This window comes from Rhodanobacter soli (assembly GCF_039523495.1).
Taxonomy (GTDB): Bacteria; Pseudomonadota; Gammaproteobacteria; order Xanthomonadales; family Rhodanobacteraceae; genus Rhodanobacter; species Rhodanobacter soli.
On sequence record NZ_BAAAFK010000001.1, the window covers coordinates 1,139,541 to 1,250,693 of the forward strand.

At 67.0% G+C, this 111,153-nt stretch carries 107 protein-coding genes and 1 pseudogene (2 of these 108 running past the window's edge); 60 read left to right on the forward strand and 48 right to left on the reverse strand.

Annotation, left to right across the window (positions count from 1 at the left end; translation table 11 throughout):
- A protein-coding gene (locus ABD024_RS05100) for an aminotransferase class III-fold pyridoxal phosphate-dependent enzyme (protein WP_343850311.1) crosses the window boundary here: on the reverse strand, positions 1-1,253 show its 5' portion. It extends 244 nt beyond the left edge of the window; only the first 1,253 of its 1,497 coding nucleotides appear in the window; the start codon lies at positions 1,251-1,253; its stop codon lies off the left edge, out of view.
- A gap of 286 nt (positions 1,254-1,539) precedes the next feature.
- On the opposite strand from ABD024_RS05100, the gene ABD024_RS05105 reads away from it, so the two are divergent.
- The 9 genes from ABD024_RS05105 (at position 1,540) to secF (ending at position 11,053) form a co-directional block, all read left to right on the forward strand.
- A complete protein-coding gene (locus ABD024_RS05105; RefSeq protein ID WP_343850313.1) occupies positions 1,540-2,469 on the forward strand; it encodes an ABC transporter ATP-binding protein in 930 nt (309 codons plus the stop codon).
- 1 nt (position 2,470) lies between these two features.
- A complete protein-coding gene (locus ABD024_RS05110) occupies positions 2,471-3,262 on the forward strand; it encodes an ABC transporter permease (RefSeq protein WP_343850315.1) in 792 nt (263 codons plus the stop codon).
- A 44-nt stretch (positions 3,263-3,306) separates the two neighbouring features.
- The gene (locus tag ABD024_RS05115; protein ID WP_343850317.1) at positions 3,307-4,527 is read left to right on the forward strand and encodes a sensor histidine kinase; all 1,221 of its coding nucleotides are present in this window, start codon (positions 3,307-3,309) and stop codon (positions 4,525-4,527) included.
- Positions 4,528-4,581: 54 nt separating this feature from the next.
- Positions 4,582-5,184 (forward strand): response regulator transcription factor, encoded by a 603-nt coding sequence (locus tag ABD024_RS05120; protein ID WP_343850319.1) that lies wholly within the window; start codon positions 4,582-4,584, stop codon positions 5,182-5,184.
- Between the two features lie 67 nt (positions 5,185-5,251).
- Positions 5,252-6,283, forward strand: coding sequence for a tRNA preQ1(34) S-adenosylmethionine ribosyltransferase-isomerase QueA (gene queA / locus ABD024_RS05125; RefSeq protein WP_343850321.1), 1,032 nt, complete (start codon positions 5,252-5,254; stop codon positions 6,281-6,283).
- Between the two features lie 150 nt (positions 6,284-6,433).
- Positions 6,434-7,561: a tRNA guanosine(34) transglycosylase Tgt gene (tgt, locus tag ABD024_RS05130; RefSeq protein WP_343850323.1), complete on the forward strand. Its 1,128-nt coding sequence runs from the start codon at positions 6,434-6,436 to the stop codon at positions 7,559-7,561.
- Between the two features lie 192 nt (positions 7,562-7,753).
- Entirely contained in the window at positions 7,754-8,086 is a 333-nt protein-coding gene (yajC, locus tag ABD024_RS05135; protein ID WP_343850325.1) for a preprotein translocase subunit YajC, read from the forward strand.
- Between the two features lie 111 nt (positions 8,087-8,197).
- On the forward strand, positions 8,198-10,081 hold the full coding sequence (secD, locus tag ABD024_RS05140) for a protein translocase subunit SecD (RefSeq protein ID WP_343850327.1): 1,884 nt from the start codon (positions 8,198-8,200) through the stop codon (positions 10,079-10,081).
- A 9-nt stretch (positions 10,082-10,090) separates the two neighbouring features.
- Entirely contained in the window at positions 10,091-11,053 is a 963-nt protein-coding gene (secF, locus tag ABD024_RS05145; RefSeq protein WP_343850329.1) for a protein translocase subunit SecF, read from the forward strand.
- 73 nt (positions 11,054-11,126) lie between these two features.
- On the opposite strand, the gene murU is transcribed toward secF, so the two are convergent.
- A complete protein-coding gene (gene murU / locus ABD024_RS05150) occupies positions 11,127-11,831 on the reverse strand; it encodes an N-acetylmuramate alpha-1-phosphate uridylyltransferase MurU (RefSeq protein WP_343850331.1) in 705 nt (234 codons plus the stop codon).
- On the reverse strand, positions 11,828-12,841 hold the full coding sequence (locus tag ABD024_RS05155) for an aminoglycoside phosphotransferase family protein (protein ID WP_343850333.1): 1,014 nt from the start codon (positions 12,839-12,841) through the stop codon (positions 11,828-11,830). The genes murU and ABD024_RS05155 overlap by 4 nt, the downstream gene beginning before the upstream one ends.
- A gap of 140 nt (positions 12,842-12,981) precedes the next feature.
- On the opposite strand from ABD024_RS05155, the gene ABD024_RS05160 reads away from it, so the two are divergent.
- From ABD024_RS05160 to panE, 7 genes are all read left to right on the forward strand, one after another.
- Entirely contained in the window at positions 12,982-13,470 is a 489-nt protein-coding gene (locus ABD024_RS05160) for an SUF system Fe-S cluster assembly regulator (protein ID WP_343850335.1), read from the forward strand.
- An 8-nt stretch (positions 13,471-13,478) separates the two neighbouring features.
- Complete coding sequence (sufB, locus tag ABD024_RS05165; protein WP_343850337.1) at positions 13,479-14,945, forward strand: Fe-S cluster assembly protein SufB; 1,467 nt, start codon at positions 13,479-13,481, stop codon at positions 14,943-14,945.
- A gap of 165 nt (positions 14,946-15,110) precedes the next feature.
- On the forward strand, positions 15,111-15,890 hold the full coding sequence (gene sufC, locus ABD024_RS05170) for a Fe-S cluster assembly ATPase SufC (RefSeq protein ID WP_343850339.1): 780 nt from the start codon (positions 15,111-15,113) through the stop codon (positions 15,888-15,890).
- Positions 15,887-17,206 (forward strand): Fe-S cluster assembly protein SufD, encoded by a 1,320-nt coding sequence (gene sufD / locus ABD024_RS05175; RefSeq protein WP_343850341.1) that lies wholly within the window; start codon positions 15,887-15,889, stop codon positions 17,204-17,206. The genes sufC and sufD overlap by 4 nt, the downstream gene beginning before the upstream one ends.
- Before the next feature lie 55 nt (positions 17,207-17,261).
- Positions 17,262-18,506 (forward strand): cysteine desulfurase, encoded by a 1,245-nt coding sequence (locus ABD024_RS05180; RefSeq protein WP_343850343.1) that lies wholly within the window; start codon positions 17,262-17,264, stop codon positions 18,504-18,506.
- A 75-nt stretch (positions 18,507-18,581) separates the two neighbouring features.
- Positions 18,582-19,496: a 1-acylglycerol-3-phosphate O-acyltransferase, YihG family gene (locus ABD024_RS05185; protein WP_343850345.1), complete on the forward strand. Its 915-nt coding sequence runs from the start codon at positions 18,582-18,584 to the stop codon at positions 19,494-19,496.
- Between the two features lies 1 nt (position 19,497).
- The gene (gene panE / locus ABD024_RS05190) at positions 19,498-20,430 is read left to right on the forward strand and encodes a 2-dehydropantoate 2-reductase (RefSeq protein ID WP_343850347.1); all 933 of its coding nucleotides are present in this window, start codon (positions 19,498-19,500) and stop codon (positions 20,428-20,430) included.
- A 101-nt stretch (positions 20,431-20,531) separates the two neighbouring features.
- Here the strand turns inward: panE and ABD024_RS05195 are convergent, their stop codons facing one another.
- A complete protein-coding gene (locus ABD024_RS05195; protein ID WP_343850349.1) occupies positions 20,532-22,568 on the reverse strand; it encodes a M13 family metallopeptidase in 2,037 nt (678 codons plus the stop codon).
- A 168-nt stretch (positions 22,569-22,736) separates the two neighbouring features.
- On the opposite strand from ABD024_RS05195, the gene ABD024_RS05200 reads away from it, so the two are divergent.
- From ABD024_RS05200 to ABD024_RS05210, 3 genes are read left to right on the forward strand one after another with little or no spacing between them, the layout of a single operon-like run.
- Positions 22,737-23,285 carry a GNAT family N-acetyltransferase gene (locus ABD024_RS05200; protein ID WP_343850351.1) on the forward strand — a complete coding sequence of 183 codons (549 nt, stop codon included), beginning with the start codon at positions 22,737-22,739 and terminating at the stop codon, positions 23,283-23,285.
- The gene (locus ABD024_RS05205; RefSeq protein WP_343850353.1) at positions 23,282-23,596 is read left to right on the forward strand and encodes a non-heme iron oxygenase ferredoxin subunit; all 315 of its coding nucleotides are present in this window, start codon (positions 23,282-23,284) and stop codon (positions 23,594-23,596) included. The genes ABD024_RS05200 and ABD024_RS05205 overlap by 4 nt, the downstream gene beginning before the upstream one ends.
- A 53-nt stretch (positions 23,597-23,649) precedes the next feature.
- The gene (locus ABD024_RS05210) at positions 23,650-24,423 is read left to right on the forward strand and encodes a CPBP family intramembrane glutamic endopeptidase (RefSeq protein ID WP_343850355.1); all 774 of its coding nucleotides are present in this window, start codon (positions 23,650-23,652) and stop codon (positions 24,421-24,423) included.
- On the opposite strand, the gene ABD024_RS05215 is transcribed toward ABD024_RS05210, so the two are convergent.
- Positions 24,397-25,179, reverse strand: a complete 783-nt coding sequence (locus ABD024_RS05215; RefSeq protein ID WP_343850357.1) for a MipA/OmpV family protein — start codon at positions 25,177-25,179, stop codon at positions 24,397-24,399. The two genes, ABD024_RS05210 and ABD024_RS05215, sit on opposite strands and share 27 nt — an antisense overlap.
- Before the next feature lie 139 nt (positions 25,180-25,318).
- On the opposite strand from ABD024_RS05215, the gene ABD024_RS05220 reads away from it, so the two are divergent.
- Both ABD024_RS05220 and ABD024_RS05225 read left to right on the forward strand, forming a co-directional pair.
- Positions 25,319-26,020 (forward strand): MtnX-like HAD-IB family phosphatase, encoded by a 702-nt coding sequence (locus tag ABD024_RS05220; RefSeq protein ID WP_343850359.1) that lies wholly within the window; start codon positions 25,319-25,321, stop codon positions 26,018-26,020.
- Between the two features lie 47 nt (positions 26,021-26,067).
- Positions 26,068-27,471 (forward strand): aspartate aminotransferase family protein, encoded by a 1,404-nt coding sequence (locus ABD024_RS05225; protein ID WP_343850361.1) that lies wholly within the window; start codon positions 26,068-26,070, stop codon positions 27,469-27,471.
- 83 nt (positions 27,472-27,554) lie between these two features.
- Here the strand turns inward: ABD024_RS05225 and ABD024_RS05230 are convergent, their stop codons facing one another.
- On the reverse strand, positions 27,555-28,787 hold the full coding sequence (locus ABD024_RS05230; RefSeq protein WP_343850364.1) for a beta-ketoacyl-[acyl-carrier-protein] synthase family protein: 1,233 nt from the start codon (positions 28,785-28,787) through the stop codon (positions 27,555-27,557).
- Positions 28,787-29,059, reverse strand: coding sequence for an acyl carrier protein (locus ABD024_RS05235; RefSeq protein WP_343850366.1), 273 nt, complete (start codon positions 29,057-29,059; stop codon positions 28,787-28,789). Before ABD024_RS05235 ends, ABD024_RS05230 begins: the two co-directional genes overlap by 1 nt.
- A gap of 68 nt (positions 29,060-29,127) precedes the next feature.
- On the opposite strand from ABD024_RS05235, the gene ABD024_RS05240 reads away from it, so the two are divergent.
- Together ABD024_RS05240 and ABD024_RS05245 are read left to right on the forward strand one after the other, a co-directional pair.
- Entirely contained in the window at positions 29,128-30,198 is a 1,071-nt protein-coding gene (locus ABD024_RS05240) for a GNAT family N-acetyltransferase (protein ID WP_343850368.1), read from the forward strand.
- Entirely contained in the window at positions 30,191-31,072 is an 882-nt protein-coding gene (locus ABD024_RS05245) for an arginase family protein (RefSeq protein ID WP_343850370.1), read from the forward strand. The genes ABD024_RS05240 and ABD024_RS05245 overlap by 8 nt, the downstream gene beginning before the upstream one ends.
- Positions 31,073-31,074: 2 nt before the next feature.
- On the opposite strand, the gene ABD024_RS05250 is transcribed toward ABD024_RS05245, so the two are convergent.
- From ABD024_RS05250 to ABD024_RS05295, 10 genes are all read right to left on the reverse strand, one after another.
- Positions 31,075-32,286, reverse strand: a complete 1,212-nt coding sequence (locus ABD024_RS05250) for a DegT/DnrJ/EryC1/StrS family aminotransferase (RefSeq protein WP_343850372.1) — start codon at positions 32,284-32,286, stop codon at positions 31,075-31,077.
- Between the two features lie 20 nt (positions 32,287-32,306).
- Positions 32,307-32,705 (reverse strand): DMT family transporter, encoded by a 399-nt coding sequence (locus ABD024_RS05255; RefSeq protein WP_343850374.1) that lies wholly within the window; start codon positions 32,703-32,705, stop codon positions 32,307-32,309.
- The gene (locus tag ABD024_RS05260) at positions 32,702-33,082 is read right to left on the reverse strand and encodes an EamA family transporter (protein WP_343850376.1); all 381 of its coding nucleotides are present in this window, start codon (positions 33,080-33,082) and stop codon (positions 32,702-32,704) included. Before ABD024_RS05260 ends, ABD024_RS05255 begins: the two co-directional genes overlap by 4 nt.
- A complete protein-coding gene (locus ABD024_RS05265) occupies positions 33,082-33,918 on the reverse strand; it encodes an alpha/beta hydrolase (protein ID WP_343850378.1) in 837 nt (278 codons plus the stop codon). Before ABD024_RS05265 ends, ABD024_RS05260 begins: the two co-directional genes overlap by 1 nt.
- A 66-nt stretch (positions 33,919-33,984) precedes the next feature.
- Positions 33,985-34,965, reverse strand: coding sequence for an efflux RND transporter periplasmic adaptor subunit (locus ABD024_RS05270; RefSeq protein ID WP_343850380.1), 981 nt, complete (start codon positions 34,963-34,965; stop codon positions 33,985-33,987).
- Positions 34,962-35,714 carry an ABC transporter ATP-binding protein gene (locus ABD024_RS05275; RefSeq protein ID WP_343850382.1) on the reverse strand — a complete coding sequence of 251 codons (753 nt, stop codon included), beginning with the start codon at positions 35,712-35,714 and terminating at the stop codon, positions 34,962-34,964. Before ABD024_RS05275 ends, ABD024_RS05270 begins: the two co-directional genes overlap by 4 nt.
- Positions 35,715-35,719: 5 nt before the next feature.
- Positions 35,720-36,850 (reverse strand): ABC transporter permease, encoded by a 1,131-nt coding sequence (locus ABD024_RS05280; RefSeq protein WP_343850384.1) that lies wholly within the window; start codon positions 36,848-36,850, stop codon positions 35,720-35,722.
- Positions 36,850-38,304 (reverse strand): TolC family protein, encoded by a 1,455-nt coding sequence (locus tag ABD024_RS05285; RefSeq protein ID WP_343850386.1) that lies wholly within the window; start codon positions 38,302-38,304, stop codon positions 36,850-36,852. The genes ABD024_RS05280 and ABD024_RS05285 overlap by 1 nt, the downstream gene beginning before the upstream one ends.
- A gap of 94 nt (positions 38,305-38,398) precedes the next feature.
- On the reverse strand, positions 38,399-39,826 hold the full coding sequence (locus tag ABD024_RS05290) for a sensor histidine kinase (protein ID WP_343854510.1): 1,428 nt from the start codon (positions 39,824-39,826) through the stop codon (positions 38,399-38,401).
- On the reverse strand, positions 39,826-40,515 hold the full coding sequence (locus tag ABD024_RS05295; protein WP_343850389.1) for a response regulator: 690 nt from the start codon (positions 40,513-40,515) through the stop codon (positions 39,826-39,828). Before ABD024_RS05295 ends, ABD024_RS05290 begins: the two co-directional genes overlap by 1 nt.
- A 379-nt stretch (positions 40,516-40,894) precedes the next feature.
- Between ABD024_RS05295 and ABD024_RS05300 the strand changes: the two genes are divergently transcribed.
- The 3 genes from ABD024_RS05300 (at position 40,895) to ABD024_RS05310 (ending at position 45,823) form a co-directional block, all read left to right on the forward strand.
- A complete protein-coding gene (locus tag ABD024_RS05300; RefSeq protein WP_343850391.1) occupies positions 40,895-42,586 on the forward strand; it encodes a flavodoxin domain-containing protein in 1,692 nt (563 codons plus the stop codon).
- Positions 42,587-42,719: 133 nt separating this feature from the next.
- A complete protein-coding gene (locus tag ABD024_RS05305) occupies positions 42,720-44,903 on the forward strand; it encodes a M1 family metallopeptidase (RefSeq protein ID WP_343850393.1) in 2,184 nt (727 codons plus the stop codon).
- Positions 44,903-45,823 carry a hypothetical protein gene (locus ABD024_RS05310; protein ID WP_343850395.1) on the forward strand — a complete coding sequence of 307 codons (921 nt, stop codon included), beginning with the start codon at positions 44,903-44,905 and terminating at the stop codon, positions 45,821-45,823. The genes ABD024_RS05305 and ABD024_RS05310 overlap by 1 nt, the downstream gene beginning before the upstream one ends.
- Positions 45,824-45,865: 42 nt before the next feature.
- Here ABD024_RS05310 and ABD024_RS05315 read toward each other — a convergent pair whose 3' ends face one another.
- From ABD024_RS05315 to ABD024_RS05325, 3 genes are all read right to left on the reverse strand, one after another.
- Positions 45,866-46,405, reverse strand: coding sequence for a GNAT family N-acetyltransferase (locus ABD024_RS05315; RefSeq protein WP_343850397.1), 540 nt, complete (start codon positions 46,403-46,405; stop codon positions 45,866-45,868).
- A 5-nt stretch (positions 46,406-46,410) separates the two neighbouring features.
- Positions 46,411-46,884, reverse strand: coding sequence for an SET domain-containing protein-lysine N-methyltransferase (locus ABD024_RS05320; RefSeq protein ID WP_343850399.1), 474 nt, complete (start codon positions 46,882-46,884; stop codon positions 46,411-46,413).
- Positions 46,885-46,974: 90 nt separating this feature from the next.
- Positions 46,975-47,316 (reverse strand): ComEA family DNA-binding protein, encoded by a 342-nt coding sequence (locus tag ABD024_RS05325; protein WP_343850401.1) that lies wholly within the window; start codon positions 47,314-47,316, stop codon positions 46,975-46,977.
- 206 nt (positions 47,317-47,522) lie between these two features.
- Between ABD024_RS05325 and ABD024_RS05330 the strand changes: the two genes are divergently transcribed.
- The 5 genes from ABD024_RS05330 (at position 47,523) to ABD024_RS05350 (ending at position 52,728) form a co-directional block, all read left to right on the forward strand.
- Positions 47,523-48,947 carry a M20 family metallopeptidase gene (locus tag ABD024_RS05330; RefSeq protein ID WP_343850403.1) on the forward strand — a complete coding sequence of 475 codons (1,425 nt, stop codon included), beginning with the start codon at positions 47,523-47,525 and terminating at the stop codon, positions 48,945-48,947.
- A 22-nt stretch (positions 48,948-48,969) separates the two neighbouring features.
- On the forward strand, positions 48,970-49,701 hold the full coding sequence (locus ABD024_RS05335) for a YggS family pyridoxal phosphate-dependent enzyme (protein WP_343854513.1): 732 nt from the start codon (positions 48,970-48,972) through the stop codon (positions 49,699-49,701).
- Positions 49,702-49,883: 182 nt separating this feature from the next.
- Positions 49,884-50,588 (forward strand): C40 family peptidase, encoded by a 705-nt coding sequence (locus ABD024_RS05340; protein WP_343850405.1) that lies wholly within the window; start codon positions 49,884-49,886, stop codon positions 50,586-50,588.
- Positions 50,589-50,724: 136 nt separating this feature from the next.
- Complete coding sequence (locus ABD024_RS05345; protein ID WP_343850407.1) at positions 50,725-51,342, forward strand: rhomboid family intramembrane serine protease; 618 nt, start codon at positions 50,725-50,727, stop codon at positions 51,340-51,342.
- Between the two features lie 24 nt (positions 51,343-51,366).
- A complete protein-coding gene (locus tag ABD024_RS05350; protein ID WP_343850410.1) occupies positions 51,367-52,728 on the forward strand; it encodes an amino acid permease in 1,362 nt (453 codons plus the stop codon).
- Positions 52,729-52,766: 38 nt separating this feature from the next.
- Here ABD024_RS05350 and rapA read toward each other — a convergent pair whose 3' ends face one another.
- From rapA to ABD024_RS05380, 6 genes are all read right to left on the reverse strand, one after another.
- Positions 52,767-55,607: an RNA polymerase-associated protein RapA gene (gene rapA, locus ABD024_RS05355; RefSeq protein ID WP_343850413.1), complete on the reverse strand. Its 2,841-nt coding sequence runs from the start codon at positions 55,605-55,607 to the stop codon at positions 52,767-52,769.
- 103 nt (positions 55,608-55,710) lie between these two features.
- Positions 55,711-56,388, reverse strand: coding sequence for a Fe2+-dependent dioxygenase (locus ABD024_RS05360; RefSeq protein WP_343850415.1), 678 nt, complete (start codon positions 56,386-56,388; stop codon positions 55,711-55,713).
- Positions 56,389-56,425: 37 nt separating this feature from the next.
- Positions 56,426-58,759 (reverse strand): catecholate siderophore receptor Fiu, encoded by a 2,334-nt coding sequence (locus tag ABD024_RS05365; RefSeq protein ID WP_343850417.1) that lies wholly within the window; start codon positions 58,757-58,759, stop codon positions 56,426-56,428.
- Between the two features lie 383 nt (positions 58,760-59,142).
- Complete coding sequence (locus tag ABD024_RS05370) at positions 59,143-61,269, reverse strand: M13 family metallopeptidase (protein WP_343850420.1); 2,127 nt, start codon at positions 61,267-61,269, stop codon at positions 59,143-59,145.
- A 112-nt stretch (positions 61,270-61,381) separates the two neighbouring features.
- Complete coding sequence (locus tag ABD024_RS05375; RefSeq protein WP_343850422.1) at positions 61,382-63,223, reverse strand: M14 family metallopeptidase; 1,842 nt, start codon at positions 63,221-63,223, stop codon at positions 61,382-61,384.
- Positions 63,220-63,897 (reverse strand): DUF502 domain-containing protein, encoded by a 678-nt coding sequence (locus ABD024_RS05380; RefSeq protein ID WP_343850424.1) that lies wholly within the window; start codon positions 63,895-63,897, stop codon positions 63,220-63,222. Before ABD024_RS05380 ends, ABD024_RS05375 begins: the two co-directional genes overlap by 4 nt.
- Before the next feature lie 647 nt (positions 63,898-64,544).
- Here ABD024_RS05380 and ABD024_RS05385 point away from each other — a divergent pair.
- The 4 genes from ABD024_RS05385 to ABD024_RS05400 all read left to right on the forward strand — a co-directional run bounded on the left by ABD024_RS05385 (position 64,545) and on the right by ABD024_RS05400 (position 67,959).
- Complete coding sequence (locus ABD024_RS05385) at positions 64,545-65,066, forward strand: hypothetical protein (RefSeq protein WP_343850426.1); 522 nt, start codon at positions 64,545-64,547, stop codon at positions 65,064-65,066.
- A 48-nt stretch (positions 65,067-65,114) separates the two neighbouring features.
- On the forward strand, positions 65,115-65,714 hold the full coding sequence (locus tag ABD024_RS05390; RefSeq protein ID WP_343850428.1) for a hypothetical protein: 600 nt from the start codon (positions 65,115-65,117) through the stop codon (positions 65,712-65,714).
- A 1,055-nt stretch (positions 65,715-66,769) separates the two neighbouring features.
- Positions 66,770-67,291: an RNA polymerase sigma factor gene (locus ABD024_RS05395; RefSeq protein WP_343850431.1), complete on the forward strand. Its 522-nt coding sequence runs from the start codon at positions 66,770-66,772 to the stop codon at positions 67,289-67,291.
- Between the two features lie 2 nt (positions 67,292-67,293).
- Positions 67,294-67,959 (forward strand): hypothetical protein, encoded by a 666-nt coding sequence (locus ABD024_RS05400; RefSeq protein ID WP_343850433.1) that lies wholly within the window; start codon positions 67,294-67,296, stop codon positions 67,957-67,959.
- Positions 67,960-68,027: 68 nt separating this feature from the next.
- Here ABD024_RS05400 and ABD024_RS05405 read toward each other — a convergent pair whose 3' ends face one another.
- Together ABD024_RS05405 and trxA are read right to left on the reverse strand one after the other, a co-directional pair.
- The gene (locus tag ABD024_RS05405) at positions 68,028-68,489 is read right to left on the reverse strand and encodes a DUF4442 domain-containing protein (protein ID WP_343850435.1); all 462 of its coding nucleotides are present in this window, start codon (positions 68,487-68,489) and stop codon (positions 68,028-68,030) included.
- A 138-nt stretch (positions 68,490-68,627) separates the two neighbouring features.
- Positions 68,628-69,494, reverse strand: a complete 867-nt coding sequence (gene trxA, locus ABD024_RS05410; RefSeq protein ID WP_343850437.1) for a thioredoxin — start codon at positions 69,492-69,494, stop codon at positions 68,628-68,630.
- A gap of 123 nt (positions 69,495-69,617) precedes the next feature.
- On the opposite strand from trxA, the gene ABD024_RS05415 reads away from it, so the two are divergent.
- The 8 genes from ABD024_RS05415 (at position 69,618) to nadD (ending at position 78,200) form a co-directional block, all read left to right on the forward strand.
- The gene (locus tag ABD024_RS05415; RefSeq protein ID WP_343850439.1) at positions 69,618-70,235 is read left to right on the forward strand and encodes a paraquat-inducible protein A; all 618 of its coding nucleotides are present in this window, start codon (positions 69,618-69,620) and stop codon (positions 70,233-70,235) included.
- The gene (locus ABD024_RS05420; RefSeq protein WP_343850441.1) at positions 70,232-70,885 is read left to right on the forward strand and encodes a paraquat-inducible protein A; all 654 of its coding nucleotides are present in this window, start codon (positions 70,232-70,234) and stop codon (positions 70,883-70,885) included. Before ABD024_RS05415 ends, ABD024_RS05420 begins: the two co-directional genes overlap by 4 nt.
- The gene (locus tag ABD024_RS05425; protein WP_343850443.1) at positions 70,878-72,581 is read left to right on the forward strand and encodes a PqiB family protein; all 1,704 of its coding nucleotides are present in this window, start codon (positions 70,878-70,880) and stop codon (positions 72,579-72,581) included. Before ABD024_RS05420 ends, ABD024_RS05425 begins: the two co-directional genes overlap by 8 nt.
- Entirely contained in the window at positions 72,578-73,189 is a 612-nt protein-coding gene (locus ABD024_RS05430) for a PqiC family protein (RefSeq protein WP_343850445.1), read from the forward strand. The genes ABD024_RS05425 and ABD024_RS05430 overlap by 4 nt, the downstream gene beginning before the upstream one ends.
- Before the next feature lie 101 nt (positions 73,190-73,290).
- On the forward strand, positions 73,291-75,930 hold the full coding sequence (gene leuS, locus ABD024_RS05435; protein ID WP_343850447.1) for a leucine--tRNA ligase: 2,640 nt from the start codon (positions 73,291-73,293) through the stop codon (positions 75,928-75,930).
- 5 nt (positions 75,931-75,935) lie between these two features.
- On the forward strand, positions 75,936-76,484 hold the full coding sequence (locus ABD024_RS05440; RefSeq protein ID WP_343850449.1) for an LPS-assembly lipoprotein LptE: 549 nt from the start codon (positions 75,936-75,938) through the stop codon (positions 76,482-76,484).
- Positions 76,484-77,494, forward strand: a complete 1,011-nt coding sequence (gene holA, locus ABD024_RS05445; protein ID WP_343850451.1) for a DNA polymerase III subunit delta — start codon at positions 76,484-76,486, stop codon at positions 77,492-77,494. Before ABD024_RS05440 ends, holA begins: the two co-directional genes overlap by 1 nt.
- A gap of 58 nt (positions 77,495-77,552) precedes the next feature.
- Complete coding sequence (nadD, locus tag ABD024_RS05450; protein WP_425543158.1) at positions 77,553-78,200, forward strand: nicotinate-nucleotide adenylyltransferase; 648 nt, start codon at positions 77,553-77,555, stop codon at positions 78,198-78,200.
- A gap of 7 nt (positions 78,201-78,207) precedes the next feature.
- Here the strand turns inward: nadD and ABD024_RS05455 are convergent, their stop codons facing one another.
- Positions 78,208-80,082, reverse strand: a complete 1,875-nt coding sequence (locus tag ABD024_RS05455; protein ID WP_343850455.1) for a 3'-5' exonuclease — start codon at positions 80,080-80,082, stop codon at positions 78,208-78,210.
- Between the two features lie 76 nt (positions 80,083-80,158).
- Positions 80,159-81,082, reverse strand: coding sequence for an oxygenase MpaB family protein (locus ABD024_RS05460; RefSeq protein WP_343850457.1), 924 nt, complete (start codon positions 81,080-81,082; stop codon positions 80,159-80,161).
- A gap of 236 nt (positions 81,083-81,318) precedes the next feature.
- Here ABD024_RS05460 and ABD024_RS05465 point away from each other — a divergent pair, with 236 nt between their 5' ends.
- Positions 81,319-82,416 carry a 3-deoxy-7-phosphoheptulonate synthase gene (locus ABD024_RS05465; protein ID WP_343850459.1) on the forward strand — a complete coding sequence of 366 codons (1,098 nt, stop codon included), beginning with the start codon at positions 81,319-81,321 and terminating at the stop codon, positions 82,414-82,416.
- A gap of 1 nt (position 82,417) precedes the next feature.
- Here the strand turns inward: ABD024_RS05465 and ABD024_RS05470 are convergent, their stop codons facing one another.
- On the reverse strand, positions 82,418-82,843 hold the full coding sequence (locus tag ABD024_RS05470; protein ID WP_343850461.1) for an OsmC family protein: 426 nt from the start codon (positions 82,841-82,843) through the stop codon (positions 82,418-82,420).
- A gap of 149 nt (positions 82,844-82,992) precedes the next feature.
- On the opposite strand from ABD024_RS05470, the gene ABD024_RS05475 reads away from it, so the two are divergent.
- The 8 genes from ABD024_RS05475 to ABD024_RS05510 all read left to right on the forward strand — a co-directional run bounded on the left by ABD024_RS05475 (position 82,993) and on the right by ABD024_RS05510 (position 87,567).
- Positions 82,993-83,268, forward strand: coding sequence for a GNAT family N-acetyltransferase (locus ABD024_RS05475; RefSeq protein ID WP_343850463.1), 276 nt, complete (start codon positions 82,993-82,995; stop codon positions 83,266-83,268).
- A gap of 21 nt (positions 83,269-83,289) precedes the next feature.
- Entirely contained in the window at positions 83,290-83,982 is a 693-nt protein-coding gene (locus ABD024_RS05480) for a DUF1345 domain-containing protein (protein ID WP_343850465.1), read from the forward strand.
- 89 nt (positions 83,983-84,071) lie between these two features.
- Positions 84,072-84,362 (forward strand): pentapeptide MXKDX repeat protein, encoded by a 291-nt coding sequence (locus ABD024_RS05485; protein ID WP_343850467.1) that lies wholly within the window; start codon positions 84,072-84,074, stop codon positions 84,360-84,362.
- Positions 84,363-84,436: 74 nt separating this feature from the next.
- Positions 84,437-85,519: an NAD(P)H-dependent flavin oxidoreductase gene (locus ABD024_RS05490; RefSeq protein ID WP_343850469.1), complete on the forward strand. Its 1,083-nt coding sequence runs from the start codon at positions 84,437-84,439 to the stop codon at positions 85,517-85,519.
- A 107-nt stretch (positions 85,520-85,626) separates the two neighbouring features.
- Positions 85,627-86,013 carry a ribosome silencing factor gene (rsfS, locus tag ABD024_RS05495; RefSeq protein WP_343850471.1) on the forward strand — a complete coding sequence of 129 codons (387 nt, stop codon included), beginning with the start codon at positions 85,627-85,629 and terminating at the stop codon, positions 86,011-86,013.
- 14 nt (positions 86,014-86,027) lie between these two features.
- Positions 86,028-86,498 carry a 23S rRNA (pseudouridine(1915)-N(3))-methyltransferase RlmH gene (gene rlmH / locus ABD024_RS05500; RefSeq protein WP_343850473.1) on the forward strand — a complete coding sequence of 157 codons (471 nt, stop codon included), beginning with the start codon at positions 86,028-86,030 and terminating at the stop codon, positions 86,496-86,498.
- A 20-nt stretch (positions 86,499-86,518) separates the two neighbouring features.
- Positions 86,519-86,968 (forward strand): GNAT family N-acetyltransferase, encoded by a 450-nt coding sequence (locus ABD024_RS05505; RefSeq protein WP_343850475.1) that lies wholly within the window; start codon positions 86,519-86,521, stop codon positions 86,966-86,968.
- 23 nt (positions 86,969-86,991) lie between these two features.
- Positions 86,992-87,567 (forward strand): Maf family protein, encoded by a 576-nt coding sequence (locus tag ABD024_RS05510; protein WP_343850477.1) that lies wholly within the window; start codon positions 86,992-86,994, stop codon positions 87,565-87,567.
- Here the strand turns inward: ABD024_RS05510 and ABD024_RS05515 are convergent.
- The gene (locus ABD024_RS05515) at positions 87,551-88,342 is read right to left on the reverse strand and encodes a CPBP family intramembrane glutamic endopeptidase (RefSeq protein ID WP_343850479.1); all 792 of its coding nucleotides are present in this window, start codon (positions 88,340-88,342) and stop codon (positions 87,551-87,553) included. The two genes, ABD024_RS05510 and ABD024_RS05515, sit on opposite strands and share 17 nt — an antisense overlap.
- 209 nt (positions 88,343-88,551) lie before the next feature.
- Here ABD024_RS05515 and ABD024_RS05520 point away from each other — a divergent pair, with 209 nt between their 5' ends.
- A complete protein-coding gene (locus ABD024_RS05520; RefSeq protein WP_343850481.1) occupies positions 88,552-89,328 on the forward strand; it encodes a class I SAM-dependent methyltransferase in 777 nt (258 codons plus the stop codon).
- Between the two features lie 8 nt (positions 89,329-89,336).
- Here the strand turns inward: ABD024_RS05520 and ABD024_RS05525 are convergent, their stop codons facing one another.
- Positions 89,337-89,729, reverse strand: coding sequence for an MAPEG family protein (locus ABD024_RS05525; protein ID WP_343850483.1), 393 nt, complete (start codon positions 89,727-89,729; stop codon positions 89,337-89,339).
- Between the two features lie 124 nt (positions 89,730-89,853).
- Between ABD024_RS05525 and ypfJ the strand changes: the two genes are divergently transcribed.
- Together ypfJ and ABD024_RS05535 are read left to right on the forward strand one after the other, a co-directional pair.
- Complete coding sequence (gene ypfJ, locus ABD024_RS05530; RefSeq protein WP_343850485.1) at positions 89,854-90,714, forward strand: KPN_02809 family neutral zinc metallopeptidase; 861 nt, start codon at positions 89,854-89,856, stop codon at positions 90,712-90,714.
- A 159-nt stretch (positions 90,715-90,873) separates the two neighbouring features.
- Entirely contained in the window at positions 90,874-91,260 is a 387-nt protein-coding gene (locus ABD024_RS05535; RefSeq protein ID WP_343850487.1) for a YkgJ family cysteine cluster protein, read from the forward strand.
- A 58-nt stretch (positions 91,261-91,318) separates the two neighbouring features.
- On the opposite strand, the pseudogene ABD024_RS05540 reads toward ABD024_RS05535, so the two are convergent.
- The 3 genes and pseudogenes from ABD024_RS05540 to ABD024_RS05550 form a co-directional block, all read right to left on the reverse strand.
- A pseudogene (locus ABD024_RS05540) lies at positions 91,319-91,467 on the reverse strand (dioxygenase); the annotation flags it as partial.
- A 24-nt stretch (positions 91,468-91,491) separates the two neighbouring features.
- Positions 91,492-93,108, reverse strand: a complete 1,617-nt coding sequence (locus ABD024_RS05545; RefSeq protein ID WP_425543122.1) for a tetratricopeptide repeat-containing sulfotransferase family protein — start codon at positions 93,106-93,108, stop codon at positions 91,492-91,494.
- Between the two features lie 81 nt (positions 93,109-93,189).
- Complete coding sequence (locus tag ABD024_RS05550) at positions 93,190-95,034, reverse strand: DEAD/DEAH box helicase (RefSeq protein WP_343850489.1); 1,845 nt, start codon at positions 95,032-95,034, stop codon at positions 93,190-93,192.
- A gap of 157 nt (positions 95,035-95,191) precedes the next feature.
- Here ABD024_RS05550 and fghA point away from each other — a divergent pair, with 157 nt between their 5' ends.
- Positions 95,192-96,040, forward strand: coding sequence for an S-formylglutathione hydrolase (fghA, locus tag ABD024_RS05555; protein WP_343850491.1), 849 nt, complete (start codon positions 95,192-95,194; stop codon positions 96,038-96,040).
- Between the two features lie 72 nt (positions 96,041-96,112).
- On the opposite strand, the gene ABD024_RS05560 is transcribed toward fghA, so the two are convergent.
- Both ABD024_RS05560 and ABD024_RS05565 read right to left on the reverse strand, forming a co-directional pair.
- Positions 96,113-97,444: a DEAD/DEAH box helicase gene (locus tag ABD024_RS05560; protein ID WP_343850493.1), complete on the reverse strand. Its 1,332-nt coding sequence runs from the start codon at positions 97,442-97,444 to the stop codon at positions 96,113-96,115.
- Between the two features lie 169 nt (positions 97,445-97,613).
- Positions 97,614-98,270 (reverse strand): class I SAM-dependent methyltransferase, encoded by a 657-nt coding sequence (locus ABD024_RS05565; RefSeq protein WP_343850495.1) that lies wholly within the window; start codon positions 98,268-98,270, stop codon positions 97,614-97,616.
- A 105-nt stretch (positions 98,271-98,375) separates the two neighbouring features.
- On the opposite strand from ABD024_RS05565, the gene ABD024_RS05570 reads away from it, so the two are divergent.
- Both ABD024_RS05570 and ABD024_RS05575 read left to right on the forward strand, forming a co-directional pair.
- Positions 98,376-99,608, forward strand: a complete 1,233-nt coding sequence (locus tag ABD024_RS05570; protein WP_343850497.1) for an MFS transporter — start codon at positions 98,376-98,378, stop codon at positions 99,606-99,608.
- A gap of 53 nt (positions 99,609-99,661) precedes the next feature.
- The gene (locus ABD024_RS05575; protein WP_343850499.1) at positions 99,662-100,147 is read left to right on the forward strand and encodes an FKBP-type peptidyl-prolyl cis-trans isomerase; all 486 of its coding nucleotides are present in this window, start codon (positions 99,662-99,664) and stop codon (positions 100,145-100,147) included.
- A 150-nt stretch (positions 100,148-100,297) separates the two neighbouring features.
- On the opposite strand, the gene ABD024_RS05580 is transcribed toward ABD024_RS05575, so the two are convergent.
- The 3 genes from ABD024_RS05580 to ABD024_RS05590 all read right to left on the reverse strand — a co-directional run bounded on the left by ABD024_RS05580 (position 100,298) and on the right by ABD024_RS05590 (position 104,024).
- Positions 100,298-100,843, reverse strand: coding sequence for a C40 family peptidase (locus ABD024_RS05580; RefSeq protein ID WP_343854515.1), 546 nt, complete (start codon positions 100,841-100,843; stop codon positions 100,298-100,300).
- Positions 100,844-101,107: 264 nt separating this feature from the next.
- Entirely contained in the window at positions 101,108-102,454 is a 1,347-nt protein-coding gene (locus ABD024_RS05585) for a hypothetical protein (RefSeq protein ID WP_343850501.1), read from the reverse strand.
- 220 nt (positions 102,455-102,674) lie between these two features.
- Positions 102,675-104,024, reverse strand: coding sequence for a hypothetical protein (locus ABD024_RS05590; RefSeq protein ID WP_343850503.1), 1,350 nt, complete (start codon positions 104,022-104,024; stop codon positions 102,675-102,677).
- A 112-nt stretch (positions 104,025-104,136) separates the two neighbouring features.
- Between ABD024_RS05590 and hutG the strand changes: the two genes are divergently transcribed.
- Together hutG and ABD024_RS05600 are read left to right on the forward strand one after the other, a co-directional pair.
- Positions 104,137-104,916 (forward strand): N-formylglutamate deformylase, encoded by a 780-nt coding sequence (gene hutG / locus ABD024_RS05595; protein ID WP_343850505.1) that lies wholly within the window; start codon positions 104,137-104,139, stop codon positions 104,914-104,916.
- 188 nt (positions 104,917-105,104) lie between these two features.
- Positions 105,105-105,362, forward strand: a complete 258-nt coding sequence (locus tag ABD024_RS05600) for a hypothetical protein (RefSeq protein ID WP_343850507.1) — start codon at positions 105,105-105,107, stop codon at positions 105,360-105,362.
- An 87-nt stretch (positions 105,363-105,449) separates the two neighbouring features.
- Here the strand turns inward: ABD024_RS05600 and ABD024_RS05605 are convergent, their stop codons facing one another.
- From ABD024_RS05605 to asnS, 7 genes are all read right to left on the reverse strand, one after another.
- A complete protein-coding gene (locus ABD024_RS05605; RefSeq protein ID WP_343850509.1) occupies positions 105,450-105,881 on the reverse strand; it encodes a RidA family protein in 432 nt (143 codons plus the stop codon).
- Positions 105,878-106,543, reverse strand: coding sequence for a carbonate dehydratase (gene can, locus ABD024_RS05610; protein WP_343850511.1), 666 nt, complete (start codon positions 106,541-106,543; stop codon positions 105,878-105,880). The genes ABD024_RS05605 and can overlap by 4 nt, the downstream gene beginning before the upstream one ends.
- Positions 106,544-106,573: 30 nt before the next feature.
- Complete coding sequence (locus ABD024_RS05615; RefSeq protein ID WP_343850513.1) at positions 106,574-108,061, reverse strand: aldehyde dehydrogenase; 1,488 nt, start codon at positions 108,059-108,061, stop codon at positions 106,574-106,576.
- Between the two features lie 112 nt (positions 108,062-108,173).
- The gene (locus ABD024_RS05620; protein ID WP_343850515.1) at positions 108,174-108,965 is read right to left on the reverse strand and encodes an SDR family oxidoreductase; all 792 of its coding nucleotides are present in this window, start codon (positions 108,963-108,965) and stop codon (positions 108,174-108,176) included.
- An 11-nt stretch (positions 108,966-108,976) separates the two neighbouring features.
- Positions 108,977-109,291: a hypothetical protein gene (locus tag ABD024_RS05625; RefSeq protein WP_343850517.1), complete on the reverse strand. Its 315-nt coding sequence runs from the start codon at positions 109,289-109,291 to the stop codon at positions 108,977-108,979.
- Positions 109,288-110,115: a MalM family protein gene (locus ABD024_RS05630; RefSeq protein WP_343850519.1), complete on the reverse strand. Its 828-nt coding sequence runs from the start codon at positions 110,113-110,115 to the stop codon at positions 109,288-109,290. Before ABD024_RS05630 ends, ABD024_RS05625 begins: the two co-directional genes overlap by 4 nt.
- Positions 110,116-110,129: 14 nt before the next feature.
- Positions 110,130-111,153 carry the 3' portion of an asparagine--tRNA ligase gene (gene asnS, locus ABD024_RS05635; RefSeq protein WP_343850521.1) on the reverse strand. Its footprint extends 392 nt past the window's final position, so only the last 1,024 of its 1,416 coding nucleotides appear in the window; the start codon falls outside the window, past its right edge; its stop codon occupies positions 110,130-110,132.

Consider the following 111,153-nt stretch of genomic DNA (forward strand, 5'->3'; position numbering starts at 1 on the left):
GTGATCAGGCCGCCCAGTTCGTTCTTCAGCGCGTTGAGCTTGTCGACGAATTCCTTGCCGCGCTCGCGGATGTTGTTGCGCACTTCGTCGCTGAGCTCGCCCAGCGTGGCCAGGGCCACGTCCAGCGCGCGCGGGTTGGCGGTCATGGTGTTGCCGTAGATGCCCTTGCGGTACAGCCCGGCAGTGCGTTCGCTGACGGCCAGCACCGACAGCGGGTACTGGCCGGCGTTGAGCGCCTTGGAGAAGGTTTCCATATCCGGCGGCGGCAGTTGCTCGAAGCCGGGGTAGTCGACGAACGACAGCACGCCGTGCGCGCGCAGGCCAGCCTGGATCGAGTCGACCAGCAGCAGGGTACCGTGGGATTCGGTGAGCGCGCGCGCGGCCTTGTAGAACTCCGGTGTCACCGCGCGCCCCGGGTCGCCTTCGCCCATCACCGGCTCCAGGAACATCGCCTCGATGAACCAGCCGTGCTTGTCGGCGTCGGCGAACGCCGCCTCCAACTGCGCCACGTCGTACGGCGCGACGGTGATCAGGGTGTCCTCGTGGCGATAGCTGGCGAGGTTCTGCTGGTAGGTCTTGCGGCTGGAATCGGAATACAGCGCCGGCGCCTCGGTGCGGCCGTGGAACGCGCCCTTGACCGCCAGGCGCTTGATGCTGCGGCCGGCGTAACGACCGCCTTCGTCGGTCATCATCTTGGCGTTGACGTCGGCGATGCGGCAGGCCAGCGAGACCGATTCGGAGCCGGAGTTGAGGCACAGATAGCGTGCATACGGGCTGCCGCCGCGGTTGCGGCCGAGTTCCTTGTCCAGCGCCGCGGTGAAACGCAGCTGCGACACGCTGGGCGACATCACGTTCGCCATCACCTGCGGGCGGGCCAGCGCGGCCAGGATCGCCGGGTCGTTGTGGCCGAAGCCGAGCATGCCGTAGCCGCCGTTGTCATGTACCACGGCACCCTTCAGGGTGACGACCCACGGGCCGCGCGCGGCAGCCGGCAGGTACGGGTTGATCGCGTCGTCCGGGTAGAAGTTGACGAAGCCGGCCTGCACTTCGGTCAGCTGTTCGGCTTCGTCGAGCTTGAGGAAGTCGGTCAGGTCGGCGCGCAATTCATGATGGCGCGCCACCGCTTCGGCGATCGCCTGGACCAGCAGCGGATCGTTGGCTGCCATGCGCTCGATACTGGCGTCGTCCAGGCCGGTGGTCCGCGGCTTGCCGCCGAAATCGCGCAGTTCGCGCAGTTGGTTGATCACACCCATGATGAATCCTCCGTAGGCTCTGCCGGGCGGCATCGTTTGCCGGGTGGCGGAAATGGTGAATGCGTGGCAAGAAACGCGGATCCTTTGGCGTTTCTCCAATATCTTCAGTCGCTTGCTGCCGCTGCCAGGATGTCTTTGGGCGGCCATATTCCTCACAGGATACCTTGCGGCGTGAGCTGCCGTAACCCCGGGCCGGGAGTGACGGCTGTCATCCAGGATGGCTGACGCCGGCGACTGCCGACGGCGGTGCGCCGCGCGCAGCATGAGCGGCACTGGAGGATTTCCCATGCCACATGCCAACCAACCGATCGCCCACCTCGATGGCACCGTCAAGCGCTATGGCTCGCTCACGGCGCTGGATGGGGTGGATTTGCAACTGTTTCGCGGCGAATTGCTGGCGCTGCTCGGCCCCAACGGTGCCGGCAAGACCACCGTGATCGGCCTGTTGCTGGGGCTGATCCGCGCCGACGCCGGCGGCGTGACCTTGTTTGGCCAGGATCCGCAGCGAATCCAGGCGCGTCGGCATATCGGGGTGATGCTGCAGAACGCCGAACTGCCGCCGACTCTGCGCGTGGGCGAACTGCTGCGGCTGACCGCCAGCTACTACCCGAACCCGCGCACGCCGCAGGAGTCGGCCGAACTGGCCGGCGTCGCCGACCTGCTCAAGCGGCCGTACGCGAAGCTTTCCGGTGGTCAGCAACGGCGCGTGCAGTTCGCCCTGGCATTGTGCGGTCGGCCCGAGCTGCTGTTCCTGGACGAGCCGACCGTGGGCATGGACATCGAGGCGCGGCAGAAGCTGTGGGCGGCGATCCGCCAGCTGCTCGCCGAAGGTTGCTCGGTGCTGCTGACCACGCACTACCTGGAGGAGGCTGAGGCACTGGCCGACCGCGTCTGCGTGATGTCGCGCGGACGCATGATCCACGAGGGCACGGTCGAGGAGCTGCGCGCGCGGGTGGCGCTGAAACGCGTCCGCTGCCTCAGTTCCCTGCTGATCGACACGGTGTACGGCTGGCCCGAGGTCAGCGAGGCGCGCCGCGAAGACGGGCGCCTGCACATCGGCACCGCTGCGGCCGAAGCCGTGGTGCGCCGCCTGCTCGACGCCGACCCGCAACTGCGCGAACTGGAAGTGCAGCGCGCCGGCCTGGCCGAGGCGTTCACCGAACTCACCCGCGACGCCGACGCGGCCGCGGACACCGACCAGCGCGAGGCTGCCTGACATGCAAACCGCCATTTCCATCACTGCATCGGCGTCCACCATCGACATGCCGCGCCGCCGAGTGCTCGGCGCCTATCTCGAAGAGGCGCGCAGCGAATGCCTGCGCTACATGCGCGCGCCCGGCTTCATGCTGCCGATCATGCTGTTCCCGGCGATGTTCTACCTGCTGTTCGGCGTGCTGATGGCGAAATCCAACGGTGCCGACGCGGCGCGCTATCTGCTGGCCAGCTACGGCGTGTTCGGCGTGATGAGCCCGGGCCTGTTCGGCTTCGGCGTGTCGCTGGCGCTGGAGCGCGATGGCGGCCTGCTGACCTTCAAGCGCGCGCTGCCGATGCCGCCGGGCGCCTACCTGCTGGGCAAGATGCTGATGGCGATGGCGGCGGCCGGCGTGGTTATCCTGTTGCTCCTTGCGATGGCGTTGTCGCTCGGACATGTGACGCTGAGCCCGTTCCAGGCCGGCGCCTTGCTGCTCACCGGCATGCTCGGCGTGCTGCCGTTCTGCGCGCTGGGCATGTTCGTCGGCACCCTGATCAAGGGGCAGGGCGCACCCGGCATGCTGCAGCTGATCTACCTGCCGATGTCGTTCATGTCCGGCCTGTGGTTTCCGCTGCCGATGTTGCCGAAGTTCCTGCAACAGATCGCGCCGGTGTGGCCGAGCTATCACCTGGACATGCTGGCGCTGGCGTCGGTGGGCATGAACAAGGGGTCACTGTTGGGCCATGCGCTGATGCTCGTCGGCTTTGCCGCGGCATTCCTTCTGATGGCGGCGCGGCGCCTGCGCCGGCACGGTTGAAGTAGCATGCCGTGCAGACCCGATCCCCAGTGATGAACCACGCCATGATCCCCGCTTTCATCGCCCGATGGTTCGTGCCGGCCCCCGATTCCGCGGTGGCCGACGACCTGCACCGGGGCAAGTCGCCATGGGCGCACGGCGTGCACTTGCTGTGGTCGCTGTGGATCTTCATCACGCCGCTGTTCGACCATGGCGTGCGTGGCTACACGTTGACGTGGCTGCTGTTCACGCTGGGCTCGTATCCGGTGTTCCTGCTGCTGTTCGCCAAGCTGATGCTGGCTCCGCGGCGAGTCGCGTATCTCTATGCGTGGGGCATGGCGGCACTGTGTTTCAGCCTGCTGCGCTGGTACCCCAGTGGCCTCAGCTACTTCGTGTACGCCTGCGTGATGCTGAGCCACTGCGAGACGCGGCGCATTCGCAGCTACGTGATCCAGGTATTGCTGATCAATGTCATCTACGTGGCGCTGGCCTGGTGGATCGGCTATCCGACGTCGCTGCTGGTGATCATGCCGGCCACGGTGTTCATCGTCTGCACCATCGTCACGGTCGAGCAGATCCACAAGGAAAAGGATGTCGCCCTCAGCCTTTCGCACGACGAGGTGCGCCGGCTCGCCGCCACCGCGGAGCGTGAGCGGATCGGGCGCGATCTGCACGACTTGCTGGGGCACACGCTGTCGCTGATCACGCTGAAACTGGAACTGTCGCGCAAGCTGTTCGACCGCGACGTCGACGCGGCCAAACGCGAAGTGGAGGAGGCCGAGAAAGTCGCCCGTCACGCGCTGGCCGAGGTGCGTAGCGCGGTCACCGGTATCCGAGCCACCGATCTGGCGGCCGAGCTGGCGGCGGCGCGCCTGCTGCTGGAGTCCTCGCGTGTGCATCTGGAGTACGGTTCGCTGCCACCCGACATGCCCGGCGAGATCGAGCGCGGCCTGTCACTGGTGTTGCGCGAGGCGGTCACCAATATTGCCCGCCATGCCGATGCCAGCCGCGTGCAGATCGAACTGGTGCGCGAGCACGCCACCGTCTGCATGCAGATCAACGACAACGGTCGCGGCGGGATCACCGGCGACGGCAACGGCATGAGCGGGATGCGCGAGCGCGTGCGTGCCATGGGTGGCAGCCTGAGCGTCGAGTCGCCGCGCGGAAACGGCACGCGCCTGCGGGTGGTCGTGCCGGTGCCGGTGCTGCGTCTGGTGGAGGCTTCGCGGCATCCGCCGGCAGTCGCGCCGCCGGCACAGAGCACACCCGGATATCCTGCGGCTTGATTGGCATGATGCTGTCCCTGGCCAGTCTTCCCTTTTCTGTGAACAGGTAATGGCATGATTCGCGTATTGCTGGCCGAAGACCAGGCGATGGTGCGGGGGGCGCTCTCGGCCCTGCTCAAGCTTGAATCCGACATCGAGGTGCTCGGCTCGTCTGCGGACGGCGAAGCGGCGTGGCGCGATATTCAAAGGCTCAAGCCCGACGTGCTGATCACCGACATCGAGATGCCCGGCCTGACCGGACTGGAACTGGCGCAGCGCATCCAGCGCCAGGAGTTGCCGATCAAGGTGGTCATCGTCACCACGTTCGCGCGCCCCGGATTCCTGCGCCGTGCGCTGGATGCTGGCGTGTCCGCGTATCTGTTGAAGGACGCACCCGCCGAAAACCTCGCCGAGGCGTTGCGTACCGTGCACCGCGGTGGCCGCGCGATCGATCCGCAGCTCGCGCTGGAAGCATGGTCCGAAGCCGATCCGCTGAACGATCGGGAGCGCCAGGTCCTGCGCCTGGCCGGTGAGGGCCAGTCGGCCGGCGATATCGCCACGCAACTGAATCTGTCGCATGGCACCGTGCGCAATTATCTTTCGGAAGCGATCGGCAAACTCGGTGTTGCCAATCGTATCGAGGCCTATCGTCTGGCGCGGCAAAAAGGCTGGCTGTAGATGGAACGTCGCGCATGGGCGACGTGCTGCGGGATAATGGCCCGTTTTCCAACGCCGGCCATGCCCATTGAAGAAATCCGATTTCGATTTTGACCTGCCGCCCGAGCTGATCGCGCAGGCACCGTTGCCCGAGCGCTCGGCCAGTCGCCTGCTGCTGCTCGACGTGGCGGCGCAGTCGCGCCAGGACTGCATGTTCCGCGAGCTACCGGACTTCCTGCGTCCCGGCGATCTGCTGGTGTTCAACGACACCCGGGTGTTGCCGGCACGGCTGTACGGCCGCAAGGACACCGGCGGCGCGGTGGAGATCCTGATCGAGCGGGTCACCGGCGCGCACGAGGCCACCGTGCAACTGGGGGTCAGCAAGAAGCCGAAGGAGGGCGGCCGGATCGAGCTGGCCGACGGCAGCCACGCGGTGGTGCTGGGTCGCGAAGAGGGTTTCTTCCGGCTGCGTTTCGAGGCGCCGGAGCCGCTGGAGAAGCTGCTGCTGAAGCTGGGCGAGATGCCGTTGCCGCCGTACATCGAGCGGCACGCCGACGCCAGCGACATGGAGCGCTACCAGACCGTGTTCGCACGCGAGCCCGGCGCGGTCGCGGCGCCCACGGCCGGGCTGCATTTCGACGAGGCGATCCTGGCCAGGCTGCGCGAGCGCGGCATCGAATTCGGCTACATCACCTTGCATGTGGGTGCCGGCACGTTCCAGCCGGTGCGCGTGGACGACCTGAAGGACCACCACATGCACCGCGAGTGGCTCAACGTCGGGGCGCACCTGATCGGGCAGATCCGCCGCACGCGCGCGAGCGGAGGGCGGGTGATCGCGGTGGGCACCACCGTGGTGCGTGCGCTGGAAAGCGCGAGCAAGAACGGCGAGCTGTACCCGTTCGCCGGCGAGACGCAGATCTTCATCTTCCCCGGCTACCGCTTCACCAGCATCGACGGCCTGCTCACCAATTTCCACCTGCCGCAGTCGACCCTGCTGATGCTGGTGTCCGCGCTGGCCGGCCGCGAGTTCGTCCTCGATACCTACCGCCATGCGGTCGAACAGCGCTACCGCTTCTTCTCCTACGGGGACGCGATGCTGATCCTGCCGCACGGCGTGTAACCAATACCGTAGGAGCCCGCTCGCGGGCGATGCTGTTGCCCTGGTGTCCGCCGGAGATTCAAAACGAGAGCATCGCCCGCGAGCGGGCTCCTGCAACAACAGATATGCCGGGTGGTGGGCGGAGTTTGGCAAACCCGCGATAATGGTCGGATGACTTCCCTCCAGTTCGATCTGCACGCCACCGACGGCGCCGCCCGCCGTGGTCGCCTCACGTTTGCCCGCGGTACGGTGGAGACGCCGGCGTTCATGCCGGTGGGCACCTACGGCTCGGTCAAGGCGATGACCCCGCGCGACGTCACCGAGATCGGCGCCGAGATCATCCTGGGCAATACGTTCCACCTGTTCCTGCGGCCGGGGCTGGAGATCGTCGAGCAGTTCGGCGGGCTGCACAAGTTCATCGGTTGGGACAAGCCGATCCTCACCGACTCGGGCGGCTTCCAGGTGTTCTCGCTGGCGCACAAACGCAAGATCACCGAGGAAGGCGTGACGTTCGCCTCGCCGGTGGATGGCTCGAAGGTGTTCCTGTCGCCGGAGGTGTCGATGCGGATCCAGAAGACACTGGATTCGGACGTCGCGATGATCTTCGACGAGTGCACGCCGTATCCGGCCACCGAGAAGGTGGCGTCGGACTCGATGGATCTGTCGCTGCGCTGGGCCGCGCGCTCGCGCCAGGCGTTCGACGAGTTGAACAACCCGAACGCGCTGTTCGGCATCGTGCAGGGCAGCGTGTACGAGAACTTGCGCCAGCGTTCCGCCGCGGGTCTGGTGGAGATCGGTTTCGACGGCTATGCGGTGGGCGGTCTTGCCGTGGGCGAGCCGGAGGCCGAGCGCAACCACACGCTGGACTTCACCGTGTCGCTGCTGCCGGCCGACAAGCCCCGCTACCTGATGGGCGTGGGGCGGCCGGAGGACATCGTCGAGGCGGTGCGCCGCGGCATCGACATGTTCGACTGCGTGATGCCCACTCGCAACGCGCGCAACGGTTTCCTGTTCACCGCTGCGGGCACGCTGCGCATCCGTAACGCGAAATACGCCGCCGATACCGGGGTGATCGAGGAGGGCTGCGACTGCTACGCCTGCAGCCACGGTTTCAGCCGCGCCTACCTGCGCCACCTCGACCGCTGCAACGAGATCCTCGGCAGCCAGCTCGCCACCATGCACAACCTGCGCTACTACCAACGGCTGATGGCCGGCCTGCGCCAGGCGATCGCCAGCCGGACGCTGGAGCCGTTCGTGGCGGAGTTCTATGCCCGTCGCCAGGGCGCCGTGGTTTCGTAGGGGCACAAGCGTCGGGGGCGCCCGAGGCGGCCTTGCAACCGGTGCGGGCTGCCCTCAGTAGTGATCAGCCGGCTGGCTGCGATGGAACTGGTGGCGCCGTGCACGGCCCGGGGGTGCATGGCATAATCGGGAATCTTTTATCAGGCGTCCGGCTGAAATCCTCGGCGGCGCCATAACTTGCGAGACAAACCCATGAGTTTTCCGATCTCTCCCGTGATCGCCCAGGCCGCTGCTCCGCAGCCTGCCGGTGGCGGCATGTCCATGATCATCATGATGGTGGTGCTGTTCGGCCTGATGTATTTCATGATGATCCGCCCGCAGATGAAGCGGCAGAAGGAGCATCGCGCGCTGATCGCCGGCCTGGCCAAGGGCGACGAGGTGGTCACCAACGGCGGCATCGCCGGGCGCGTGGAAGAGGTAGGTGAGACGTTCATCACGGTCGAGATCGCGACCAACGTGAAGGTCAAGGTGCAGAAGGGCTCGGTCCAGCAGGTATTGCCCAAAGGTTCGCTGAAATCCGTCTGAGGACGGGTTCGAGGCGCCGCCCGGCAGCCTGGGCGGTGCTTTCTCACGCGACTATTTCCCGATTGTTGCTACCGCTGCGGCCTGCTGCTGCGGCTTTGATGGATGCAAGGCATGAGTGATTTTCCTCGCTGGAAGTACGCGCTGGTCGCGTTGGTGATGTTGTTCGGCATCATCTACGCGTTGCCGAATGCATTTCCGCCGGTGCCGGCCGTGCAGGTCACGGCCAATCGCGACGCACCGCCGATCGACCAGACGGTGCAGCAGAAGGTGGCGGCGGCGCTGACGGCAAAGAAGATCGCGGTCACCGACGTGTTCGTGGAAGGCGACCATCTGCTGGCCACTTTCGCCAACTCCGACGTGCAGAAGAGCGGCGCCGACGAGATCAAGGCGGTACTGGGCGACGGCTACACCGTGGCGTTCAAGCTGCAGTCCAACGTGCCGCACTGGCTGGGTGCGATCGGCGCCCGCTCGATGCCGCTGGGCCTGGACTTGCAGGGCGGCGTGCATTTCCTGATGCAGGTCGACCAGAAGGATGCGATCGAGAAGCAGGAAAACAGCTACGCGGACGATATCCGCTCCCTGCTGCGGGACAAGAACATCCGCTATGAATCGGTCACGCGCAGCCCGGTAAGTGACCAGGGCATCGCGGTGATCCTGCGTTCGGCCGCCGACCGCGCCACCGCGGCCGACGCGATCGCGAACGAATACACCGACCTCAACGTGGCAACCGGTGCCAGCACCGGCGACCGTTTCGTGTTGAACGTGGTGATCAAGCCGGAAAAGCTGCGCGAGCTGTCGCGTAGCGCGATCACCCAGAACCTGGGCACGCTGCGTAACCGCATCAATGCGCTGGGCGTGTCCGAGCCGTTGATCCAGCAGCAGGGCGACAGCCGCATCGTGGTCGAGTTGGCCGGCGTGCAGGACCCGACCGAGGCGAAGAAGCTGATCGGCGCGGTCGCCACCCTGCAGTACCGCCCCGGCATCGGCCAGCCCGGCGATGCCCGCGCGGTGGAAGCAGCGCGCACCGGCAACATCCCGCCGGAAGCGAACCTGTACTACATGCGCGGCGACAACCGGCCGGTGCTGGTGAGCAAGCAGATCATCGTGACTGGCAATCAGCTGGTGGATGCCTCGTCGGGCATTGACCAGCAGAGCGGCACGCCGAAGGTCGACGTCACCCTGAACGCGGCCGGCGCCAAGAAGATGGGCGACTTCACCAATGCCAACGTCGGCAAGCCGATGGCCGTGCTGTACGTGGAGCAGGTCTACGAGACGAAGGTGATCGACGGCAAGGAAGTGCGTGTGCCGAAGGTGACCGAGACGGTGATCAACGACGCCACCATCCAGAGCCCCTTCAGCAAGCAGTTCCAGACCACTGGCCTGGGCAGTGCGAAGGAAGCCTCCGACCTCGCCCTGCTGCTCAAGGGCGGTGCGCTGGCCGCGCCGATGGACATCGTCGAGGAAGGCGTGATCGGCGCCAGCCTCGGCCAGGACAACATCGACAAGGGCTTCAAGGCGGTGCTGCTGGGCCTGGCGCTGGTGCTGCTGTCGGCAGCGGTCTACTACAAGCTGTTCGGCCTGGTCGCGGACATCGCGCTGTTCTTCAACCTGGTGATCCTGGTGGCGGTGATGTCGCTGATCGGTGTCACCCTGACCATGCCGGGCGTGGCGGGCATCGTGCTGACCCTGGGCATGGCGATCGATGCGAACGTGCTGATCTGCGAACGCGTGCGCGAGGAATTGCGCAACGGCTCAAGCCCGCACGCCTCGATCCGCGCCGGCTACGAGAAGGCCTGGTCGACCATTCTGGACGCCAACGTTACCCACCTGATCGCCGCGCTGGCGCTGACCACGATGGGTACCGGTGCGATCAAGGGCTTCGGCGTGACGCTGATGATCGGCATCCTGACCTCGCTGTTCACCTCGGTGACGCTGACTCATGCGTTCACCGCGGCGATCCACGGCCATCGCAAGCTCAAGACGCTGTCGGTCTAAGGAACCACCATGGAAATTTTCAATCACGACAGCAACATCCACTTCCTGGGGATGCGCAAGTACACCATTACCATCGCGGTCCTCCTGATGGTCGCCTCGATCGCGCTGATTGCGGTAAAGGGGCTCAACTACGGGATGCAGTTCAACGGTGGCGTCTCGATGGTGGTCGACTACCAGCAGTCGGTGGAGATCGCCGACGTGCGTGCGGCGCTGGACAAGGGCGGCCTCGACCATGCCATGGTGCAGAGCCTCGGCGGTACCCGCGAGGTATCGATCCGCCTGCAGCCGAAGGACGATCCGGCGGCCACGGACGCCAGCGGCAAGTTCAATCTCGACCGCATCTCCTCTGACGTGATCAATGTGCTGCAGGCGGCCCGCCCGGACGCCAAGCTGAAGAGCCGCGACTTCGTCAGCGCCGAAGTGGGTGCGGAATTGCGCAGCGACGGCACCGTGGCCGCGATCTTCGTGATCCTCGGCATCATGGCCTACCTGTGGATCCGCTTCGAGCGCCGCTTCGCGATCGCCGCGGTGTTCACCGAAGTGCACGACACGCTGGTGACGCTGGGCATCCTGGCGCTGGTGCAGCGCGAATTCGACATGACCGTGCTGGCCTCGGTGCTGGCGGTGATCGGTTACTCGATCAACGACAAGGTGGTGGTGTTCGACCGTATCCGCGAGCTGTTCCGCCTCGCGCGCAAGGCCGAGCCGGAAGAGATCCTCAACCGCTCGATCAACAACACGCTGTCGCGAACCATCATCACCTCGCTGTTCACCGGTATCACCATGGGCGCGCTGTACTTCTTCGGCGGTACCGCGGTGCACGGCTTCGCCATCACCATGCTGATCGGCATCGTGGTCGGTACGCTGTCCTCGATCTTCGTGGCCAGCCCGATCCTGCTGTGGCTGGGCGTGTCGAAGAAGGACCTGATGCCGGTCACCAAGGAAAACCCGGAACTGGCGCGGCGTCCGTAAGCGTACAGACTCTGTCGAAACGCAGCGGCCCGGTTTGTACCGGGCCGCTTTTTATTTGGGTCATCCGTGCGCGCTATTCGCGCAGTTCCGCTTCCAGCTGTGCCAGCCGTTGCGGCGTGCCCACGTCGGTCCATGCGCCCTGGTAGTGGCTGCCATTGATCGCGCCATTCGTCATCGCCGCGCGCAACAGCGGCGTGAGCCGGAAGCGGGGTGGCTGCATTTCCGTGCCGGCGCCGGTGCCGATCACCTCGCGCCAGCCCTGCAGCAACTCCTGCCGATACACGCCAACCCCGCTGAAGGTCAGCCGCGCATCGCCATCGTCATGAACGATGCCCTGCGCATCCAGCGCAAAATCGCCATGCGGGTGCTGCGGCGGATTGTCGACCAGCAGCAGGTGGGCAAGACCGGCGGGTTCGCTCGGCAAGGCGGCAAAATCGGCGTCGCACCAAATGTCGCCGTTGACCGCGATGAACGGCGCGCTACCCAGCAGCGGCAGCGCATTCAGCATGCCGCCGCCGGTTTCCAGCGGTGTCGCGCCTTCGTAGGCGTAGCGGATGCGCAGGCCCCAGCGCGAGCCGTCGCCGAGCGCGTCGGGAAACTGCTCGGCCAGGTGCGAGGTGTTGATCACCACGTAATGCACGCCGGCCGCGGCGAGTTTTTCCAGGTGCCACACGATCAGCGGCTTGCCGCCCACGTTCAGCAGCGGCTTGGGCGTACGGTCGGTCAGCGGGCGCATGCGCTCGCCGAGACCGGCGGCGAAGATCAGCGCGTGCCTCATGCGGCCACCGGCAGGCGCAGGTCGCGTGCGCCGACGTGGCGCCGCAGCAGCGCCACGAAATCGGCCAGCTCGGGGTAGCGCCCCGCCACGTCGACCACGTACTCGTATACGCGAGGCAGGTCGTCGAGGTAGCCGTGCTTGCTGTCGCGGTAGTGCAGCCGGCAGAAGATGCCGAGTACCTTGATGTGGCGCTGCAGGCCGACCAGGTCGAACCAGCGCAGAAAGCGTTCGCGGTCGACGTCTGCGGCAACCAGTCGCGCCGCCTGCAGGCGGCGCCGATAACTTTCCGCCCAGGCTTCCACGCGGGCACGCTCCCACACGATGTAGCAATCGCGCAGCAGCGAGGCGAGGTCGTAGGTGATCGGGCCGAGCAAGGCGCCCTGAAAGTCGATGATCCCGGGGTTGTTACTAGCGGTGATCAGCAGGTTGCGGCTGTGATAGTCGCGATGCACGAAGCAGCGCGGCTGCTCCAGCGCGTTCTTCAGCAGCACGGTGAACGCCGATTCCAGCACGTCCCACTCCTCGCACTCGGGCGTGTAGCCCAGGTGCCGCCGCAGAAACCACTCCGGCATGATCTCCAGCTCGCGCTGCAGGAAGGCGTGGTCGTACGGCTGCATGCCGGCGACGTCCACGTCGCGCTGCATGCGCAGCAAAGCGTCCATCGCGTCGTCGTACAGCGCATCCACCGTGTTGTCGTTCAGGGCCGGCAGGTACAACTGCGAGCCGAGGTCCTCGATCAGCAGGAAGCCCTGCGCGAGGTCATGTGCCTGCACCGCCGGCACATGCAGGCCGGCGGCGGACAGCCGGGCGCCGATCTCCAGCCAAGGCCGCGGATCCTCCTGCGCCGGCGGCGAATCCATCACCACCCAGCTGCGTCCGGCGTGCCGGGTGCGCCAGTAGCTGCGGAAACTGGCGTCGGCCGAGGCGGATTCCAGGGTCAGGCTGGCGTCGTCCAGCACATGGCGGGTCCAGGCAAGGCGGGCGGCGGCGCGGTCGGGAATCGGGGTCATGGCAACCATGGGCAACGGAATGGCGCCAGCTTAGCGATCCGTCGGCGTTGTGACGAGGCGGTGAGCGCCGTGGCATTGACCGCGCGGCGTCGAATCAGTACCATTTTAGTCCCGATTCAAGTATCCAGCCCGAGCGCCCCATGCTCCGCGTCAGCCGACTGACCGATTACGCCACCGTGGTGATGACCTGCATCGCCGCGCACCCGACCGAGGTGCTCAGCACGGTGCAGATCGCCGACGAGGCGCGGCTGGAACTGCCCACGGTCAGCAAGCTCTTGAAGGCGCTCAGCCATGCCGCGCTGGTCGAGTCGTTCCGCGGCGTCAACGGCGGCTACCGGCTGGCTCGGCCGGCCGGCGAGATCTCGCTGGCCGAGATCGTCGAGGCGCTGGAAGGCCCGATCGGCATGACCGAATGCAGCGTGGCCGAAGGCCAGTGCGATCGCGAGTCGCAGTGCGGCGTGCGCGGCAGCTGGCAGCTGGTCAACAACGTGCTGGACAACGCGCTGCGCGCAGTCAGCCTGGCCGACATGCTCAAGCCGCAACCGCCACGGCCATCGCGCAGGATTACCGCCGTGCCCGTGAGCGAGATCGCCATGCCGGCGAAAGCCGGCCGGGTCACCACCGAATGAACGAGATCATGAACAACCAGAGCAGCACTGCCGCCACGCTGCGCGACAACGCAGGCGTGGCCGAGGTCCTTGGGCGCAGCTACAGCGCCGGTTTCATCACCGAGATCGAGATGACTGGCCTGCCGCCGGGCCTGGACGAGGAAACCATCCGCGCGCTGTCCGCGATCAAGCACGAGCCCGAGTGGATGACCGAGTGGCGGCTGGAAGCCTACCGGCACTGGCTGACCATGCCCAAACCCGACTGGGCCAAGCTCAACATCGACCCGATCGACTATCAGGCGATCAGCTACTACGCCGCCCCCAAGGTGGCGCCGAAATCGCTGGCCGAAGTGGACCCGGCGCTGCTGGAAACCTACGAGAAGCTGGGCGTGCCGCTGCACGAGCGCGCCGCGCTGGCCGGCGTGGCGGTGGATGCGGTGTTCGACTCGGTCTCGGTCGGCACCACGTTCCGCAAGCAGCTGGCCGAGGCCGGCGTGCTGTTCTGCTCGATGAGCGAGGCGATCCGCGAATACCCGGACATCGTGCGCAAATACCTCGGCAGCGTGGTGCCGACCGGCGACAACTTCTTTGCTGCGCTGAACTCGGCGGTGTTTTCCGATGGCAGCTTCGTGTTCATTCCCAAGGGCGTGCGCTGCCCGATGGAGCTGAGCACCTATTTCCGCATCAATGCGCAGAACACTGGCCAGTTCGAACGCACCCTGATCGTGGCCGAGGAAGGCGCGCACGTCTCCTATCTCGAAGGCTGCACCGCGCCGAAGCGCGACGAGAACCAGCTGCATGCGGCGGTGGTGGAACTGGTCGCGCTGGAAAAGGCGCAGATCAAGTATTCCACCGTGCAGAACTGGTACCCCGGCGACGAGAACGGCGTCGGCGGCATCTACAACTTCGTCACCAAGCGCGGCGACTGCCGCGGCGACGATTCCAAGATCTGCTGGACCCAGGTCGAAACCGGCTCGGCGATCACCTGGAAATACCCCAGCGTGGTGTTGCGCGGCGACCGCTCGGTGGGCGAGTTCTACTCAGTGGCGCTGACCCATCACTACCAGCAGGCCGATACCGGCACCAAGATGATCCACCTCGGCAAGTACACCAAGTCGAAAATCGTCTCCAAGGGCATCAGCGCCGGGCGCAGCTCGAACAGTTATCGCGGCCTGGTGAAGATGGAGAAGGGCGCCGAGGGCGCGCGCAACTACACCCAGTGCGACAGCCTGCTGATCGGCAAGAAGTGCGGCGCGCACACCTTCCCGTACATGGAAGTGAAGAACCCCACCGCGATCGTCGAGCACGAGGCCACCACCTCGAAGATCTCCGACGACCAGATGTTCTACTGCCGCGCGCGCGGCATCCCGGAGGAGGACGCCGTGTCGATGATCGTCGACGGCTTCTGCAAGCAGGTCTTCCGCGAGCTGCCGATGGAGTTCGCGGTGGAGGCGAAGAAATTGCTCGAGGTGTCGCTGGAAGGCGCGGTCGGCTGACCTGCGCCAACAACTCACCGAAGAGGCGTCATTCCCGCGAACGCGGGAGAAGCTTTACAACAGCCGAAGGGCTGGTCACCCACTTTGACTTTGTCGCATGAGGGCCAATGGATTCCCGCGTTCGCGGGAATGACGGCAATCAAGGCAGTAAAGGGCACAAAAACCATGCTGAAAATCGAAAACCTGCACGCCCGCGTCGAGGGCAAGGAAATCCTCAAGGGGCTCAGCCTCGAAGTGAATGCGGGCGAGGTGCACGCGATCATGGGGCCGAACGGCGCCGGCAAGTCCACGCTGGGCCATGTGCTGTCCGGTCGCGACGGTTACGAGGTAACCGCCGGCACGGTGACCTACAACGGCATCGACCTGCTGGCGCTGACACCGGAAGCGCGTGCCGCGGCCGGCGTGTTCCTGGCGTTCCAGTACCCGGTGGAGATTCCCGGCGTCAACAACACCTACTTCCTGCGCGCAGCGTTGAACGCGCAACGCAAGGTGCGTGGCGAGAAGGAACTCGATTCCATGCAGTTCCTCAAGCTGGTGCGCGAGAAGCTGAAGGTGATGCAGATCTCCGACGAGTTGCTCCATCGCGCCGTCAACGAAGGCTTTTCCGGCGGCGAGAAGAAGCGCAACGAGATATTCCAGATGGCCGTGCTGGAACCGCAGCTGGCGATCCTCGACGAGACCGATTCGGGCCTGGACATCGACGCGCTGAAGCAGGTGGCGCAGGGCGTCAACACGCTGCGTTCGCCGCAGCGCGCGTTCCTGATGATCACCCACTACCAGCGCCTGCTCGACTACGTGGTGCCGGATTTCGTGCACGTGCTGGCCGATGGTCGCATCGTCGAGAGCGGCGACAAATCGCTGGCGCTGCAGCTGGAAGAGCATGGTTATGCCGGTATCGGCGCAAGCCATCCGGCAGGCTCGCGTCCAGCCGGAGCCGTGGCATGAGCCAGCCGGCATCCCTGCCGTTGGTCGCGTCGCTGCTCGACGCGCCGCTGCCGGCCAGCGGTATCGCCTGGCTGGATGCGTCGCGGCGCGAGAATCGCGCGGCGTTCGCCGCCAGTGGCCTACCCGATGCGCGGGTCGAGGCGTGGAAGTACACCGCGCTGCGCGGACTCGCCCAGCGCAGTTTCGTCGGCGGCGATGCGGCTGCCGCGACGCGTGTCGTCGATGCGGCGACGTTCGCGTTGCCCGGCGTCGACGGGCCGCGGCTGGTCTTCGTCAACGGCGTGTTCCGCGCCGATCTGTCGGCGCTCGCTGCGCTGCCCGACGGGCTTTCGCTGCAGCCGCTGTCGCAGGCGCTGCGCGGCGATGCGGAGCCGCTGCGCTTCGCGCTGTCGCGGCCAGCTCTGGTCGGGCATGTCCGCGAAGCCGGTGACGCGTTCGTGCGGATCAACGCCGCCAGCGCCGGCGATGGCGTGGTGCTGCGGGTCGCCGCCCACGCGAAGATCGCTGCACCGGTGCACCTGGTCTTCGTCGGTGCTGCAGCCGAAGCCGAGCTGGCCTGGCATGCGCGCAACCTGATCGAGCTGGGCGAGGGCGCCTCGCTGAGCCTGGTCGAACACTACGTGAGCAGTGGCGAGCAGGCCCAACTGGCCACCCTGGTCAGTGACATCGAACTGCGCGAAGGCGCGCAGCTTCATCACACCGTGCTGCAGAACGCCGCGCTCGGCGCAAACCTGATTCGCCGCAGCGGCCTGCGCCTGCACGCGCGCGCGCAGGCGCTGCTGCACGTGCTGGAGCTGGGCGGCGCGCTGGTGCGGCATGACCTGCAGGCCGAGCTGGTCGGCGACCATGCGCAATTCCATACCCGCGGCGTATTCATGCCGCACGGCCGCCAGCACGTCGATACCCAGCTGGCGATCCGCCACCAGGCGCTGCACACCACCTCCACGTCCAACTGGCGCGGCGTGGCCAGTGACCGCGCACGCGGGGTGTTTCGCGGCGCGATCGTAGTGGCGCCCGGCGCCGACGGCAGCGATGGCAGCCTCAGCAACAAGAACCTGCTGCTGTCGCCGACCGCCGAGATCGACACCAAGCCGGAACTGGAAATCTACGCCGACGAGGTGAAGGCCGCGCACGGTGCCACCGTGGGCCAGCTCGACGAGCGCTCGCTGTTCTACCTGCGTTCGCGCGGCATCCCGTTGACCGAGGCCCGCGCGCTGCTGACCGCCGCGTTCTGCCGCGCGGTGCTGGACGATCTGCCGAACCAGGCGCTGCGCGAACATCTGTCGGGCTTGCTGATCGCGCAATTGCCGGCTTGATCTTTTCTCCTCCCCTGTTCGTACGGGGAGGGAGCCACCTACGGAAACGTCGAAGATGAATGCACAAGCCAGCACGCCCACCGTCTTCGACGTCCGGCGCATCCGCGCGGATTTCCCGCTGCTGGCGCGCAGCGTGCACGACAAGCCGCTGGTCTATCTCGACAACGCCAACACCAGCCAGAAGCCGTCGTCGGTGATCGAGGCGGTCGGCATGCACTACCGCGAGCACAACGCGAACGTGGCGCGCGCGGTGCACCAGCTCGGCGAAGAGGCCACCGCCGCGTACGAGGGCGCGCGCGACAAGCTGGCGCGCTTCATCAACGCGCCGTCGCGCAACGAGGTGATCCTCACCTCCGGCACCACCCAGTCGATCAACCTGGTCGCGTACAGCTATGCGCTGCCGCGACTGAAAGCCGGCGACAGCATCCTCACCACGGTGATGGAGCATCACGCCAACATCGTGCCGTGGCAGCTGGTGGCCGCGCGCAGCGGCGCCACGGTCAAGGCCGCGCCGATCGACGAGCGCGGCGAGCTGATCGTCGAGAAATACATCGAGATGCTGACGCCGGAGGTGAAACTGGCCTGCGTCACCCACGTCTCCAACGTGCTGGGCACGGTCAATCCGGTGCGCGAGATCGCGCGCGAATGCAAAAAACGCGGCATCCCGCTGCTGGTCGACGGCTCGCAGGCGGTGCCGCACCGGCCGGTCGACGTACAGGCGCTGGGCTGCGATTTCTACGCGCTCACCGGGCACAAGATGCTTGGCCCCACCGGCACCGGCGTGCTGTGGGCGAGGCATGAGCACCTGGAGGCGATGCCGCCGTTCTTCGGCGGCGGCGAGATGATCCGCGAGGTGCGCTTCAGTGGCACGACCTTCGCCGCGCCACCGCACAAGTTCGAGGCGGGCACGCCGAACATCGCCGGCTTCGTCGGCCTGAGCACGGCGATCGACTACTACGCATCGGTGGGCTTCGCGGCGATCCACGCATGGGAGCAGAACCTGCTCGCTTACGCCACCGAGCGTCTGCGCGAAATTCCCGGCCTGCGCATCTTCGGCGAAGCGGCGGAGAAGGAGCCGGTGATCTCGTTCCTGCTGGAAGGCGCCCAGGCTACCGACATGGCCACCCTGCTCGACCTGCAGGGCGTCGCCGTGCGCTCAGGCCATCACTGCGCGCATCCGCTGATGCAGTTCTACGGCGTGCCCGCCACGCTGCGCGCCTCGCTGGCGTTCTACAACACGCGCGAGGAGATCGATGCGTTCGTCGTGGCCCTGCTCAAGGTGCGCAAGCTGCTGATGTGAGGCGGCGCAAGGTCGCATGGCCTTGTCGCTGCTGCCGGCATTATGCTTGCCGTTCCTCCTGCCACGACCGACTCCATGTTCGCCAAGCTCCCCGGCCTGATCCGCATCCCGCTGGCGATGCTGCTGCTCGCCCTCAACATCCTGCTGCACGTGACGCCGCTGTTCGCGTTTACCCTGGTCAAGGTGATCGTGCCGATGCGTGGGGTGCGGCTGGCCTGTTCGCGCGTGCTGGTGGTGATCGCGGAGAGCTGGATCGGGGTCAACAGCATCCTGTTCGATGTGTTCACGCGCATCCGCTGGCAGGTGGAAGGGCTGGACGGCTTGCGCCGCGACGGCAACTACCTGGTGCTGTGCAACCACCAGAGCTGGGTGGACATTCCGGTGCTGCAGAAGGTGTTCAACCGGCGCATCCCGTTCCTGCGTTTCTTCCTCAAGAGCCAGCTGATCTGGGTGCCGTTGCTGGGACCGGCGTGGTGGGCGCTGGATTTCCCCTTCATGAAACGCTACTCGAAAGAAACCCTGGTCAGGCATCCCGAACTGCAGGGCAAGGACCGGGAAGCCACCCGCCGCGCCTGCGAGAAATTCCGCCACATGCCGGTGTCGGTGATGAACTTTGTCGAAGGCACCCGCTTCACGCCGGCCAAGCACGATGCGCAGTCTTCGCCCTACCGCCATCTGCTGCGGCCGAAGGCCGGCGGCCTGGCGTTCGTGCTCGACGCGATGGGCGAGGCGCTGCACGCGATTCTCGACGTGACCATCGTCTACCCGCAGGGCCGCCCCACGATGATGGATCTCATCGCCGGCCGCGTGCGCGATATCCGCGTGCACGTGCGCGAGCTGCCGATCGACGCGGCACTGGTGGGCAGCTACGACGAAGACACGGCGTTTCGCGGGCGCGTCAAACTGTGGCTGAATACGCTGTGGAGCGAAAAGGACGCCCAGGCCGGGCGCATGCTGATGGCGGCGGATGCCGCACCGACAGGAGATTGACATGCGCATTCTGATCGTTGGCGCCGGCGCCACCGGCGGTTACTTCGGCGGTCGCCTGCTGCAGCACGGGCGCGACGTGACGTTCCTGGTGCGCGAAAAGCGCGCAGCGCAACTGGCGCAGCATGGCCTGCTGATCCGCAGCGCCACCGGCAACGCCGACCTGCCATCACCGCCCACCGTGCTGGCGAGCGGATTGCGTGCTCCCTACGACCTGATCCTGCTGAGTTGCAAGGCCTATGGCCTGGAGCAGGCGATGGCCGACATCGCGCCGGCGGTGGGGCCGCAGACTGCGATCCTGCCGGTGCTCAACGGCATGCGCCAACTGGACCTGCTGGACGCGCGCTTCGGCGCGCAACACGTGCTGGGCGGGCAGTGCGTGATCGCCGCCACGCTGGATGCGCAGGGCGCCGTGCGGCATCTCAACCAGTTGCATGGCCTCACTTTCGGCGAGCGCGACGGCAGCGCGTCCGCGCGCATGCAGCAGATCACGCAGGCGCTTTCCGATGCGGGCTTCGACGCGCATCCCAGCAGCACGGTCCTGCAGGACATGTGGGACAAGTGGATCTTCCTGGCCACGCTGGCCGGAATCACCTGCCTGATGCGCGGCTCGGTCGGCGATATCGTGGCCGCGCCCGGCGGCAGTGCCGCGGCGCTGCGCCTGCTGGAAGATTGCTGCGCGGTGGCGGAGCGGTCCGGCCATGCGCCAGGCGAGAAGACGATGCAGCGCGCCCGCAGCGCGCTGACCGAGGCCGGTTCCACGCTGACTGCCTCGATGCTGCGCGACCTGCAGCACGGGCATCCGATCGAAGCTGACCACATCGTCGGCGACCTGCTGGCGCGCGCGGATCGGTCGCGCGATGCGCACTCGCTGCTGGCGATCGTGTATGCCCATCTGAAGGTCTACGAAGCGGGCAGGCCGTCGCCGGCCGCATGACAACCATGCTCCGGTAGGGCGGGCACCGCTTCCCTGCGCCGTGGGTACGAAAAAAGCCGCGGCCTTGCGGCCGCGGCTTCGGGTGAGTGGGACGCCGGGACTTACCAGATTTTCACTTGCGTCTCGCCGTCGCGCACCATCGCGTCGCCGCCCTTGCACTGGAACGCCTGCGCGAATTCCGGCATGTTCGACGGCGCACCGATCGCGCGGAATTTCGCCGGTGCGTGCGGGTCGGTGTTGAGCAGGGTCAGTTGCGCTTCGGGGCGGATGCTGCCGCGCCAGACACGGGCCCAGTTCATGAAAAAGCGCTGGTCCTGTGTATAGCCGTCTATCTTGCGGTTCGCTTCGGCCGGATTCTTCGACAGCGCCATTTGCAGCGCGGTGTACGCCGCGTTCAGGCCGCCCAGGTCGCCGATGTTCTCGCCCATGGTGAGCTGACCGTTCACGTGCTTGCCGGGCAGCGCCTCGTAACCGTCGAACTGCGCGCCGAGCTTGGCGGTGCGCGCCTCGAACGCCGTGCGGTCGGCGTCGGTCCACCAGTTGACGTTGTTGCCGCTGGCGTCGAACTTGCTGCCCTGGTCGTCGTAGCCGTGACCCATCTCGTGGCCGATCACCGCGCCGATGCCGCCGTAGTTGATCGCGTCATCCGCGCTGGCGTCGAAGAACGGCGGCTGCAGGATGGCAGCCGGGAACACGATCTCGTTCTTCTGCGCGTTGTAGTAGGCATTCACCGTCTGCGGCGTCATGCCCCAATCGGTGCGGTCGACCGGCTTGCCGATCTTGGCCACGCGGTACGCACGGTTGAACTGGCGTGCCGCCTGCACGTTGGCGTAGTAGTCGTCCGACGTGACGGTGAGGCCGCTCCAGTCGCGCCACTTGGCCGGGTAGCCGATCTTCGGCACGAAGGTCGCCCATTTCTCCAGCGCCTTCTGTTTGGTCGCGTCGCTCATCCATTCCAGTTGTTCGATGCGCGTCCTGAACGCGGCGCTCAGGTTCTTCACCAACTCCTCGGCGCGCTGTTTCGAGCTGGCCGGGAAGTGGTCGACCACGTACAACTGGCCGAGCGCCATGCCCATGCTGCCGTTGGTGGTTTCCAGCACGCGCTTCCAGCGCGGCTGCATCTCCTTCTGGCCGTTGAGTGTCTGCTGCTCGAACGCGAAGTCCTGCTGCTGGAAGGGTGCCGACAGGTACGGAGCCGCATTCGAGATGGCGTGGTAGCGGAAGTAGGCCTGCCAGGTGCTGGCGGGTACGTCGCCCAGCATCTTCTGCATTTCGGCAAAGAATTTCGGTTGCGACAGCGAGAAACCCTTCGTCACGTTGGCGCCCTGCGCCTTGAAGAACCCGGCCCAGTCGAAGTTTGGCGTGACCTTGTCGGCCTCGGCGATGCTGACGAAGTGGTAGCGGTTTTCCGGCTTGCGCATTTCCACCCGCGGCAGCGAGGCGGCAGCCAGGCGCGTCTCGAAGGCCAGCACGGAGGCCGCCTGCTTCTGCGCCTCGGCGGCGCTGACGCCGGTAAGTTCGAGCATCCTGGCGATGTGTGCCACGTAGGCGGTACGGATCTTGGCGAAGTCCGGCTTGCTGTAGTAGTCGGTGGTCGGCAGGCCCAGCCCGCCCTGGCCGGCGTAGGCGATCTCCTGGTTGGAATCCTTGAAGTCCGCGTTGCCGCCGAAGCTGAACAATACCGGTTCGCCGCGGGCATGGCTGTCGCGGATATAGGTGGCCACGTCGGCGCCGTTCTTCAGCGCGGCGATGCGTGCCAGCTGCGGCTTGATCGGGTCGAAGCCAGCCTTGTCGATGGCCGCCTCGTCCATGCCGGAGGCGTACAGGTAGCCGATCTTCTGTTCGATCGAACCGGATTTCGCGTGGGCGGCATGGCTGGAGGCATTTTCGACCAGCTTGCGCTGCACGTTGAGGCTGTCCTCGCGCAGCGCGTCGAACGAACCCCAGCGCGTACGATCGGCGGGGATCGGATGGGCGGCAACCCACTTCGCATTGACGAAGCCGTTGAAGTCGGTGCAGGCCTTGATGCTGCTGTCGATCTCGCGCACGTCGAACGCTGTGGAGGGTGCGGCCAAGGCACTGGTGCCCAGCGTCATCGCCACGGCGAGCGCCAGGGGCTTTGCAAAGCGGTGCTTCATGGGTGGGTTCCTTCGGTGGGCGCACCCGGCCATCCGGGCGTCGCAGAATTCTGCGTAAACGGCAGGCTAGGCAAGACGGTTGCGTGCTGCCCAGTGTCGAAGGTCACGCGCGGGCGCAACTGCTCCAGGTCATGGTCGGCGAAACGGGCGAGGCCTTATCATCCGCCCATGACTGCACAACCCTTACCCGTGTTCCGCGCGGCGACCCTCGCCGACGTCGATGCCATTGTGGCCCTGGTCGAGTCGGCCTACCGCGGCGAATCCGGCCTGCGCGGCTGGACCACCGAGTCGCACCTGCTGGATGGCCAGCGCACCGACGCGGCCGATGTGCGCGCGCTGATCGAACGGCCGGACAGCCGCGTGCTGCTGGCCGAGTCCGCTGGCCGGCTCAAGGCCAGCTGCCATGTCGAGCGCCAGGGCGACACCGGCTACTTCGGCATGTTCGCCGTCGACCCGGTCGAGCAGGGCAGTGGCCTGGGCAAACAGGTGCTGGCCGAGGCGGAGCGAATTGCACGCGAGGAATGGCATTGCCGCGGCATGCGCATGACGGTGATCGTGCAGCGCGAGGAACTGATCGCCTGGTACGGCCGCCGCGGCTACCGGCGCACCGGCGAATACCAGCCGTTTCCCTACGGCGACGAGCGCTTCGGCATCCCCCGCCGTGACGACTTGCGCTTCGAGGTGCTGCGCAAGGACTTCGACGAGGTGGCGGCATGAACGGCTGGGTCCGGGTCGGCACCCGCAGCGACTTTCTGCCGGGCGAATTCAAGGTGGTGTGGGACGGCGATACGCCGATCGCGGTGTACAACATCGATGGCGCGTTGTACGCGGTCGAGGACACCTGCACCCACGACGGCGGCGACCTGGCCGGCGGCGAGGTGTTCGGCTTCGAGGTGGAATGCCCGCGCCACGGCGCACGCTTCGATCTGCGCACCGGTGCGGTGACGAAACCCCCGGCGTACGAGCCGATCGCCAGCTTCCCGGTGCACGAGGAAGACGGCGCGATCTGGACGCGCGACGACCGCTGATATGCTGCGCGCCTTGCTGATGGACTGACGCGACGGCAACAGGGGAAAGTGGCATGACTTGTCGATGGCGGGCGCTGCTGGCGTTCGTGCTGCTGTGGCTTCTGTACCAGGGCGCCGAAGGCGTGGGTGCGCGCTGGTTGCACAGCTTTCCGGTGCAGGCCGGGCTGATGCTGGCCAGTGTCGTGGTGGCGTGGCCGCTGTCGCGCTGGCTCGGTTACCGTGGTTACGCGGCGTATGCGTTGACCGGCGGCAACGGTTTGCGCTGGTGGTTGCCCGGTGGCCTGTTGCTGGCGGTGCTGGCGAAGTTCGGCGCGGCTTGGCTGGGCCTGCATATGGGCGTCTATACGGCTGATGCGCCGTTATCGGCAAGCGTATTTGCCGTGCTGCTGGCTGCATTGCCACTGCTGTTGCTGTCCACCTTCGTGGCGTCGCTGGCCGAGGACATCCTTACCCGCGGTTTCTGGTATCGCGCTACTGGTTTGCGCTGGCGCAGCGGCGTGGTGTTCGTGCTGGTATCCAGCGCGATCTATGTGCTCAACCACATCTATCGACTGGGCAACGGACCGCTGGAATGGCTGCTGCTGTTCTGCTTCGGGCTGACCTACGCGGCGGCACTGTGGCGCAGCGGCAGCCTGTGGGGCGCCGTGGGGCTGCACTGGGGCTGGAACCTGGGCAACGGCGTGCTAGGGGCCGTCATGCCCGTGTCGGTGACGAATGCGCACGCGGCCGCCGGGCTTTCCATCGGCGCGCACCTGCTGATGTTGCTGCTGGTGCTGGCCTTGCCGAAATCGTGCACGAAGTCATCGGTGATAGACGAACGCCAGTGATTCGGACAGCTGCGTGCGCGAGCCGTAGCGGGTGACCAGCGGACTGTCGGCGGCACCGCCGAGCAGGCGCCCGTAGACCAGCACCAGCGCCACGCCGGTGTGCCGGCTGGTGGGCATGAACAGGTCGTACTCCAGCGAGGCGAGCTGGCTGCCGGCGCCGGGTTGCCACGCCGGCACCGACAGGGCGCGCGCGGCTTGCGGACTGATCCCGAAGAAGCGGTTCATTGCCGGCGCGTTCATCGCTTGCCAGTGCAGCGCGACCGTATGTTCGAGCAGACCGATCGACGGCAGGTCCCATTCGGCGTACAGCTCGAGATAGGCGCCGGCGCCGTTGATGTCGTGGCTGAGGTTGCCGCCCACGTCGATCTGCCGGGTGAGCTGCCGTTCCAGGTAACCGCCCAGATTGATGCGCGGCGGCAGCGACGCGATCTTTCCGCGCAGGTTGCCGAGGTCGTCGCGCGAACGCCCCCACTGGTAGTCGCCATGGATGCCGCCGTGCCACGCCGTGCCGCGGATCAGATCGATCTGCAGTCCGTCCAGCGTGGAGAACCTGCCGCGACTAGGCAGTTCGATGTCCAGGTACGGCACCGGCTCGCTGTGCTGGTTCTTTGCGCCGGGCCAGCTGGGCATGCGCTGCAAGCCGGCGCCAACGGCGAACACGGCAGGATCGGTCGCCGCGATGCAGCCCAGTGGCCACAGCAGGCATGTTGCCAGCAGCAGGCGAAGTCGCAACAGAGTGGGGCGGTGGTCGCGCATGGGACAGCAGCATAGGTGCTGTCGACGTGCTTCGGCAGAGGACACGGCGCGTGTACTCAGCATCCGTTCGGAAAGGGGAAAGGGCGCCGAAAGACAGCTTTCCTACGCTGCGTGACATCGTCATTCGAGCGTGCCGTCGATGTCCGTTTCCGGTTGGACCATCCTGTGTGATTTCGACGGCACCATTTCCGTCGAAGACGTGATCGACTCGCTGCTCGATCGTTTCGGCCGCCCCGGCTGGGAAGTGCTGGAACAGGACTGGCGCGCCGGCCGCATCGGTTCGCGCGAATGCATGGCCGGGCAGGTCGATCTGTTGCAGATGAGCCGCGCCGAACTCGACGCGCACTTGGCCGAGGTATGGATCGACCACGCGTTTCCGGGCTTCGTGGCAAAGGCACGCGAGTTGAACGTGCCGATCCACGTGGTCAGCGACGGTCTCGACTACGCGATCCAGAAAATTCTCGACCGCTACGGCTTGAACGACCTGCCGCTGGCGGCGAATCACCTGGCGCCCGCCACGCCGCCGAAGCTGTGGCAGTTGACCTCGCCGTTCCAGGCCGACGGCTGCCGCAGCGGCACCTGCAAGTGCGCCTGCGTGGCACGGGCCCGCGCGGGCGGCGCGAAGACTTTGCTGATCGGCGATGGCGCATCGGATTTCTGCGCCGCCGACCGCGTCGACTTCGTGTTCGCCAAACATCGCCTGATCGAGCATTGCCGCGCCGCCGGTATTCCCTACGTGCCGATCACCGGCTTCGAGGATGCGCTTGAGTTCCTGCCGCAGCTGCTCGACGGCAGCCTGTTCGACCGTCCCCCCGTGCCTGCGCTGGCGACGTCGGCCTGACCGGCGCCGGCCTGCGCGATCCCTCTCCCCCCGACTCCGGACTTCCGATGAATGTTTTCGACAAGAACGCTTCCGTGGTGATCGACGACGCCCAGCTGCTCGCCGACGAGGCGAAGTACAGCTCGTTCGGCGACACCGTGCACTACGTGGACCCGCCGAAGATCTTCCGCACCTGTGAAGGCAGCTACATGTACGACACGGCCGGCGTGCCGTTCCTCGACCTGCAGATGTGGTATTCCGCGGTCAACTTCGGCTACCGCAACCCGCGCCTGGACGACGTGCTGAAGCGGCAGATCGACATCCTGCCGCAGGTGGCTAGCCAGTACCTGCACCAGACCCGCATCGAGCTGGCCAAGACGGTGGCGCTGGACGCGAAGAAGAAGTTCGGCCTGGACGGCCGTGTGCACTTCAACGTGGGCGGCGCGCAGGCGATCGAGGATTCGCTGAAGATCGTGCGCAACGCCCGCAACGGCAAGAGCCTGATGTTCGCGTTCGAGGGCGGCTACCACGGTCGCACGCTGGGTGCCTCGTCGATCACCTCCAGCTACCGCTACCGCCGCCGCTTCGGCCACTTCGGCGAACGCGCGATGTTCATCCCGTTCCCGTACCCGTTCCGCCGCCCGAAGGGCATGACCCCCGAAGAGTATTCCGACGACTGCGTGCGCCACTTTGCGCGCCTGTTCGAGACCGAATACAACGGCGTGTGGGATCCGAAGGTGAACCAGGCGGAATACGCCGCGTTCTACGTCGAGCCGATCCAGGGCACCGGCGGCTACGTGATCCCGCCGATGAATTTCTTCAAGGATCTGAAGAAGGTGCTCGACCAGTACGGCATCCTGCTGGTGGTCGACGAGATCCAGATGGGTTTCTGGCGCACCGGCAAACTGTGGTCGATCGAGCACTTCGGCGTGACGCCGGACGTGATCGTGTTCGGCAAGGCGCTCACCAATGGCCTCAACCCGCTGTCCGGCCTGTGGGCGCGCGAGGAACTGATCAACCCGACGATCTTCCCGCCGGGCTCGACCCATTCCACCTTCAACTCCAACCCGCTCGGTACCGCGCTGGGCCTGGAAGTGATCAAGATGGGCTACGAGCTGGACTACGAGACCAGTGTGCCGAAGAAGGGCGCGCACTTCCTCGAAGGCCTGCGTGACCTGCAGAAGCGGCACAAGGAAATCGGCGACGTCGACGGCCTCGGCTTGGCGCTGCGTGCGGAGATCTGCACGGACGATGGCTTTACGCCGAACAAGGCGCTGCTCGACCGGATGGTCGACATCGGCCTGGCCGGCGATCTCGAGCACAACGGCAGGAAGATCGGCCTCGTGCTCGATGTGGGCGGCTGGTACAAGAACGTGATCACGTTCGCGCCGTCGCTGGAGATCACCCATGAGGAGATCGATCTGGCGATCGCGCTGCTGGACCAGCTGCTGACCAAGGCCAAGAAGGGCTGATGTTGGTCGCATGTGGGTTGCGCGCAAAAGAAACCCGGCGACTTGTCGCCGGGTTCTTTTGTTTGTCGCGGGGTGAAGCCCTGTTACGGCGCGCGCTTGAGCGCCAGCACCGCGTTGAGTCCGCCGAAGGCGAACGAGTTGCTCAGCGCCGCGCGCACCGGCATCTGCCGAGCGACATTCGGCACGTAGTCCAGGTCGCAGGCCGGATCGACCTGGTCGAGATTGGCGGTGGGCGGCACCACGCTGTCGCGCAGCGCGCCGATCACCGCCACCAGCTCCAGCGCGCCGGAGGCGCCCAGCGCATGGCCGTGCATCGACTTGGTCGAGGACACCGCGAGGCGTTCGGCATGCGCGCCAAAAGCGAGCCGGATGGCATTGCTCTCGGTGACGTCGTTGGCCTGGGTACCGGTGCCGTGGGCGTTGATGTAGTCGACGTCCTGCGGTGCGAGGCCGGCATCGTCCAGCGCCTGGCGCATGGCGGCGGCGGCGCCGGCGGCGCTGGGCATCACGATGTCGGTGGCGTCGGCGGTCATGCCGCTGCCGGCCAGCTCGGCCAGGATGGTGGCGCCGCGCGCTTGCGCGTGTTCCATGGATTCCAGCACGAAGATGCCGGCGCCCTCGCCGAGCACCAGGCCGCGCCGGTTGATACTGAACGGGCGGCAGGTGTCGTCGGCCAGCACGCGCATGGCTTCCCAGGCACGCAACGCGCCATAGGTGAGGCAAGCCTCGGTGCCACCGGTGATGGCGACGTCGGCGAGGCCCCAGCGGATCATCTGCGCCGCCTGGATGATCGCGTGGTTGGCCGAGGCGCAGGCGCTGGCCACCGCGAAGGTGGGCCCGTGAAGGCCCCAGGCAATGCTGATCTGGCTGGCCGAGGCGTTCGTCATCAGCCGCACGATGGTCAGCGGATGCGCGCGGGCGGCATTCTCCCCGTACAGGCGTCGGCTCTGTTCGTCCTGGGTGGTTTCGCCGCCCACGCCGGTGCCCACGATCACCGCAGTGCGCAAGCCGAGCTGATCCTGGCGGAAGTCCAGCCCGGATTGCGCGACCGCCTCGCGTGCCGCGTGCAGCGCGAATTCCGAAGTGCGGTCAAGCATCGGCAGCGTACGCTCGTCGATGTTCGCCGCCGGGTCGAAGCTGTCGGGTACCTGCGCGGCGACCTTCACGCGCAACCGTTCGGCGTCGGGGTGGTGCAGCGGGCCGATCGCGCTGCGGCCTTCGCGCAGGCCCTGCCACAGCGCCTCGGCGCCGACGCCGAGCGGGCTGATCGCACCCATGCCGGTGATCGCCACGCGGCGCAAGGTGGGGCTTTGCATCACTTCGAGCCCTCATCGGCAGCGGCCTTGTCGGTCAGCGCCTTTTGCACCGCATCGACCAGGTTCTGCGCGGTGTCGCTGTCGAAGTTGGCGCCCTGCTGGTCGGGGAAATTGATGTTGAAGTGTTCCTCGATGTCGAAGATCAACTCGATCGCCTCCAGCGAGGCCACGCCCAGATCCTTCAGGGTGGACTCGGGCTTCACATTGGCCACGTCGGTCTTGGCCTGCTTGGCGATGATTTCGAACACTTGCTGCTGGATGGTGTCGTTCATGGCGGAGAGATCCCTGGCGGCTGGCGGCAATGTCATGTCCCGATCAGTCTAGGCAGGCTGGCTTACTCATGCCTTTCATCGCACAACTCGAACCCGATGCCCTGCTGGGTGCCTTCATGGCGCACCCGCCGGCCGGCTTCGTGGCCGGCCATTCGGCGCAGGGCATGCCGGTATTCGTGGCGCCGTTCGACCTGCTGACCACGGCCGACGACGCGCTGCGCCGACGGATCACCGGTCTGCCGGGCTACCGCCGCTGGGGTCGCCTGTTGCGCTGGCGCACGCGCTTCGCCGGCACCACCGTGTCCGAATACGTGCCGCTGCCGCCGGACGTGGAGCCCGCCGCCCTGGCGCAAGGGTTGAAAGCCGCGTACGGGCGGGAGTGCCGGCTGCTGATCGTCAAGGACATCGCGCAGGATTCGCCGCTGCTGGGCGAGGCGGCGAACGCTCATGCGCGCGCCTTCGCCGAAGCCTGCGTGGCCGAAGGCTTCGTGCTGCTGGACGGCCAGGCGCTGGCGTGGGTGCCGATCGACTTCGATTCCAATGACGAGTATCTGGCGCGGCTGTCGTCCGGGCGCCGGAAGAACATCCGGCGCAAGCTGCGCTCGCTGGCCGAGCTGGAGATCGAGGCGGTGCCGACCGGCGATGCGCGCTTCCACGACGAGGCCACGCTGGCCGCGTTCCAGGCGCTGTTCGACAATGTGTATGCGCAAAGCGAGGTCCACTTCGACCGACTGGACGCGGCGTTCTTCCGCGCCGTGCTGCAGGATGGCGGGAGCGGCGGCGTGGTGTTCGTCTATCGCCATGCCGGGGAGATGATCGGCTGGAATCTCTGCTACGAGTACGGCGGCAAGCTGATCGACAAGTACGTCGGCTTCGCCTACCCGCAGGCGCGCGAGCACAACCTGTACTTCGTCAGCTGGATGCACAATCTCGACTATGCGCGCCGGCGCGGGCTCAGCCACTACGTGGCCGGCTGGACCGACCCGGAAGTGAAAGCCTTCCTCGGCGCCCGCATGACCTTCACCCGTCACGCGGTGTATGCGCGCAACCCGCTGCTGCGGGCGCTGCTGCGCCGGCTGGGCGGCCATTTCGAAAGCGATCGCCGCTGGCAGGCAGCCACGGAGGCCAACGATGAGTAATCTGGCCCATCGCCCGGTGGTACTCGACATCGACCGTTCGGTCGGGCCGTTGCCGAATCGGCTGGTGCTGCCGCTGGAGCATTGGCAGGAAGCGATCCGCTTCGGTTGCTCGCTGGCGACGATGCGGCGCTTCGGCAGCATGCTGGATGAATTGCTGCCGGCCGACTACGGCACGGTGTTCACCGGCAGCGGCGACTTCCATCACCTCAGCTGGCCGTTGATCGCGCGCCAGCAGGCGCAGGCGCCGTTCCAGGTCGTGGTGCTGGACAACCACCCGGACAACATGCGCTTTCCGTTCGGCGTGCATTGCGGCTCGTGGGTGCGCAAGGTGGCGATGCTGCCGCAGGTCAGTCACGTGCACGTGCTCGGCATCACGTCGTCCGACATCGGCAGCGGCCACGCATGGGAGAACTACCTCACACCGCTGCGGCGCGGCAAGCTGAGCTACTGGAGCATCGGAGTGGACACCGGCTGGTCGCGTCGGCTCGGTCTGGCGCAGGCCTTCCGCAGTTTCGATACGCCGGGGGCGATGGTCGATGCGTTCGTGGAGTTGCAGCGCACGCAGGCCGCGCCAAGCTACCTGTCGATCGACAAGGACGTGTTCGCCCCCGTCGTGGCGCAGACCAACTGGGATCAGGGCCGGCTGCAGCTCGACCACGCCCTGGCGCTGATCGGCAGCCTGCGCGAGGGACTGGTCGGCAGCGACATCAACGGTGAGGTGTCGCGTTACCGCTACCGCAGTTGGTGGAAACGCCGGTTGTCCGCGCTGGATGCGCAACCGGACATCGATCCTGCGCGACTGAACGACTGGCAGGCGCAGCAGCACGCGCTGAACTTGCAGCTTCTGGCCGCCATCGCGCGGCACTGCGGTTGAGCTCAGCGCAGTACGGCTTCCAGCGCACTGCAGACTGCCTCGAAATCCGCGTCGGTCATCCACGGACTGTTGCCGATGGTGAGGCTGCGTGCGGCGAAATCACGGGCGTGCGGCACCTCCTGCGCCGGCACGATGCCGGCGAGATAGGCGTAGTCGGGCAGGGCATGGATGAACAGGCGGCTGACGCCGTAGCCGGATGACCACAACTGATCCAGCGCGGCATCGCGACGTTTTTGATCGGGTAGTAAAAGCAGTAAAAACGGCCAGGTGCCGCGGGCACCGGCGGGGTCGCCGAACAGTTCGACGCCGCCGATCTGGCGCAGCCGCGGCAGGCGTCGCTGCGCTTGCGCCGACAGCTGATCGAGAAACGCCGGCAGGCGGGTGGCGGCATGTGCGCCGACGGCCTGGCGCCAACGGCCGACGCGGTGCAACGGAATCGTCGGCGGGAAGTCGTCGCCCACGGCGGCGACCGGGTCGCCGCGGCGCAGGGCGCGGCGCAGTGGCGCGCCATAGGCCAGGCGCAGGCCCCGCGGTCGGTACAGCGCGGTGTAGCCGAGCAGCTCGACGCTGCGCCGCCACTCCCAGTCGGAGCGGCGCGGCACAAGGCGTGCGGCGGTGCGCGCCAGCCGTTCGCGCAGCGACGGGTCGCGCGTCAGCAGCAGTCCGCCTTCGTAGATCGACAGGCCCTTGCCGGCGGCCAGGCTGAAAAATCCCACGTCGCCGGCCAGTCCCACGCTGACGCCGTTGCGGCGAGCGCCCAGCGCCTGGGCGGCGTCCTCGATCACGTACGCGCCGACGCTGCGTGCCACGGCGAGCGCATCGTCGACGTCGGCGACGCGGCCGGCGAGGTGGGTGGGCATGATCGCCAGCGTGCGCTCGTCGCAGGCGGCGCGCAGCGCGGCGGGACCCATGTCGTAATGGCCGTGGCGCAGGTCGCACAGTTCCAGTTCCAGCCCGGCCTGCTGCACGGCGATTGCCACCAGCGGACAGGTGAACGCCGGTACCACCACACGGCGGCGCTGTGGCTGCAGTTCGCGCAATGTGGTCAGTGCGATCAGCAGCGCAGCGGTGCCGGAGCATTCCAGTTGCAGCGGTGGCGTGCCCAGCAGCGCGGCGACGTCGTCAGCCAGGGTCGGTGCGCCCGGGCGCAGATCGCTCATCCGCAGCGGCAGGCCGGCGGTGGGCGGCAGTTCGTGAGGGCGGCGGGGCAGCATGGGCGCAGCTTAGCCGGTGCTCAGGTGGCGACGGTTTCCGCCACCTGATACTCGCGGTCTTCGGCCACGCCCAGGCAGACGATGCCGGCGATGATCGCGATGGCACCCAGGACGCGAGCAAGGTCGAGGTGTTCGTCGAACAGCCAGATCGACAGCAGCATCACCGACACCACTTCCAGGTGCGAGGCGGCGAAGGCGGGGCCGATCGGCGCGTGTTTCAGCAGCGCCATCCAGGTGAAGAACGCACCGACGTAGCCGATCACCGCGCCGTACACCCACGGCTGGCCGAACACGCGCAGCAGCCACGCCAGGCTGGCCGCTACCGGCAGCGCCTGGCTGCCGGCGTACTTGAAGCTGATCTGCGCGAGGGTGTCGAAGCCCATCAGCAGCAGGAAACCGAACAGGTAGAAGCGCTTCATCCGCCGACTCCCACGATCGCCACGCCAAGCGTGACCAGCAGGATCCCGGCGACCCGCAGCCGGGTCAGCTGCTCGCCGAACAGGAAACGCCCGGCGATCATGATCGCCACGATGTTGATCGAGCCCAGCAGCACGCCTTCGGAAAGCGGGACCAGCGACAGGAACGCGATCCACACCAGGAACTCGACCACGTAGCTGCCGATGCCGAGCCACAGCCAGGGTCTGGATGCCATGTGTTTCCAGCGCGCCAGGCCGTCGCCGGCGGCCTTGTCGCCGGCGGCCGCCTTGAACGCCAGCTGGCCGCCGGTGTCGAGCACGATGTTGAGCAGCCACAGGCCCGCGACGAGGGTGGAGATGGAGCCCTCCGCCGGCATCATCAGGCCGCGGCGCGCTGCATGTCGTTCGACGCGACGATGCCGTCGAAGAACGCGGCCGAGCGATCGATCAGGGTGCGCCGTTCCTTGTCGATGGTGATCATGTGGTAGCTGTCGTCGAGCAGCAGCAGTTCGGTCGGTGCGCTGACTTCGCGCATCACCAGCTGGGCGTTCTTCAGGCTGGCGACGTCGTCGTCGCTGGCGTGCGCGACCAGGCAGGGCGAAGTGACCTGGCGCAGCTGGCGGCGCACGCTGGCGGCCAGGCCGTACATCTCGGCCAGCGAGTACCACGGGTTGCCGGGCAGGCCGGCGGCGGCGCTGTCGCCGCTGAGCATCGCGGTGCTGACCTGCGCGCGCAGGCGCTCGTCGCGGATCCCGTAGGGCGGCTGTTCCATGAAGCTGCGATCGCGGCCGATGCCGAGTTTCTTCAGCAGCGGCAACAGGAACGACAGTCGCGCCAGCGGCGGGATGCTCCAGCCGTCGTAGCGGAAGGTGGCGCCGTACACGCCCACGCCGGCGATCCGCCCGGGCCGGTCCGCGGCCAGTTTCAGCGCCAGCAGTGCGCCCATCGAGAGGCCGCCGACGAACAACTGGTCGACCTTGCCGAGCATCGCGTCGGCGGCCTGCTCGACGCTGGCATACCAGTCGCGCCAGCCGGTGGCGAGCAGGTCGTCGACGTCGCCGCAATGGCCGGCCAGCTGCATGCCGTGCACGGTGAAGCCGGCGCGGTTCAGGCCCTTGCCGAGCAGCTTCATTTCCATCGGCGTGCCGGTGAGGCCGTGGATCAGCAGCACGCCGCGGCGTCCACCTTCGAAGAAAAAGTCAGTCTGCTGGATCACGCGGTTGCCCTGTGGGATGGATCGCGGCGGTTTTCATGCGAACAATGTTCGCAGCCGGCGGTTTCCTCAGTCTTTCGACGCGGTGGCGACCGGCGCCGCGGCGTGGCCGAAACGCACCGTCACGCGCTGGCCGATGCGCAAGTTCCGGGTTTGATCGGAGTCGGGCTGGTCGAACGCCAGCACGCATTCCACCGTGCGCGCGTTGGCGCGTATCTGCGGGTCGTTCTCCAACGTGGCCGGCCCGTAGACCTGGCCGACGCGCAGCACGTGCGCGCTCCAGCGGGCATGGTCGCCACCGCTGTCGGCGACCACCTCGGCCGGCATGCCCGGTTGGATCGCCGCGGCGAAACTGTCGTTGAGTTCGGCGCGGACGATCCGCGGTTTCTGCGGCAGCAGGGTGAACAACGGTCCGGATGCGGGCGACACGCTGGCGCCGGGCTGGGCCGACACTCGCACCACGTCGGCGTCGAACGGGGCGAACAGGCTGCGCTGCTTCAGTTCGTAGCGGGCTTCGTCCAGCTTCTGGCCGGCCATGCTCAGCGCCGCATGGGCGGACTGCCGATCGGCATCGACCTGTGCCGCCGCCTCGCGCGCATCGTCGGCGCTCTGGCCATCGCCGGCACCGGCGGCGGCGGCCGCGACCAGTCGCTGGGCACGCTGCTGCGCCGCGGCCTGTTTGATCGCGAGCAGCTTCAACTGCGCCTGTGCCTGCTCGAGTTGCGCCTGCGCGGCTTCGACCGCCAGCGTGGCCGGCTCGGTATCCAGCGCCGCCAGCAACTGACCCTGCCTGACGTGGTCGCCTTCATGCACGGCGACCTTGGCAAGTGTGCCTTCGCGCGGCATCGACAGGCTCAGCAGGCCGCCTTCGATGTCGACCTTGCCGCGTGCGACGGCAGCGTAGGCGGTCGCGGGTTGCGCGTTGGCGCTCGGTGCATCGGCGGAGCGGGAGCAGCCAGCCAGCCATGCCAGCGTCAACGCAAGACAGCCATACCCGAGCAGCTGCATGCCGGTCGGGTGCCGTGACGGACGGATGGCGGACGGCTTCATGACGGAATTTCCTTGCTGTCGATGCGCGGCGCATGAGTACGCCGGTCGCTGAGGATGCGGCCGTCTTCCATCGCCAGCACGCGGTCGGCGTGGACGACCAGGCGCGGATCGTGACTGACGCACAATACCGTGGTGCCGTGGGCGTGGGCGATCCGGTGCAGGATGTCGATGATGATCTGGCCGTTGGCGGCGTCGAGAGCGCTGGTCGGTTCGTCGGCGAACAGCAGCTCGGGCTGCTTGGCCAGCGCGCGGGCGATCGCCACGCGCTGCTTCTCGCCGCCGGACAGCTCGGACGGGCGCAGCCGCATGCGGTGCGCCAGGCCGACTTCCTCCAGCGACTGCTGCGCGCGCCGGCGCGCCTCGTCGCGCGACAGGCCCATGTGGTTTAGCGGCAGCTCGACCTGCTCGAATGCGGAGAGCGCGGGGAACAGGTTGAAGCCCTGGAACACGAAGCCGGTGTGCTGCAGGCGGAAGCGTTCCAGCGCGCGCAGGTCGAGCTGGCCCAGTTCGCTGCCGAGCGCCCACACGCGGCCACTGTCGACCTTCTGCAGGCCGCTGAGGATCGCCAGCAGGGTGCTCTTGCCGCAGCCGGACGGCCCGGAGATCAGGGTCAGCTCGCCGGCGTCGATGCTGAGCGAGAAGCCGTCCAGCACCTGCGTGCGCTGGTGGCCGGAGACGAACGCCTTGCTGACGTTGTCGGCCTGCAGGGCAGGTGTGTGCAGCGGCTCGCTGGCGGGGACGGGATGCATCGCGACTATCTCAGCAAGGTGGCGGGGTCGGCGCGACGCAGGCTGCGCATCGCGGCCAGGCCGGAGACGGCGGCAAGGCCGAGCACCAGGATGATGCAGGCCAGTGCCGCCGGAACATTCAGAACCACCGGCACGTCCTGGCTGCGTGCCAGCAGCATCAGCACGATGCCGAACACGCTGGCGCCGAGCAGGCCCAGCGCGCCGACCCAGAACGCCTGCTCCAGCACCACCTTGCGCAGTGCGCCCACGCCTACGCCGAGCGCGTTGAGGGTGGCGTATTCGCGCACCGAGCCGTTGACAGCGGCGATCAGGGTCTGGCTGGTGATCACCGCGCCGACCAGGAACACGATGCCGGCCAAGAACAGCACGCCGGCGCCGGCGCCGGTATCGAACAGCCAGTAGCGCACCGAGAGGTTGGCGAAATCGCCGGCGCTCCAGGTCGTGTACGGGCCGAAGGCAGTGTCGCCGCGCAGGCGCATGGCCACCGCTTCGGCCTGGGTCGGGTCATGCAGTTTCGCCACCAGGTAGGTCGGGCCGGTGTCGGTCGGGTCGTTGTCCAGTCGGCGTGCGGTATCCAGCGAGCACAGCACGTTGACCCCGCCGAGCGCACGCAGGCCGCTGCTGATGCCGACCACGCGCACCTGCTGGCCGTTGATGGTGGCGGTCTGGCCGATGTCGACGCCGAGCTGGTCCTGCGCGGAGCGGTCGATCACGATCGCGTCCGGTTCGGCAAGCCGCGCGCGCAGCGCCGGCGAAAGTGCCCTGGAGAACATCAGCCCGTCGGCGGCCGGGTCGATGCCGGAGACGAACACTGAGACGCCACCGGTCTCGCGCGGCCCGCGCCAGTCGCCGTCGACCCACAGATACGGCTCGACCCGCTGCACCGCCGGGTCCATCAGCAGGCGCGATTCCACGTCGGCGTCGATCGCGCGACCCAGGCTCACGCTCTGCGTGCCGGGGTAACCCACCCACACGTCGGCCGACGAGCCGGTGATGTACAGGCTGGTGCTGCCGAAAATGCCCAGCACCAGCGCGATCTGCAGCAGCTGCAGCAGACCGGCGAAGCCGACCGCCAGCATCGCCGGCAGGAAGCGCCGCCATTCGTAGATCAGCGTCTTGCGCGCGAGGGCGACCATCAGCGCGGCGTTCCGTGCGTGTCGGCGGACGCCTGCGGCGTGGCCGGTTCCGTCTCCGGTATGGGCAGCGGTGCGCCGCCCAGCGCCTTGAACAAGGCCACGTAGGCGAGGCTGCGTGCGGCGCGGGCGTCGGCCAGTTCGAGCGCGGCTTGGTCGGCAGCGACCCGGCTGTCGACGCGATCGAGCGGGCTGCCCAGGCGCAATCCGGCGCGCACCTGCACGGCCCGGTCGGCGTGTTGCAGCGCCCGCCAAGCCAGCATGTCCTGCTGCTCGCGCTGGCGTTGCTGCTGCAGGCTGGCCAGCGCGGTTTCCACCTCGGCCACGCCTTGCAGCACGGCCTGCCGGTAGGCCAGCACGCTGGCTTTCAGCTCGTGGGCCTTGGCGTGCGTGGCGGCCAGCCGCATGCCCCAGTCGAACAGCGGAATATCGATCACCGGCCCCAGCGAAGCGATGCCGTTCGGGGTGGTGGAAAAGCGGTGGTTGTTGTTGATGTCGGTGGCCCAGACCATCGAGGCGCCGAGGCCGATGCTGGGGAACAGATCAGCGTGGGTCAGCGCCAGTTCGCCGGCGGTGCGCAGCACGTCCGCCTCGGCGCGGGCGATCTCGGGCCGTGTGCGCAACAGCTCGGCCGGGGTGCCGTCGAGTCGCCAGGCGCCCAGCTCGGGCGCCGTGCCCGCTTGCAGCCACGCAGGATCGGGATGGTTCTGCCCGAGCAGCACGGCCAGGCGCTGCGCGCTGGCGTCGATCGCCTGACGTGGCGCAGCCAGGGCGGCTTCGGCCTGCGCCCAGGCGGCCTGCGCCTGGTCCACCGCCCCGGGTGCCGCCAGCTGCAGACGTTGCCGCGTCCGCTGCAGTTCCCATGCGTGCCGGCGCTGCCGGCTGATCCGCTGCAGCAACTGTTCCTGCTGCTGCGCGGTGCGCAGGTCGATCCACTCGCGCACCACTTCGGCGACCAGGGTGACCCGGGCGGCATGCAGGTCCGCCACGCCGGCGTCCAGCGCGCCCTGCGATTCGCGCCGGGTGCCTTCGGCGCGGCCGAACAGACCCAGTTCCCAGCTGGCGTCGAAACCGGCCACGAAGAACGAGGCGCTGGCGTCCGGATCGATCGCGTCGTTGGTACGTGCATCCAGCGCCGGCAGGTAGCGCGCGTGGGCGCGCTCGTGCAGGGTGCGCACGGCGCGAAGCCGTTCGACCGCTTGCGCCACGTCGAGGTTGTTGGCCAGCGCACGGTCGACCAGGGCGTCGAGGCGGGGATCGGCGAACGCGTGCCACCAGCCGTGCAGGTCGGTCGGCTGGGCCGGGTCCGCGGCGACCGCGTGCTGCCATTGCGCGGGCACCGGCGGCGCCAGTCGGGGCAGCGGCGCGGCACAGCCGGCCAGCCCGGACAAGACGACACCAAACACGCACATGCGCAGCCAGCAGTCGTCAGTTGTCTTGCTCAGTCGAAGGGGCACGGTGCGCGGTTTTCCATGGCGATGATCCGAGGCATTGGCGCAGTCGGCATTGGGTGGTGGTCATCCCGCGTCATTGTCGTGGTGGAATCTTTCTTTACCCTGAGACAGGAAAGTGGCCAGCCGGCGAGGCAGGCGCGGGGAAGCGCACTTCCACGCACAGTCCGCGCACTTCGCCGAGCCGGTAGATCACTTCGGCGTGATGCCGCTCGGCGATGCGCTGGACAATCGCCAGCCCCAGTCCGCTGCCTTCCTCGTTGCTGCCGGTGGCGCGGAAGAAGCGCTCGCTCAGCCGCGGCAGCAGTTCGGGCGGTACGCCGGGACCGTTGTCCTCGACGCTGAGGCTGGCGCCACCATCGGCGCGCGCCTGCAGCCTGACGGTGACGGTGCTGCCGCGGCCGGCGTAGCGCACGGCGTTGTCGATCAGGTTGTCCAGCAGGTCCTGCACGCTGGCGGCGTCGCCGAGCACGAACAGCGTCTGGCCGCTGCCCTCGTAGCCCAGGTCCACGCCGGCCCGGATGGCTTCGTGGACGCGTTCGGACACCGCTTCGGGGATGAACCGGGTCAGGTCGAGCAGCGTGCGCTCGCCGGCTTCCAGCGATGGCGCCTGCGCGCGCGTCAACGCCAGCAACTGCGCGGAGGTGCGTGCGGCGCGCTGGGTCAGTCGCCGGATGTGGACAAGGGCGTCGGCCACCGTCTCCGGCCGCGGGTCAGCCATGGCATGTTCGACGTGCAGGCTCAGTCCGGTCAGCGGCGTGCGCAGCTGGTGCGCGGCATCGGCGATGAAACGGTCGTGCAGGGCCAGCGTGGCGCGCAGGCGGCCGAACAGCGCGTCGATGGTGAGCGTCAACGGCTGGATTTCCTGCGGTACATCGGGGCCGTCGATCGGCGTCAATTCATGCGTGCGCGCGGCGAGCCGGGCCGTCAGCGGGTCGAGCACGCGCAGGCCCCGACCGACCCCGAACCAGACCAGCGAAAGCACGCCGGCGATCAGCAGCGCTTGCGTCACGCTGGCCAGCAGCAGGATTTCCCGCGCCTGCTGGTGCCGGTCGCGCAGGGTTTCGGCGACGGTGACGACCAGGCTGTCGCCGGGGTCGTTGCGCATGGCGATGTGCACCGTGGCGGCGCGCAGGACGTGCTTCGCCAACTGCGCGTCGTACAACGCCGGGCGGGCGCCGATGGCCGGCACCTGCGCGGGTTGCGGCAGTTGCCCGTTGCTGGCCAGCAGACCATGCCTAGTGCTGCTCACGGTGAAGTAACTGTGGCCGTCCGGATCGTATTCGAGCAGGAAGCGCGCCTGCGGGGTCAGTTCGCCGTCGAGCTGGTCGTTGCCTAGCATCGTCGCCAGGGTCAGTGCATCGTCGCTGAGGTCGCGATCGTGCACCCGGTTGGCATAGGTCAGCGCCACACCATAGGTCAGCAGCGCATCCAGCAGCAGCAGCACGCCTACCGGGACCAGCAGGACCAACAGCAGGCGCCGGCGCAGACTGGGGCGCAGCGGATACACGCGCGGCGGCGGGTTCATCATGCCTGGCCGTCTCCGGCGTCGCCCATTTCCTCCAGCAGGTAGCCCAGCCCGCGAATCGTGCGCACGCCGGTGCCGCTGCCATGCAGTTTGCGGCGCAGGCGGTGGATCGCGATGTCCAGGCCGTTGTCGGTCAACTCCTGATCCCAGTCGCACAGCGCCGCGATCAGCTGGGCGCGGCTGGTGACGCGCTCCACGCGCAGGGCCAGCGCTTCCAGCAGGCCGAATTCGCGCGCGGTCAGTTCCAGCGGCGCCTGGTCGATCCATGCACGATGCCCGGGCAGGTCCAGCCGCAACCGGCCCAGTTGCAACTCCGGCCGGCCCTGGCTGCTGGCCCGGCGCAGCAGGGCCCGCACACGCGCCTCGAATTCAGCCAGCGCGAAAGGTTTCACCAGGTAATCGTCGGCGCCCAGGTCGAGCAGGCGGATGCGCTCGGCCAGACCGTCACGGGCCGTCACCACCAGCACCGGCATGCCCGTGCCGCGGCGGCGCAGGCGGCGCAGCACTTCGCTGCCGTCGAGCGAGGGCAGGCCCAGATCCAGCACCAGCAGGTCGTAGTCGTGATCGCGCAGTGCGGCGTCGGCCAGGTTGCCCTTGGCGGCATGGTCCACCGCGTGGCCGCCGTGCCGTAGCGACGCACAGATGCCCTCGGCGATGGAGGCATCGTCCTCGGCCAGAAGAATGCGCATGCGCTGGGTGCTCCCGGGTTGCATGGAGGTGGCTGGACGCCAGACTCGTTGAGGGCTTGTTGTTGAGATTGATTCTTGTTTGCGGTCTAATGATCGCCGGCGCAGCCCAAGATTCCGAATTCTGCGCTCATCGAGACCATCCGCGCCCGCCGCAGTTCCCCGGGCAGGTGCGTGTGTGCGAATCACGGACAAACATGGGCCAGCCGCCACCCTCCACCGAACCGCTTCGACCACAGCGCCGTGCCTTCTGGATGAGGCCGCCGCACCCGTCGCAGCGGATCAATCCGGCGTCGCGCCCGGTCGGCGCGCTGCCGTGCGTGTGCGCCGCGCGCGGTTTCGAGCAGCGCCTGTCGCCGGCGTTGGTCGCAGAGTTGCAGCGATGAGAAAGCCCGATACGCCGACGGCACGGCGCGCGGCCCTTGGCAACACGATCCTGCTGGGCGGGTTGGCGTTGCTGTCGGCGGCGCTGCTGCTGTTGCACGCGGGCGTACTGCGATGGCGCGATCCGGGAGCCGCACGCTGGATCGACGCGACGCTGGTGCTGTCGGCGTGGCTGGGCCTGCTCGGCTGGTGGCGGCAGCAGCGCCTGCCGGCGCCGCGCAAGCTATTGGCGTTGGCGGATGCGGCGGCCGCTCAGGATCCGCTCGCGGTCGTTAACGGTGCGCGAGTCGACGCGGTACGGGCCGAGGTCGGCGTGCACGTGATCTACGCCGGCCAGACCGGCTTTGCCGAACAACTCGCGCGGCAGACCCTGCAGAGCCTGCAGGCGGCGGGCGTGTCGGCGCGGCTGCATGGCATCGACACGTTGACGCTCGACGAACTGCGTCACGCCGACCGCGTGCTGTTCGTGGCCAGCACCACCGGCGACGGCGAGCCGCCGGACATGGCGCAAGCGTTCAGCCGTCTGACCATGCGGCAACCGGCGCGACTGGACGGGCTGCGCTACGGCTTGCTCGCGCTGGGCGACAGCGACTACGAGGACTTCTGTGGCTTCGGCCGTCAGTTGCAGCGCTGGCTTGAGGTCAGCGGTGCGCGGGCGCTGTTCGATCCGGTGGAAGTGGACAGCGAGGACGAGGCCAGTCTGCGCCACTGGCAACATCATCTGGCGATGCTGTCCGGCGTCAGCGACCTGCCGGACTGGCAGGCGCCGAAGTACCAGCGCTGGCGGCTGACCGAACGACGCCTGCTCAACCCCGGCAGCGTGGGCGAACCCTGCTTCCATCTCGAACTGCAACCGCTGCAGGGCAGTGCGAACTGGCAGGCCGGCGACCTGGTCGAGATCGGCCCCTGCCATGCGCCGGACAGGGTGACGACCTGGCTGGCGGCAAGCGGGCTGGATGGCCGCGTGCCGGTGGCGTTCGGGAAGGAGCGCCTGCCGCTGGCCGCGCTGCTGCAGCGCTGCCGCTTGCCCGAAGTTCACGAGATCGACGGGCTGGACGAGGAAGCCGTGGCGGTGACGCTGCGGTTGCTGCCGCACCGCGAGTATTCGATCGCCTCGCTGCCGGAGGACGGCGCGATCCACCTGCTGGTGCGCCAGATGCGCGGTCGCGGCGGCTACCTCGGCCTCGGTTCCGGCTGGCTTGCGGTGCATGCGCCGGTCGGCGCGGAGATCGCCCTGCGTGTGCGCAGCAACGGCAATTTCCACGCGCCGAGGGATGCGCGGCCGCTGATCCTGATCGGCAACGGCACCGGGCTGGCCGCCTTGCGCGCGTTGCTGAAGGCGCGCATCGCCGCCGGCCATCGGCGCAACTGGCTGCTGTTCGGCGAGCGGCATGCGGCGCACGACTTTCTCTATCGCGACGAGATCGAGCGCTGGCTGGCTGATGGCCGGATCGAGCGCGCCGATTTCGCCTGGTCGCGCGACCAGGCCGAACGCATCCACGTACAGCAGCGGCTGCGCGAAGCGGCCGGCGAACTGCGGTGCTGGGTCGATGCCGGCGCGGCGGTCTATGTCTGCGGCAGTCTCGACGGGCTGGCGCCGGGCGTCGATGCGGTGTTGCGCGACGTGCTGGGCGATGCGCGAGTCGAGCAGCTGCGCGTGCAGGGACGTTACCGGCGCGACGTCTACTGAGCCGGCCGGCAGGCTCGTCGGCATGACCTATGGCCTATGCCTGCCATGACTGGTTGGGTGCACTCTGCGAGGATTGCTCAGGGGGAGTAGCAAGATGCGGCGAATCGTACGCAAGTGGGGATGTTTGTGCGCCATGGCCGCGTTCTGGCCCTGGCTGGCGATGGCGCAGCAGGTCGCTCCGGCGGCGGCAGCCTCGGTACCACCCAGCGCTACCAGCATGGCGCTTCCCGACATTCCCTTCGCGGCCGCCGATGCCGCCGCGGTCACCGTACCCAGCGCTGCAAATGCATGGGGCGGCGAGCGCAGCGGCAACGAGCCGACCCTGTCCGATCGCGTGGTGAGCTATCGCATCGACGCCGAGCTGGATGTGGCGAAACACACGGTAAGCGGCAAGCAGCACATGACCTGGCGCAACCGCAGCGATCGCCCGGTAAGCAAGGTCTACTTCCATCTGTACCTCAATGCCTTCCAGAACGAGGGCAGCACCTGGTTCACCGAGCGCAAGGTGCTCACCGCGCACGGCCGCTCGCGCGGCGCGGCGGCCCTGAAGAAGGGCGAGTGGGGCTGGATCGAGCTGAAGCAGGTGAAACAGGGCGATGCCGCGTTGAAGTGGCAGTTCGTGCAGCCCGACGGCGGCCCGGCCACCGACCAGACCGTGGTGCGCATCGACCTGGCCGAACCGGTACCGGCTGGTGGCACGCTGACCCTGGATATCGACTTCCTCAGCCAGTTGCCGCGGGTGGTCGAACGCACCGGCTGGTTCGGCGAATTCAACCTGGTGGCGCAGTGGTTCCCCAAGATCGGCGTGCTGGAACTGCCCGGCGAGCGCGGTGCCACCGCGCCGCGCTGGAACGTACACGAGTTCCATTTCAACAGCGAGTTCTACGCCGACTTCGGCCTGTACGACGTACGCCTAACCGTGCCCAGCAATTACACCGTCGGCGCGGTGGGCAAGCTGCAGAGGCCGCCCGAGACGGCGAACGGCAAAAGTACGTACCACTTCGTGCAGGGCGACGTGCACGATTTCGCCTGGGTCGCGGCGAAGGGCTACAAGACGCTGGACGGCAGCTGGCAGGGGCCGGGCAGTCCGAAGGTCGACGTGCGGGTGATCTATCCCGACGAATACGCGGCCAGCGCCGGACCGGTGCTCAAGGCCACCACCGACTCGCTGACGTTTTTCTCGAACTCGCTGGGTGCCTATCCGTACGAGACGGTGACGGCGGTGGTGCCGCCGTACAACGCGTCGGAGGCGGGCGGCATGGAGTATCCGACGTTCTTCACCGCCGAGGGCTACGCCAAGGTCGAGCCGGGCACCATCACGCAGTACATGCTCGATTTCGTCACCATCCATGAATTCGGCCATGGCTATTTCTACGGGCTGCTGGCCTCGAACGAATTCGAGGAGCCGATGCTCGACGAAGGCATGAACGAGTACTGGGACGGCCGCATGACACGCGAGAGCGGCGAGAAGATCGTGCTGGCGTCGGGCTGGATGAAGCGCCTCGGCATTACGCCGGCGATGACCGGCTTCGAAGCGGAGCGGCTCGGCGCCGGCCTGCATCAGCCGCCCGACCCGCTGGGCGCGAATGCCTGGGACCGCCTGTCCAGCAGCAGCTACGGTACGGTGTATTCGCGCACCGCCACCGCCATGCACGACCTGGAGGAGCGCCTGGGCACGCCGGTGCTGGAGCGTGCGATGCACGAGTACTACCGGCGCTGGCGTTTCCGCCATCCGTCGTCGGCCGACCTGCGTGCCACCCTGGCCGAGGTCTCCGGCAACTCGCAGGTGGTCGACGAAATCTTCGACCAGTACGTCTACGGCACCGCGCAGATCGACGACCGGGTCGCCAGCATCGACACCGTCGAAGTGCTGCCGCAGGCCGGCAGTACGCTGAAGGACGGCAGGCGCAACGAGCTCGACAGCGACGCTCTCGACAAGCAGGTCGACAAACAGCGCGAGGCTTGGGACAAGGCCCATCCAAACGCGAAGCCGGGCAGCGGACCGTTCCGGTGGCACAGCACCGTCACCGTGCGCCGCGATGGCGTGCCGGTGCCGCAGCTGCTGCGGGTGAAGTTCGCCGACGGCAGCAGCGTGGACGTGCATTGGAACGATGACCGCCGCTGGGCCCGCTTCGATTTCACCAAGCCGTCCAAGGTGGTCTCGGCCACGCTCGATCCCGAGCGGAAGGTTTACCTGGATGCGAACAAGCTCAACGACAGCCGGACGACCAAGGCCGACGGCAGCGCCTCGCGCCGCTGGAGCGCGGATGCCGCGTCCTTGTTGCAGGTCTTCTATGCCTTGGTGGGGTCACTGTGATGATGAACAAACGTGCTTCGCGCCGGGTGGACCTTGGCGCCGTGATGCGCGCCCCGCTGGCCGCCATGCAGTGGCGCCTGCTGTTGTTGTGGACCTCGTTGCTGCTGCTGCCGACCGCGGTGGTCAGTCTGCCGTTGTGGCGCAGCCTGAGCGGGCTGCTTGACCATTCGGTGCATGCGCAGGCATGGGCTGCGCAGTTCAGCCCACTGATGTTCGGCGACACCATCTCGGCGTTGCGCGACGATACCGGCTGGATCAGTGGTGTGGCGATCCTCGGCCTGCTGCTGACCGTGCTGTTGTCGCCGTTCCTCAACGGTATGTTGGTCGGTAGCGGACGCGCCAGCCGCGTGCTGGGATTCTGCCACCTGCTCCAGTGCGGCATTGTCGAATATGGCCGCATGTTCCGCCTGATGCTGTGGTCGATCGTGCCCTACGCGGTGATGGCGGCGTTGATCGGCGTGGCCTTCGACGCAGTGGACCGGGTCGATGCCCGAGCCGTGCTGGAATCGCAGGCGGACCGCACGTCGTACCTGGCGATCGGGTTGGCCGTGCTGCTGTTCGTGCTGGCGCAGGCCATCGTGGAGTCGGGGCGTGCCGCGTTCATCGCGGACGGCAACCTGCGTTCGGCCACCCGTGCGTTTGGTCGTGGCTTCATGCAGTTGTTGCGGCGGCCGTTCAGTACGCTGTCGTGCTATTTGCTGATCAGCGCGATCGGCTACGCGCTGGCGCTGACGCTCGGCGTAGGCCGCGTGCATACCCCGGCGCTCGGCGTGACCGGCCTGGTGCTGGCGATACTGCTGGCGCAGCTGGTGGTGCTGGTGCTGGGCTGGGTGCGCGTGGCCCGCGTATTCGCACTGGCCGAGGTGGCGCGTTCGCTGTCGTCGTCGCGACGCGGCAGCGGTCTGCCGCAGGCGTTGTAGGCAATCGCCGCCCTGCCTGCGCACGCCGGCGGGGCCGTGGGTTCAGCCGTAGGCGCGGCGGTGTTCGCGATGCGGCGGGTAGTAGGCGAACACGTGGCTGTGGCTGCCGTAGAAATCCATGTCCTCGATGTGCTCGCCGCCGAGTCGCTCGGCGACCCGGTCGGAGGCCTCGTTGCCGATCCGCACCAGGCTGATCACGCGCTGGGCGTGCAACTGGTTCCAGGCGAAGTCGAGCACGGCATTGCCCGCCTCGGTGGCGTAGCCGTGGTGACGATGCTCGGGCTTCAGCATCCAGCCCATTTCCAGGTCCGGCCAGCCGTCGGGGTACATCAGGCCAGCGCGGCCGATGAACTCGCCGCTGCCCTTTAGCTCCAGCGCCCACATGCCGAAGCCGCGCAACTGCCAGTGGCCCAGCAGCATCGCCAGCGAACGCCAGGCGTTGGTGCGGTCCAGCGGTTCGCCGTCGCCGATCCAGCGCGTGCTGTCCGGGTCGGCCAGCATCGCGGCGTAGTCGTCGAAGTGCCGTTCGGTCAGTGCGGTGAGGCGCAGGCGCGCCGTTTCAATGGTTGGAATATCGAACATCACGATCAACGGTGGGCGGCAGCCAGCAGTTCAGCCAGTGCACGGGTGCTGCTGGCAAGACTCTCTTGCCAGGACAACCCGGTAATTGTCTCACCTGTGACCGAATCGACAAAATCCTCGGCCTGGCCGGGCGGCAGCAGGTGTCGATAATCCACGGTGATCTCGCTGCCGGCGGGCAGTTCGGCCAGGGCAAACACGAAACCCAGGTGCCACAGCCCGTTCGGCGTGAAGCTGTGGTTGATGTAGCACTCGTCCGGCCAGTCCGGGGACAGCGTGTAGCGGTCCTCGAACCAGCGTGCGCTGGCGTGGAACTGTGCGCTGAGTTCCGGCGAGGCCATGATGTCGGCGTGACGGAAGGTCTGCTCGATGCCGTCCGGCGCGGTGATGATGCGCCCCGCCGCCACGGTTTCGTCGAGGAACAGGCCGTTGCCGGCGCCATGGATGGCGGAGGCGGCGATGTGGTAACGCGGCAGGATCATGGCAGGACGGCGACAGGCTGGGCGCGCGAGTGTAACGCAAGCGGCGCGGCCCGCCGGGCCGCGCCGCCTGGCTTCCGTTTGCGGGAATGGCTACTCCCCGGTCGGCGACTTCTTGTGCGCGGCCTTGGCCGGCACGTCCGTCTTGGCAACGGCATCGTCGGTGTCGTCGCCAAGCTGGATCGCGCTGCGATTGCGCTCGATCGTGGCCTTGCCGATGCCCTTGACGTGGTTGAGATCGTCGGCCTTTTTGAACGGGCCGTGCGCTTCGCGCCAGGCCACGATGGCCTCGGCCTTGGACTGGCCGATGCCATCCAGCGACTTGGCGAGGGTGGCGGCGTCGGCCTGGTTGATATTGACCGGCGTGGCGGCGAGCAGCAGCCCCGGTACGGCGAGGGCGAGTGCAAGGGCGATAGCGACGAGTTTGTTGAACATGGCCTTTCTCCTTGGGCGGTGGTGACGGCATCCGGGTGCCGCCAGCGCACTATGGCGCCGTGGTGCCGGGCCGCGCAGTGGGAGGCGCCGCAGGGTCGGCGTGCGCGATGGTCGCTTTCGTCTGTGGGCGGCTTCCGAGCGCGTGTCGGTGTGGCCGAAGTGCGGCTGTTACAATGCCGGTCTTGTCCGTCTGATGGAGCTTGATCATGGATACTGCCCGCCTTTCGCGCTTTGTCAGCGGCTTGTGGGACGACGAGATCGTGCCGCAACTGGTCGAATACATCCGTATTCCCAACAAGTCGCCAATGTTCGACAAGGACTGGGTGGCGCACGGCTACATGGATGCGGCGGTGAAGCTGATGGAAACCTGGGCGCGCTCCAAGCTGAGCCAGCTGCCTGGTGCCACGCTGGAAGTGGTGCGCCTGGAAGGGCGCACACCGCTCATCTATATCGAGGTGCCGGGCCAGGGCGACGACACCGTCATGCTGTACGGCCATCTGGACAAGCAGCCGGAAATGACCGGCTGGGCCGACGGTCTGGGTCCGTGGACGCCGGTGCTCAAGGGCGACAAGCTGTACGGCCGCGGTGGTGCCGACGACGGCTATGCGATCTTCGGCTCGCTGGCGGCATTGCTGGCGTTGCACGAGCAGGGCATTCCGCACGCGCGTTGCGTGGTGATGATCGAGGCTTGCGAGGAATCGGGCAGCTACGACCTGCCGTTCTATGTGGATCACCTGGCCGCACGTATCGGTAGCCCGTCGCTGGTGGTGTGCCTGGATTCCGGTTGCGGCAACTACGACCAGCTGTGGCTGACCACTTCGCTGCGCGGCATGACCGGCGGCAACCTCACCGTGCAGGTGCTGGAAGAGGGCGTGCATTCGGGTGATGCGTCCGGCGTGGTGCCGTCCAGCTTCCGCATCCTGCGCGAGCTGCTGACGCGGTTGGAGGATCCGGCGACCGGCCAGATCAAGCCGAAGGAGCTGTACGTGGAGATCCCGGCGCAGCGGGTCGAGCAGGCGAAGCTGTCGGCCGAAGTGCTGGGCGACGACATCTATGACAAGTTCCCGTGGGTCGATGGCATGCAGCCAGTCACCAAGGATCTGGCCGAGCTGGTGCTCAACCGCACCTGGCGTCCGCAGCTGGCGGTCACCGGCATCGGCGGCATCCCGCCGCTGGAAAGCGCCGGCAACGTGCTGCGCCCGTTCACCGCGGTAAAGCTGAGCCTGCGCGTGCCGCCCACGCTGAACGGCGCCAAGGCCGGCGAGTTCGTCAAGCAACTGCTGGAGAAGGATCCGCCGTACGGCGCCAAGGTCAGCTTCACCCTGGAGAAGGACGGCTCGGGCTGGAACGCCCCGGCGCTGTCGCCGTGGCTGGAGCAGGCGGTCAGCGACGCCTCGCAGAATTATTTCGGTGCGCCGGCCACCTACATGGGCGAGGGCGGCAGCATCCCGTTCATGGGCATGCTGGGCGAGAAATTCCCCAAGGCGCAGTTCCTGATCACCGGTGTGCTCGGCCCGCACTCCAACGCGCACGGCCCGAATGAGTTCCTGCACATCCCCACCGGCAAGAAGGTCAGCATGGTGGTGGCCGAGGTGGTGGCGCGCCATCACCAGCAGGGCAGCCAGGCCTGAGCGCGATCGTCGGGCCATGAGCATGGACACCAGCTGGCTGGCCGATAACTGGGCGCAGATCCGCCGTCGTGTCGACGCAGCCTGCCGCGAGGCCGGCCGCGATCCCGCCGACGTGGACATCCTGCCGGTCAGCAAGACCTTCGGTCCGGAACTGATCCGGGCCGGGGTGGCACTGGGCATGCACCGCTTCGGCGAGAACAAGGTGCAGGAGATCCGCGACAAGTCCGCGCCGCTGGCGGACTGCGGCATCGACTGGGTGATGATCGGCCACCTGCAGACCAACAAGGCGAAGGACGTGGCCCGGCTGGTCAGCGAGGTGCAGTCGCTGGACCGGCTGGAGCTGGCCGAGGCGCTGGACCGGCGGCTGCAGCACGAAGGGCGCGCGATCGACGTACTAGTGCAGGTGAAGACCTCGTCCGAGCCCAGCAAATACGGTCTCCCACCTGAACAGCTAGCCAGTTTCCTGAACGCCCTGCGCGGCTACGACACCCTGCGGGTGCGCGGCCTGATGACCCTGGCGATCCACTCCAGCGAGCCGACCAAAGTGCGTGCCTGCTTCCGCCTGCTGCGTGAGCTGCGCGACCGAGCTGTGGCGCAAGGTCATGATCTGACGAAACTTTCCATGGGCATGAGCGGCGATTTCCCGCTCGCCATCGCCGAAGGCGCCAGCGAGGTGCGAATCGGCACGGCCATCTTCGGCAGCCGGCCCCATCCGGACTCGTATTACTGGCCGGAGTCGCCTGGTGAAGCATAAGACGACTTGAATCAATAACTTGGATTGAGTGTGCGCCGTGTCGCCGTTTTTTGAAACGGCAGGGTTCAGTTAACCTCAATGCAACATCTGGACGGCCTCTTCTTGTTAAGTTCACTACCTCGTCACGTCGTCAGCTTCTGCTGGGCGGCTAATCCTGTGAACAACAAAGGATTTTTCCCAGCATGTCCATCAAGCAACTGACCGCCGCCGCCGCGCTCGTTTCCGTGCTGCTGGTATCCAGCCCGCTTCAAGCCAGAAACAACTCGGCCGTCATCGACAGCACGGTCGTTGCCCATCTCGGTTCGCCCCTGTTGAGCCAGTTGCCGGCATTCAATCCGGTCCCGTCGCTGGCGCAGTCCGTGGTTCCCGACGCCGCATCGGTGCTTGCCGGCAACAGTGCCGCGGTGGAACCGACCGCCGTTGCCGACGCCACGGCGGCGGACGCGCAGGACACGGCGGCCACCACCAGCGCTGACATCACCGACCTGCGCAAGTCGCTCATCGCGATGGCGATGAAGCTGCGCGACACCCGCTACGTGCGTGGCGGTCGCGATCCCTCCACCGGTTTCGATTGCAGCGGCTTTGTCCGCTATGTGTTCGCCCATGCGGTCGGCATGCAGCTGCCACGCAACTCCGCCTCGCAGTTCCTGGCGGGCCTCAAGGTCAATCGGGCCGACATGCAGCCGGGTGACCTGGTGTTCTTCCGCACCCATGGCAAGCGGCGCATCTCGCACGTGGGCATCTATATCTCGAACGGCCGCTTCATCCACTCGCCGGCCAGCGGCAAGTCGGTGGAGATCTCCAACCTGCACGAGAGCTACTGGGCCAAGCGCTTCGCCGGTGCCAAGCGCCCGGAAGCGATGGCGCAGGTGATTGACAAGGGCTGACCTGTCTTGTCGGTCTCTCCGCGAAGCCGCCGCAAGGCGGCTTTTTGCTTGCCACGGCGGGTGAACGATTGCCGCCGGGTGCGGTCAGCAGCCCGGTGCGCCGTTATGCTGTCGCTGATCCCATGGAAACTGCCTGATGCCTTTTGATTTGCCGCCCGTCACGCGCAACCTGCTGATTGCCAACGTGGCGGTGTTCCTGCTGCAACAGGTGATGGGTCAGCTTCTGATGGTGTATTTCGCGCTGTGGCCGCTCGGCTCCGGCCTGTTCGGGGTGTGGCAGATCGTCACCAGTGCGTTCATGCATGGCAGCATCACCCACATCATGTTCAACATGCTCGCTCTGTACATGTTCGGCGGCACCATCGAGCGCACCTTCGGCGCGCGCGAGTTCACCGTCTACTACTTCGTCTGCGCGATCGTCGCTTCGCTGCTGCAGCTGGCGGTGCTGTGGTTCTTCCCGCCGTCCCAGTACGGCCCGACGTTGGGCGCCTCCGGCGCGATCTTCGGCCTGCTGCTGGCGTTCGGCATGCTGTATCCGCACGAGAAGGTGATGCTGATCTTCCTGCCGATCCCGATGCCGGCGTGGCTGTTCGTGATCCTCTACGCCGCGGCCGAACTGACCATGGGCGTGACCGGGATCGAGCCGGGCGTCGCCCATTTCGCCCATCTCGGCGGCATGCTGGGTGGCCTCGTGCTGATCCAGTACTGGCGCGGGCGGCTGCCGTGGAAGCCAAAGCAACGCCTGCTGCGCTGAGCGCTTTCACGCCGCGAACGCCCCATGACCCAGACTCTCCAGCGCCAACTCACCCCACGCCACGTCACCTTCATGGCACTGGGCATGTGCATCGGCGCCGGCCTGTTCCTCGGCTCGGCCAGCACGATCCAGCTGGCCGGGCCGTCGCTGCTGTTCGCGTACCTGTTCGGTGGCGCGATGATCTTCATCATCATGCGCGCGCTGGGCGAGATGGCCGCGCACGAGCCGATCGCCGGCTCGTTCAGCACTTACGCGCACAGGTACCTCGGCCCGTTCGCCGGTTACCTCACCGGTTGGAACTACTGGATCCTGATGATGGGCGTGGGCATCGCCGAGAGCACGGCGGTCGGCATCTACATGAAGGCGTGGTTTCCCGAGCTGCCGCAGTGGATCTGGGCGTTCGGCAGCGTGGCGATGATCGGCGGGCTGAACCTGATGGCGGTGAAGGTCTACGGCGAGCTGGAGTTCTGGTTCGCGCTGATCAAGGTGCTGACGGTGGTGCTGATGATCCTCGGCGGCGCCGCGATCATCACTCTGGGCTGGGGCAACGGCGGGCATCCGGTGGGGTTGTCGAACCTGTGGTCGCACGGCGGCTGGTTCCCCAACGGCGTCACCGGCATGGTGCTGGCGCTGCCGGTGCTGGTGTTCTCGTTCGGCGGCATCGAGACGATCGGCATGGCGGCGGCCGAGGCCGCGCACCCAGAGCGCACCATCCCGCGCGCGGTGAATTCGGTGATCTGGCGCATCCTGATCTTCTACGTGGGCGCGCTGTTCGTGATCATGGCGATCTATCCGTGGAACGCGCTGGGCACGCAAGGCAGCCCGTTCGTCACCACGTTCGCCAAGTTGGGCATTCCGCAGGCGGCGGGCCTGATCAACTTCGTGGTGATTACCGCGGCGCTGTCCAGCTTCAACTCCACCATGTTCAGCGGCAGCCGCATGCTGCACAGCCTGGCGACCAAGGGGCAGGCGCCGATGGCGATGGGACGGCTGAACGCATACGGCGTGCCGGTGCGCGGCGTGCTGGTGACGCTGGTGTTCCTGCTGTTCGGCGTGCTGATGAACTACCTGGTACCCGGGCGCATCTTCGGCGTGATGATGTCGATCCTCGCCTTCAACACGGTGTGGACCTGGGGCATGGTGCTGGTGGCACACTGGCGCTTCCGTCGGCAGCAGCCGGTGCCGCTGGCCTTCCGCTTGCGCTGGTTCCCGCTGAGCAGCGTGATCTGCCTGGCATTTCTTGCGTTCGTGCTGGTGATGCTCGGCTACAGCGCGGACACGCGGGTGGCGCTTTACGTGGGCGTGATCTGGCTGGCGCTGCTGACGGTGTGCTACCGCGTATGCGGCATCGAACAGCGCATGCGCGCGGTGCCGGCTTCGGTTTGAGCGAACCCTTGCCCGGTCCTCTCCTGCACGCAGGGGCCTCAGCGCAACGCCAGGAAGTCCGCGCTGACCACGAAGCGCACCGCGTCCAGCCGCAGCCGTGACTGCGGCAGCGCGGCCAGCAGTGCGGTGCGCTCGGCGGCGATGGCGGCGATCTCGCTCTCGCTGACCGACGGGTTCACCGCGTGCAGCGCCCGCAGGCGCGACAATTCCGCGTCCAGTGTCTGCGTGGCTAGGCCCACCGCCTCGTCGATGCGTGCCTGCCCGCGCGTACCAGCCAGCGTCTCGGCGCGCTCCAGCATCGGCGGCACCAGCTTGCCGAGGAACTTGCGGTAGCGCGCCACCTCGATGTTGCGGTCGCTGGCCTTGCGCAGCGCGATCTCGCTGGGCGCGAAATCGGCGCGTTCGGCGAGCCGGGTGTCGACGGTGACCACGATCGGCAGGATCGGCAGGAAACGTTCGGCGTCGAGTTTCCGGTCGGCCACGCATTCGAGCAGGAACACCGCCTGCAGCAGTGCAGTGCGCGGCGACAGCACGTCGTCGACCATGAACGCGGCGTTGCCCTGTTCGCCGGACAGCGCCAGGTCCAGCGCACCGGCGACCAGCGGATGGTCGAGCCGCAGCAGCGGCAATTCCTCGCGCGACAGTGCCACCTCGCGCGCGAACGTCACCGACTGCGGACCCTCGGCGAAGCCCGGCAGGGCGTCGGTGGACAGGTATTGCGGATCGAGCAGCAGCACTTGGCCGCCGAGTTCCTCGGCGTGGATGCCGAACGCTTCGAGCAGGCGCTGCACGAAGGCGTCCCGGCCCGGGTCGACATCCTCGCGGGCAAACGCCTGCTGCAGTTCGTCGGCGTGCAGGTCGCGGCTGGAAGCCAGTTCCAGCAGATGGTCGCGGCCGCCGCGGATCAGTTCGGCCATCTGCTCATGGCTGGCGTGGGTGTCGGTGAGCAGCGCGTCGAGTTCCTGGTCGCGGTTGTCGTCGCCGCGTGCGTGTTCGTCGGCCAGCCGGGTCAACGGTTCGCCGTAGCGGCGCAGCAGCTCGCGGCCATCGGCCGGGCTCATGCGGAACGCGTCGATGCCCTCGTCGTACCAGCGCGCCAGCACGTGCTGGGCACTGTCGGCGACGACGAGGATATGGATGTCGATGTCGTGCTTCTGGCCGATCCGGTCGAGCCGGCCTATGCGCTGTTCGAGCAGGTCGGGATCCAGTGGCAGATCCCACAGGATCAGCCGGTGCGCGAACTGGAAGTTGCGACCTTCCGAGCCGATCTCCGAACACAGCAGCAGGCGTGCGCCGTCGGGCTGGGCGAAGTACGCGGCATTGCGGTCGCGCTGGATGATGCCGAGGCCTTCGTGGAAACGCGCCACGCCGACGCCGCTGCGGGTGCGCAGCACGTCTTCCAGCGCCAGCACCTTGGTCTGGCTGCGGCAGATCAGCAGGAACTTGTCGTGCGGGTGCTGCTCCAGCAGGGTGATCAGGGCGTCGATGCGCGGGTCGGTGCTGTAGTCGATTTCGATCAGTGCCGGCGGCTGCTGGATGTCGGCGTGGAATTCGGCCAGCAGTGCCTGGCGCGTGCTTTCCTCGACGGTGTCGGCGCCCAGCAGGTGCCACTCGGGCAGGCGTTTCGGAAAGCCGCCGACGCCGGCACGGTTGTTGCGGAACATCGCACGGCCGGTGCCGTGGCGGTCGATCAACGCGGCCAGCAGTTCGCGGGCGTTGGCGGGTTGGGTCGAATCGGTCAGTTGCGCGGTGAGCGCCGCGTCGCCATGGAACGCGTCGGCCAGGGTGGTGCGCTGGGTGTCGTCGAGCGGCTGGCCTTCGAGCAGGCGGTCGGCGATTTTCGACAGCGCCAGGTAGGTGTCCGCTTCGGCCAGGTAGCCGTCCAGGTCGTGGTAGCGCTGCGGGTCGAGCAGGCGCAGGCGGGCGAAGTGGCCGCTGCGGCCGAGCTGTTCCGGGGTGGCGGTGAGCAGGATCACGCCGGGGATCGCCGCGGCCAGCTTCTCCACCATCGTGTAACGCGGGCTGGCCGCTTCGGGCGACCACGCCAGATGGTGTGCTTCATCGACCACCAGTAGGTCCCACGGCGCGTCCAGCAGCTGCTGGGCGTGCTTCGGCGAGTTCTCCAGAAAGCCGAAATCGGCGATCACCAGTTGCTCGTCTTCGAACGGATTGCCGGCGTCGCCGGATTGTTCCAGCGCCTCGCAGCGCTCCTCGTCGTAAATCGCGAAGCTGAGGTTGAAGCGGCGCAGCATCTCGACGAACCACTGGTAGACCAGGGTGTCGGGCAACAGCAGCAGCACGCGCGAAGCGCGACCGGTGGCGAGCTGGCGCGCGATGATCATGCCCGCTTCGATGGTCTTGCCCAGGCCTACTTCATCGGCCAGCAGTACCCGCGGCGGGCGTCGCGCGGAGGCGATGCCGGCCACGCGCAGTTGGTGCGGCACCAACCCGATGCGTGCCGCGCCGAGGCCCCACATCGGCGAACGGCGTGCCTCGGCACGCCGCTTGAGGCCTTCCAGGCGCAGCTCGAATTGCGCCACGGCATCGGTGCGGCCACCGACCAGACGATCATCGGCTTGGCTCACGCTCTGCTCGTCGTCGAGCTGGCCTTCGTGCAGTTCGCGGCCTTCACCACGATAGATCAGCAGCTCGTCCCTGATCTCGACGCGCTCGACCAGGAACGCGATGCCCTTGCCGGCGACGCGCTGGCCAGCGCGAAACTCGGCGCGCATCAGCGGCGCCGAGTCGATCGCGTACGGGCGCAGCACGCCGGCCTTGGCGAACAGCACCTGCACGCCGCGTCCTTCGACGCGCAGCACGGTGCCGAGGCCAAGCTCGGGTTCGGCGGAGGAGATCCAGCGTTGACCAGGAACGAACATTTTTCAGCCGGGTTGCTTCAGGGGGCCGACGATTATCCGCCCCGCGGCGCGCGCTGGGAACCATGGCCGGCTGTTGCGGCTGTCCGGCCGCCACATCGTGCGCTCAGGTTTCGGCCCATTGGCGCAGCAGGTTGTGATAGACGCCGGTCAGCTGCAGCAGCGCGGCGGCATCGGCGCCGGACTGGGTCAGACGCTGGATCGAGGCGTCCAGCTCGAACAGCAGGCGCCGCCGGCCGTCGTCGCGAATCAGGCTTTGCACCCAGAAGAACGCGGCCACGCGCGCGCCGTGGGTCACCGGCGTGACGCGGTGCAGGCTGCTCGACGGGTACATGATCAGATCGCCGGCCGGCAGTTTCACTTCGTGTTCGCCGTAGGTGTCGTTGACGATCAGTTCGCCGCCGTCGTACTCGTCCGGTTCGCTGAGGAACAGCGTGCAGGAAACGTCGCTGCGCAACTGCGCCTCGGTGGTCAGCCCCATCACCGCGCCGTCGACGTGGAAACCGTACTGGCCGCCGCCTTCGTAGCGGTTGAAGCGCGGGGGCAGGGTGCGCAACGGCAAGGCGGCCGCGTGATACAGCGGGTTCTTCGCCAGCGCAGCCAGCACGATCTGGCCCAACTGCAGGCGCAGCGGCGAGGCATCCGGCAACTGCAGGTTGCGCTTCACCATCGCGCCTTGCGCACCGACGGTTTCGCGGCCGTCGGTCCATTCGGCGGCATCCAGTGCGGTGCGGATCCGGGTGACCTGGGCGGGCTCGAGTACGTCAGGGATGTGCAACAGCATGAATCACCTGTGACATGGCTTGGCGTGGGCGCCGGGATCAGAAGCGGATATTGGCGGTGAGCATCGCCGCACGCGGCGTGCCCGGAGTGTAGCGATAGCCGCTCTTGTTGATTGCCGCGACGTAATCCTTGTCGAACAGGTTGTACAGGTTCAGCTGCAGGTCGACGTGCTGGTTGACCGGATAGCTGACCATCGCGTCGACCACCCAATACGACTCGGTGAACGCGGGTGTGCCGACCGCGCCATCGGTGCCGCGCTTCATCTCGCCGGCGTAGCGGGCGCCGCCGCCGAGGGTGAGGTTGAACGGAAGGTGGTAGGTGGTCCATGCGGTGAACGCGCTCTTCGGCGTATAGGCCAGGTCGCTGGAACCGTCGTTGGCCACCGCGCTGCCGTGGATCACCTTGGCGTCCATGATCGTGTAGCCGGCGCTGACTGCCCAGTTGTCGCTGAGCTTGCCGACCGCGCTCAGCTCGATGCCCTGCACGCGCTTCCTGCCGATCTGGTAGTACTGCAGGTCGACCGGATCCTGCACCAGATCGTTGCTGACGGTGGTGCGGTACAGCGCGCCGGTCAGCAGCAATTTTTCGCCGAGCAGGTCCCACTTCGTGCCCAGCTCGATCGTGCGCGCCTTCTGCGGGTCGAGGTTCGGGTTGTCGGTGCTGTTGGCGGCGCTGCTGAGCGTGAGCGTGTTGCCGCCCGGCGGCTCCTGCGACACGGCGAAGTTCGCGTAGACGCTGCCGTTGGCAGTCGGCTTGTACAACACGCCGAGCTTGTAGTTGGGCAGGTTGCCGGATTTGCTGCTGTCCACGTCGGGCAGCACGCTGCCGGCCGGCAGGGTGCCGCAGGCCGGACCGTTGCGGGCGCCGCAGACCACCATGCTGCTGAAGTCGGTGCTGTAGTGGTCCAGCCGCACGCCGGCGTTGACCTGCCATTGCCCGTTGAATTTCAGCGTATCGAACAGGTAGGCGGCTGCGGTGTCGGTGCGACCCTCGCTGTGCGCCCCGGTGCGGCCGGCGACCAGGCCGCTGACGTCGGCGTCCGGGTGGTACAGGTTCGCCGCCGGCCATGCGCTGCCGTTGAGCGCGGCCAGGCCGATCGTGCCGGCCTTTTCGCGGGTCAGCTCGATGCCGGCGCTGAGGCTGTGCGTGATGCCGCCGGTTTCAAAATTGGCGGTGACATTGGTCTGGTTGGTGAGGATGCGGTTGGTCTGCTTCTTGAAGGTCGGCAGGCTGCGCGCGATGGTCCAGGTCGAGGGATCGGCGGCGTCCGGGGTGAGCAGGTTGGCGGCATCGCCTCGGAACGAGGTGAGCAGGTAGTCCTGATGCGTGCGGCCCCAGCGCGTGGTGTTGTGCAGCGCCACGTCGGTCGAGAAGTCGTGTTCGACGATCACGGTGAACAGGTCCGCCTCGATGTCGTCATGGTCAGCCTGAGTGCCGTAGAAGTTCGACGGGTCGACCCTGGCGGCGTTGCCGATGAACGGGCGCGCCGGATCGGGGCTGCCGTAGCCGGGCAGGCCGAAGGTCGGCACGCCGCCGTCGGGCAGGTTGTTCTGCTGCACGTGCAGGAAGTCGAGGTAGACGCGGGTCGGCGTCTTCAGCCCGAACGCCAGCGACGGGGCGATGCCCCAGCGGTTGCTCTCGACCTTGTCGCGTCCCGGTACGCCGCTGTCCTGGCCCATCACGTTGAGGCGGAACGCGGAGTGTTCGCCCAGCGTCTGGTTCCAGTCGGCGGTGGCGCGCCGGTGCTGGCCGCTGCCGTAACCGAGCGAGCCGGAGATGCCGTCGCCCAGCTGCGGCTGCTTGCTGACCAGGTTCACCGAGCCGGTCGGCGCGGTGCGGCCGTAGTCGGTGCCGGCCGGACCCTTGGCCACTTCCACCTGCTCGATGTTGAACACGTCACGCGAGACCGTGCCGAGGTCGCGCACGCCATCGACGAAGATGCTGCCCGAGGTGTCGAAGCCGCGCATGTAGATGCCGTCGCCGGTGCTGGTGTTGCCGTTCTCGCCGACGTAGAAGGTGCCCACACCCGGGCTGTTGCGCAGTGCCTCGGTCAGCGTGGTGGCGCCCTGCTGCTGGATCAGTTCCTTGGTGATCACGCTGATGGTCTGCGTGGTGTCCAGCAACGGCTGGGTGTATTTCGGCGAGGACAGCTTGTCGACGCGGTAGTCGTTGCCGGTGGTCGCTTCCACCTTCACGCCGGGCAGGTTTTTCGCGGTGGCGACCTGGGCATCGGCGGGGGCGGCCAGCTCCGCGGCAGTGACCGGCAGGGCCAGCGCCAGGCCGGTGAACAGCGTGGCCGCGGTCAGCCGGCCGCTTGCCGACGGCGACTTGCGCTGGCTGACCGGGTGTTTGCGCGAGGTGATGTGTGCCATGGAGATTCCGTGGGTGGATACCGCATTGCGTATCGACAGGGCCTGGCGGATGCAGCTGTCGTGCAATGGCTGGATGCAGGTTTTCGGGCCGAGAGGAAGCGCGCCGCCGGGTGGCTGCGTGCATCGCGTCGACCGACGACGGTCAGTGTTCTGGAGTGCGTGAAGCCCGATCGGCCTGGGCCCGCTGCGCGGATCCGCCGAAGCAGGCGCCTACCTTATTTTTAATGCGAATGATTTGCAATACCCACATGAAGATTGCCGGCATCGCGAATGCCGGAGCGGCGACGGCGCACGGTGCGCGGCACAAAAAAAGGCCCCGCATCTGCATGCGGGGCCTTGGTGCCGGGCATCGCGCGGACTGCGCGGTGCTCAGTGCGTGCCGCTTACCAGATCTTCACCTGCTTGTCGGCCGGAGCCACCATCGCGTCGCCCGGTTTGCACTGGAACGCGCTGGCGAAGGCCGGCATGTTCGACGGGGCGCCGGCCGCACGCAGCGAAGCGGGGGCGTGCGGGTCGGTGTTGAGTTGCAGCAAAGCCTGCTTTTCGCGGATGGAACCACGCCATACGCGTGCCCAGTTCAGGAAGAAGCGCTGGTCCTGGGTGTAGCCGTCGATCTGCTTGCCGGCTTCCTCGGGGTTCTTCTTCAGCGCGACCTGCAGTGCGTCGTAGGCGGCATTCAGGCCGCCCAGGTCGCCGATGTTCTCGCCCAGGGTCAGCTGGCCGTTGACGTGCGCGTCCGGCTTGTCCTTGATCGGCGTATAGGCGTTGAACTGGGCGACCAGCCTGGCGGTGCGCTCGTCGAACTTGCTGCGGTCGTCCTTGGTCCACCAGTTCTTGTTGTTGCCGGCGCCGTCGAACTGGCTGCCTTCGTCGTCGAAGCCGTGGCTGGCCTCGTGGCCGATCACCGCGCCGATGCCGCCGTAGTTGATCCCGTCGTCGGCTTTGGCGTCGAAGAACGGCGGCTGCAGGATCGCGGCCGGGAAGTTGATCGTGTTGTCGGTCGGGTTGTAGTACGCGTTGACCGTCTGCGGGGTCATGCCCCATTCCAGGCGGTCGGTCGGCTTGCCGATCTTGGCGATGTCGTAGTCGTAGTTGAATTTCGCCGCGGCCATCACGTTGGCGTAGTAGTTGTCACCGCTGATGTTCAGGCCCGACCAGTCGCGCCACTTGTCCGGGTAGCCGATCTTCGGCAGGAACGTATTCCACTTCGCGATCGCCTTGGCCTTGGTCTCGTCGCTCATCCAGTCGAGGTTCTCGATGCGCGCCTTCAGTGCGTTGCGCACGTTGTCGACCAGCTCCTGCGCGCGCGCCTTCGCTTCGGGCTTGAACATCTCGGCCACGTACAGCTGGCCCAGCGCCTCACCCATCGAGCTGTTGACCGCGCCCAGCACGCGCTTCCAGCGGACCTTCTGCTCCGGCTGGCCGGACAGGGTCTTGCCGTAGAACGCGAACTTGTTGTCCTGGAAATTCTTGCTCAGGTACGGCGAAGCGTCGTCGATGGTGTGGAAGCGCAGGTAGGCCTGCCACTGGCTGATCGGCGCCTTGGCCAGTTGCTTGTCGAACTCGGCGAAGAACTTCGGCTGCGACAGCGAGAAGCCCTTGTCGATGATCACGCCCTGGGCGGCGAAGAACTTGTCCCAGCTGAAGTGCGGAGTGGCCTTGTCGGCGTCCTTGACGCTGACGAAGTGGTACTGGTTCTCCGGCTTGCGCGCCTCGACCGGCGACAGCGAGGCGGCCGCCAGCTTGGTCTCGAACGCCAGCACGTCGGCGGCCTGCTTCTTCGCGTCGGCCTCGGCCACGCCGGTCAACTCCAGCGCCTTGGCGATATAGGCGACGTAGGCGTCACGGATGTCCTTGTGCTTGGCGGCGCTGTAGTAGTCCTTGGTCGGCAGGCCCAGGCCGGCTTCGAACGCGTAGGCGATCTGCATGTCGGCGTGCTGGAAGTCGGCGCTCGAGCCGAACTGGAAGACCTGCATGTCGCCGTCGACATAGTTCCTGGTGATGTAGTCGGCCACGTCGGCGCCGTTCTTCAAGCCGGCGATGGCGTCGAGCTTCGGCTTGATCGGGTCGAAGCCGGCCTTCTCGATGGCGTCCTCGTTCATGCCCGACTGGTAGAGGTAGCCGATCTTCTGCTCGATCGAACCGGCCGGCGCCGTGGCGGCACCCTTGGCGGCCTTCTCGACGATGCTGTGCTGGGTGTTCAGGCTGCTCTCGGCGAGCGCGTCGAACGCGCCCCAGCGGGTGCGGTCGGCCGGGATCGGGTTGGCGGCAACCCACTTGGCGTTGACGAAGCCGTTGAAGTCCTGGCAGGCCAGCGCGCTGTCGCCCAGTTCGCTGACGTCGAAGATGCTCTTGCCCAGGTCGGCGGCAGCGGTGGTGCTGCTGGCGGCCGGGGCGGTGCTGGCGGTGCTGGCCGGTGCATTGGCGGCCGGTTCCTGCTTGCCGCAGGCGGTCAATGCCAGGCTTACGGCCAGTGCCAGCGCCAGGGGCTTCAGATACTGCTTGGTCATAGGTGTCCCTCTGTGAGTGATGTGTGGTTGTGGTCTGGCCGCGCCGTCGGGTCCCCCCCGGAACGCGGACATGGCCGGTCACGCTAGGTCAAACGTCATGGGTGGCACAGTGTCAAAGGTCAGGGGTGCCATGGCCGCCAGCGGGCTGGACAGGCGTCGACAAGTGCTGCAGTTGTGCGGCGTCCAGGCGCAGCACGGGGTAGGCGCCGACGTGCTGGGCGGCGTACCAGGGCGAGCGTTCGAAGAAGAACGCCAACCGGGCGCGCGGATCGGCGGCGAAGGCGGGATCGTCGTGCAGTCTCTGCGCGAACGCGGCCTTGAGCGCCGGGTCTTTCGCCAGCATGTCGCGCGCCAGCTGCTCGACCACGCGCGGCTCGCCGTATTCCTTGGCCTCGAACACCGCGTCCAGATAGCCCCAGCGCAGCAGCGAGTCCGGCGCCTGCGGTTCGAGCAGGGCGATCGCCACGTTCGCCGCGCGCTGATCCAGCGGCACGACCACCGAGCCGGCCGGCAGGGTCACTTCGCGCGGCACCGCGCGCAGAGCGAAGTCGCGCAGCATCAGGTGACCTTCGAACGGCTTGTCGGCCCACTTTGGGTCGTCGAGCTGGTAGCCCTCGGCATGGAGCGTCTGCGCTTGTTCGATGCGCCGGTAGCGGATGCCGTGGGCGTCGAGCTTGTCGATGACCGCGGTCCATTGCGCCGGCACCACGTAGGCGGACGGCGGGGCGATCGACAAGTCCGGCAGCAGGCCGTTCCAGTTGTCGATCGTGTAGTTCTTCGGCCGACTGGGGTCGTAGCGGATCCACTCACTGTTGGAAATGTCGCTGTGGCTCAGCGTGAACGCGTAGCCCTTGAGTTCGAACGGCGTCGGTTGCGGGTCGGGCTTGAAAGTCAGCGCCACGCGCGCGTTCGCCTCGCCGGCGCGGGCGACGGTATCGGCATCCGCCTTCGCGGTAGCGGCGAGCAGGGCGGCCGGGTGCGCGCCGACCTGTTCCAGCATCAGCTCGACGATGTCGTAGGTGGCCTGCACGCGGTTCGCGTACGGCTTCAGCATGTGCGTCTCGATCAGCAGCGCGGGGCGGTTCTGCAGCGCGGCGTAGCCGGTGGAGAAGCGCGGGCCGGAGCCGAAGTTCACTAGCCCCAAGCGCGGGTCGCGGCCGTCCTTGAACTCCAGGTAGATCGAGGCGAGGTGGCCGCGCTTCTCGTACGCCGGCATCGCGTGCTTGACGATCGCGTCGTGCTGCCATGCGCTCACCGCTGGGTCGAGCTTGTGCGGGTCCTCGGTGTACCAGGTGAGGTCGTACTGGTAGTCGGCGCCGTCGGTGGTGTGCACGTCGATCAGCAGATCCGGCAACCAGTGCTGCCACAGCTTCAGCCACGCACGCATTTCCGGCGCGTCGGCTTTCATGTAGTCGCGGTTGAGGTTGAGGTACTGCGCCTGGCCGCGGAAGCCCATGCGCTCCGGGCCGTTCTGGTTGATGCGGTGGTACGGGCTGGAATTCTCGTGGCCGTCCACGCTGAACACCGGGATGTACACCAGCACCACCTGGTCGAGCAGGTGCGGGTGCTTGCCGCTGACGGCCACGTCGCGCAGCAGCATCAGCCCGGCGTCCTTGCCCTCGATTTCGCCGGGATGGATGCCGGCCTGCAGCAGCACCACGGGTTTGTGCGCGGCGCGCGCGGCGGCCGGATCGAACGTGCCGTCGCCACTGGCGATCACCACCGTCATCGGCCGGCCTTCCGGCGTGCTGCCGAAGGTTTCGAGATGGATCACGCCCGGCGCCGCCCGCTGCAGCCGCTGCAGATAATCGAGCGTGTCGGCGTAGCTCGGCGTGGTGCGGAAGCGGGCGGCTTCGGCCGGCGTGATCCAGTCGGTCGCGCCCGGGCCGGCCGCGTGTGCGGAAAGGGCCGCGACTCCGAGCAGGGCGCACCACAGGACGCGGCGCAGGCTCATGCGTGATCCCCGCTATGGTCGTGGTGCGGCAGCACAGGCGAAGCGGGCAGGGTATCCGGCGCCACCGCGCCGCCGGAAATGATGAACGCCATCGCCTGGTCCATGGTCCAGTCGGTGGGCGTGAGCTCGTCCAGCGGCACCACTTCCAGATAGCCGCCGGTGGGGTTCGGCGTGGTCGGGATGAACACCGCCGCCATCTCGCGGCCGCTGCCTTCCTCGATCATCACCCGGGTGACGAAGCCGACCACCTTCATGCCGCGACGGGGGAACTCCACCAGCACCACCCGCTGCACGCCGGACGGCTTGTTCTGCAGCACCGCCATCAGCTTCTTGGTGCCGCCGTAAATCGTCTGCACCAGCGGAATGCGTGCCAGCAGGGCGTCAAAGGCATTGAGGAAACGCTGGCCGATCACCCGGTTCGCCAGGGCGCCGAGCAGGTACAGCGCGAGCAGGGTGACCGCCAGCGCGATGATGAAAGTCAGCCACTCCATCTTCAGCGACTCGGCCGTGTGCGGCGCCACCAGCGCCAGCCCGTTCAGCAGGGCGACCACCAGCGGCGCGCCGATGCCGGCCAGCATGCCCAGCACGAACTTGAACACCAGCCAGGTCACCCACAGCGGGATGAAGGTGAGCAGGCCGGTCAGCAGGTAGCGTTTGAGGCGCAGGCGGGGCATGGGGTGGTCCGGGTGCGAGGGGATTCCGCATTGTAGGCGAGGGCGGTTGTGCTGCGCCCGGGCACGAGGTTCCGGCGCAACGTTGTCCTCCCAAGGTCGTCATTCCGGTCGAAGGCCAGCCCGCCGCAGCTCCCTTCCACATCCGTCATGCCTGCGAAGGCAGGCATCGCACTCCCACACCCGTCATGCCTGCGAAGGCAGGCACCGCACTTCCACGCCCGTCATGCCTGCGAAGGCAGGCATCGCACCTTCATTCGTCATGTCTGCGGCGGAGCCTTCAGGCAGAGCAAGAGCTTTCGTCTGCCTGCGGCAGCCGAGTTACTTTTCTCTTGCGTGGCCAAGAGAAAAGTAACCAAAAGAGAAGGCCACCCCGCTTGGCGCTTGCCGGACTCCTGTCCGGCAAGTCCGTGAGCCGGGGCCGGGCTTTTCGACAGCACATCCCTGTGCTGGCGAAAAGGCATCGGCATCCTGCCGATGCCCGCTACGCGGCCTGTCGACCCCAGCTCACCGCCGCACAGGGGAGGGGTAGGTCAACAGCAACGGCAACAGCAACGAGCCCAAGGTTACTTGCTTGACGGTCGAGATCGTGACGGGGGAACATCCTTTGATATCCCCGGGTTTGGGATCAATTAAACGTTAGGGCGCTCATGAACGCTGACGACATTCGGACGTTAATTTCGGTAGCCGCTCTGGTGGCATCGGCCATATCGTTGTACTTCACGCGGCGCTTCTGGCTCCAAAGCAATCGGCCAGTGGTCACAGCATTCGTTGATGAGCATTCATCCGGGAACATGGCCACTGCATTCAATTTAGTACTTTCAAATACGGGTAACCGTCCGGCTGTTAACGTGCGTGTTCACGTTGATTCTAAGATGCTTCGCAAGCTAATTGGCGAGGGCGCTACCCCTAAGATGGCGGCTGAAATTGAGAGATGCTTCTCTCCTGCGGCTATGATTGCGTTGCTTCGTAATGGTGAAGAGCTAACAACGGCATTTGGGTCATACGGCGTTGAACGTTCAAGTCAACATCTGAACTATGGCGCCGAGATATCTGTCGCAGTGACATATGATGATCTAGACAAGCGATCTTATAAAGCCTACATGCCCCTCAAGGTGTTCGCTCGCAATGGCTTTGGCGGAGCCATCTGGGGTGAGCGTGTTAGCAATTAACCTGAGTCGATTACTTGGTCGCTTAACTCCAGTTTTAGGCAAAAAATAATGACTCCTACGTCTTTCGAAGAGTTGCGGGCTAGAATTCATCGCGCGGAAATAATTGCTCGACGAGCCGATTCGGTTGGATATCAGAAGAATCAAACCTTAGCCGACGGTTCGAAGCATCAGTACCAAATTTCCGGGATCAAATCTCCAGAGCAGTTTGAGGACGATCTGCTGACGCTTTTTGTTTGGGTCTGGAGCCTGAAGGACTATCTAAAAGAACTTTACAAGTCTATGGGCCTTGATCCACGACTGGTGGAGGAAATGGCCAATAATTGCACGGCGCTAAAATACGTTTCTGATGTCGCAAACAAAGCCAAGCATGGCATTCTTCAACAAAGCAGATCTGGTCAATTTGCTGAGCTTGTGAACGTCGGCCATAGCGTCCCGCAAGCGGCCATTTCTAAAATCACATTCAGCGCCTTTAACGTCGAAATTGATGTATCAAAAGCAGATCAAGTTCTTCTGCACGCATTCGTCAAGCCGCGAGGTGGAGAACCAATCGATGCTTTTGAAGTTCTTGCGCAAGCGATGCTGACATGGGAGACAAAGGTCATTCCCAGCACGCGTGTTCAAGCAGATGCCGCTTCGAGGCCTCTTTAGACTCACGCGCGGGCAAGGCAACGCCCGAGCCTGCGGCAGCTTGATGCTTCACACTTGGCGGGGTAGGCAACCCATCCCGCCGGACTTGCCGGCGGTCGGCGCCGGGCATCCGGATATCGGCGTCGAGGGCTTTTCAATCCCCGCCGACCATCGCGACATTCCCGCCGACTGTTTTTCAGTCCCCGCCGGGCTGCAGGATGTCCCCGCCAATGTGCGCGCACTCGACGCCAACTGTTTGCCTGTCCCCGACGAGTATCGGCACCTCCCTGTCGATTGAATGCCAGTCTCCGCCGACTGCGACGCAACCGGCGTCGGGTGTTTGCCAGTCGGCGTCGACTGTCAGCCACTCCCTGCCGACTGAGATTCAATCGGCATCGACTGCCGGGCGACTCGGCGCAGAGCATGGCTTCGTCACACACACCCATCATTAGGGAGTGTCAGAAATCCTGTGTTTGAGCCACAGATCTTTCAGCCGTTGCTGTGGTTCTGCTTTGTCTCGGCTTTGCTTTGCCCTGCTCTGGCCCTTCTGAAGAGTGCGGGCCACGATGGCCCGCTGCTCTACCGGGGCCCCTGTGCGGCGGTGAGTCGGGGTCGACAGGCCGCGCAGCGGGAACCGACAGGACGTCGGTTCCTTTTCGCACGGGCAGGATGCCCGTTCGAAAAGCCCGGCCCTGGCTCACGGACTTGGCGGGCAGGATGCCCGCCAAGCGCCAAGCGGGGTGGCATTTCTCTTTGGTTAGCTTTCTCTTTGGCCACGCAAAGAGAAAGTAACTCGGCCTCCGAAGGAGGGCGAAAGCTCTTCGCTTAAGGCCAAGACGCAAAAGAGCAGAAGCGATGACCAGCTTCGCTGTTGAAAAGCTCCTCCGGCCTTCGCCGGAATGACGATGGGGGCTGATGCAATCTTCGCCGGAATGACGAACAAAGGTCGATCGACCTGCAGATGCTCGGTGATCCCATTCGGCTGAAGCCCGCGTAGCCCGGCGCGCGGACACCGCCCTGTGATTTTTTTCCGTACCCTGCGAATCATGGGGTGAACCGCGAGGAAGCAGGCGTCCATGACCGGCAGACAACACCAGCACCGTTTCGAGTCGCTGCTGCACGAGCATCGCAGGATCGTGTTCAAGGTGGCCGGCCTGTACAGCCGCAGCGCGGCCGATCGCGACGACCTGGTGCAGGAGATCAGCGCGCAGCTGTGGCGTTCGTTCGGTGGCTATGACGAGGCGCGCGCGAAGTTCTCCACCTGGCTGTACCGCATCGCGCTGAACGTGGCGATCTCGCAGGCGCGGCGCTGGCCCGAGGCCGACCGCTTCGAGCCGCTCGACACGCATCACCTGGAAACCGTCGGCGGCGGCGAGCCGATAGCCGAGCCCGACGAACGCCTGACCGCGCTGTACGCGTTCATTGGCCAGCTCGATCCACTCAACCGCGCGCTGATCCTGCTGTACCTGGAAGACCGCAGCTATACCGAGATGGCCGAGATCCTCGGCCTCAGCGAAACCAACGTGGCGACCAAGCTCGGTCGCATCAGGCAGAAACTGCGCGGCCAGATGACCGCCGCGCAGGCCACCGGAGCATGACCATGGAACTCGACGAGATGAAACAGGCGTGGGCGCACATGGACCTGCGCCAGGACGGCATGGAGGCGCTGCTGCGCCAGGATTTCCGCGACCGGCGGATGGACAAGGCGCGTTCGACGCTGCGCTGGAGCCTGTTGGGGCAGGCGCTCGAGATCGCCTGCTGGCTGGCCTTCGTGGTGTTCGTCGCCTCGTTCTGGGTGGCGCACCGGCAGGTCACGCATCTGCTGGTGATCGGCCTGCTGCTGCATGCCTATGGCATCGCCGGCATCTGGTCGAGCGCCACCCAGCTGTTCCTGCTCAGCCGCATCTACCTGTTCGATGCGCCGGTGCTGGTGCTGCAGCGGCGGCTGGCGCAACTGCGCCGCTTCCACATGGTCAGCACGCTGGCGCTGGGGCTGCCGTGGTGGTTCCTGTGGCTGCTGCTGCCGCTGGTGGTGCTGACCTGGTGGTCCGGGGTGGACCGGTTCGCCGGCGCCGCGGGCTGGATCTGGGCGAACATGGCGGTGGGCGCCATGGGCGTCGGCTTCAGCCTGTGGCTGGCGCGCCGCCTGGCCGGTCGTCCGATCCGGTCGCCGTGGCTGCAACGCATGGTCGACGACATGTCCGGTTGCACGCTGGCGCGCGTCTCGCGGCAACTGGACGAGATTGCCCGCTTCGAACACGAGTGAGCTGGCGGTTGTGATGTTCGGGATGGATGTCGCGCAGGGGCCGGGAAAGCCGGTGGACGGTGTCCGCCTTACGCAGCGGCGCGCGCCTTCGGCTTCAGCCGCACATAGAGTTGCTTGCGCACCACCGCGATGACCTTGCCGGAGGCGGTGGTCACTTCGGTCTCGAACCAGCGCAGCACCTTTTCGCCACCGGCGGTGGCCGCGCGCAGTTCGTCGACCACCGCCGGCTCCAGCCTGAAATGCGCGTAGACGTCTTCGTAGCCCGGTGCCACGAAGTCGATCGTGCCGGCCTTGTCCCACACGTAGTAGTCGCTGCCGAGCTGGTGCATCGCCAGCAGCATCCAGAACGGGTCGACCATCGCGAACAGGTTGCCGCCGAACTGGCTGCGCACGTAGTTGCGGTTCCACGGGCGCAGCCGCAGCACCACCTTCGCCTCGCGGTAGTCGTCGCTGAGCGACTGCACGCGGATCGCGTTGATCAGGAACGGCGGCCACAGGTTGAGCAGCCGGCGGAAGGTGGAAGCGCGCATGCGGGGTTTATCTGGGCGGGGAGAGCCGATCATACCCGAGCGTACGCAGCGGTATGGAGCGAGCGGCAGGTGTGCGATGGCTGTTTGCTCCGATCGGGATCAGAGCATTCGCGCACAGAGTTCGCGTGGGGGGTGCGCTCAGAACAGCAACGAAGCCATCCGGCGCCGGTAGCGGCCTACCAGCTCGGCGTCGTCGAGCGTGGCGAAGGCGGCGAGCAGGCGCTTCTTTGCCTGGCCGTCGTTCCAGTCGCGGGCTTGCTGCAGGATCAGCAGGAATTGCTCGAGGCCGGCATCGGCGTCGCCTTCCAGCAGCAGGCGCACGCCGAGCTGGTCGCGTGCGGCCCAGTCGCTGGCGTCGGCCTGCACGCGTTGCTGCAGCTCGGCCAGGCTGGGCGCATCTTTCAGGGCGTGGGCCAGATCCAGCTCGCTGCGCAGGCGCACGGCGCGGGCGTCGGTGGCCAGGTTCGCCGGCAGGGCGGCGAGTTCCGCTTCGGCGGCGGCGATCCGGCCGGCATGCATCAGCGCCAGCGCCAAGTCGAGTTTGAGTCCGGGCTGGTCCGGCCCGGTGGCGATCGCCTGCTGCAACCGGTTGATCGCCTGCTCCGGGGTTTCCTGCACGGCTTCCTCTTCGGCCGTCTCGGCGGGCGCCTCCAGCGGCTGCACGTGACGCGACAGGAACTCGCGCAGCTGGCCTTCCGGCAGTACGCCGGTGAAGCCGTCGAGTACCTGGCCGTCTTTCACCAGCACCACGGTGGGGATGCTGCGGATGCCGAACATGCCGGCCAGTTCCTGCTGAGTGTCCACATCGACCTTGCCCAGCCGGAACGCGCCGTTGTATTCGGCGGCGAGTTTTTCCAGCATCGGGCCGAGCGTCTTGCACGGCTCGCACCAGGTGGCCCAGAAATCCACCAGCACCGGCGTGGTCAGCGACGCCTGCAGGACGTCGGCCTCGAAGGCCTGCTGGTCCACGTCGAAGACATGGGAGACGGTGGCGGCATCGGTCACGGGAAACTCCAGCTCGGCGGATGCCGGTTCAGATCAGGGCGTCGCCCAGCATATCAAGCGGCGCGTTCACGATAGATTTGCGAGAATCCACGGATCGTCACGCCGAAGCAAGGCACCGGCTGCATGGGCATGAGCTCACCTGAAGCGCTGTTGATCTGCGAGCACTGCGACACGGTCTACCGCCGGCGCACGCTGGCGCGTGGCGACGTGGCGCGCTGCGCACGCTGCGGGGCGGAGCTGGAGCGCCATCACGCCATGAGCGTGAACGTGATGCTGGCGTTGATCCTGACCGCGATGATCGTGTTCGTGCAGGCGAACATGTGGCCGATCGTGACGCTGGGCCTGAGCGGCCAGCAGAGCAGCACCACGCTGTGGGGCATGATCCTCGCGATGTGGCGCGAAGAGGCCAAGGTGGTCTCGGTGCTGGTCGCCGCCACGCTGTTCTTCTTCCCGCTGCTGAAGATGCTGCTGCTGGGCTGGCTGCTGTGGTTCGCCCGGGCCGGGCGGCGCGCGCCGGGCTTCGTGCGGCTGATGGTGATACTGCATTACCTCGGGCCGTGGACGATGAGCGAGGTGTTCGTGCTGGGCGCGCTGGTGGCGATCGTCAAGGCGCACACCTATTTCGACGTGACGCCGGACCCGGGCATCTACGCGTACGCGGCGCTGACCTTGCTGATCACCATCTTCGCCGGCGTGGACCTGCGCCGGCTGTGGGACGATGTGCCGGAGGGGGCCGCGTGAGCGCCTTGCCGCGCGCCAGCGAGCTCGGCCTGATTGCCTGCACGGTCTGCGGACTGGTATGCCGCAACGTGCCCGGCGACCCGCGGCTGGACGGTGACGGCGTGGACGACGCCATGGCGTGCCCGCGCTGCGGCACCACGTTGCGCCGGCGCAAGCCGGACAGCTATGTGCGCACCTGGGCGCTGCTGATCGCCGCATTCATCCTGTACATCCCGGCCAACGTGCTGCCGATCATGCGCACCGCCAGCCTCAACGACGTCGACGACAACACGATCATCAGCGGCGTGGTGGAGCTGTGGGTGAAGGGTTCGCCGAACCTGGCGATCATCGTGTTCACCGCCAGCATCGTGGTGCCGGTGCTGAAGTTCCTCGCGCTGGGCACCTTGCTGGTGAGCAGCCAGCAAGGCAGCGACTGGGCGCGGCCGCAACGTGCAAAACTCTATCGGCTGGTCGAGCTGATCGGCTACTGGTCGATGCTGGACGTGTTCGTGGTGGCGTTGCTGACGGCGCTGGTGCGCTTCAGCGTGCTGAGCCTGGTGGAACCGTTGCCCGGCGTGATCTTCTTCGGCCTGACCGTGGTGCTGACCATGCTGGCCTCGATGAGTTTTGACCCCCGCCTGATCTGGGATGGCAAGGATACCGATGACTGACGACAACCCCATCGAACAGGGCCCGCCGGGCGGCGGCGAGCTGCCGCGGCCGGTGGTGAAACGACGCCGCTTCAATGCCTCGCTGATCTGGCTGATCCCGGCGCTGGCGGCGCTGGTCGGCCTGTCGCTGGTGATCAACAACTGGCTGCAGGCCGGCCCGCAGATCACCATCAGCTTCCAGAGCGCCGAAGGCCTGGACGCCGGCAAGACGCCGGTGAAGTACAAGAACGTGGTGATCGGCCGGGTCAACAAGATCCATCTCAGCGGCGACCGCAGCCACGTGCTGGTCAACGTGGCGCTGGAGAAGAGCGCCGAGAGTTTCGCCAGCAAGGACACGCGCTTCTGGGTGGTGCGCCCGCGGATCGGGCTGGGCGGGGTGTCCGGCATCGACACCCTGCTGTCGGGCGCGTTCATCGGCGCCGACGTGGGCGATTCGAACGAGTACGAGGACCAGTTCCAGGGACTGGAGGCGCCGCCGTCGGTAAACCACGGTGCGCCCGGTCGCAGCTTCACCTTGCGCAGCGATGACCTCGGTTCGCTCGATATCGGCTCGCCGGTGTACTACCGGCGCATCCAGGTCGGCCGGGTGGCGTCCTATCAGCTGGACAAGGACGGCAAGGGCGTCTCGCTGCAGATCTTCGTCGACGGCCCCAACGACAAGTTCGTCACCCGTTCCTCGCGCTTCTGGAATGCCAGCGGCGTGGACGTGTCGATCGGCGCGAACGGGCTGAAGCTCAACACGCAGTCGCTGGCCACCGTGCTGGCCGGCGGCGTGGCGTTCCAGGATCCGCCCGGACCGCACGACAGCACGCCGGCACCGGAGGACAACGAGTACAAGCTGTTCGGCGACCAGGCCACGGCGATGGCGCCGCCGGACGGCACGCCGCACTACATCCGCATGCGCTTCGAGCAGTCCGTGCGCGGGCTGGCGGTGGACGCGCCGGTGGAGTTCCTCGGCATCAACATCGGCAAGGTGGTGTCGGTGCGGCTCGACTACGACGAACAGAAGCAGCGCTTCCCGGTGCTGGTCGGTGCGGTGATCTATCCGCAGCGTCTGGGCGCCGCCTACGACAAGCTGGAGGCCCTGGCCAAGGCGCATGGCGAGAATGCCGACCTGTCGCAGTTGATGGGGCGCCTGGTCGACCACGGCCTGCGCGCACAGGCGCGCACCGGCAACCTGCTCACCGGCCAGTTGTACGTGGCGCTCGATTTCATCCCGAAGACGCCGAAGGTGGCGTTCGACCCGCAGGCCAAGCCGCTGACCCTCCCGACGGTGCCGGGCAGCTTCGACAAGCTGCAGGAGCAGATGGCGGAAATCGTCGACAAGCTCAACAAGATTCCGTTCGACAGCATCGGGCGGAACCTGGACCAGACCCTGGCCGGCCTCAATGCCACCCTCAAGCAGGTCAATGGGCAGACCTTGCCGGCGCTCACGGACACCATGCACGGCGTGCAGAAGACCATGGGAACGGCGAACGACGCGCTGGCCGGCGACTCGCCACTGCAGCAGAACCTGGGTGCCACGCTGGAGCAGGTGCAGCGCATGGCGCGTTCGTTGCGCGTGCTGACCGATTACCTGGGTGGTCATCCGGAGTCGCTGATCCGCGGCCGTCGCCCGGACGCGAAGCCGGCCGACGCGAAACCCGCCAACACCACGCCAGCGGCGATCCCGCCGGTGCAAGGGAGCACGCCATGATTCGTACCGGAAGGCATCTGTGGGTCGTGGCGGCCAGCCTGCTGCTGGCGGCCTGCGCCTCGGCGCCGCTGCACTACTACACCCTGGTCGCGCCGGCGGACGAAGCGTCCGAGGCATCGGCTGCGCCGTCGCTGCCGTTCGAGTTGCTGCCGGTCGGCGTGCCGGCGCAGGTCGATCAGCCGCAGCTGGTGGTGCGCGAAGGCGGGCAGGGCGTGGCCCTGCTCGGCAGCGAGCGCTGGATCGCCCCGCTCGGCGACGAGGTGCGCAGCGCGCTGTCGGCCGACCTGGCGCGCGAACTGCATAGCGCGGACGTCAGCGGCTTGCCCGGCAACGGCAAGCCGCTGTTGCGGGTGAAGCTGGACGTGCGCCGGTTCGATTCGCAACCCGGTGGCTACGCGCTGATCGAGGCCGCCTGGAGCGTGCGCCTGCTGCACGGCGCCCAGCCTGCCGCCTTGGCCTGCAGCAGCCGGGTCAGTGAAGCGGTGGGGCCGGGCTATCCCGCCCTGGTGCAGGGCCATCAGCGTGCGATCGCCCGGCTGGCGGCGCAGATCGCCACCGCGGCGCGCGCGCTCGGCGATGGCCAGGCGCCGGTCTGCCCGCCGGGTTAACGGCCTCAGGCTTGGCGCCCGGCCTGCGCTGGGCTAGTCTGATCAGTTCACTCAGCCGGCTTGCTCCGGCGTGCATCAACCGCAACAACGGCATCGGAATCATGCAGGACATTCAAGCCCCGACCTCTCCCGAACAGGATGAAGCTGCCTATCGCCCCCAGGCAGTGGAAGCCGCCGCGCAGCAGTACTGGAACGCGCAGCGCGCCTATGAGGTGAAGGAGGACACGTCGCGGCCGAAGTTCTACTGCCTGTCGATGCTGCCGTACCCGTCCGGCGCGCTGCACATGGGCCACGTGCGCAACTACACCATCGGCGACGTGATCAGCCGCTACCAGCGCATGCAGGGCAAGAACGTGTTGCAGCCGATGGGCTGGGACGCGTTCGGCCTGCCGGCGGAGAACGCCGCGATCAAGAACCACACCGCGCCGGCGAAATGGACCTACGCGAACATCGACCACATGCGCAGCCAGCTGCAGTCGCTCGGCTATGCGATCGACTGGAGTCGCGAGTTCGCCACGTGCCGCCCGGAGTACTACCGCTGGGAACAGCTGATGTTCACCCGCCTGCTGAAGAAGGGCATGGCGTACCGCAAGAACGCGGTGGTGAACTGGGACCCGGTCGACCACACCGTGCTGGCCAACGAGCAGGTCATCGACGGTCGCGGCTGGCGTTCCGGTGCCGTCGTGGAGAAGCGCGAGATTCCGCAGTGGTTCCTGAAGATCACCGGTCACGCGCAGGAACTGCTGGACGGACTGGACACGCTGCCGGGCTGGCCCGACGCGGTGAAGACCATGCAGCGCAACTGGCTGGGTCGCAGCGAGGGCCTGGAAATCCACTTCGCTGTCGACGGCGAAAGCACGCCGCTGAGCGTGTTCACCACCCGACCCGACACCTTGATGGGCGTGACCTTCGTCTCCATCGCCGGCGAGCATCCCCTGGCGCACAAGGCGGCGCAGGGCAACCCGCAACTGGCAGCGTTCCTCGACGAGCTGAAACACGGCGGCGTGTCCGAGGCCGAACTCGAGACCCAGGACAAGCGCGGCATGGCCACCGGCCTGTACGCGATCCATCCGGTCAGCGGCGAGCGCGTAGCGGTGTGGGTCGCCAATTTCGTGCTGATGGGCTACGGCACCGGCGCGGTGATGGCGGTGCCCGGCCATGACGAGCGCGACTTCGCGTTCGCGCACAAGTACGGCTTGCCGATCAAGCAGGTGATTGCCGCTGGCAACGAGAGCTACGACGCATCGACGTGGCAAGACTGGTATTCGGACAAGACCCGCGCCGACATGCGCGTGGTGAACTCCGGTGCGATGGATGGCAAGGATTATCGCGCCGCGTTCGACTACATCGCCGGCGTGCTCGAGGCGGCCGGCAACGGCCAGCGCCGGGTCAACTGGCGCCTGCGCGACTGGGGCGTCAGCCGCCAGCGCTACTGGGGCTGCCCGATCCCGGTGATCTACTGCACCAAGTGCGGCGCGGTGCCGGTACCGGAAGACCAGCTGCCGGTGGTGCTGCCCGAAGACGTGGCGTTCAGTGGCGTGCAGTCGCCGATCAAATCCGACCCCGAGTGGCGCAAGACCACCTGCCCGCAGTGCGGCGGCGCGGCCGAGCGCGAGACCGACACGTTCGACACCTTCATGGAGTCGAGCTGGTACTACGCGCGCTACACCAGCCCTGGCGCGAACGCGCAGATCGACGAACGCGCGAACTACTGGCTGCCGGTCGACCAGTACATCGGCGGCATCGAACACGCGATCATGCATCTGCTGTATTTCCGCTTCTATCACAAGCTGCTGCGCGACGCCGGCATGGTGCATTCGGACGAGCCGGCGCAGAACCTGCTGTGCCAGGGCATGGTGATCGCCGAGACGTTCTATCGCGACAACGCCGACGGCTCGAAGGACTGGATCAACCCGGCCGCGGTCGAGGTGCAGCGCGACGAGCGCGGTCGCGTCGCCGGCGCGGTGCTCAAGGCGGATGGCCAGAGCGTGCACATCGGCGGCACCGAGAAGATGTCGAAGTCGAAGAACAACGGCATCGACCCGCAGACCATGGTGGCCAAGTACGGCGCCGATACGGTGCGGCTGTTCTCGATGTTCGCCGCGCCGCCGGAGCAGTCGCTGGAGTGGAGCGAGGCCGGCGTCGAAGGCATGGCGCGCTTCCTCAAGCGGCTGTGGCGCGAGGTGACCACGCATGCGGCGGGTCCGGATCATGCAGTGACTGATCCCGCCACGCTGGACGCGGGCCAGAAGGCCCTGCGCCGTCAGCTGCACGAGACGATCCAGAAGGTCAGTGACGATTTCGGGCGGCGCCACGCGTTCAACACCGCGATCGCTGCGCTGATGGAACTGCTGAACGCGCTGGGCAAGTTCAACGACACCAGCGAGCAGGGCCGCGCCGTGCGCCACGAGGCGCTGGAGGCGATGGTGCTGCTGCTCAACCCGGTGGTGCCGCACGTCAGTCACGCCTTGTGGCAGGTGCTCGGCCATGCCGAGACCGTGCTGGAGGACCAGCCGTGGCCGCAGGTGGACCGGGCCGCGCTGGTGCGCGACACGGTCACACTGGCGGTGCAGATCAACGGCAAGTTGCGCGCTACCATCGAGCTGGCCGCGCAGGCCTCGAAGGAAGAGGCCGAGGCGCTGGCGCTTGCCCAGCCGCAGGTGGCGCACTTCCTGGAAGGCACGACGGTGCGCAAGGTCATCGTGGTACCCGGCAAGATCGTCAACATCGTCGCAGGATGAAACCCATGAGCTTCATGAAAGCGCGCCGCCTGTTCCAAGCCTCGCTGCTGCTGGCCACGGCGTTCGCGCTGGGCGCCTGCGGTTTCCACTTGCGCGAAAACGCGACCCTGCCGCCCGAAATGCAGCGGGTGCATCTCACCGTCAACGGCGGCGGCGAGCTCGAACGCCACCTGGCCCGTGCGTTGCAGACATCCGGCGTCACCGTGGAGGACGACAGCGGTGCAGGCATCGCCGAGCTGCGCGTGCCGGTGGCGGCCTTCAGCACCGAGACGCTGAGTGCCGGCGGTTACGTGCGCATCACCGAATATGCGGTGCGCTACCAGGTGCAGTTCGACGTCACCGATGCCGCCGGGCAGGTGCTGGTGCCGCACCAGCGCATCGACATGTCGCGCGAGTACAGCTACGACGCCAGCAACACCGTCGGCAACGCATCGCAGGTCGAGGAGATCCAGCGCAGCCTCAACAACGACATGGTGCAGGCGATCCTGTTCCGCCTGCAGGCCGCCGGCCAACATGAGCTGGCCGCACCGGCCAGCGCCGCCAGCACGCACTGATGCCGCTCAATCCCGGCCAATGGCAGAAGGCGCTGGCGGCAGACAGCTTGCAGCCGGTCTACCTGCTGGCCGGCGAACAATTGCTGGTACTGGAAGCCGCCGATGCCTTGCGCGCGCAGGCGCGCAAGCTCGGCTACAGCGAACGTGAAGTGCTCGAAGTCGGCCAGCATTTCGACTGGAACGATCTGGCCCGTGCCGGCGCCAGCATGTCGCTGTTCGCCAGCCGTCGGCTGATCGACCTGCGCCTGCCCACCGGCCGTCCCGGCATCGACGGCGCCAAGGCGATCGGCGCGTTCTGCGCCGATCCGCCGCCGGACGTTACCTTGCTGGTCACCGCGATGGAGTGGAGCAACAAGCACGATGGCGCCTGGAGCAAGAAGCTCGACGCCAGCGGCACGATGGTGGTGTTCAATTCGCCGCGGCCGGACCAGTGGGGCGCATGGATCAGCGCGCGGCTCGCCTCGCGCGGCCTGTCCGCCACGCCCGATGCGGTGGCGCTGCTGGCCGAGCGCGTCGAGGGCAACCTGCTCGCCGCGGCGCAGGAAGTCGACAAGCTCGCCGTGCTGCACGGGCAGGGCCGCGTCGACGCCGCCGAGATGGAGAACCTGGTCGCCGACAGCGCCCGCTACGACGTGTTCAAGCTCACCGATGCCGCCTTCGTCGGCGACGGCGCGCGCGCGCTGCGCATCCTCGCCGGACTGCGTTCCGAAGGCGACGAACTGCTGGCGTTGATGGGCTGGCTGGTGAACCAGTTGCAGCTGGCATTGCGCCTGGCCAATGCACCGGACCTTGCCGCGCAGATCCGCGCCGAACACCTGTGGCAGGCACGCGAAACCCTGTTCCGCCAAGCCCTGCGCCGCGCCCCGCGCGAGCACTGGCTGCAGTGTCTGGCCCGCGCCTCGCGCATCGACCGCATGGTCAAGGGCCGCGAGCAGGGCAACCCGTGGCAGGAAGCCGAACGGCTGATCGCCGCGATCGCCGAGCCGCGCGCCGCCCGCGCGCTCGCATGACATGCTCCCTCCCCTGCGCGCAGGGGAGGGTCGGGGAGGGGTAAAGCTCTTGCCACGAATCACCAGCAAACCCTTGGCGCTTTTCGGCGGCACCTTCGATCCGGTGCACCTGGGCCATCTCAGCGTGGCGTGGGAAGCGGCCGAACTGCTCGATGCCGAGGTGCGCCTGCTGCCGGCCAGCGTGCCGCCGCACCGCGCGCCACCGATCGCCACGGCGGCGCAGCGGGTGGCGATCCTGCGTGCCGCGCTGCGCGGCCAGTCGCGGCTCACGCTCGACACGCGCGAACTGGATCGCGCCGGCCCGTCCTGGACTATCGACACCTTGCACGAGCTGCGCGCGGAGCAGGGCGAGCGCCCGCTGGTGCTGCTGCTCGGTGCCGATGCGTTTGCCGGCCTCGCCAGCTGGCATCGCTGGCGCGAACTGTTCGGGGTGGCGCATATCGGTGTGCTGAGCCGGCCGGGGATTTCCGCCGATCTGCCGGAGGAATTGGAGCGAGAGGTAGCCGGCCGGCGGATCGCCGACGCCGCGGGCTTGCGCGCGCTGCCGGCGGGCAAGGTCGTCGACCTGGCGGTGACTCCGCTGGAAATCTCCGCCACACGCATCCGCGAACTGCTCGCCGCCGGGCGCGATCCGCGCTACCTGCTGCCGGCGGGATTGTTCGACGATCCCGCCCTGTTGGCGCCGTACCGGAACCCGGCCGCGTAAAGCCGGCTCAGGCGCCGGCCAGCTGCGCCGTCACGTCGTTGATCGAGGCGCGGATGCGGGCAGTGAACACCGAATCCTCGTGGTGGATCAGCAGCAGCCGCTCGGTGGCGCGGGTCATTGCCACGTAGAGCAGGCGCGCCTCGTGCGCTTCGTCTTCGCCGGGCTTGGGCATCATGCCCAGCTGGGGAATGATCACGAGCGGGAATTCCAGCCCCTTGCTGGAGTGCATGCTGACCAGCTTGATGCAGTCCCTGACCACGAACAGCGCGCCCTTGCCGCCCTTGTCGTCGGCCAGCCGGCAGGCCAGGCCGGCCTGCTCCAGCGCCGCGCGCAGCTTGTCGCCCTGCCAGTTGAAACGGTAGATCACCGCGATGTCATCGAGCGGGCGGCCGTGTGCGAGTTCGTCGCGGATCTGGCTGACCACGATGGCGAGTTCCGCGCCGGCGCTGTCGGCGCGGATCAGCTCCGGCACCGCGCCGCGGCGGCCGGCGCTTTCCGGCGCGACCAGCGGCACGCCATCGTCCTCGCCGGCGTCCGCGCGCAGCAGCTCGTTGGCGAAGTTGCGCGCGACCGAGAGGATTTCCAGCGTGTTGCGGTAGTTGAGCTTGAGGATGGTGGTGCGGCCCTGCGCCTGCACGCCCAGGCTCTTCCAGGTGAACTTGCGCCGATCCGTGCGGCCGTTGATGTTCTGCGCGTCGTCGTACAGCACCAGCAGCGAGTTGGTGTTCGGGTCGATCATCTGCACGATCAGCTTGTACCAGTCCGGCTCGAAGTCGTGGCCTTCGTCGACCAGCACCGCGCCATACTGGAAGCGCGGGATCTGGCCGCGTTCGACGCCGTCGATCACCCGCTGCACCATCTGTTCGAAGAAGTCCGCGCTGCCCTGCGCGGGCAGCTCCACGTGGTAGGCGGTGAGCATCTTGTGGCACCACTTGTGGAAGTTGTAGACCTGCACTTTTTCGCTGAGACCGCGCTCGCCGAGCAGTTGGTCGAGCCGCGCCGCCAGCGTCTTGTTGTAGCAGAGCACCAGGATCGGTTTGGCCAGTTCGCGCGCCAGCTGCATCGCGCGGAAACCGAGGATCATGGTTTTGCCGGAGCCGGCCACGCCGTGGATGATCCGGTGCTCGTCGCCGAGCGAACGGGCGAGCTGCTCCTGCTGCGCGTCCATCACCTTGACCAGGTCGGGGATCTGCAGCGGTCGCGCGGCGGCCTCGGCCGGCTGGTCGAACAGGCCGAACTGGCCTTCGCCGGGCGCCACCCGGATCTCCGGGAACAGGTGCCAGCGCACGCGGTCGATCTGCGGCAGGGTCAAGGCGACCGGAAATACCTGCGGGAACATCGCCCACAACTTTTCCTGAAATGCTTCCGGCTCGACCGTGTCGTAAATCTCGTCGCGGCAGATCGCTAGGTGGCCCGGGATCACCGCATCGAGGCCGCCGTCGACGAACTGCTTGCGGCTGATGTTGGCCAGCACCACGCCGTACGCCCACGGCATCAGCAGCTTGCCGGCATGGCGGCTGGAAGGCGGATGGCGCAATGCCGGATCGCATTCCAGCACCACGCCGATCTCCAGCGCGTACGAGCGCGCCTGCAGCAGCGGGTTGTATTCCTTGATCAGGCCGCGCTCGGTGACCAGGGTGAACTGGGTGCTGTCGGCGTGGCGGATGGTGTCCGGCTTCCAGTCCTTCACCTCCAGCACCAGCATGCCGCGGCGCGGGTGGAACACCACGAAATCCGGGCGCCGCTGTTTCAGCCCGATCGGCACGTCGTACCACAGCAGGTAGTCGTCTTCGAGCTTCTGTTCCAGCCGTTCGGAGAAGCGTTTTTCGCCGCCGGTCATCCGCGGCAGGCAGCCATTGCGAGTCGGAATGAGTGTTGCCACGTAAGTCCTCGGCTGACGCTATCGCACGACGTTAGCCGATAGGACGACGCTGTCAATGCCGATGGACGGCGCGGAGCTACGCCCAGTGCTGCAATTGCTCCGGCGGCACGCCCATGCGCCGGCAGGCGCGGCTGGCGATGCCGTCCTTCAGCGCTGCGTGAAATACCGGCGCGATCGACCACAGCGCGTGCGCCGCCAGCCGCGCCTGGCGCTGCTGCCATGGCGTGTGGCCCAGCATCGCGAGCGCCCAATCCGGCAACAAGGCATGGCCGGCGAGCAGGAACAGGTCGCGCGACAGTCCGGCCATCGGCACCGGCAGGCGCACCTTTCCCAGCAGGCCGAGCACCACGCGCGAGCGTTCGGTAAACGCCAGTTCGGGCCGGATGCGCCGGAAGTATTCAGTGACTTCGCGTTCGGTCGCGGGTACGTCGCGCGCGCCGAGCGCTTCGGCGATCCGCCGCACTTCGTCGTAGTAGCGGTCGGCAGCGTCGGCCGGCATCGCGATGTGGCTGTAGCGGCGGTAGCCCTGCAAGAAGCAGTACGCCTCGCTGACGTGGACCCAGGTCAGCAGGTCGGGATCGTCTGCCGCGTAAGGGCGCCCGTCCTCGCTGCGGCCGCTGATGTGCAGGTGGATCTGCCGCACGTGTTCGATCAGCGCCTCGGCCTGCGCGCGCGGCGCGTAGGTGGTGCCGCCGACGAAAGCGGTGGTGCGGCGCAGCCGGCCAAGCAGATCGCCGCGGAAGTTGGAGTGGTCCCACACTCCGGCCAGCGCCAGCGGGTGCAGGGTCTGCAGGGTCAGTGCGGCGAGGCCGCCGGCCAGCATGCCGGGGAAGTCCGAGTGCACGCGCCAGGTCGCGCTATGCGGTCCGAACAGGCCGGGGTCGCCGTGTGGATGGTCATAGTCGAGGCTGCCGGTATCAGGACGCGGGAAGGCCTTGAGCACCCAGCGGCGGATCGGTTCACGGGCGGGACGGGTCAGCAGGTCGAGAGGTGAAGGCATGCCGCCAGTCTAGCGTCTGGTCGACCGGGAGTTTGATTTGGACGTCCATTGTGTTATCAATGGCGCCATGCATTCCGCCACCACCCGCCTGTATTTCTGGTTTTACGGCTATCCGAAGCCAACGGCGGCGGCGCGGGTGCGATCGTTTTGAACTGATCGACACAACCACACCGAACCGCCACCACAGGGCGGTTTTTTTTATGGCCGCCACCTGAAAACCCTCCAGGAGAGCCGCCATGAACCCCACCGACGACCTGCGCATCCGCGCCATCACCCGCCTCAGCACGCCGGCCGAGGTGATGCGCGACTGCGCCGTCACCGACGTGGCGATGGCCACCGTCGACGCCTCGCGGCAGGCGCTGCACGGCATTCTCGCCGGCAGCGACGACCGCCTCGCGGTGGTGATCGGGCCGTGCTCGATCCACAACACCCACGCCGCGCTGGAGTACGCCGGCCGGCTGGCGCCGCTGCGCCGCGAGCTCGGCGACGCGCTGGAGATCGTGATGCGGGTGTACTTCGAGAAGCCGCGCACCACGGTCGGCTGGAAAGGGCTGATCAACGACCCCGACCTCGACGGCAGCTTCCAGATCGACAAGGGCCTGCGCATTGCCCGCGGCCTGCTGCGCGACATCAATGCGCTGGGTGTGCCGGCCGGTTGCGAATTCCTCGACATGATCACGCCGCAGTACATCGCCGACCTGGTGGCGTGGGGCGCGATCGGCGCGCGCACCACCGAAAGCCAGGTGCATCGCGAGCTGACCTCGGGGTTGTCCTGCCCGGTCGGTTTCAAGAACGGCACCGACGGCAACGTGAGGATCGCGGTGGATGCGGTGCAGGCCGCGTCGCAGCCGCATCATTTCATGGCGGTGACCAAGGACGGCCAGGCCGCCGTCGCCACCACCAGCGGAAATGGCGACTGCCATGTGATCCTGCGCGGCGGCAAGGCGCCGAACTACGACGCGGCCAGCGTCGACGCCGCCTGTGCCGCGATCGACAAGGCCGGTTTGGCTGGCCGGGTGATGATCGACGTCAGCCACGCCAACAGCGGCAAGAACCCGGAGAACCAGCCACGGGTGATCGAGGACATCGCCACGCGGATCGCCACCGGCGAAACACGCATCCTCGGCGTGATGGTGGAGAGCCACCTGCTCGGCGGCCGCCAGGAGCTGCAGCCCGGGCAGCCGCTGCGCTACGGCCAGAGCATCACCGACGGCTGCCTCGACTGGGACAGCTCGGTGCAGGTGCTGCAGCGGCTGGCACAGGCGGTGCGCCAGCGACGGGTAGCCGCGGCCGCGACCTTGCCTTCCCCTTCCGCGGAGGAGGTCGCCGCCTGAATCAGCTTTCCAGCCCGGCATCCAGCGTGATCGTGGCCTTCAGCACCTTGGATACCGGGCAGGCCAGCTTGGTCGCCTGCGCGATGCTGTCGAACGTGGCGGCATCGATGCGTGGCACCTTGGCCCGGCAAGTCAATTCCACCGCGGTGATGCTGAAACCGTCGCCGTCCTTGAGCAGGGTCACCGTCGCCTTGGTATCGATGCTGTCGGCGGTGAAGCCGGCGTTGCCCAGTCCCAGCGACAGTGCCATCGAGTAGCAGCCTGCATGCGCCGCCGCGATCAGTTCCTCCGGGTTGGTGCCGGGGCCGTCCTCGAAGCGCGACTTGAAGCCGTACGGCGACTCGTGCAGCACGCCGGTGTCGGTCGATATCGTGCCCTGACCATCCGTGATGCCGCCGGACCAATGCGCGGATGCGGTTCGTTTCATGGGATTCTCCTGTGGGTTGTGGCGGGCAAGTGCCCACGATGCCCGATGCCGCATGCAGCCGGTGCGAACGAAACGTCGCCATCGCTTCACGCCCGGTTGCCCCGCGCAGCTCGTATGCTTGTCGATTGTCTTTCCACAGGGGAGTTCGCATGCCGTTCGCCATCCAGCACGATCGCGTGGCCCGTCGCTTCGAAACCCGTGTTGATGGGGTGTCGTGCCTGCTCGATTACACCCTGGCCGCCGGCGTGATGACGATCACCCACACCGAAGTGCCGGCCGCGGTGGGCGGGCGCGGCATTGCCGCCGCCCTGGTGCAGCAGGCGATGATCACGGCGCGTGCCGAAGGCTGGAAGGTGGTGCCGGCCTGCTCGTATGCTGCCGCATGGCTGCAGCGGCATCCGGAATACCACGACCTGCTTGGCTGAAACCCTGACGCGGAGACATGCATGAACGAACCATCGGAGCGCTCGGGTGAACGCGCGTCGCGGCGTCGCGGCTGGCGGCCATGGCGCTTCGTGAAGGGCCGTCCATGGACGGTCCTGTCGCTGCTCATCTTCCTCGTGGCGATGGCGCTGCTGCTGCACGCCGGCCTGCGCCCGGCCAATGCGGTGCTGCTGGGTTTCGACCTGGCCGCAGTGGTGTTCCTGGGCATCTTCGCGCGCCTGTTCAACCAGGCCACGCCGAGCCACATGCGCAGTCAGGCGCAGGCGCTGGATACCGGGCGCTGGGGCGTGCTGTGGGGCGGCGTGCTGCTGTCGGCGGTGGTGCTGGCGGCGCTGGGCAACGAGCTGCATGCGGCCAGGGACGGTGGCCTGGCGGAACTCGCGGTCGGCGTGTTGAGCGTGGTGCTCAGCTGGCTGTTCCTCAACGTGATGTTCGCGATCCACTACGCGCATGGCTACTACGGCGATTTCGGCGAACAGCATGCCGGCCTGGAATTTCCCGACACGCCCGAGCCGGACTACTGGGATTTCGCCTACTTCTCGATCGTGATCGGCATGACCTTCCAGGTCTCCGACGTGCAGATCACCAGCAAGTACCTGCGCCGCGTGGTACTGCTGCACAGCGTGATCGCATTCTTCTTCAACGTGTTCATCATCGCGATCACGGTGAACATCGTGGCCGGGCACGGCGGTTGAGCCGCACAGGTAACCACTGACCGGCGGGCGGCGAAGGAAGCGAGGGGGCGGCGTGGCCGTCTCCTTCCCTTTCTCTCGAGGATCTTCCGATGAACGCACGACTCGCCACTCTGCTCGCCACCACCATGGCCTGCGGCCTCGCCACCGCTTCCGCATTCGCGCAGGACATGATGGCTGCCGGCTCCAGCACGGCGATGGCGCACGACGCCATGCAGAAAACACACATGAAGCACGATGGCATGAAGCATGGCGCGATGAAGAAGGGCGCCGTGAAACACGAAGGCATGAAGCACGGCGCCATGAAGCATGATGCGATGATGCAGAAGGATGCGATGAAGGGTGATGCCATGAAAGGCGACGCCATGAAATCCGGCGGCTGAGCGACCGCCGTCGGCTTCTGCCGTGCGCGGCAGTGGCGGATACTTCAGCCACTCATTGCCGCAGGACACCACGCATGGCCCCGTCGTTCGCCAGCCGGCTCGGCATCGAGCACGCGCTGATCCAGGCCCCGATGTCCGGTTCGACGCCGCCGGCGCTGGTGGCGGCGGTGTCGAATGCCGGTGGGCTGGGTTCGCTCGGCGCCGGCTACCTGGAGCCGGCGGCGATCATCGAGCAGGCGGCGCAGATCCGCGCGCTCGGCGAGCGGCCGTACGCGATCGGCCTGTTCGTGCTGCCGGATGCCTTCGAAGCCGACATGGCGGCGGTGGCTACGGCGCGCGAGCAGCTCGACGCGCTGATGGCACGCGAAGGCCTCGACGTGCGCACCAGCGTGCCGCCGCGCTGGGCGCCGCGTTTCTCCGACCAGTTCGCCGCGCTGTGCGAGGCGCGCCCGGCGGCGGCGATCTTTGCGTTCGGGGTGATCGCGCCGGCGCAGTTGAGCGAGCTGCACCGGCGCGGCATCTACGTGATCGGCACCGCTACCACGGTGGCCGAAGCGCTTGCCTGGGCCGATGCCGGCGCCGACGCGGTGTCCATGCAGGGTGCCGAGGCCGGCGGCCATCGCGGCACCTTCCTGCACCAGGCCGAGGACGCGATGATTGGCCTGTTCGCGCTGCTGCCGCTGGCCGTGCGTGCGTTGCAGGCCTGTGCGCGGGATGTCCCGGTGATTGCCGCCGGCGGCATCATGGACGGTCGCGGCATGCTGGCAGCGGAAGTGCTCGGCGCGGCGGCCAGCCAGCTCGGCACCGCCTTTCTCACCTGCCCGGAGTGCTCGGCCGCCGAGGCGTGGAAGCGGGACTTGCCGCATGCCGAGGAACACCGGGTCACCACCATCCGCAGTTTCTCCGGACGCGCCGCCCGCGGCCTGCGCAACCGCTTCGTCGAGGTCATGCCGCAAGCGGCCGCGGGCCTGCCGTATCCGGTGCTGAATGCGCTCACCGCGCCGTTGCGCCGTGCCGCCGCCGAAGCCGGGCGCGGCGACCTGCTGTCCGAATGGTGTGGTCAGGCCGCCGGCCTGGTGCGCCCGCAGCCCGCCGCCGAACTGGTGGCGCGGCTGATGCACGAATACCGGCTGGCCAGGCGCTCGCTGGCACATTGAGTGACCGCGCTTCGGGCCGGCCGGCGCCTTGACGTGACGTTGCCGTCGGGCGGTTATACTGCGCCCGCGCCATTTTGCGCTGCGATCCCGCATCGAGGCCCATCCTCTTGAGCACAGCCCGTACCCACAAGGCCGTCACCACGGCCACCCTGCGCAAGTCGGTCATCGACGCGCTCGAAGAACTGAAGGCCAAGGACGTGCGCGAGATCGACGTCCGCGGCAAAACCTCCATCGCCGACCTGCTGGTGATTGCCTCGGGCACCTCGGCACGCCACGTCAAATCCATCGCCGACGAAGTGGGCAAGTTCGCCAAGAAGGCGGGCGTAATGCCGCTGGGCGTGGAGGGCGAACAAGAAGGCGAATGGGTGCTGGTTGACCTGGGCGACGTGATCGTCCACGTGATGCTGCCGCGCATCCGCGAGTTCTATGGCCTGGAGCGGCTGTGGACGGTGGGTGACCACGGGCACGAAATCGACGCCGCGCAAGCCGGCTGAGTCGAACCCCGGCAATGCGCGCGCGCCTGATCGCGGTCGGTGAACGCATGCCCGGCTGGGTGGCGGAAGGCTTTGCCGAATACCGCAAGCGGCTGTCGCACGAGCTGCCGCTGGAACTGATCGAACTGAAACCGGGCAACCGCGGCAAGGGCCGCGACGATGCACGGGCGATCCAGGACGAGGGGGTCGCGATCCTCGCGGCGTTGCCGCACGATAGCCATGTGATCGTGCTGGATGGCCGCGGCAGAACCTGGTCCAGCGAGGAACTGGCCGAACAGCTGGCGAAATGGCGCATGGCCGGGCGCGACCTGGCATTCCTGATCGGCGGCCCGGATGGCCATGCGCCCGAGGTACTGGCGCGCGCCGACCAGCGCTGGTCGCTGGGTCCGCTGACCCTGCCACACATGCTGGTGCGGCTGGTGCTGGCCGAACAGCTGTATCGCGCCACCACGATCATGACCGGTCACCCCTACCATCGCGCCTGACGCCCAACGGAGTCTCCGCCATGTCCTTCCAGATCCGGCAAGCCACGATCCTCGACCTCGACACGCTGGCGCCGCTGTTCGACGGTTACCGCCAGTTCTACGGGCAGCCGGCGGACCTGGCGCGGGCGCGGGATTTCCTGGCGGAGCGTTTCCGCCACCACGAGTCGCTGATCCTGCTGGCGCGGGACGAGCACGGCGCGGGACTCGGCTTCACCCAGCTGTATCCGCTGTTCTCCTCGGTACGTACCGTGCGCACTTGGCTGCTCAACGATTTGTTCGTGGTTGCGCAGGCACGGCGTCAGGGCGTGGCCTCTGCGCTGCTGCGGGCGGCGGCGGAGCATGCGCATGCGCTGGGCGCGGCCAGCCTGTCGCTGTCCACCGCGCTGGACAATACACCGGCACAGGCGTTGTACGAGTCGCTGGGCTGGCAGCGCGACCGGCAGTTCTGCGAGTACAGCCTGACGCTGTGACTTCACCTCGAAGCGGAATCCCCATGCTTTATCTCGCCTCGCAGTCGCCGCGTCGCCGTCAGCTGCTGGAACAGCTCGGCGTGGACTTCGCCGTGCTCGATGTCGACGTGCCCGAGCAGCGCGTGCACGGCGAATCGCCGCGGGACTATGTGAGCCGGGTGGCGCGCGACAAGGCGAGAGCCGGACTGGCCGCGTTGGCGCACGCCGGCGATGCACTGGTACTCGGTGCGGACACCGAGGTGGTGCTGGACGACGAGGTATTCGGCAAGCCGCAGGACATCGCCGCTGCGGCCGCGATGCTGCGCCGGCTGTCGGGGCGCACGCATGCGGTGATCTCGGCGGCGTGGCTGGTCGGCGCGACCGGCGAGCAGTGCGAGGTCTGCGTGTCGCAGGTGCGTTTTGCCACGCTGGACGAACCGACCATCGCCACCTACGTCGCCACCGGCGAGCCGTTCGGCAAGGCTGGTGCGTATGCGATCCAGGGCCGCGGCGCGACCCTGGTCGAGCACCTCGACGGCAGTTACTCCGGGGTGATGGGCTTGCCGCTGTTCGAGACCGCGCGCTTGCTGCGGCGTGGCGGAATCAGCCCGGCGGATTGACCGTCACGAACCAGACGGCGACGGCCAGCAGGTTGTTGGCGCCGTGTGCCAGCACCGCCGGCCAGATCGAGCCCGAACGCAGCCGCAACCCGGCCAGCAGCAGCGCCAGCAGGATCAGGTTCGGCAGCGCGTACCACTGGTATTGCAGCCCCGGCAGGTGGACCAGCGCAAACAGCAGCGAGCTGCCGGCCACCGCCCAGCCGACATGCCAGCGTTTCATCAAGGCCGACAGCAGCACGCCGCGGAACAGCAGCTCTTCTACCAGCGGCCCCACGCACACCACCACCAGCACCAGCGGAATGCGCAGTCCCAGCGGAGTATTGCCGCCGATCTGCTGGATGTCCTGGGGCACCGCGTGGCCGTGGGCCAGCCACTGGGTCAGCAGCGAACCCAGGACGGGCGCCGCCAGTCCGGTCGCCACCGCCAGCGCGAAGAACAGCAGGTGGCGCGGCGGCGTGAAACCGAAACCCGGCGGCTGCGCCAGCGACCACAGTTGCGGCCACGTGCGGCGTGCCAGCCACAGGGTCGGCGGCGCGGCCACGCCGAGCGAGAGGATCGCCACCAGCGCCTGCATTGATGGCTGCGCCAGCGCTGTGCGGATCGCGGCATCGAGGCCCAGGTCGGCGCGGCTGAACGACTCCATCACCCCGACTGCCAGCGCGAACGCGATGCCGACCGCGAACTGCAACACGAAGTAGGCGGCGATGATTCCCGCGCTGGCCCGCAGGCCGGGCGCGGGTCGGTCGGCCTGCGGCAGAAGGGGCGCGGGTGGCAAGGGCGAAACCTCGATGCAGCTGATGTCCATGCGGTAAGCGTGCCTGTGGCGGCGAGTGGCGGGCGCCGCGGGCGGCATGTGCTGCCTCCACGCTAGTGCCTTGCAGGCCGCTTGCGCAATCCTGCCGACCGGCATGGCGGCGTGCATTTGCTTGCAGCGCAAGACCATCCCGGTAACATCGGCCTGCAGACGAGCACAGGGGAGTGTCGATGACCACCGATTTCGGCAGGACTGCCAGCGATTACGCGCGCCATCGGGCCGGGTTTCCTGAGGCGTTCTTCGATCGCCTGTTCGCCGACGGCAGTGTGCGCACGGGTGACGTCGTTCTCGATCTGGGTACCGGCACCGGCACGGTTGCCCGGGGCCTGGCGGTGCGTGGCTGCGAGGTTACCGGGCTGGACCATTCCGCGCCGCTGCTGGCACAGGCCGCGGAAATGGATCGGGCCGCCGGCGTGCAGGTGAAGCAGGTGCGTGCGCGGGTCGAGAACGCCGATTTCGCACCGGCCTCGTTCGACGTGATCACCGCCGGCCAGTGCTGGCACTGGTTCGACCGGCCGCGCACGGCGGCCCTGGTGCGCAAGTGGCTGCGACCGGGCGGGCGGCTGCTGATCGCGCATTTCGACTGGGTGCCGCTGGCCGGCAACATGGTGCAGGACACCGAGCGGCTGATCCTCGCCTGCAACCCGGCCTGGACGCTGCACAGCGGCAGCGGCCTGTATCCGGCGTGGCTGAAGGATGTGGCTGAAGCCGGCTTCAGCGACCTGCGTACGTATTCGTTCGACCTGGACATACCGTACAGCCACGCGGACTGGCGCGGCCGCATTCGTGCCAGCGCCGGCATCGGCGCCACGCTGGACGAGTCGAAGGTGCAGCGCTTCGACGCAGAACTGGCCGCCATGCTGGCTGCCCACCATGCGGCTGAACCGATGGCGGTACCGCATCGCGTGTGGGTATTGAGCGCGACCGTCCCCGGCCTGCTGGTCTGAGCGCCTGTTCAGCCGACCAGCATGGCCCGGCCGACGCCGATGCAGGCCAGCACCAGCAGCGCGGCCCAGCCGGACATGCCGACCACATAGCCGGGGCCGCGTTTGGCGGGATCCTTCAGGTAGGCCAGCGCGTACCACACGCGGCCGACGATCCAGACCAGCCCCGCCACGCCGGCCCAGCCGCTGAAGCCGTAGTTCGCCGCCAGCCATAGGGTGGGCAGGAACATCACCGTGTTTTCCAGGGTGTTCATCTGCACCCGGTAGGCACGCTCGAACGCGGGGTGCCCGCTGGTGGCCGGAGCCTTGATGCCGTACTTGCCACGGGCGTGACCGACGGCCCACATGGTGCCGAACAGCAGCAGCACGGTGAGCAGGGTGACCAGGGCAGGCAGGTGGGTCATGCTGAAATCCTCACAAAAGATTGCCTACTTTAGCGGCAGCGCACGCCGTGGCGTGATCACGATCGACGCGCTATCGTCGCGACGCGGCACCGGTGCCCGTGCATCAGTCAACGAGGGATTCCTAATGGATTGGCGAAAAGGCGGCAGCAGCAGCAACGTCGAGGTCGATAGCGGCGGGGGTGGCGGTCCGCGTTTCGGCGGTGGTGGCCGCATGGGTCTGGGCGGCCTGATCGTGCTGGCGCTGCTGGGCTGGATCTTCTTCAAGAATCCGCTGGCGCTGCTGGACCAGAGCGGTACCCCACCGGGGGCGCCGACGCAAAACAGCACGCCGGCCCAGGTCGATCCCGAGCAGCAGGCCTTCGTCAGCGCGATCCTGCATTCGACCGAGCAGAGCTGGGGCGCGATCTTCCAGGCGCATGGCGCGACCTATGTCGAGCCCAAGCTGCACCTGTTCAGCGGCGGCGTGAACACGGCCTGCGGCGGCGCCTCCACGGCGGTGGGCCCGTTCTATTGTCCGGGCGACCAGAAGGTGTACCTGGACCTGGCGTTCTTTCAGCAGTTGCAGGACGAGCTGCATTCCTCCGGCGATTTCGCCCGCGCGTATGTGATCGCGCACGAGGTTGGTCATCACGTGCAGAAGCTGACCGGCGTGTTCGACAAGGTCGACGAGGCGCGTCGTCGCGGTGCGCCGATGGACGGCGCCGACGGCCTGTCGGTGCGACAGGAACTGCAAGCGGATTGCTACGCAGGCGTGTGGGCGAATCACAGCCAGCAGAGCCTGCAATGGCTGCAGCCGGGCGACATCGAGGAAGCCCTGAACGCAGCCAGCCACATCGGCGACGACGCCCTGCAACAGCAGGCGCAAGGCCGCGTGCGGCCGGACACGTTCACCCACGGTACCTCGGCGCAGCGGGTGAAGTGGTTCAAGGCCGGCTTCAGCAGCGGCGACATCGCCCAGTGCAACACCTTCGCCGGCCAGCCATGAGCAATCAAGCGGGCAACCGCGCAGCGATTGCCGGCTTTCCAATCACCTTCCCTGCGTTGCAGGGGTGATGCCGCGTCCGCCGGGCTGCTCTGCACAGCCCGCCTCCCGCGTTCTAGAATTCGCGTTCTGCGCGCCTCGGGGCGCCCCCCGGTCGCCTTGATGGAACATCCCTGCTTGCGTTGCGGTGCCTGCTGCGCGTTCTTTCGCGTGGCGTTTCATTGGTCGGAGGCGGAAACCTTCCTCGGCGGCAAGGTACCGCCGGAGCTGACCGAAAAGCTGGATCCACACCGGTTGGCGATGCGCGGCACCAACGCCGCGCAGCCGCGCTGCGTGTCCTTGCAGGGCACGGTGGGCGAGGCGGCGCATTGCGGCATCTACCCGCAGCGGCCGTCGGTCTGCCGCGAGGTGCAGCCATCGTGGGAGTTCGGCGCGGTCAGCCTGCAATGCGACAAGGCCCGCCTCGCGCACGGCATGTCCGTGCTGACGCCGGAGGACTGGCTCGATCCGTTCGACGCCGGCGAGCCGCCGATGCCGCAGAGCGCCTGAGCGGCGTCGCTGCCTGCTTCAGTCGAAGCGGTAGATATCCATCACCAGGAAACCCATGCAATGGCGCCAGCGCCCGACCCAGTGCGTACGGGTGCGCGGGGCCAGGTTCGGGCTGGATCGAGACCGCCACCACCGGATGTCGGCCGCCGGATACAGCAGGTGCACGAGCACCCACGCACCATGGTCGAGTCCGCGTTCGGGGTTGACGGGTTGTCTGCGCCGAACGACCGGCTATCGGGCGAGCGTCGGCAGGCCGAGGCCGAAGCGCAGCGGATCGAGCAGGGCGCCATAGTGATCGGCACGTGCGGTGTCGTGCTGCAGCGGCTGGCGCACTTGCGCCGCGCTGGCGGTGCGCACGCTGCGTTTCGCGTGGTGGTAGTCGAGGCAGACCGGGTCGAACGGCAAGCCGCAGAACGTCAGCAGCGCGCGGATTTCATCTTCCGGCTCGGCCAGCAGCGCTTCGTAGCGCTGGGTGCGGATGCGCTGCGGGGCGACCGCCTGCCACGCGCCCATGATCCGCTCGTAGTCGCGGATGTAGGCGGCGATGTCGGTCAGCGTGCAGGCGAAATGCGGCAGCCGGTAGAACTGCTGCTTGTAGCAGGACCAGCCCGCCTCCAGCGCGTCGCGCCGCGCGTCGACGATGTGCGCGCCGGGCAGCATCGCGCCCAGCACGCCGCCGAGCAGCCAGTTCGACGGCAGCTTGTCGGTGTGCCGCGGCTTGTGCCGGCGCCAGCGCGCCGTGCATTCCAGGTAACGCCGACCGAGCCGTTGCCAATCGTCGGTGCCGGCGCTGCCGATCCACTGCAGCAGCGGCTGGCGACGACGGGCGGATTCCTCGCCGAGCACCTGTTCCAGATCCGGCAATTCGCTGGCGCCTTCGACTTCGGGATGGGCGGCGAGGATCTGCTCGAACAGCGTGGAGCCGGAGCGCGGCAGGCCGACGATGAAGATCACTTCCTGGCCCAGCGCTGGATCCGTCGGTGCCGGCAGCCGGGCCGAAGCGGCGAACAAGGCATCGGCGTGCGCATGGAACGCACCGGCGTTCCACGGATGGAGCTGACGCAGCCCGGCGTTGGCCTGGTTCAGTGCGGCGAAGGCCTGCTCGTAACGGCCCTGGTCCTCGCACACCTTGCCCAGGGCGAAGCCCAGCGCGATGCGGTCGGCCGGGTTCAATCCGGGCTGGTGTAATGCTGCCGCCAGGTGCTCGTGGTCGGTATCCGACAGTGGCCGCGTCTTCATGTTCGCCAGCCCGCGCCAGGCGTCGCCGCAGGCCGGATGCAGCGCCAGCGTGGCGCGGTAGCGCGCATCCGCTTCGTCGAAACGGCCGGCATGCACCAGCGCGTCGCCGAGCAGAATCAAGGCGGGCAGGAAGTCCGGCGCCAGCGCGTGCGCCTGCTGCAGTGCTTCGATCGCCGCCACGGTGTCGCCGTGCAACTGCAGGTTGCGGCCGAGGTTGAACCATGGCATCGGCGCCTGCGGTGCCAGTGCGCAGGCCTGCTGCCAGCTGGCGAAGGCTGCGTCCAGTTCGCCGGCGGCCTGCTGCACATTGCCCAGGTCGGAATGGGCCAGCACGTAGTCGGGCCACTGCGCGACGGCCTGTTGCAGCACCGCCTTCGCCTCGGCATGGCGGTGCGCGCGGGCGTGCAGGATGGCGTAGAGGCGCAATGCCTCGGGATGCCCCGGCGTCATCGCAAGAACGCTATCCAGCGCCTGCATGGCTGTCGCTGCGGCACCGTCGCGGATCGCATGCGCCGCCGCCTGCATTTGCTGCAGGGCGGCCGGCACGAGCCCGTCGAGTCGCGGCTCGGCGCCGCTGGGCGGGCGATGTTCGGCAGTGCGGCTGGACATGCGACGGGTTCGCGGCGATGACGATCCTGCCGATGTTACGTCGTCGCGCCGTCGCTTATCGAGCGGCGCGACGCAGGGCGCTTACTTGCGCCGCGGCGGCTTGGCGCCACCGGGTCGTGGCTTGAAGCTGCCGGGCTTCTTGAAACCGCCCGGCTTGTGCGCCGGCGGTGCGCTGGTGCCGGTGTCGCTGCCGTCCCACTCGTGGATGCGCAACTGCTGCTGCACCACCCACACCTTCTTCAGGTGCTCGAACACTTCCTTCGGCATGCCGTCGGGCAGGTCGATCAGGCTGTAGTGATCGCGGATGCTGAGGCGGCCGATGAACTGGCTGTCCAGGCCGGCCTCGTTCGCGATCGCGCCGATGATGTTGCCCGGCTTCACGCCGTGCTCGTGACCGACCTCGACGCGATAGGTGCGCTTGCCTTCCTCGGTGGCGTGCGCGCGCACCGGGCGGTGGCCGAACTCGCGCGGCGGCGCGCTCTCGGGTGCGTGCGGCTTGTGCTCGCGCGGGGCACGGGCAGGCGTGCCTTCGCGCTCGCGTGGTTTGTGTTCGCGCGCGGCCGGCTCGTATTTCTCGCGCTTCGGTGGCGGTGCCAGCAGCAGCGGCTGGTCGCCCTGGGCGATGCGCGCCAGCGCGGCAGCGATCTCGACCGCCGGCACGTTGTGTTCCTGCTCGTATTGCTCGATCAGCTGCTGGAACTGGCCGAGATCGCCCTGCGCCAGCATGTCGCTGATGCGCTGCTTGAACTTGCCGATGCGCACGTCGTTGACCACCTCGACCGACGGCAGCTGCATCTGCTCGATCGGCTGCTTGGTGGCGCGCTCGATCGCGTTCAGCATGCCGCGCTCGCGCGGGCTGACGAACAGGATCGCCTCGCCGCTGCGCCCGGCGCGACCGGTGCGGCCGATGCGGTGCACATAGCTTTCGGTGTCGTACGGGATGTCGTAGTTCAGCACGTGGCTGATGCGGTCCACGTCGAGGCCGCGCGCGGCCACGTCGGTGGCCACGAGAATGTCCAGCTTGCCGTCCTTCAATTGCTGGATCACCCGCTCGCGCTGCGGCTGGGCGATGTCGCCATTGATCGCGGCGGCGGCCAGACCGCGCGCCTGCAGCTTGCCGGCCAGTTCGTCGGTAGCCTGCTTGGTGCGCGCGAAGATGATCATCGCGTCGAACGGCTCGGCTTCCAGGATGCGCGTCAGCGCATCGAGCTTGTGCATGCCGCTGACAAACCAGTAGCGCTGGTGGATGTTCGGCGTGGTGGCGGCCGAGGACTTGATGATGACCTCGACCGGATCCTTCAGATGCCGCTGCGCGATCTTGCGGATCGCCGTGGGCATGGTTGCCGAGAACAGCGCGACCTGACGCTCCGGCGGGGTCGCCTGCAACACCTTCTCGACGTCGTCGATGAAGCCCATGCGCAGCATCTCGTCGGCTTCGTCGAGCACCAGATACTTCAGCTCGGACAGATCCAGCGTGCCCTTGTCCAGATGGTCGATCACGCGACCGGGCGTGCCGACCACGACGTGTACGCCGCGCTTCAGCGAATGCAGCTGCGGGCCGTAGCTCTGGCCGCCGTAGATCGGCAGCACCTGGAAACCGGGGATGTGCGCGGCGTAGCGCTGGAACGCCTCGGCCACCTGGATCGCCAGCTCGCGCGTGGGCGCCAGCACCAGCGCCTGCGGCTTGCCGGCGCGCGGGCTGATCCGCGACAGGATCGGCAGCGCGAATGCGGCGGTCTTGCCGGTGCCTGTCTGTGCCTGCCCCAGCACATCGCGGCCTTCCAGCAGCGGCGGGATGGTGGCGGCCTGGATCGGCGAGGGCGACTCATAGCCGACATCGGCCAGTACGCGCAGAACGTCGGGATGCAGCGCGAGTGCGCCAAAACCGGACGGAACCGGGGCGTGGTCGGAGACGGGGGATGACATGGGAACCTCGGAACAGAAGGCAGCGCCGGGAATGCGACGCGCAGATCGTGGATTCTACCAGTCTCCACGCCTGCGCGTGGCAGTTCTTGCTGAACGCGAAAGCGACGGTCGCGCGGTTATGCTCAACGCTGCCTTTGCCAGCGGACAGAAGAACACGATGGGCATGCTCGAAACGATCTCCGAACAGCGCCTGCATGGCGGCGTCCAGGGTGTTTACCGCCACCACTCGGAGGCCTGCGCCGGCCCCATGCGCTTTGCCGTCTACCAGCCGCCGCAGGCCACCCGGCAGTTGTGCCCGGTGCTGTATTTCCTGGCCGGGCTGACCTGTACCGAGGAAACCGCCACGATCAAGGCCGGGGCGCAGCGACTGGCGGCGGAGTTGGGCCTGGTGCTGGTAATGCCCGACACCAGCCCACGTGGCACTGGCATCGACGGCGCCACTGGCGACTGGGAGTTCGGCGAAGGCGCGGGCTTCTATGTCGATGCCACGGCGGCGCCGTGGTCGGCGCATTTCCGCATGCACAGTTACGTGGCGGACGAATTGCCCGTGCTGATCGCCACACGGTTTCCGGTGGATGCGGCACTCAGCGGCATCTGCGGCCACTCGATGGGCGGCCATGGCGCGTTGACCCTCGCCCTGAAATACCCGCAACGCTACCGTTCGGTGTCGGCGTTCGCGCCGATCGTGGCGCCCAGCCAAGTGCCATGGGGCAGGAAGGCGCTGCCGCGCTATCTCGGCGACGACCCGGCAGCCTGGGCCGACTACGACGCCTGCGAACTGGTACGGCGGCAGACCTTCGGCGGCACGATCCTGATCGACCAGGGCGAGGCCGACCAGTTCCTGGAGGCCCAGCTGAAACCCGAGCTGTTCGACCAGGCTTGCGCCGAGGCAGGGCAGCCGCTGCTGTTGCGCCGGCACGCCGGCTACGACCACAGCTACTGGTTCATCACCAGCTTCATTGACGATCATCTGCGTCATCACGCGGCGGCGTTGGGCATTCTCTGAATTTCCGGGTGTCCGAAACCAATGTGGCGGCCATCAGGCCGCCACATTCGGTATCACTCAAGCTTGTCTCGCTCAGGCCTTGGCGGCCGGGCGATGGCTCGAACGGCGGCGCTGGTTGCCGGCGGCGTGGTCACCACGGCCCTGTGGTGCATAACCGTTCGGCCGGGCCGCGCCGGCGGGCTTGCCTTGGCGCGGCGCACGCGATTGCTGACGCTGACCGCCACCACCACCCTGCTTCGGACGCGGCGCGCCGGCATCCACGCGCAGCGGGGCGGACGGCTCGTAACCGGCAATCGGGGTGATTGCGATGTCCTGCTTCAGCAGCTTGCGGATGTCGAACAGCAGGCCGCTTTCGTCATGGCTGACCAGGGATATCGCGAGACCTTCCATGCCGGCGCGACCGGTGCGGCCGATGCGGTGCACGTAGTCTTCGGCTACCGACGGCAGGTCGAAGTTGATCACGATCGGCAGCTGTTCGATGTCGATGCCGCGCGCGGCGATGTCGGTGGCCACCAGCACGGTGACGCGGCCGGTCTTGAAGTCGCTCAGGGCACGGGTGCGCGCGTTCTGGCTCTTGTTGCCGTGGATCGCGGCGGTGCGCAGGCCCGACGCGTTGAGGTAGGTGACCAGCTTGTCGGCGCCGTGCTTGGTGCGGCTGAACACCAGCGACTGCCGGCGGCTGTCGGCCGACAGCAGGTGCAGCAGCAGGTCGCGCTTGCGCGCGGCGTCGACCGGGTGCACCTGGTGGCTGACCAGGGTGGTCACGGTGTTCGGTGCGGAGACTGAAATCTCGCGCGGGTTGTGCATGAAGTCCATCGCCAGCGCCTTGATCGCCGGCGCGAAGGTGGCCGAGAACAGCAGGGTCTGGCGCTTCTTCGGCAGCGCGGCGAGGATGCGCTTCAGTGCCGGCAGGAAGCCCATATCGAGCATGCGATCGGCTTCATCGAGAATCAGTGTTTCCACCGCGGACAGGTCCAGCGTGCGCTGCTGCATGTGGTCCATCAACCGGCCCGGGGTGGCGATGACGACGTCTACGCCGCGACGCAGCGCGTTGATCTGCGGACCCATGCTGACGCCGCCGAAGATGGTGGTGGCGCTGACGTGCATGTGCTTGCCGTAGTCGCGCAGGTTCTCGTGCACCTGGGCAGCCAGCTCGCGGGTCGGGGTGAGGATCAGCGCGCGCGGGCGGCGGGTCATGGTCTGGCCGCTGGTCGACAGCTTCTGCAGCAGCGGCAGCGCGAACGCGGCGGTCTTGCCGGTGCCGGTCTGGGCGGCGGCGAGCAGGTCGTGGCCTTCCAGCGCGGGCGGAATCGCGGCGGCCTGAATCGGGGTAGGCGTGGTGTAGCCGTAATCGGCAAGCGCACGCAACAACGCGGGCGCAAGGCCCAGCGAATCAAAAGACATGTAACACTCCTGAGCAACCCGGAGTGTTCATACCGTGTTGCAGACTAAGGGGAAGGGGCGGCGGTGTGCCGCAACAGTCATGAGTACGACTGCGCCGCGCAGTATAGCCGATCCATCGGGATGACGTGCGTCTGCCTGGCGTCAAGCTGAATGGAGCGGCGAAATCGCTTCATTGATGCGGTCGCGCCACGACCAGGTAACTGTTGAACGGAGTGCGTCCGCGCAGCGGCTCGATGCGCACGTCGAGACCGGCATCCTGCAGCGGCACGCGCAGTTCGTCGGCGCTCGGATAGTGTTGCGCGCCGCCGGGAATCCAGCCGGAGGTACGCAGGAAAAACTCCTCGACGCGCGTGGCGTGGAAGCGCCAGTTCGGCTCACGCAGCACGTTGCGGATGATCAGGCAGCCCTCGGGCGCCAGGTGTCGGGCGGCCTCCTGCAGCAGAGGGGACTGGCGTGCGGCGGGCAGGTAGTGGAGTACGTCGAGCAGCGCGACATGGCCATGCATCGGTGGCAGCTCGGCCACATCAAGATGACGCAGGCTCATCAATGTATCGAGTCCGGCGCGCTGCACGGCCTGTTGCCCGGCGGCAATCTTGCGCGGGTCGTGATCCACGCCGAGGTAGGGCTGAGCATGACCCAGCGCTTGCAGGTACAGCCCGAGCAGGCCGATGCCGCAGCCGATGTCGAGCAGGGGCAGCGTCGTGCCGACGACCAGCGCGGCAGTAGCCGCGTAGACCGGGTCGCCGGCCAGCTTGCCCCGCACGTAGCCGCGTTGCAGGTGGCCGTCGTACAAGTTGGCGATGAGTTGACGGCTGCGGCGGTCCATCCGGATCCCGGTCTTCGGCGATGGCGGCAGCCTAGGTCATCGGATGCACGAGTACCATCGTCGCCGGCGCGCCGTGTGCGTGAGGTCCCGTTCGGGGAGAGACCGATGTCGTTGCTTGCACCCTTGCGTGAACTCGACTCCATCCAGCGGCACACGGTGCTGGCCAGCTTCCTGGGCTGGACGCTGGATGCGTTCGACTACTTCCTGTTGACCTTCGTCATCGTCACGGTGGCGAAGGAGTTCGACGTGAGTACGGCGCAGATCACCTACGCGCTGTTCCTGACCCTGGCCGCGCGGCCGCTGGGCGCGCTGCTGTTCGGGCGGCTGGCCGACCGTTTCGGGCGACGGCCGATCCTGATGCTCGACGTGATCCTGTTCTCGCTGTTCGAGTTCGCCACGGCGTTTGCCTCGTCGCTGACCGCGCTGCTGGTGCTGCGCTTCCTGTTCGGCGTCGCGATGGGCGGCGAGTGGGGCATCGGCGCGTCGCTGGCGATGGAGTCGATCCCGGCGAAAGCCCGCGGCGCGGTATCGGGCCTGCTGCAAAGCGGTTACCCGAGCGGCTTCTTCCTCGCCGCGCTGGCGAACTGGTTGCTGGTCGACCATATCGGTTGGCGCGGCCTGTTCGTGGTCGGCGCGATCCCGGCGTTGCTGGTGCTGTACATCCGCCGCAAGGTGCCGGAGTCGGCAGTCTGGAAAGAAGGTGCGCAGGCGGCGAAGCGGCCCGGTCTGTTCGAGGCCATGCGCGGGCACTGGAAGCTGGCGGTCTACCTGATGCTGCTGATGATGGCGTTCAACATGTTCAGCCACGGCTCGCAGGACATGTACCACACCTTCGAGGAGGTGAACCTGCACCTGCCCACCGGCTCTGCCATCGCCTTCGTGCTGGTGGCGCTGCTGAATCTCGGCGCGTTGGCGGGCGGGCTGTACTTCGGTGCGTTGTCGGAACGGATCGGTCGACGCAAGGCGATGATGATCGCCGCGCTGCTGGCGATACCGGTGATCCCGCTGTGGATGTATGGCGGTTCGCTGATCCTGCTGGGGCTGGGCGCGTTCCTGATCCAGGTGATGGTGCAGGGCGCCTGGGGCGTGGTGCCGACCCATCTGAACGAGTTGTCGCCGGCAGCGGTGCGCGGCACCTTGCCGGGATTTGCCTACCAGATGGGCAACCTGCTGGCGGCGGTCACCGCCACTGCGCAAACCTGGCTGGCGCAGCGGCACGGCGGGGATTTCGCGTTCGCGATGGCGCTGTGGATGGTGCTGGTGGCGTTGCTGCTGGCGTTGCTGCTGTGGCTGGGCCCGGAGGCGCGCGGCGTGGGCTTCGGCCAGCATGAATCCTAGCCCGTCGGGCTGCTGCTAGAATCCGCCGTTTGATCCCATCGACGAGACAGGCAATGAAGGCTGGCAAGGACAAGGTCATCGCAATCCACTACACGCTGACGGTGGATGGCGAAAAGGTTGAGAGCTCGCACGATCGCGACGAGCAGCTGTGGATCCTGCTGGGCCACGGCCAGCTGATCCCGGGCCTGGAAGCGGCGCTGGAAGGGCATGAAGCCGGCGAGACGCTGAGCGTGGACGTGGCGCCGGCCGATGGCTACGGCGAGCGCGAGGAAGGCCAGCTCCAGCGCATGTCGAAGAAATATTTCCCGCAAGCCAACCGGCTCAAGCCGGGCATGACCGCCGTGCTGCAGCTGAAGCAGGGCGGCCAGCGCGCGGTGACCGTGCACAAGATCGGCATGAGCACGATCGACGTGGACCTGAACCACCCGATGGCCGGCAAGACCCTGCATTTCGACGTGGTCATCGGCGAAGTGCGCGACGCCACCGAGGAAGAGATCGCCCACGGCCACGCCCACGCGCCGGGTGCCGAAGCGCACTGAAGCGCGCTTCATCGGGTGAAACCAACGGCGCCTTCGGGCGCCGTTTCGTTTGCCCTCTTCGCGTGGGGGAGATTTGGAGAGGGGAGCTGAGGTTCGCCTCAGATCCCGCTTCGTCCCTCATTCCGCCAGGCGAAGCGGTCGTTGCGGTCCTCAATCCAGCACGCGCCGCCCATAAGCAAAGTGATCCCCCCAGTACGGCCCGTCGATATCGTCCAGGCGCACCGTGCCGCCGCTGTTCGGCGCGTGCACGAAACGGCCCTTGCCGACGTATACGCCGACGTGGCTGATCGCGCCGCCGATGTCGAAGAACACCAGGTCGCCGCTGGCCAGCTGGGTCATCTTGCGTACCTTGTGGGCGTCCATCGAGGCCATTTCGTGCGAGGTGCGCGGCAGCTTGATGCCGGTGGCGGTGCGATAGATGTAATCGATCAGGCCGCTGCAGTCGAAGCCGCCGGCTGGCGTGTTGCCGCCCCAGCGATATGGCGTGCCGACCAGCCCGATTGCGCGGAACAGGATGTCGTTCGCTTCCCCGGCGCTGGCGGCTGAAGGTGCGCGCGGTGGCAGGTCGGCCAGTGCCGAGTGCGAGGTCTTGTAAGTGGGCTGGCGCCGTTGCGGACTGCTGGCGCACGCGGCCAGCAAGGCGATCGCAGAGAAAAGCAGCACCCAGCGCGCGACCTGCGGCAGCGGTAACGACAAGGGAAATCGGGCGACGGGCTGCGGACTCACGAGACAACCTCGGGGTGGGGCGTGCCGAGGTTATCAATTCAATAATTCATACGCAAATCAATGCACTTTTTTGCATTTTGGATTCAGTTTCTCAACTTGATCCGTATCGACTTCATCCGAAAGCGGCGTGAGGCCGAATTTTACCGGCAAGCGGGTTTGTATCAATCAGCCTCGACGCGGTGGTGCGGAGCCGGCGTCGACTCGACGTGCAAGCTCGCCTGCCGGAAGTCGGGGCTAGTGCTCTCCGATCGTGATGATTTTTTGGGACAAGGTTCTGCCGCGAATGTCCCAGGCGCGCAGGCGATAGCGTCCGGGGCGGAGATAAAGCTTGCTCGCGGCGTCGCCCTGCATGAACGCGTAGCGGTCGGCAGTGATGGCCTCGTCGGGCTCGTTGACGTAGTGCGCATCGACGACGCAGGGGAAGCGTGTCTTGCACAGCGTTGTCCTGATCGCGTACGGGAGGCGTTCATTGCGCAGGGTCAACCAGCCGGGGCGCTGCTTGTTGAGGGGATTCGCCAGCATGAGATGGTCGCGGTCGGTGTCGCGCACGGTCGTCAAGGATTGGGTGTAACCACTCTCGTCGCCGCCAGTGTCGGCAGGAGGCAGCAATACGTTGAGGTCATACCAGTCGGGATGAGCGCTCCAGGGTCTGCCTGTGGTGCGGTTGACCAGTACGATGGGGCCGTCCGGCGGGAAATCCCCGATCAGTTTCTGATAGGCATCCGGCTTGCCGGGAAGCTGCTCGCGAAACTGGGTCTGGTCGATCGACAGCGGCTCGATGCCGGTCAGCTGCTGCAGGTGCATGGCCATTGGCGCCATATTGCCCAGGCGCCCCTTGGCCTTGTCGATATGCGCGTAACCGGCATGCACGAAGAGCCGGGCATGGGGATCCCTTGCGAACACCTCCCGGTACAGGTTGTTCGCTTGCCTGGCTTCCCGATCCTGCATCGTGCCGGTGTCCGCGTCGTAGGGCACCAGGATGAACCCCAGCTTGATCGCCGACCGCAGAATGTCGCCGTAGACGGGTTCGTGCAGGTACTCGGTGCCGCTGTCCTCGACCGGATAGCCGCGCTGCATCAGCTGATCGTCTTTGTCCGAGAGGGCTTCCACGGCGAAATAGTTGAATCCGAGTGCACGCAGCCGGGGTAGCAGGGCCAGCGTCAGCTGCCTGGTGTGGGCGTCGTGGTGCGCCTCGTTGATCAGCACGATGCGGCGGTCGGCGGCCAGTTGCGTGATGACCTCGGCGGCATCGGCGGGCTTCCACTCGGCCGGCGCCGGCAAGGTGGCGTCCACCGCGATATAACTCTTCAGCGGAAAGTCGTGGACAGCCTCGTTGTAAAGCCCCAGTTCGTTTTCGACCGAGGCGAACATCTGCATCGCCAGCTGCTGGTCGGAAACAGGAAGCTTCGGTATCTCCCTGAGCAGGTATGCGTAGCGGGCCAGGTCGTTGGGCTGTTGCTTCAGTTCGTGGAACATGCCGACCGCGTCCGGGCTGTAATCCTGCGCGGATATGGGCGCAGTCAGCGACGTGGCAAGGCCGACCGCGATGAAAGCCACTCGGGAAGCCATCCGCTTCAGCATGGTCGAGGCTCAGGATGATTTACGGGCAGCGTGCCCCCGAACCTGCCGCCGGGCAAGTACCTATCAGACCGAGTCTGTCTGCCGCGACAATTCGATGAATGCTCGCACAGTGATGTGTTGCCGGATCGGTTGGGCGGGAGTTTCCGGGAGCCGCGCAAAATCGGCGCGCATTGATCCACGGAGGGATCGAGCCGAGCCGACTCCATGCCGGCCCGCGGGATCAGCGCTCCCTGATCGTGATGACCTGTTGAGACAAGGTCTTGCCGCGAACATCCCAGGCGCGCAGCCGGTAGCGGCCGGGCCGCAGATAGAGCTTGCTCACGGTGTCGCCTTGCATGAAGGCGTAACGGTCAGCGGCGATGGCATCCTCGTCTTCGTCGATATAGTGCGCATCGACGACGCAGGGGGTGGTGACACGGCACAGGGTCGTGCTGACCGTGTACGGGAAGCGTTCGTCGTGCAAGGTGAGCCACTCCGGGCGTTGCGTGTTGACCTGATGCGCCAGCATGGACTGATTCCGGACCATGTCGTGCACGATCGTCGAAGGCTGGGTAAAGCCGCTTTCGACGGCCCGCTGGCCGGCGGCAGGTGGCAGGAGCACATTGATGTCGTATTGATCCGGATGTGCACTCCACGGCTTGCCGGTAGTGAGGTCGACCAGGACGAAGGGGTCTTTGGAAGGAAAGTTCTTGGCCAGCTCCGTGTAGGCGTCCGATTCGCTGGGGATCTGCTCGCGGAATTGGGTCTGGTCGATCGACAGCAACTCGATGCCGGCCAGTTGCTGCAGTTGCATGGCCATCGGCACGGTATTGCCAAGGCGCCCCTTGGCCTTGTCGATGTGCGCGTAGCCGGCATGGACGAACAGTCTGGCGTCGGGATTCTTGGCGAACACTTTCCGGTACAGGTTTCTGGCCTGTCCGGTTTCGCGTTCCTGCGTGGAGCGGCTGTCCACGTCGTAGGACACGACCTTGAAGCCCAGCTTGAGTGCCGTGCGCACGATCTCGCCGTACGAGGGTTCCCGCAGGTATTCGCTGCCGCTAGCCTGGGTCGGGTACCCCCGGTTCATCAGGCTGGTGTCCTTGTCGAGCAACGCCTCCGCCGCGAAATGGTCGAATCCGAGCGCGCGCAGGCGAGGCAGCAGGGCCAGCGTGAGCTGTCGGGTGTGGGCGTCGTGGTGCGCCTCGTTGACCAGAACGATGCGCCGGTCGGCGGCTTGCCGGGCGATGACGTCGACGGCATCGGCGGCTTTCCATTGTGTCGCCGTGGGGATGGCGGTGTCCGCCGCCACGTGGCTCTTCAGCGGGAAGTCGCGAAGCGCCTCGTTGTAAAGACCCAGTTCGTTCTCGACCGAGGCGAACATCTGCATCGCGAGCGGCCGGTCGGCCACGGGAAGCTCCTGCATCGTCTTGACCAGGTAAACATAGCGGGCCAGGTCGTTGGGCTGCTGCCGCAGTCCGTGGAACATCTCGATGGCGGCAGGGCTGAAGCTCTGCGCCAACGCTGGCGGAGCCAATGACGCGATCGTGCAAAGCGCGATGGGAATCACTCGGAACAGCACTCTGACCGGCATGTCAAACCCCCCGTGGATGATTCTTCGCTAGCGTGCCTGTGCAGGCTCCAGCAGGCAAGTTCCTTCCGTCCAGGGCGAAGGGACAGGGCGATGGACTGGGTACAATGTGCCGATGAGCATGTACACCTTGCAGCGCGGCCATGCGCCGTTGTTGATCAGCTTGCCGCACGACGGCAGCTTCATTCCCGACGATATCGCCGCGCGGATGCAGCCGGCGGCGCGTCGTGCACCGGACACCGACTGGCATGTCGGTCGGCTGTACGAGCCGCTGGCCCAGGCGCTGGGCGCCAGCGTGCTGAAGCCGAAGGCTTCGCGCTACGTGGTCGACCTGAACCGCCCCGCCGATGGCCATGCGCTGTACCCGGGGCAGCGCGAGACCGGTCTGGTACCGGCGATCGGCTTCGACGGGGAACCGCTGTACCGGGGCGGCAGTGAGCCGGATGGCGCCGAAATTCAACGGCGCATAAACGATTACTGGCGGCCTTACCATCAGGCCATCGCGCAGGAACTTGCACGACTGTGTGCGGAGCACGGCCGTGCGGTGCTGTGGGAAGGGCATTCGATTCGCAGCCGGGTACCCATGCTGTTCGAGGGACGGCTGCCGGATTTCAATCTCGGCACGGCAGCCGGCGCCAGTTGCGATCCGGCGCTGCAAGCACGCTTGCAGGCTTGCCTGGAGTCGCAATCGCGTTTCAGTTTTGCCGTCAACGGCCGCTTCAAGGGCGGTTACATCACGCGTCATTACGGCACGCCGGCAACTGGCGTGCAGGCCGTGCAGCTGGAGCTGGCGCAGCTCAACTACATGGACGAGGAGAGCTTCGCGTACGACGAGGCGAAGGCGCCGGCGGTGCAGGATTTGATCGGCCGGATGCTGCAGGCCTGTCTGGCCTGAGCGCAAGTAGTTGCGGGCGTGATCGGACGCGACAAAAGTCAAGATCCCGTGTGCGTATTGCGCAGGAAACCGCGTGTTGCATTCAGCCGTGGTATGCCATCGGCGTCGCATCGTCGGTTCGTCGCGCCACCCGAGTCGCCGGGTTCCGGCCGGGTTCGCGATACCTTAATTGTCCGAGGCTCGACATCATGATGCGTAAACTTCTGATCGCTTCCCTGCTTGTGGCGGGCGTTGCGCTTTCCGGTTCCGTGCTGGCCCAGACTGCTGCCCCGCAGGCGGCTGCTTCGACGGCACAGGAAACGCCTGCGGCGGCTCCCGCTGCCGCGGCCGACACTGCGCCGAAGACCGCCATGCACCACAAGTCGCACCACAAGTCCCATCACAAGAGCCACAAGGCTGCGGCTCCTGCCGCAAACCCGGCTCCGGCGACGACGTCGGCGGGTTGATCGGGTTGTCGTGAATCGAGACCCCGCCGGTGCAGACCGGCGGGGTTTTTCATGTGCGCGACTTGTCCGCGCGCCGATCGAGGGGGATCAGCGTGGCTGCGCCGGCAGGGCGGCGACGCACTTCAGTTCGATCGCGATCGGCGTCGGCAGCGCGCTGATGCCCAACGTGGTGCGGCAGGCGTCGATACCGGCGAAATATTCCGCATACAGCCGATTGTAGGTGGCGAAATCGCGCTGCATGTCGGTGAGGAACACGGTGACGTCGACCAGGTCGGTCCAGGCGGCGCCGCTGGCTTCGAGCACGGCGCGCACGTTGGCGAACACCTGCCGGCATTGTGCTTCGATGTCGTAGTCGACCAGCCGGCCGTCCGCGTCGCAGACGTTGCCGGGAATCGCGTTGCTGCCGGGTTGGCGCGGACCCACGCCGGACAGGAACAGCAGGTTGCCGACGCGCCGGGCATGCGGGTAGGCGCCGATTGGCGCGGGAGCGGCGTCGGTGCGGATGCTGTCGCCGTTCATGCGGCGCCTGCCCAGCGCCGGGTGAGCTGGGTCAGTGCCTGCTGGTAGGCCTCGGGCAACTGCTCGCGACCGCGCACGTCGAGGCCCAGATCATGGATGTGGCCATTGTCCAGGCCGTAGATCCACGCATGCACGGCCAACTGCTGGCCGCGCTCCCACGCTTCGCGCACCACCGTGGTGTGGCACACGTTGAGCGCCTGTTCCAGCGCGTTCAGTTCGCACAGATGCGCATGGCGCATCGCGAACGACTGCGCCGGATCGAGCTTGTCGGCGTGTTTCATGGCGATGTCGGTGATGTGCCTGAGCCAGTTGTCGATCAGACCCAGGCGGCTTTCCTTCAGCACCGCGCCGACGCCACCGCAGCCGTAGTGGCCCACCACCAGGATGTGCTTCACCTTGAGCACGTCGACCGCGAACTGGATGGTGCTGAGCGCGTTGAGATCGGTGTGCACCACCACGTTGGCGACGTTGCGATGCACGAAGATTTCGCCCGGCGGCAGGTCGACGATCTGGGTGGCCGGCACGCGCGAGTCGGAGCAGCCGATCCACAGGTAACGCGGCGCCTGCTGCTGCGAGAGTTGTTCGAAAAAGGTCGGGTCCTGCGCGGTGACCTGGTCGGCCCAGCGGCGGTTGTTGGCAAGCAGATCTTTCAATGAATTCATCAGGACTCCATGGGTTCGCGCTTGCGCGTTCTAGCGGTGCGACGGGGCCGCATCGTAGGCAAGGCAGATGTTCTTCGGCTCGGTGAAAAAGTGCAGCGCTTCGCTGCCGCCCTCGCGACCGAGTCCGGATTGCTTGGCGCCGCCGAACGGCGTGCGCAGGTCGCGCAGCAGCCAGCAGTTGATCCACACGATGCCGAACTCGAGCTGGCCGGCGAGCCGGTGCGCGCGGGACAGATCCTGCGTCCATAGCGAGGCGGCCAGGCCGTAGCGGCTGTCGTTGGCGATCGCCAGCGCCTCGGCCTCGTCCTCGAACGGGATCAGGCTGACCACCGGGCCGAAGATCTCCTGCTGGTTGGTCTGCGCCGCGGACGGCAAGCCTTCGATCACGGTCGGCGCGATGAACCAGCCGTCGGCGCAGCGGCCGGGCAATGTGATCGCCTCGCCGCCGCACGACACGCGACCGCCTTCGGCGCGGGCCTGTTCGATGCAGCCGAGCACCTTGGCGTAGTGCGCCTGCGAGACCATCGCGCCGAGATCGCTGTCGGCGTCGCCCGGGTCGCCCACGCGCAGCGCCCGCACGCGTGCCAGGTAGCGTTCGCGGAAGGCGTCGAGGATCGAGCGCTGCACCAGCAGGCGCGAGCCGCACAGGCAGATCTCGCCCTGGTTGGCGAAGCCCGAGCGCACGATCGTGTCCAGGTTCGCGTCGGAAAGGTCGGCATCGGCGAACACGATCGCCGGATTCTTGCCGCCCATTTCCAGCGAGACTTTCTTGAATTGTGCGGCAGCCGTGCTGGCGATGCGTGCACCGGTGGCCGTGCTGCCGGTGAAGGAGATCGCTTTCACCGCCGGATGTTCCACGAGCGCCTGGCCCACGCTGGGCCCGCGGCCCTGCACGATGTTCAGCACGCCGGGCGGAAAGCCGGCCTCGATGCTCAGTTCGCCGAGCAGGGCGGCGGTGCACGGCGTCACTTCCGACGGCTTGGCCACCACCGTGTTGCCGGTGGCCAGGGCCGGCGCGATCTTCCAGGTGAACAGGTACAGCGGCAGGTTCCACGGACTGATGCAGCCGACCACGCCGAGCGGCTGGCGCAGGGTGTAGTTGATCGCGCCGGTGCCCGCGGCGCCGGCTTCCATCGCGTGCGATTCGCTGCCCCAGCCGATGATCGCGGCGGCGAAGTAACGCAGGTTGCTGACCGCGCGCGGGATGTCGAGCCGGCGCGCGAGGCTCAGTGGCTTGCCGCTGTCGCGCGATTCCAGCGCGGCGAACTCCTCCAGCCGCGCCTCGACCAGGTCGGCCAGCCGCTGCAGCAGGTGTGCGCGCTGTTCGATCGACGTGCCGGCCCAGCCCGGTGCGGCACGGCTGGCGGCGGCGACCGCCTCAGCGACGTCCGCCGCACTGGAATCGGGGCAGTGCACAAACACCGCACCGGTGGCTGGCTCGTGCACCTCCAGCCATGCATCGTGGTGGGGCGCCTGCAGGCGACCATCGATCAGATTGGCTAGGCGCGGGGTAGGCATCAGCACAAGCTTAAAACCAGTGTGCCGCAATTGCACCGGACGCCGGCGTATGCGCGGGCCGAGAAGTGGAAAACGGGAAACGGGCGAGGCGAGCCGAAGCGCTGGCCCGGGCTCAACTCAGCGCGCGGGTGCGGCCGCCATCCACCGCGATGCTGACGCCGTTGACGTAGGCGGCGGCGGGGGTGCACAGGAACGCGATCACGGCGGCCACTTCGCTGGCTTCGCCGAAGCGACGGGCGGGTACCGTTGTCAGCATGGCCTGGGCGATCGTGTCCTCGTTGCGGCCGCTGGCGGCGGCTTGCGCGGCGAGCAGGTTGTCGAGGCGGCTGGTGCGGGTGTAGCCGGGCAGCACGCTGTTGACTGTTATGCCGTCGGCGGCCAGTTCGGCGGACAAGGTCTTGGCCCAGCCGGCGACGGCGGCGCGCACGGTGTTGGACACACCCAGTCCCACGATCGGCTCCTTCACCGAGGTGGAGATCACATTGACGATGCGCCCGTAGCCGCTCGCGCGCATGCCGGGCAACAGCGCCTGCAGCAGGGTCTGGCCAGCCAGCAGGTGCTGGCGGAACGCGATCTCGAAGGCTGCGGGTTCCGCGCTGTGCGCCGGGCCGCCGGGCGGTCCGCCGCTGTTGTTGATCAGGATATGCACCGCGGCGCCAGCGGCGATTTCGGTGGCCGTCGCCTGCAGGCTGGCGGTGTCCAGCATGTCCACGCTGCGCCAGTCGTGCTGCTGTCCGGCGTGCGTCCGCGGCAGGCTTTCGGCGACCAGTTTGAGCTTGTCGGCCGAACGCGCCAGCAGGGTGACGCTGGCGCCGAGCTCGGCCAGTTCGATCGCGCTGGCGCGACCGATGCCTTGCGAGGCACCGCAGACCAGCGCATGACGTCCACTCAGATCCAGTTGCATGCCTTGCTCCCTCAGTGCAGCCACAGCCGCATCGCCAGCGCGGCGAGCCAGCATAGCCAGCCCAGCCATTGACTGTAGCGCCATACCAGGCGCCAGCGGTCGATGGCGGTATCGCCCAGCGCGGGCAGGGCCGGGGAGCGCAGGATCTGCTGCATGCGGGCCCAGGTGCGGAATCCGGAAAGCCTGCCTTGCGCGGCGGTGACGATGACCTGCCAGTGTTGCGGATAGCGTCTGCGCAGCAGCGCGGCGACCCGGAACGGCGCCACGTATGACAGCACGAACAGGCCGACGCCGCTGGCCAGCAGAGCGAGATAGAGGACGATCATGGCGGACCGGAGGGGTTGGCCTTGCCGTTGTTGCCGTTGCTCCATGGCAGCGGCAACGCGGTGCGCAGAGTGTTGAGCACGCCGCCGCCCTTCGCCGCCTTCTTGCAGATCGCGTTGTTGAGCGCCTTCTCGTAGGTCTTGTTCATCATGCCGACCCACAGGGCGCCATCCGGGCCGTGCGGGATGCTGAAGCTGCCGGCGGAGTTCATCTGCAGCGACGCGGTGGTGGAACTGGAGATCGATGCCGGCGATTGTTCCCAGTAGGTCTTGCCCGACTGCTGCTCGGCCGAGCTGTAGACCAGCAGGTAACGCGCCTGCGTGTTGTCGATCTTCAGGCTGCCGAAGGCGCCGCTCGTCTCGTCACTCCAGCCCATGTGCTCGCACAGCCCGATGTCCTCGGAGCGGATCGGCTGGAAACCCTCGTCCAGCAGCACCACGGTGGGCGCGAACAGGTAGCTGGCGTGCAGCCAGCGGCCGTTCAATTCCGATTTCAGGGCGATCTTGTACGGCAGTTTCACGTCGGTCGGCAGGCGGAAGGCGAGAAAGTAGCTTTGCGTGCCGTTGAGGTTGGCGACCATGCTGCCGCTACCCAGCACGAACTTCTGCGGCTGCCACGGCAGCATGTTGCGATAGGAGAAGTCGGCGAAGCTGCTGCAGCACGGCGAAGCCTGCATCAGTTGCAACTGGGCCAGTTTCAGCGCGTCGCCGGTATTTTCCGACGGGGGACGCAGGTTCGGCGGCAGCAAGGCCTTGGCAGTGTGGCAGCCGCCCAGCAAGGCGGCGAGGGCCAGCATAGCGGCGATGGCGGGGAGTCGAAGCGACATGGCGGATGAGTTGCTCAGAATTCGGCCGTTCCGGCCGCGCGGGGGTAGGGGATGGCATCGCGGATGTTGGACAGGCCGCAGATGTAGACCAGCAAGCGCTCGAAGCCGAGGCCGAAGCCGGCGTGCGGTACCGTGCCATAACGGCGCAGGTCGCGGTACCAGCCGTAGGTTGCGGGGTCGAGGCCGAACTGGACCATGCGGCGGTCGAGGTAATCCAGCCGCTCCTCGCGCTGGCTGCCGCCGATGATCTCGCCGATGCCCGGCGCCAGCACGTCCATCGCCGCGACCGTCTTCTCGTCATCGTTCAAGCGCATGTAGAAGGCCTTGATCGCCTCGGGGTAGTTCATGACGACCACGGGACGGCCGATATGTTTCTCGGCCAGGTAACGTTCGTGCTCGGTCTGCAGGTCGATGCCCCAGGCCACGGGATATTCGAACTTTTGCCCGGACTTCTGCAGGATCGTGATGGCGTCGGTGTAGTCGATGCGTTCGAACGGCTTGGCGATGAATGCTTCCATCCGGCTGATCGCATCCGGCTGCACGCGTTCGGCGAAGAACGCCATGTCGTCCGGGCGCTCGTCCAGCACGGCCTTGAAGATCGCCTTCAGGAATGCCTCGGCGCAGTCCGCGTCGGCGGCCAGGTCGGCGAACGCGATCTCCGGCTCGACCATCCAGAACTCGGCCAGGTGACGCGGGGTGTTGGAGTTCTCGGCGCGGAAGGTGGGGCCGAAGGTGTAGACCTTGCTCATCGCCAGCGCGTACGCCTCGACGTTGAGCTGGCCGGACACGGTGAGGAACGCCTCGCGACCGAAGAAATCCTTGCGGAAGTCGATCTTGCCCTTGTCGTCGCGCGGCAGGTTGGCCAGGTCCAGCGTGGACAGGCGGAACATGTCGCCAGCGCCCTCGGCATCCGACGTGGTGATGATCGGCGTGTTGATCCAGAAGAAACCCTGTTCGGTGAGATGGCGGTGGATCGCCGTCATCATGGTGTGGCGCACCCGGGTCACGGCGCCGAACAGGTTGGTGCGCGGGCGCAAG

Excerpts from the sequence above, each read along its gene's own strand:
- ABD024_RS05105 (WP_343850313.1), top strand. The coding sequence starts at position 1,540 with ATGCCACATGCCAACCAACCGATCGCCCACCTCGATGGCACCGTCAAG.
- ABD024_RS05110 (WP_343850315.1), top strand. The coding sequence starts at position 2,471 with ATGCAAACCGCCATTTCCATCACTGCATCGGCGTCCACCATCGACATG.
- ABD024_RS05115 (WP_343850317.1), top strand. The coding sequence starts at position 3,307 with ATGATCCCCGCTTTCATCGCCCGATGGTTCGTGCCGGCCCCCGATTCC.
- ABD024_RS05120 (WP_343850319.1), top strand. The coding sequence starts at position 4,582 with ATGATTCGCGTATTGCTGGCCGAAGACCAGGCGATGGTGCGGGGGGCG.
- tgt (WP_343850323.1), top strand. The coding sequence starts at position 6,434 with ATGACTTCCCTCCAGTTCGATCTGCACGCCACCGACGGCGCCGCCCGC.
- yajC (WP_343850325.1), top strand. The coding sequence starts at position 7,754 with ATGAGTTTTCCGATCTCTCCCGTGATCGCCCAGGCCGCTGCTCCGCAG.
- secD (WP_343850327.1), top strand. The coding sequence starts at position 8,198 with ATGAGTGATTTTCCTCGCTGGAAGTACGCGCTGGTCGCGTTGGTGATG.
- secF (WP_343850329.1), top strand. The coding sequence starts at position 10,091 with ATGGAAATTTTCAATCACGACAGCAACATCCACTTCCTGGGGATGCGC.
- murU (WP_343850331.1), bottom strand. The coding sequence starts at position 11,831 with ATGAGGCACGCGCTGATCTTCGCCGCCGGTCTCGGCGAGCGCATGCGC.
- ABD024_RS05155 (WP_343850333.1), bottom strand. The coding sequence starts at position 12,841 with ATGACCCCGATTCCCGACCGCGCCGCCGCCCGCCTTGCCTGGACCCGC.
- ABD024_RS05160 (WP_343850335.1), top strand. The coding sequence starts at position 12,982 with ATGCTCCGCGTCAGCCGACTGACCGATTACGCCACCGTGGTGATGACC.
- sufB (WP_343850337.1), top strand. The coding sequence starts at position 13,479 with ATGAACAACCAGAGCAGCACTGCCGCCACGCTGCGCGACAACGCAGGC.
- sufC (WP_343850339.1), top strand. The coding sequence starts at position 15,111 with ATGCTGAAAATCGAAAACCTGCACGCCCGCGTCGAGGGCAAGGAAATC.
- sufD (WP_343850341.1), top strand. The coding sequence starts at position 15,887 with ATGAGCCAGCCGGCATCCCTGCCGTTGGTCGCGTCGCTGCTCGACGCG.
- ABD024_RS05180 (WP_343850343.1), top strand. The coding sequence starts at position 17,262 with ATGAATGCACAAGCCAGCACGCCCACCGTCTTCGACGTCCGGCGCATC.
- ABD024_RS05185 (WP_343850345.1), top strand. The coding sequence starts at position 18,582 with ATGTTCGCCAAGCTCCCCGGCCTGATCCGCATCCCGCTGGCGATGCTG.
- panE (WP_343850347.1), top strand. The coding sequence starts at position 19,498 with ATGCGCATTCTGATCGTTGGCGCCGGCGCCACCGGCGGTTACTTCGGC.
- ABD024_RS05195 (WP_343850349.1), bottom strand. The coding sequence starts at position 22,568 with ATGAAGCACCGCTTTGCAAAGCCCCTGGCGCTCGCCGTGGCGATGACG.
- ABD024_RS05200 (WP_343850351.1), top strand. The coding sequence starts at position 22,737 with ATGACTGCACAACCCTTACCCGTGTTCCGCGCGGCGACCCTCGCCGAC.
- ABD024_RS05205 (WP_343850353.1), top strand. The coding sequence starts at position 23,282 with ATGAACGGCTGGGTCCGGGTCGGCACCCGCAGCGACTTTCTGCCGGGC.
- ABD024_RS05210 (WP_343850355.1), top strand. The coding sequence starts at position 23,650 with ATGACTTGTCGATGGCGGGCGCTGCTGGCGTTCGTGCTGCTGTGGCTT.
- ABD024_RS05215 (WP_343850357.1), bottom strand. The coding sequence starts at position 25,179 with ATGCGCGACCACCGCCCCACTCTGTTGCGACTTCGCCTGCTGCTGGCA.
- ABD024_RS05220 (WP_343850359.1), top strand. The coding sequence starts at position 25,319 with ATGTCCGTTTCCGGTTGGACCATCCTGTGTGATTTCGACGGCACCATT.
- ABD024_RS05225 (WP_343850361.1), top strand. The coding sequence starts at position 26,068 with ATGAATGTTTTCGACAAGAACGCTTCCGTGGTGATCGACGACGCCCAG.
- ABD024_RS05230 (WP_343850364.1), bottom strand. The coding sequence starts at position 28,787 with ATGCAAAGCCCCACCTTGCGCCGCGTGGCGATCACCGGCATGGGTGCG.
- ABD024_RS05235 (WP_343850366.1), bottom strand. The coding sequence starts at position 29,059 with ATGAACGACACCATCCAGCAGCAAGTGTTCGAAATCATCGCCAAGCAG.
- ABD024_RS05240 (WP_343850368.1), top strand. The coding sequence starts at position 29,128 with ATGCCTTTCATCGCACAACTCGAACCCGATGCCCTGCTGGGTGCCTTC.
- ABD024_RS05245 (WP_343850370.1), top strand. The coding sequence starts at position 30,191 with ATGAGTAATCTGGCCCATCGCCCGGTGGTACTCGACATCGACCGTTCG.
- ABD024_RS05250 (WP_343850372.1), bottom strand. The coding sequence starts at position 32,286 with ATGCTGCCCCGCCGCCCTCACGAACTGCCGCCCACCGCCGGCCTGCCG.
- ABD024_RS05255 (WP_343850374.1), bottom strand. The coding sequence starts at position 32,705 with ATGAAGCGCTTCTACCTGTTCGGTTTCCTGCTGCTGATGGGCTTCGAC.
- ABD024_RS05260 (WP_343850376.1), bottom strand. The coding sequence starts at position 33,082 with ATGATGCCGGCGGAGGGCTCCATCTCCACCCTCGTCGCGGGCCTGTGG.
- ABD024_RS05270 (WP_343850380.1), bottom strand. The coding sequence starts at position 34,965 with ATGAAGCCGTCCGCCATCCGTCCGTCACGGCACCCGACCGGCATGCAG.
- ABD024_RS05275 (WP_343850382.1), bottom strand. The coding sequence starts at position 35,714 with ATGCATCCCGTCCCCGCCAGCGAGCCGCTGCACACACCTGCCCTGCAG.
- ABD024_RS05280 (WP_343850384.1), bottom strand. The coding sequence starts at position 36,850 with ATGGTCGCCCTCGCGCGCAAGACGCTGATCTACGAATGGCGGCGCTTC.
- ABD024_RS05290 (WP_343854510.1), bottom strand. The coding sequence starts at position 39,826 with ATGAACCCGCCGCCGCGCGTGTATCCGCTGCGCCCCAGTCTGCGCCGG.
- ABD024_RS05295 (WP_343850389.1), bottom strand. The coding sequence starts at position 40,515 with ATGCGCATTCTTCTGGCCGAGGACGATGCCTCCATCGCCGAGGGCATC.
- ABD024_RS05300 (WP_343850391.1), top strand. The coding sequence starts at position 40,895 with ATGAGAAAGCCCGATACGCCGACGGCACGGCGCGCGGCCCTTGGCAAC.
- ABD024_RS05305 (WP_343850393.1), top strand. The coding sequence starts at position 42,720 with ATGGCCGCGTTCTGGCCCTGGCTGGCGATGGCGCAGCAGGTCGCTCCG.
- ABD024_RS05310 (WP_343850395.1), top strand. The coding sequence starts at position 44,903 with ATGATGAACAAACGTGCTTCGCGCCGGGTGGACCTTGGCGCCGTGATG.
- ABD024_RS05315 (WP_343850397.1), bottom strand. The coding sequence starts at position 46,405 with ATGTTCGATATTCCAACCATTGAAACGGCGCGCCTGCGCCTCACCGCA.
- ABD024_RS05320 (WP_343850399.1), bottom strand. The coding sequence starts at position 46,884 with ATGATCCTGCCGCGTTACCACATCGCCGCCTCCGCCATCCATGGCGCC.
- ABD024_RS05325 (WP_343850401.1), bottom strand. The coding sequence starts at position 47,316 with ATGTTCAACAAACTCGTCGCTATCGCCCTTGCACTCGCCCTCGCCGTA.
- ABD024_RS05330 (WP_343850403.1), top strand. The coding sequence starts at position 47,523 with ATGGATACTGCCCGCCTTTCGCGCTTTGTCAGCGGCTTGTGGGACGAC.
- ABD024_RS05335 (WP_343854513.1), top strand. The coding sequence starts at position 48,970 with ATGGACACCAGCTGGCTGGCCGATAACTGGGCGCAGATCCGCCGTCGT.
- ABD024_RS05340 (WP_343850405.1), top strand. The coding sequence starts at position 49,884 with ATGTCCATCAAGCAACTGACCGCCGCCGCCGCGCTCGTTTCCGTGCTG.
- ABD024_RS05345 (WP_343850407.1), top strand. The coding sequence starts at position 50,725 with ATGCCTTTTGATTTGCCGCCCGTCACGCGCAACCTGCTGATTGCCAAC.
- ABD024_RS05350 (WP_343850410.1), top strand. The coding sequence starts at position 51,367 with ATGACCCAGACTCTCCAGCGCCAACTCACCCCACGCCACGTCACCTTC.
- rapA (WP_343850413.1), bottom strand. The coding sequence starts at position 55,607 with ATGTTCGTTCCTGGTCAACGCTGGATCTCCTCCGCCGAACCCGAGCTT.
- ABD024_RS05360 (WP_343850415.1), bottom strand. The coding sequence starts at position 56,388 with ATGCTGTTGCACATCCCTGACGTACTCGAGCCCGCCCAGGTCACCCGG.
- ABD024_RS05365 (WP_343850417.1), bottom strand. The coding sequence starts at position 58,759 with ATGGCACACATCACCTCGCGCAAACACCCGGTCAGCCAGCGCAAGTCG.
- ABD024_RS05370 (WP_343850420.1), bottom strand. The coding sequence starts at position 61,269 with ATGACCAAGCAGTATCTGAAGCCCCTGGCGCTGGCACTGGCCGTAAGC.
- ABD024_RS05375 (WP_343850422.1), bottom strand. The coding sequence starts at position 63,223 with ATGAGCCTGCGCCGCGTCCTGTGGTGCGCCCTGCTCGGAGTCGCGGCC.
- ABD024_RS05380 (WP_343850424.1), bottom strand. The coding sequence starts at position 63,897 with ATGCCCCGCCTGCGCCTCAAACGCTACCTGCTGACCGGCCTGCTCACC.
- ABD024_RS05385 (WP_343850426.1), top strand. The coding sequence starts at position 64,545 with ATGAACGCTGACGACATTCGGACGTTAATTTCGGTAGCCGCTCTGGTG.
- ABD024_RS05390 (WP_343850428.1), top strand. The coding sequence starts at position 65,115 with ATGACTCCTACGTCTTTCGAAGAGTTGCGGGCTAGAATTCATCGCGCG.
- ABD024_RS05395 (WP_343850431.1), top strand. The coding sequence starts at position 66,770 with ATGACCGGCAGACAACACCAGCACCGTTTCGAGTCGCTGCTGCACGAG.
- ABD024_RS05400 (WP_343850433.1), top strand. The coding sequence starts at position 67,294 with ATGGAACTCGACGAGATGAAACAGGCGTGGGCGCACATGGACCTGCGC.
- ABD024_RS05405 (WP_343850435.1), bottom strand. The coding sequence starts at position 68,489 with ATGCGCGCTTCCACCTTCCGCCGGCTGCTCAACCTGTGGCCGCCGTTC.
- ABD024_RS05415 (WP_343850439.1), top strand. The coding sequence starts at position 69,618 with ATGGGCATGAGCTCACCTGAAGCGCTGTTGATCTGCGAGCACTGCGAC.
- ABD024_RS05425 (WP_343850443.1), top strand. The coding sequence starts at position 70,878 with ATGACTGACGACAACCCCATCGAACAGGGCCCGCCGGGCGGCGGCGAG.
- ABD024_RS05430 (WP_343850445.1), top strand. The coding sequence starts at position 72,578 with ATGATTCGTACCGGAAGGCATCTGTGGGTCGTGGCGGCCAGCCTGCTG.
- leuS (WP_343850447.1), top strand. The coding sequence starts at position 73,291 with ATGCAGGACATTCAAGCCCCGACCTCTCCCGAACAGGATGAAGCTGCC.
- ABD024_RS05440 (WP_343850449.1), top strand. The coding sequence starts at position 75,936 with ATGAGCTTCATGAAAGCGCGCCGCCTGTTCCAAGCCTCGCTGCTGCTG.
- holA (WP_343850451.1), top strand. The coding sequence starts at position 76,484 with ATGCCGCTCAATCCCGGCCAATGGCAGAAGGCGCTGGCGGCAGACAGC.
- ABD024_RS05460 (WP_343850457.1), bottom strand. The coding sequence starts at position 81,082 with ATGCCTTCACCTCTCGACCTGCTGACCCGTCCCGCCCGTGAACCGATC.
- ABD024_RS05465 (WP_343850459.1), top strand. The coding sequence starts at position 81,319 with ATGAACCCCACCGACGACCTGCGCATCCGCGCCATCACCCGCCTCAGC.
- ABD024_RS05470 (WP_343850461.1), bottom strand. The coding sequence starts at position 82,843 with ATGAAACGAACCGCATCCGCGCATTGGTCCGGCGGCATCACGGATGGT.
- ABD024_RS05475 (WP_343850463.1), top strand. The coding sequence starts at position 82,993 with ATGCCGTTCGCCATCCAGCACGATCGCGTGGCCCGTCGCTTCGAAACC.
- ABD024_RS05480 (WP_343850465.1), top strand. The coding sequence starts at position 83,290 with ATGAACGAACCATCGGAGCGCTCGGGTGAACGCGCGTCGCGGCGTCGC.
- ABD024_RS05485 (WP_343850467.1), top strand. The coding sequence starts at position 84,072 with ATGAACGCACGACTCGCCACTCTGCTCGCCACCACCATGGCCTGCGGC.
- ABD024_RS05490 (WP_343850469.1), top strand. The coding sequence starts at position 84,437 with ATGGCCCCGTCGTTCGCCAGCCGGCTCGGCATCGAGCACGCGCTGATC.
- rlmH (WP_343850473.1), top strand. The coding sequence starts at position 86,028 with ATGCGCGCGCGCCTGATCGCGGTCGGTGAACGCATGCCCGGCTGGGTG.
- ABD024_RS05505 (WP_343850475.1), top strand. The coding sequence starts at position 86,519 with ATGTCCTTCCAGATCCGGCAAGCCACGATCCTCGACCTCGACACGCTG.
- ABD024_RS05510 (WP_343850477.1), top strand. The coding sequence starts at position 86,992 with ATGCTTTATCTCGCCTCGCAGTCGCCGCGTCGCCGTCAGCTGCTGGAA.
- ABD024_RS05520 (WP_343850481.1), top strand. The coding sequence starts at position 88,552 with ATGACCACCGATTTCGGCAGGACTGCCAGCGATTACGCGCGCCATCGG.
- ABD024_RS05525 (WP_343850483.1), bottom strand. The coding sequence starts at position 89,729 with ATGACCCACCTGCCTGCCCTGGTCACCCTGCTCACCGTGCTGCTGCTG.
- ypfJ (WP_343850485.1), top strand. The coding sequence starts at position 89,854 with ATGGATTGGCGAAAAGGCGGCAGCAGCAGCAACGTCGAGGTCGATAGC.
- ABD024_RS05535 (WP_343850487.1), top strand. The coding sequence starts at position 90,874 with ATGGAACATCCCTGCTTGCGTTGCGGTGCCTGCTGCGCGTTCTTTCGC.
- ABD024_RS05545 (WP_425543122.1), bottom strand. The coding sequence starts at position 93,108 with ATGTCCAGCCGCACTGCCGAACATCGCCCGCCCAGCGGCGCCGAGCCG.
- ABD024_RS05550 (WP_343850489.1), bottom strand. The coding sequence starts at position 95,034 with ATGTCATCCCCCGTCTCCGACCACGCCCCGGTTCCGTCCGGTTTTGGC.
- fghA (WP_343850491.1), top strand. The coding sequence starts at position 95,192 with ATGGGCATGCTCGAAACGATCTCCGAACAGCGCCTGCATGGCGGCGTC.
- ABD024_RS05560 (WP_343850493.1), bottom strand. The coding sequence starts at position 97,444 with ATGTCTTTTGATTCGCTGGGCCTTGCGCCCGCGTTGTTGCGTGCGCTT.
- ABD024_RS05565 (WP_343850495.1), bottom strand. The coding sequence starts at position 98,270 with ATGGACCGCCGCAGCCGTCAACTCATCGCCAACTTGTACGACGGCCAC.
- ABD024_RS05570 (WP_343850497.1), top strand. The coding sequence starts at position 98,376 with ATGTCGTTGCTTGCACCCTTGCGTGAACTCGACTCCATCCAGCGGCAC.
- ABD024_RS05575 (WP_343850499.1), top strand. The coding sequence starts at position 99,662 with ATGAAGGCTGGCAAGGACAAGGTCATCGCAATCCACTACACGCTGACG.
- ABD024_RS05585 (WP_343850501.1), bottom strand. The coding sequence starts at position 102,454 with ATGCTGAAGCGGATGGCTTCCCGAGTGGCTTTCATCGCGGTCGGCCTT.
- ABD024_RS05590 (WP_343850503.1), bottom strand. The coding sequence starts at position 104,024 with ATGCCGGTCAGAGTGCTGTTCCGAGTGATTCCCATCGCGCTTTGCACG.
- hutG (WP_343850505.1), top strand. The coding sequence starts at position 104,137 with ATGAGCATGTACACCTTGCAGCGCGGCCATGCGCCGTTGTTGATCAGC.
- ABD024_RS05600 (WP_343850507.1), top strand. The coding sequence starts at position 105,105 with ATGATGCGTAAACTTCTGATCGCTTCCCTGCTTGTGGCGGGCGTTGCG.
- ABD024_RS05605 (WP_343850509.1), bottom strand. The coding sequence starts at position 105,881 with ATGAACGGCGACAGCATCCGCACCGACGCCGCTCCCGCGCCAATCGGC.
- can (WP_343850511.1), bottom strand. The coding sequence starts at position 106,543 with ATGAATTCATTGAAAGATCTGCTTGCCAACAACCGCCGCTGGGCCGAC.
- ABD024_RS05615 (WP_343850513.1), bottom strand. The coding sequence starts at position 108,061 with ATGCCTACCCCGCGCCTAGCCAATCTGATCGATGGTCGCCTGCAGGCG.
- ABD024_RS05620 (WP_343850515.1), bottom strand. The coding sequence starts at position 108,965 with ATGCAACTGGATCTGAGTGGACGTCATGCGCTGGTCTGCGGTGCCTCG.
- ABD024_RS05625 (WP_343850517.1), bottom strand. The coding sequence starts at position 109,291 with ATGATCGTCCTCTATCTCGCTCTGCTGGCCAGCGGCGTCGGCCTGTTC.
- ABD024_RS05630 (WP_343850519.1), bottom strand. The coding sequence starts at position 110,115 with ATGTCGCTTCGACTCCCCGCCATCGCCGCTATGCTGGCCCTCGCCGCC.